Origin of the sequence: Pseudonocardia autotrophica (assembly GCF_003945385.1) — a bacterium.
GTDB lineage: Bacteria > Actinomycetota > Actinomycetes > Mycobacteriales > Pseudonocardiaceae > Pseudonocardia > Pseudonocardia autotrophica.
This window is the reverse complement of record NZ_AP018920.1, coordinates 2903895-3015166: the sequence shown is the minus strand read 5'-3', so window position 1 is coordinate 3015166 and position 111272 is coordinate 2903895. Positions and strand designations below refer to the sequence as shown.

Here is a 111272-nt window from a genome sequence, read left to right as displayed (position 1 = left end):
CCCGGCCTGCCGGGCCCGCGGATGACGTACCAGCAGCCCAGTCCGAGCGCGATCGCCGAGGGGATGACGTAGCTCGCCCCGAGCACCTGCTCCCAGAGGCTCCACCGCATCTCGACGCCCCACACGTTCGGCATCCAGCGGAACGGCGCGATGTAGAAGATCGCAGCGATCACCGCACCCAGCGCGGCCCAGGCCATCGAGCGGTGCCGGATGGCGTGCGCGCCGATCGCGATCAGGCCGGGCACCACCCAGACCCAGTGGTGCGACCAGGCGGTCGGAGTCGCCATGAGCACGACCGCCGCCGTCGCGGCCAGCGCGAGCACCGGCTCCGAGCGACGGATCACCGGGACGGCCAGTGCCAGCAGCACCGCGACGATGGTCAGCCACAGCACCGTGAACCAGGGCTCGGGGACCTCCTGGCGGGCCAGCACGGCCTGCACCGTCTCGTTGGAGAAGAACGTCGATCCGCTGACCCCGGCGGCCGGGCCGCCGACGAACCAGTAGCGGTAGGACGACGCCGGATCCACCACGAAGCCGATCAGGGTCGCGACGGTCCCGGTGACGACGGCGACGGCGCACGCCTTCCAGTCCCGGCGGACCAGCAGGAACAGCACGAAGCCTGCCGGGGTCAGCTTGATCGCGGCCGCGAGGCCGAGCAGCATCCCGCGTGGCCACAGTGTGCGCGGTGCCAGGCAGTCGACCAGGACGAGCAGCATCAGCACGAGATTGATCTGGCCGAACGCGAACGTCTGGGCGACCGGTTCGGTCAGCAGCGCCGCGGCCAGCACCGGGACGCCGAGCACCACACCGCCGCGCCAGCCACCGGCCGGCCAGGCGACCCGGATCGCCAGCGCGATGCAGATCGCCAGCGAGACCACCGAGACGACGAACTGGGTGGTGAAGGCGACCGCGTAGGGGACGACGGCGAGCGGCACCATCGCGATCGCCGCGAACACCGGATAGATGAAGGGCAGCACCGGGCCGTGCAGCGGCGGCGGGAGCTCGCCGTACATGTCCCCGCCGGCCAGCCAGACCTGCACGCCGATCCGGTAGATGTCCAGGTCGAGCGCATAGTTCCGGAGCCGGATCCAGGACCAGTAGAGCGAGGCGAGCAGCAGCGGGACGGTCAGCAGCAGCGTCACCCACGAGGTCGCCGCGGACCGCAGCCACGACACCACGCCGAGGTGCCCGTCGGCGCCGCCCCCGGGCGGGACGTCCGGGTCGGGCGTGGTGCGGGTGACGGTCACGCGGGCTCCTCCGCTGCGCGGCGGGCCGGGTCCGGGCGACGCGTCGAGCGTGCCGGGCGGCCGGGTGTGCGGGAACGGTCGCCAACGGTAGCGGGGCGCCTCGTCGTGATCCGCGCGGACCCGGCTGCGCGGCCCGGGCCGGGGCCCGAGCCGCCGCGCGACCGCTACTTCACCCCCGCCGCATCCATCCCGCGGAGCTCCTTCTTCAGATCGGAGATCTCGTCGCGGAGCCGGGCCGCCAGCTCGAACTGCAGGTCCCGGGCGGCGGCGAGCATCTGGTCGTTCATCTGCTGGATCAGGTCGGCGAGCTCGGCCCGCGGCATCCCGGCGGTGTCCTTGCCCGTGGCCACCCCGGAGCTCTGCGCCGCACCGGACCGGCCGGCCTCGCCGGCGGCCCGCTTGCCCCGCGAGGCGTTCCGGCCGGAACCGCCGACCGGGACCGCCTCGGTGTCCTCGGCCTCCCGGTAGACCTGGTCGAGGATGTCGGCGATCTTCTTGCGCAGCGGCTGCGGGTCGATCCCGCGCTCGGTGTTGTAGGCGACCTGCTTGGCCCGGCGCCGGTCGGTCTCGTCGATCGCATACTGCATCGAGTCGGTGATCCGGTCGGCGTACATGTGCACCTGGCCGGAGACGTTACGGGCGGCCCGGCCGATCGTCTGGATCAGTGAGGTCCCCGAGCGCAGGAAACCCTCCTTGTCCGCGTCGAGGATCGCGACCAGCGACACCTCGGGCAGGTCGAGGCCCTCGCGCAGCAGGTTGATGCCGACCAGCACGTCGTACTCGCCGGAGCGCAGCTGGCGCAGCAGCTCAACCCGGCGCAGCGTGTCGACCTCGGAGTGCAGGTATCGGACCTTGATCCCCAGTTCGAGCAGGTAGTCGGTGAGGTCCTCGGCCATCTTCTTGGTCAGCGTGGTCACCAGGACCCGCTCGTCCTTCTCGGTCCGGTCGCGGATCTCGGCGACCAGGTCGTCGATCTGGCCCTTGGTCGGCTTGACGACGACCTCGGGATCGACCAGGCCGGTCGGCCGGATCACCTGCTCGACGAACTCGCCGCCGGTCCGGTTGAGCTCGTAGGGGCCCGGCGTCGCGGACAGGTACACCGTCTGCCCGATCCGGTCCGCGAATTCCTCCCAGGTCAGCGGCCGGTTGTCGACCGCTGACGGCAGCCGGAACCCGAACTCGACCAGGTTGCGCTTGCGGGACATGTCGCCCTCGTACATGCCACCGATCTGCGGCACCGTGACGTGCGACTCGTCGATGACCAGCAGGAAGTCGTCCGGGAAGTAGTCGATCAGGGTCGCCGGGGCGGTGCCGCCGGCGCGGCCGTCGATGTGCCGCGAGTAGTTTTCGATGCCCGAGCAGAAGCCGACCTGGCGGATCATCTCGATGTCGTACTGGGTGCGCATCCGCAGCCGCTGGGCCTCCAGCAGCTTGCCCTGGTTCTCCAGGGTCGCGAGCCGCTGCTCCAGCTCCGCCTCGATGTCGCGGACGGCGCGCTCCATCCGCTCCGGGCCCGCCACGTAGTGCGTCGCCGGGAAGATCCGGATCGAGTCGACCTGCTCGATCGTGTCGCCGGTGAGCGGGTTGAGGTGGTAGAGCGCCTCGATCTCGTCGCCGAAGAACTCGATCCGCAGCGCCAGCTCCTCGTACGCCGGGATGATCTCCACGGTGTCCCCGCGGACACGGAAGGTGCCGCGGGTGAAGGACACGTCGTTGCGGGTGTACTGCACGTCGACGAGCAGCCGCAGCAGTCGGTCGCGCTCGAGGGTCTCGCCGACCTCCAGCGACACCGAGCGGTCCAGGTACGACTGCGGCGTGCCCAGGCCGTAGATGCACGACACCGAGGCGACCACGACGACGTCGCGCCGGGACAGCAGGTTCATCGTCGCCGAGTGGCGGAGCCGCTCGACGTCGTCGTTGATCGAGCTGTCCTTCTCGATGTAGGTGTCGGTCTGCGCGATGTACGCCTCGGGCTGGTAGTAGTCGTAGTACGAGACGAAGTACTCGACCGCGTTGTGCGGGAGCATCTCGCGCAGCTCGTTCGCCAGCTGTGCCGCGAGGGTCTTGTTCGGCGCCATCACCAGCGTCGGCCGCTGCTGCTGCTCGATCAGCCAGGCCGTGGTCGCCGACTTGCCGGTGCCGGTGGCACCCAGCAGCACGATGTCCTCCTCGCCGGCCCGCAGCCGCCGGTCGAGATCGGCGATCGCGGTCGGCTGGTCACCGGCGGGCTGGAGGTCGCTGACGACACGGAACCGGCCGCTCTTGCGCTCGATGTCGCCGACCGGCCGGTGCTCGGAGTGCGCGAGCGGCAGCGCGGTCGCCCCCTCGGGGTGTCCGTGCGGGTCCGCCGCGCTGCCCGGGACCTCGGTCGCGAATGCCATGCCTCCAGAGTACGAGCGACCCCCGACAGTTTCCCGTCGCACGCCCCTGACAGCGCGGCCCGGCACCGGCAGGATGCGTCCCGTGCATCCGCCCAAGACCCAGATCTTCGATCCCGACGACCGCGTCCAGTACGACACCAAGGGCACCCGCCGTGAGATCCGGACGCTCCGCGAGGAGGACTGGGGGCTCTATCTGTCCCGGCCGGTCGTCGCCCGGCCGAACGCCTGGTGGGTGGAGTCCTGGGTGGTCCCCGATCTCGGGATCTGCCTGACCGACTGGCGCTGGCGTCCCGGGCACGAACGCGACCAGGACATCTACATCGACATCGCCCGGATCACCCGGGACGGCGGGCTGCTCCGGATGACCGACCTGTACCTGGATCTGGTGGTGCGCCGGGGCCGCGAGACCGAGCTGCTCGACGTCGACGAGTTCGTCGCCGCGGTCGCTCAGGGCCTGCTGGACCCGGCGACCGCCGAGTACGCGCTGGAGCGTTCGCACACCGTGCTCGCCGAGCTGGCACGCAGCGGCCACGACCACGAGACGTGGCTGGCCGGGTACGGGATCGCGCTCGGGCCGCGGGCCGATCCCGTGCCACCCGCCGACCTGGCGGGCTGAACGCCGCTCAGAGCGCCGCGTGCGGGGCGGAGCCCTGCCCCACGGCGGTGGTCGACGACTCGGACGTGCTGGTCGGCGAGGGGCTGTCCGAGGTGCTCGTGGGCGCGGCCGAGTTCGACGTCGTCGGGTCCGGCGTGCCCTCACCGTTCGAGCTGGACGGCGGCGGCGTCGTCGGGTCCGGCGAACCCTCCGGCGGCTCGGTGGTCTCCGGCGGCTCGCTCGACGGCGGCGGCGTGGTCGGGTCCGGCGTGCCCTCCGGCGGCTTGGTCTCCGGCGGCGGCTGCGACGGTGGGGGCGTCGGCCGGGTCGACGACGGCGGGGCGGGCAGCGGCGGTCCGGGGGGCGGCGGGGCCACCCCGCCGCCGGGCGGCGGCGGGACGACCGGTGCGGTGCCGTCGGCCGGGGGCTGCGTGCCCGGAGCCGGTGCGCCCCCGTCCACGGCGGTCGTCGGGTCGAACGCGGGCGGCACGGCGTCGTCGCCGGGTGCGCTCGCCGGCGGCTCACCGGTGGCGATCCGCTCCGGCGTCGGAGCAGTGCTCCCCGGCGAGGCGATCGCGAACGGCGAGGCGACGAAGCTGCCCTCCGGCGCCGCGGCCGTCGCGACCGCGGTGATCCCACCCAGCGATCCGACGGTCAGCACCGCCGCCGCGGCAGCGGAGGTGGCCCGGCGCGCCCCCGCGGCGCGGGCGATCACGTCGTCGACCGCGGGCAGCGGAACCGCTGCCGCCAGCACGTCGTCGAGCCGGTGGAACTCGTGATCGATGTCCTGGTACCCGTTCATCCCCGTCCCCCCTCGGCGGCGCGCAGGTCGTACCCGCCGTGACCGCCGTACGCGGGGCGCGCCACATAGGGTGCGGGCGCTCCCACGATCTGTTCCAGCACCTCTGCCATCCCCTCGGTGACGACCTCGCGCCCCCTGGCGAGCCGCCGGCCGATCTCCCGCTCGTCGGTCGCCTCCAGCTCGGCGACCGCGCCGACCGTCAGGCCGGCCATGTGGTGCAGCACCACCGCCCGCCGGTCCGGCGGGGTGAGCCTGCCCAGCGCCTCCAGCAGCGCCCCGGTCCGCGGGTCGGTCTCCTCCGCGGCCGGCCGCCTGCGCCTGCCGAAGCGCAGCAACCGCCCGCGCATCGAGGTCCGGATGGCGACCCGGCGGACCCAGCCGACGGCGGCGTCGGAGTGGTCGCCGTGACCCTCCGCCCCGCGGCGCCGCAGGGCCGACCACCGGCGCCAGGCCCGTGAGTAGGCGTCCTGCACGGCGTCGTGCGCATCCTGCGGGTTCAGCGTGATCGCGTACAGCTGGGCGACCAGCCGGGGGTAGTGGGTCTCCAGGTGCGCGCCGAAGTCCGCGCGCAGCTCGCCGTGCGGCAGCGTGCGGTGCTGCTGCACCATCGCGCCACTGATCGGCGGGGGCTCGTCGGCGCCACCGGTCCAGGCGTCGTGGTCGATGTGCTCGGTCCCGTTGTCGCCGGCCCACGGGTCCGGCTCGCCGTACTCCGCCTCGCCGTACTCCGCCGGACGGGTGAAGTCCGGGGCGCGACCGGGCTCGACGTCTCCGCCGTCCGCCCCGTATCGATGCACCACCGTGCTCAACCCCGTGTCCTCTCGTCGCCGCATCCCGGTTTCCCCTGTTCGCGCCGGAGACCGGCCCGAACGGCGGAAACCCCGCCCGTACTCCGGCGGGACACCGAGCGTCGACACCCTCTGCCCGCCTGAATCGACCAACGAGCGGGCGCCGTTACAGAAACGGGTGGTTCTTCACGCGTCCGTCACGAATCGTGTGATCATCGCTGCATCGATCACTCGTCCGGGTCATCCCGCCAGGCGGCCGTGTGCGCGGTGTAGCGACGGGAGTCCGGATCGGCCCCGTACAGCGCGGCGGCGGCACGACGACGCTCGGTGTAGCCGTCCCGCGAGCGCGGGTCGGCCCGCAGCCGGTCCCGCATCCCCAGCGCGTGCCGCCAGGCGGCGGATCCGTGCACCCGCACGACGACCACGGCGGGCCGGCCGGGATCCGCGGAGCGGTGCACCCGCACCGTTCCCGCACCGTCCGGGGCGGCACCGGGATCCTCCGGGAACCCGGCGACGGCCAGCCGGTCGCCCAGCGCCGCGGCGTCCGACCGGGATTCCACGGCGAGTTGCAGGTCCAGCACGTCGCGGGCGGGCAGCCCGGGCACCGCGGTGGCGCCCACGTGCTCCACCCCGCGGCCGCGCTCCCCCGCCGCACGACCGATCCGCTCGGCGAGCCGGCGGGCCTGCTCCGGCCAGTCCGGATCGGCCTCGACCAGCAGCGGCGGCCCGTCCGGCACCGGACGGCCGAGCCGCAGGTTCTCCTCGAAACCGAGCAGCCGGCCGTCCCACAGCGCGTCCACCCGGCGGCGCGTGTCGTCCTCGGCGCCGGAGTTGTCCAGCCAGACGTCCGCGGCGGCCCGCCTGCCCTCGTCGGTCGCCTGCGCGGCGATCCGGGCCCTGGCGTCCTGTTCGGACATACCGCGGGCCGAGACCAGGCGCCTGATCCGCTCCTCGGCGTCCACCCCGACCACCACGACCAGCGGGAACGCCGCCGCCATCCCGCCCTCCACCAGCAGCGGGACATCCTGCACGACGATCGCGTCCGGCGCCGCGGCGGCGACCAGCTCGTCGGATCGGGCACGGACCAGGGGGTGCACGATCCCGTCGAGCACGCCGCGGGCCTCGGCGTCACCGAAGACGATCGAGGCCAGCGCCGGCCGGTCCAGTTCCCCGTCCGGCCGCAGCACCCCGTCGCCGAACGCCGCCACGATCGCGGCGAGCCCCTCGGTGCCCGCGGCGACGACCTCGCGGGCCAGCAGATCGGAGTCGACCAGCACCGCCCCACGCTCGACGAGACGGCGGGCGACCGTCGACTTGCCCGCCCCGATACCCCCGGTCAGCCCTGTCCGCAGCACGGGCCCACCGTAATCAGGTGGTGCCGGGGGTGTCCTCGGCGGGCGCCCGGCCCGCCTGCGGCGCCGGCGCCACGGGCGGCGGTGCCGCCGGGGTCGCGGCGGGAGCAGGCGGTTCCACCGTGGGCGGCTGGGTCGGGGTCAGCGCCGGGATGATCCGCTGCGCCAGGTCGGGCAGCGTCTCGGCGGCGGACCGGTTCTGGCCCGGTGCCGCGACCGGCAGCACGAAGGTCAGCGTGTCGACGCCGTAGACGAGTGCCAGCGTCGACTCGTCGGGCCGCTCGATCAGCACACCGGGCACGTTCCCCACGGTGACGTCGCGGGAGGCGATCGCGTTCGACCGCTCGGCGTTGGTGTTGAGCTGCCACTGCCGGGTCGCCGACGCGGCGTCGCCGTAGCGGCCGATGTTGAGCTGGTACAGCACCGGGCCGCGGTTACCGGGCCCGTCGAAGGCCTGGCCACCGGCCCGGTAGGTGCACGCCGTGCGCTCGGTGCGGTTCACCGCGGGCTCGGCGACGCCGCGCACCGACTGGACCGACACCGAGCCGAGCGCCTGCCCGAACAGGGCACCGGCCTGCTCCGGGTCCATCAGCCGCGCGCAGTCGGTGGGCAGTGCGATCGGCGGCGGCCCACCGTCGGCCCCGACGACCGCGGTCTCCTCCGTGGCGAACGTCGGAACGGCGATCCCCGGATCACCGGAGGCGATGCCGCAGCCGCTGATCACCCCGGTGAGCAGGGCGGCACCGGCGAGCAGGGCGATCCGCCGGTGCCGGAGGCGGTTCGCAGGAGAGGGAAGGGACGTGCCGGATCGCGTCCGGCGGACGGAGCAGCCGGCCATGTGAACAATCTAGGCCGCATGCGGAGATCGACTCCCGGAACCCACCCGGAGCGTCATGGAACGGTGCCGAACCGTGATCTGCCCCCGGCGCGTATCCACCGACACGCCGCGCAACGCAACCGGACCGCTGCGGGCTGTTCACCCGCCCGTGCCTGCACCCGGGACATCCACCCGCACACGCACCGAGCCCCGGTGACCGCGCGGGTCACCGGGGCTCGGTGCGGATCGTGATCCGGTCCGGAGCGGGACCGGATCCGCGGATCAGGCTCCGCCGGAGAGCTTCTCCCGCAGGGCGGCGAGCTGCTCGTCACTGGCGAGCGAGCCACCGCTGCTGGAGCTGGTCTCGGCCTGGCCGGACGAGCGCTCCTCGGTGTCACCGCCCGACGAGTAGTTCGCCGGAGCGACGTCGTCGCCACCCTCCGCCTCGGCCTCGGCGGCCTTGCGGAGCTGCGCGATGTGCTGCTCGTAGCGGGTGTGCGCCTCGGCGTACTGCTTCTCCCACGCGGCGCGGGCCTCGTCGAAGCCCTCCTTCCAGTCGCCGGAGTCGACGTCGAAGCCCTCGGGGTAGATGTAGTTCCCCTGGTCGTCGTACTCGGCGGCCATGCCGTAGCGGGTCGGGTCGAACTCGGTGTCGACCGTCATGCCCTCGTTGGCCTGCTTCAGCGAGAGCGAGATGCGGCGCCGGTCGAGGTCGATGTCGATGACCTTGACCATCGCGTCGTCGCCGACCTGCACGACCTGCTCCGGGATCTCCACGTGGCGCTCGGCCAGCTCGGAGATGTGCACCAGGCCCTCGATGCCCTCCTCGACGCGGACGAACGCGCCGAACGGAACGAGCTTGGTGACCTTGCCCGGCACGATCTGGCCGATCGCGTGGGTCCGGGCGTAGAGCCGCCACGGGTCCTCCTGGGTCGCCTTCAGCGACAGGGAGACACGCTCGCGGTCCAGGTCGACGTCGAGAACCTCGACGGTGACCTCCTGGCCGACCTCGACGACCTCGGACGGGTGGTCGATGTGCTTCCAGGACAGCTCGGAGACGTGCACCAGGCCGTCGACACCGCCCAGGTCGACGAAGGCACCGAAGTTGACCACCGAGGAGACGACGCCCTTGCGGACCTGACCGCGCTGCAGCTGGTTGAGGAACTCGCTGCGGACCTCGGACTGGGTCTGCTCCAGCCAGGCGCGGCGGGACAGGACCACGTTGTTGCGGTTCTTGTCCAGCTCGATGATCTTGGCCTCGATCTTGCGACCGACGTAGGGCTGGAGGTCGCGCACCCGGCGCATCTCGACCAGCGACGCCGGCAGGAAGCCCCGGAGCCCGATGTCCAGGATCAGGCCGCCCTTGACGACCTCGATGACGGTGCCCTCGACCGGCTCGTCGGCCTCCTTGAGGGCCTCGATCGTGCCCCAGGCGCGCTCGTACTGCGCGCGCTTCTTGGACAGGATGAGACGGCCTTCCTTGTCCTCCTTCTGGAGAACGAGGGCCTCGACGAACTCGCCGACCTCGACCACCTCTGCGGGGTCGACGTCGTGCTTGATCGACAGCTCACGCGAGGGGATGACGCCCTCGGTCTTGTAGCCGATGTCGAGCAGGACCTCGTCGCGGTCGACCTTGACGATCGTGCCCTCGACGATGTCGCCATCGTTGAAGTACTTGATCGTCAGGTCGATGGCGGCGAGGAAGTCCTCCTCCGACCCGATGTCGTTGATAGCGACCTGCGGCGTGGTCGGGGCGGCGGTGGTGTCGGTGGACATGTAGTGGGGTGCTCCGATGGATTTTCTGGCGGTCTCGGTGCGGACGCTGCTGCAGCAGCGCCCGCTTCTGGTGTGTGTAGCTGTGACTGTGTAAGTCTCCCTACTGGAACAGTCACCCTCTGGCGTCGATTCCCGTGATCTGAATCCGTCTACGGCGCAACGGTCGTGCGGGGCTGGCCCGGCGTCGACGGTCGTCCGCCACGTTGACCACAGTGCGCGGAACATGCTACGCGGGCCGGAATCACTCGGGCAATGCGGGTCCGGTGAACGGTTGAGCGGGGACGGCCGGGCCCGGGCCCGGCGGCCCTCTGCGACGATCGGGCGGCCATGAGCAGCCGCGACGAGTACAGCAGCGCCGAGTCCGTTCTCGGTACCACCGGGCTCGCCCGCAGGCGGGTGAGCAGCGCCGAGTCCGAGAGCGCCGGCCGGCGCTGGTGGGACGCCGACGCCGACGACTACCTCCACGAGCACGGTTCCGACATCGGCGACGCCGAGTTCGTCTGGTGCCCGGAGAGCCTGCACGAGGAGGACGCCCGGCTGCTCGCCCCGGCCGAGGCGCTGCCGGGGGCCCGGGTGCTCGAGGTCGGCGCCGGCTCCGCGCCGTGCAGCCGGTGGCTGGCCGCCCAGGGCGCGCTCCCGGTGGCGCTGGACGTCTCCGGGGGGATGCTCCGGCACGCCGCCCGGCTGAACCGGGAGCTCGGCACCGACGTCCCGCTGGTGCAGGCCGGCGCCGAGCACCTGCCGTTCGCCGACCGTTCCTTCGACCTGGCGTGCTCGGCGTTCGGGGCGATCCCGTTCGTGGCCGACCCGGCACGGGTGATGCGCGAGGTGTACCGGGTGCTGCGGCCCGGCGGGCGCTGGGTGTTCGCGGTGAACCACCCGATGCGCTGGGCGTTCTCCGACGATCCCGGCCCGGCCGGGCTGACCGTCACACAGTCCTATTTCGACCGCACCCCCTACCTGGAGGTGGATGCGACCGGCCGGGCCACCTACGTCGAGCACCACCGCACGCTCGGCGACCGGATCCGGGACGTGGTCGCCGCCGGGCTGGTCCTGGAGGACCTGGTCGAGCCGGAGTGGCCGGAGGGGCACGACCGGATCTGGGGACAGTGGTCGCCGCTGCGCGGCGAGCTGTTCCCCGGCACGGCGATCTTCGTGACCCGCAGGCCGGCGGCGGCTCAGACCTCCAGCACGGCACCGGTCGGCAGGTCGTAGCGGGCCCCGACGATCTTCAGCCGGTTGTTGCAGACCGCTCCGGACAGCGACGGGGCCGCGGTCAGCTGGGCGACCACCCGGCGGACGTTGGCGTCCACCGCCGAGGCGATGCCCTCGTCACCGGCCGCCGCGCCCGCACAGACCGGGACGATGTCCTGCACCAGTGCGCCCAGCGTCGCCGGCGCGGGCAGCGGCGCTCCCCCGGCCACCTCCACCGCCGCCTTCACCGCGCCGCACTGCGAGTGGCCGAGCACGACCAGCAGCGGGATACCCAGTGCCCCGGCGCCGAAGGCGAGTGTCCCCAGCACCGCGTCGTCGACGACCTGGCCGGCCGTGCGGACGACGAACAGGTCCCCCAGCCCCAGATCGAAGACCAGTTCCGCCGGGACCCGCGAGTCCGAGCAGGACAGGATCATCGCGGCCGGCTTCTGCTCGGCGAGCACCGCGGCCCGCTCCTCCGCCGACCGGCGCGGCTCCTGACGCTCGTCGCGCTGCCAGCGGACGTTGCCCTCGAGCAGCATCGACCACGCCTCGGTCGCCGTGGGCCTGGTGTCATTGACCATGCGCTGTCTCGTCCTCATCTCCGGTGCTTGCGTGTGCACGGTGAACATCGCCGACCCGGGCCACGACGGCAAGTGCGCACGCTGTGATGTGTCCGGAACCGATGCGTCCGGAACCGCTCCGCGGGGCTCGGCCGGATGGGCTTAGGGTTCCCTGGTGCCGATCGATCCCGCCCAGCTCCCCCAGATCCCGCCGGAACACGCCGGAGGCCAGCTCAACGACCGGATGGGGATCGAGATCGTCTCGCTGAGCCTCGACGAGGTCGTCGGCCGGATGCCGGTCGCGGGCAACCTGCAGCCGTTCGGCCTGCTGCACGGCGGCGCGAGCGGCGTGCTGGCCGAGACGCTCGGTTCCACCCTCTCCGCGCTGCATTCCCTGCCGGAGCGCTTCCCGGTCGGCCTCGAGCTGGCCTGCACCCACCACCGGTCGGCCACCAAGGGCCACGTGACCGGGACGGCCCGGCCGATCCACGTCGGGCGTTCCACCTCGACGTCGGAGATCGTGCTCGTCGACGACGACGGCCGCCGCGTCTGTACCGCGAAACTCACCTGTCTGCACCGCGACACACGACCCCTCGTGTCCTGACAGTCGCAATCCGGTAGTAACGGGTTACGTCTCGGCTACGGCCTGGTTCGAGACGTTCGTACCAGTCCTCTCCTCGGCTACGTTCGCCCAGATCACCCACCCGGGTGTCCGCACGACGCCCCACGAGGACGGACGAACGTTGTCACCACCCCGCACTCCGCGCCGCGAGCGCGCCGACAGCGCGGGGACCGTCCGCGCGGGCGCCGGCCCGCGACGACCATCGGTCCCCGCCACCGCACGCTGGCTGATCGGCCTGCTCGTCGTACTCGTCGGCGGGCTAGCCCTGTCCGGTACCGCGCTCGCCGCCACCACGACTCCCCCGGCCACCCCGCAGGCCGTCTCCCAGGCCACAGCGGCCCCCGCCCAGCAGACCGACGGCATCGAGGTCAGCGGCACCCTGCGTGACCAGGACGGCGAGCCACTGGCCGGCGTCACGATCACCGCCGAACTCGACGGCGCCCCGGCCGGGGAGGCGACCTCGGAGGCGACCGGCCGCTGGGAGCTCACGGTCCCCTCCGCCGGCAGCTACACCTTCCGGCTCGACGAGTCCACGCTCCCTCCCGGCACCGAGGTCCTGCAGGGCGAGACCGTCCGCGAGGTCAGCGACGGCGCACTGAACACCGTCGTCTTCCGGTTCGGTGAGGAGGTCGCGGGCGGCGCCGGCGGCGGGTTCGCCATGTTCCTGCGCCTGCTCGTCGACGGCATCCGGTTCGGCCTGGTGATCGGCATCGCCGCGGTCGGCCTGTCGCTGATCTTCGGCACCACCGGCCTGACCAACTTCGCGCACGGCGAGATGGTGACCATCGGCGCGGTCGTCGCCTGGTTCATCAACGTCGGCGGCGGGGTGCAGCTGATCCCCGCGACGATCATCGCGATGCTCGTCGGTGCACTCCTCGGCGCAGCCAACGAACTCGGCATATGGCGGCGGCTCAGACGCCGGGGCGCCGGGTTGATCGCCCAGCTCGTCGTGTCGATCGGTCTCGGCATCGCGCTGCGCTACCTGGTCCTGATCATCTTCGGCGGCCGGTCGGAGTCGTTCGCCGACTACACCGCCCAGACGGTGCGCAACTACGGGCCGATCGCACTCACCGACAAGGACCTCTCGGCGATCATCGTGTCGATCGTGGTGCTGGTCGGGGTCGCGCTGCTGTTGCAGAAGACCCGGATCGGCAAGGCGATGCGGGCCGTGTCCGACAACCGGGACCTGGCCGCCTCGTCCGGCATCAACGTCGACCGGGTGATCCTGTTCGTCTGGATGCTCGGTGGCGCGCTGGCCACCCTCGGCGGTGTGCTGTTCGCGCTCTCCGAGCTCTCCAGCACCGTGCAGTACGAGATGGGCTTCCGGCTGCTGCTGCTGATGTTCGCCGGGGTCATCCTCGGTGGCCTCGGCACCGCGTACGGCGCGCTGATCGGCTGCCTGATCGTCGGTGTGCTGGTGCAGCTCTCCACGCTCGTGCTGCCGCTGGACCTCAAGTACCTCGGCGGTCTGGCGGTGCTGATCGTGATCCTGGTGTTCCGACCGCAGGGCCTGCTCGGGTCCAAGGCCCGGATCGGCTGAGGGGGACATCATGATCGACTTCGGACAACTCCTCACCGTCGGGTTCACGCAGCTGATCGGCCCGTCGGCCATCTTCTTCGCGCTGCTCGCACTCGGCCTCAACATCCACTTCGGATACACCGGCCTGCTCAACTTCGGCCAGATCGGCTTCGCGCTGGTCGGCGCCTACGGGATGGGCATCTCGGTGGCGAACTACGGCGCCCCGCTCTGGCTCGGCGTCCTGATCGGTATGGCCTGCGGTGTGGCGCTCGCGCTGATCCTGGGCATCCCGACCCTGCGGCTGCGCGCCGACTACCTGGCGATCGTCACGATCGCCGCGTCGGAGATCCTGCGCCTGATCACCCGGTCGACGTCGCAGACCGGATTCACCGGCGGTACCCAGGGGCTCACCGGGTTCGGTGACGCGTTCGCGGCCGCCAACCCGTTCACCCAGCCCACCTACAACATCCTCGGGCTGACCGTCCGCGGGCCGGACCTGTGGTCGATCGTCGTCGGCTGGACGGTCGTCGGGCTGTGCGTGCTGCTCACCTGGCTGCTCGTCCGCAGCCCGTGGGGCCGCGTCCTCAAGGCGATCCGGGAGGACGAGGACGCCGCCCGCGCACTCGGCAAGAACGTGTTCGCCTACAAGATGCAGGCGCTCGCGCTGGGCGGCGTCTTCGGCGCACTCGGCGGCATCGTCTTCGCGCTGGCGACCCAGTCGCTGACGCCGGACTTCTACTCGCCGCCGCAGACCTTCTTCGCCTACGCCGCGCTCATCCTCGGCGGCGCCGGGCGGGTCTTCGGCCCGGTCGTCGGCGCCATGCTGTTCTGGTTCCTGCTGTCGGTGTCCGACGCCTTCCTGCGTCAGGCCACCGCCGGCGAGAACCCGCTGCTGCCCTTCATCTCGTCCCAGGACGTCGGTGCGATCCGCTTCGTGCTCGTCGGCGTCTTCCTGGGCCTCATGATGGTGTTCCGACCACAGGGCATCTTCGGACGCCGGAGGGAGGTGCTCGGCGATGGCCGCTGACCGTTCGCACGAGCCCGAGAACACGCACGCCGCCGACGACACCGCGATCACCCGGGACACCGACGTCCCCGCCCCCGTCGTCGACGGCCCACCGGCCGGGGCGGACGTGCCCGATCCGGGCCACGCGCTCGCCCACGTCGCCCCGGAACCGGGCGTCGCCAAGCCGGACCCGGTGCTGACCGTGGACGGCGTGACCCGCACCTTCGGCGGGCTGACCGCCGTCGACGTCGCCCACCTGGAGTTCCAGCGCGGCGCCATCACCGGCCTGATCGGCCCGAACGGTGCCGGGAAGACGACCCTGTTCAACCTGCTCACCGGGTTCGACAAGGCCGACACCGGATCCTGGGTGTACGAGGGGACCCCGCTGGACAAGCTGCCGCCGCACCGGGTGGCCCGGCGCGGCGTGGTCCGCACCTTCCAGCTGACCAAGGCCCTGGCCGGCATGACGGTCATGGAGAACATGAAGCTGGGCGCCACCGACCAGCGCGGCGAGAGCTTCCTCGGCGCGCTGTTCACCGGCTGGGGCGCACGCGAGCGTCAGATCACCGAGCAGGCCCGGGAGCTGCTGGCCCGGTTCAAGCTCGACACCAAGTCCGACGATCTCGCCGGGTCGCTCTCCGGCGGGCAGCGCAAGCTGCTGGAGATGGCCCGGGCGCTGATGATGAATCCCAAGGTCGTCATGCTCGACGAGCCGATGGCCGGGGTGAACCCGGCGCTCACCCAGAGCCTGCTCGGGCACGTCAAGTCGCTGCGCGACGAGGGCATGAGCGTGGTCTTCGTCGAGCACGACATGGACGTCATCCGCGACATCAGCGACTGGGTGGTCGTGATGGCGCAGGGGCAGGTGATCGCGGAGGGGCCGCCGTCGGCGCTGTCGTCGAACCAGGCCGTCGTCGACGCCTACCTCGGCTCGCACCACGACCAGGTCCTGGAGTTCGACGCCGACGGCAACCCGGTCGGTGACACCGCCGAGATCGTGGCCGAGATGGAGGCCGTCGAGGCCGAGGGCGGGCTGGAAGGTCCCCCGCCCGAGGTGAGCGGCGCGGAGGGGAAGCGCACATGAGCGACAACAGCGACGCCACACCCGTCATGACCCCGGAGGAGGCCGCGACCCCCGAGGTGCACAACCGGCTCGCCGAGGGGGCGCTGCTGCGGATCGACTCGCTCGTCGCCGGGTACGTCCCGGGCGTCGACATCCTGACCGGGAGCAACTTCTTCCTGCGCGACGGCGAGATCGTCGGGATCATCGGCCCGAACGGCGCCGGCAAGTCGACGCTGCTGAAGGCGATGTTCGGCCTCATCCCGGTCCGGACCGGCACGGTCCGGCTGCGCGAATCCGAGATCACCGGTGCGAAGGCGCACGTCCTGGTCACCAAGGGCGTCGGTTACGTCCCGCAGCGGGACAACGTGTTCCCCTCGCTCTCGATCGAGGAGAACATGCAGATGGGGGTGTTCCTGCGACCGCGCTCGTTCGCGAAGCGGTTCGACGAGGTCGCCGACCTGTTCCCGATGCTGGGGCAGCGCCGCAAGACCAAGGCCGGATCGCTGTCCGGCGGCGAGCGCCAGATGGTGGCGATGGGCCGGGCCCTGATGATGGAGCCGTCGGTGCTGCTGCTCGACGAGCCGTCGGCCGGGCTCTCGCCGATGCTGCAGGACGAGGTCTTCGTGCGCTGCAAGCGGATCAACGCCGCCGGTGTCTCGGTCATCATGGTCGAGCAGAACGCCCGCCGGTGCCTGCAGATCTGCGACCGGGGGTACGTCCTCGACCAGGGGCGGGCCGCCTACACCGCGGGTGGCGCGGAGCTGCTGAACGACCCGAAGGTGATCGAGCTGTACCTGGGCACGCTGGCCGGGAGCAGTGAGAAGAAGGACTGAGCCGGACCGGCGACGGCCCCGCACCCCTCCCCCGGGGTGCGGGGCCGTTCCCGTTCCCGGGGGATGGCGCCGGCGGACCCGGCCCGGCGGGGCGGCGGCTCAGCCGGGCGGCGGGACAGTAGCTCGGCGGGGCGGCGGCTCAGCGGGGCGGTGGCGGACCCCCTGAGGCGCCCCGCACCGGCGCAGAACGAAGGGGGCGGACCCCCGTGCAGGCCCGCCCCCTCGTCGTCGTGCGTGTGGCTGACTCAGCCCTGAGCGCCCACCCGGATGAAGGTGATGTCGTCGCTCAGCGTGTTCTCCGGCGTGAAGGTGAGCACGCCGTAGGAACCGGAACCGGGCTCGCCGGCGTCGGTGAAGTCCAGGGTGCCGGTCACGCCGTCGTAGTCGACGTCACCACCCTGGTCGAGGATCGCCTTGCAGTCGGCGAAGGTCGAGCACTTCTCGCCGTCCTTGGTGATCCCGTTGATCTCCGACGCGATGTCCGCACCGTTGGTCGACTTCGCCGCCTCGGCAGCCAGCGCCGAGATGATCACGGCGTCGTACGACTCACCGGCGTAGTTGACGTCGGTTAGGCTCGCGTCCTGGGCCCGCAGCCGCTCCTCGAAGTCTCCGGAGAGATCGGTCAGCGGCGTGGTGCCCTTCATGCCCTCCAGCAGGCCGGCCGGCAGTCCCTCGCCGAGGGCGTTGCCCATGTTGCCGTCGGTGCCGTAGACGCCCTTCTGGGCCGGCCCGATCTGCACCTCGCTCATCCGGGTGATGATGCGCTTCGACTCGTCGAAGCCGATCACCGCGATCGAGTCCGGGTCGAACTGCGCGACCTGGTCGATCTCCGGGTTGAACGACGCCGCGTTCGGGTCGTAGATGATCTTCTGGATCTGGTCCTGCGGGATGCCCGCGGAGACCAGGTTCTGCTCGGCGTTGTCGGCCAGACCGGCGCCGTACGGGTCGTTACGGGCCAGGATGCTCACGCGCTGGCCACCGTCGGAGGTGATCAGCTGAGCGAGGGCCTGCGCCTGCAGGATGTCCGGCGGAGCGGTCCGGAAGTACAGCCCGGCGTCCTCCCAGCAGGTGAACTCGTCCGAGGTGTTCGCCGGCGAGAACTGCACCACGCCCGCACCGGTGATCTTGTCGATCACCAGCTTGGACACGCCGGACGCCGCGGCGCCGACGATCACCTGGGTCCCGGAGGCCAGGTGCCGGTCGACCGTCTGGTTGGCGATGTCGGTGGTGTCGTCACCGGAGTCGCCGCGCAGGTGCTCGATCGGACTGCCGAGGACCCCGCCGGCCGCGTTGACCTCCTGGAGGGCCACCTCGACACCGGCGAACTCCGGCGGACCGAGGAAGGCCAGGCTGCCGGTCTCGGGCAGCAGCGTGCCGATCTTCAGCGGGTCGGTGCTCGGGTTACCGGTGGGCTGCGCCTGCGGCGGCGTGCACTCCTGACCGGCAGCGGCCGGAGCATCGCTCCCCGCCGCTTCCCCACCGCCGTCGGTGTCCCCACCGCCGCCACAGCCGGCCAGTACCAGCGACGTCACCCCGGCCAGGGCGGCGAATCGCCACGTTGATCGCGTCATACAGGTTCCCCTTCGACCGCCCCCCGCCGTCGAAGTCGCGCGGGAGGATGGGCGGAAAACTAGTACGCCCGCACCAGGAAATGGGAGCCGATCACCGCTCGTGACACGAATGTGATGATTCGACTCACGACTGTCACGTAATGATCTTTCTGGGTATCGGCGTTGCCACCCGCAGTGACCAGTCCGTTTCCCGGCGAACCGGGACGGCCGGAATCGGAATCGTTCCGAAACTGTCGATGCTGTAACGCCGGGCGAGGTCCGCACGATGCGGACCCCGCCCCGGAACAACGAACAGCCCCCGCAGCCGGGACGGCTGCGGGGGCTGTCGGGACTGTGCGACCGGGAGCGGTCAGGAGGACGACTTGGCGGGCGCCAGCCCGTCGACGACGGCCTCGGCCACCGCCTTCATCGTGGTCCGGCGGTCCATCGCGGTGCGCTGGATCCAGCGGAACGCCTCGGGCTCGGACATCTTCTGGTGCGTCATCAGCAGACCCTTGGCCCGGTCGACCACCTTGCGGGTCTCGAAGCGCTCGTTGAGCGAGGCCACCTCGTCCTCGAGCGCCTTCTTCTCGGCGAACCGGGAGACGGCGAGCTCGATCGCGGGCACCAGCTCGTGCCGGGCGAACGGCTTGACCAGATAGGCCATGGCGCCGGCGTCGCGGGCCCGCTCGATCAGGTCGCGCTGGCTGAACGCGGTCAGCATGACGACCGGGGCGATCTTCTCCTCGACGATCGTCGCGGCGGCCTCGATGCCGTCCTTCTTGGGCATCTTGACGTCCATGATCACGAGATCCGGCGACAGCTCGCGGGCCTGACTGATGGCTGCTTCGCCGTCGCCCGCCTCACCGGCGATCTGGTAGCCCTCCTCGGAGAGCATCTCGGCCAGGTCCATCCGGATCAGGGCCTCGTCCTCGACGACCAGCACCCGCCACCCGGGCTGCGGGCCGCCCTCTGCCGCCGTCTCTGCGGGAACGTTCTCGGTCACCGGGGAACTCCTTCGGGATACGTACTGGGCATGAGGTAAGGGGGCACTGGGACCGGGCCCCGAGGCTACTCGCGCACCCCCTTCCGGGTCGTCTCCCTTCGGCCTTTCGTGTGCGGAAACACGCCACCGTGGACGCGTTACCCCTCCGATCGGGCAGGGATCCGCCGCGACGCAGGTCCCGGATGCGCCCGCTGTAGCGGCCGCCGACGGCGTGCAGTTCGGGACCACCACTGATCGTGAGCCCGAACCGTCCGGCGAGGCTCTCGCTCATGGGGCGCCACGCCAGCGAGGCCGGTACGGGCAGGACGCGGTGTTCCGCACACCACCCGACGATCGCCCGGATCCCGTCGATCACCGGGAGCTCGGCGAGCCACCGGGCCACCTGCTCCTCGCAGACCCCGGCGTATCCGGCCGCGTCGATGTCGCAGACGGCGTGATCGGAGACGTGACCCGCCGCGTAGGCCGCTTCGGCCGCGACCACCGCGTCCCGGTCACCCAGGCGTTCGGCGAGGAACCGCCCCGACGAGGTCGACGGCACCGGGGTCCCGTCGATGTCGAGGAACAGCGCTCGGCGCGGCACGGAGCCACCGTAGATCGTCACTGCCGCCCGGGGTGGCTGCGCGGCTCGGTGACCGCGAGCCCCACTGACTGCGCGGCCTCGGTGACTGCGCGGCCTCAGCCGGCGCGCGCGACGAGCACCGGACAGTGCGCGTGGTGCAGCAGCACCCGGCCGACCGAACCGAGGAGCAGGCCGGCGATGCCACCGCGCCCGCGCGACCCGACCACCACCAGCCGGGCTCCGGCGGAGGCCGCCACCAACGCCCGGGACGCGCCGTCGCGCACCATCTCCGACCGGACCTCGACATCACCGAAGGCGCCGGTCCACCGGGCGAGGGCCTCGTCGAGCGTGCACCGTTCCGCCGCGAGGGCCGCCTCGGAGTCCACCAGCAACCCGACGTAGGGGTCCGACACGTCGTCGGACCAGGCGTGCAGGGCCACCAGCGGCGCACGGCGCAGCCGCGCCTCGGCGAACGCCACACCGAGCGCCGTCTCGGACGGCCCGGACCCGTCCACACCGACGACCACCGGACCGCCCGGGGTGTGCATCCCGCGCAGCACGACGACCGGGCAGCGCGCCGTCGCCGCCGTCCCGACCGCGACCGAACCGGCGAGCAGCTCGGCGAATCCGCCGCGGCCGCGGTCGCCCAGCACCAGCAGGTGGGCTCGCGCGGACTCCTGGTGCAGTGCGGTGACCGCACTCGTCTCCGCGACCGCCGTCGTGATCCGGTCCGCGGGCAGGATCTCCCGCGCGACGACGACCGCGTCCTGCAGGTTGCGCGCGGCCAGCTCCCCGGCCCGGCGGGTGCGGTCGGCCGCGCCGATCGGGGCCGGCCCACCGGTGCCCTCGAGCGGTCCGGTCGCGGCGAGCAGCCGCAGCGGGAGGTCCCGGTCTCGCGCGTCCTGCGCTGCCCAGCGCACCGCGGCCAGCGCCTGTCCGGAGCCGTCCACTCCGCACACCACCGGCCGGGCCACCGTCGGGTCGTCCATCTTGCGATCCCTCTCCGTCGTCGGTCACGCCGACGATGGCCTGCCGGGGTACGACGCGCCGCGGGCAGCGGTCCCGGTACGAGCGGGACGAAGGACTCGGGCGGAGCGGTGCGGAACCGTGCCGGAACGGCCGGGCGGATCCGCTGGACTGTGCCCCCGGTGGGATTCGAACCCACACTGTACGGTGTTTGAGACCGCTTTCTCTGCCAATTGGAATACGAGGGCGTGAAACGTTCGGCGTATTCGCGTCCGTTCCAGCGTAGCGGGCCGCCGGGCGGCCGCGACATCCGGGCGCGGCTCCCGGCCGGAGCCCCGTGGGAGATCTCAGCCGAGCCGTTCGAGCAGCACGGCGGCCTCCATGTGGTGGGTCATCGGGAAGGCATCGAACCCGCGCAGCGCCCTCACCCGATACCCGACCCCGGCGAACAGGGCTAGATCCCGGCCCAGTGCGGCCGGGTCGCAGGCCACGTGCACCACGCGGCGCGGCGCACGGTCGGCGAGTGCGCGCACGGTGGCGGCGCCGAGCCCGGCGCGCGGCGGGTCGCTGACGACGACGTCCGGGGACGGCGAGAGGCGGGCGATCTCCCGTTCCGCGCGGCCCGGCACGAACGAGACCTGGGGCAGGTCGGCGAGCGCGGCCCGGCCGTCCCGCACGGCGGACCGCGATGACTCCACCACGAGCACCCTGCCGTCCGGCCCGACCTGACCGGCCAGCACCGACCCGAGCAGTCCGACGCCGCCGTAGAGGTCCCAGCCGACGCCGCCGGCCGGGGCGTCCGCCCAGTCGCCGACGACGCCGGCGAGGGTGTCGGCGAGGGCCGGGTGCACCTGCCAGAACGTGCCCGGCGACAGCTCCCAGGTCCGGCCGGCGGCCCGCACGGTCGCACCGGCACCGACCCGGGCGGCGCCGTCGGCACCGACGGTCACCTCCAACTCGGTCCGCGGGGCGAACCGCTGCTCCAGCACCGGTTCCAGCGCTCCGGCGGGGACGAGCGAGCAGTCCGCGATCTCGCACACGTCGTGGCTGCGGTGCGCACGCAGGCCGGGCACGCCCGCGTCGTCGACGGCGAGCCGGGCCCGGGTCCGCCAGCCGAGCGGGCCACCGGGCAGCTCCTCGACGACGACCTCGTGCAGCGGCACCGTCGACAGCTCGGCGGCCGGCCCGGCGAGCCGTTCCAGCTGCTCGCGCAGCACCGCGGTCTTCAGGTCACGCTGGGCCGGGGCGCTCGCGTGCTGGAAGTCGCAGCCGCCGCAACCGCCGGGGCCCGCCCACGGGCACGGCGGTTCGACCCGGTCCGGGGAGGGATCCAGCACGGCGACGGTGTCGGCCCGGCAGAACGCACCGCCCGGGTCCTCGGTCACCACGGCGCGGACCCGCTCCCCCGGCAGCGCGTGCCGGACGAACACGACCCGGCCGTCGCCGTCCACCCCGGGGGTGCCGTCCTCCGCCGCCCTGGCCACGAAGTGCCCGCCGTGCGCGACCGGTCCGACCAGCAGCTCCAGCATCCGGTCGGTCCAGTCGGTCACCGGCGTGTCTCCTTCTTCCGGGCGGTACCCGGGCTCGTCCCTGCTGTTCGTGCTGTCCCTGCTCGTGCTGCCGGCGTGTCCTCGCCCGGCCCGGCGCTGCCGTCCGGGTAGCCCCGCCGGGACGCGCCCGGCGCCTGCAGCGGCGACAGCGCGCGGGTCCGCGACGACGACGGCAGCTGCCACGGCACGCTCGTCACCATCACTCCCGGCTGGAACAGCAGCCGCGTCTTGAGCCGCAGCGCGCTCTGATTGTGCAGTACCTGCTCCCACCAGTGCCCGACGACGTACTCCGGGATGTAGACGGTGACGACGTTGCGCGGGGAGTCGGTGCGGATCCGCTTCACGTAGTCCAGCACGGGACGTGTGATCTCCCGGTACGGGGACTCCACCACCTTGAGCGGTACCGGGATGTCGCGCCGGTGCCACTGGTCGACCAGCTTCCTGGTGTCCGAGTCGTCGACGTTGACGGTGACCGCCTCGAGGATGTCCGGCCGGGTCGCGCGGGCATAGGCGAGCGCCCGCAGGGTCGGCTTGTGCAGGGTGGACACCAGGACCACGGCGTGGTTGCGCGAGGGCAGCACGTCGTCGGTCTCGTCGGCCACCAGCGCGGCGGCGACCCGGTCGTAGTGCAGCTGGATTCCGCGCATCAGCACGAAGAAGCCCGCCATCGCGACGATCGCGATCCAGGCGCCGAGGGTGAACTTGGTGATCAGGACGGTGATCAGGACGAGGCCGGTCATGCAGGCCCCGAACCCGTTGATCGCCTGACTGCGGCGGATCCGGCGACGTTGCGCCTGATCCGGGCCGAGCTCCAGCTCCCGGTTCCAGTGCCGGACCATCCCGGTCTGGGACAGCGTGAAGGACACGAACACGCCCACCGTGTAGAGCGGGATCAGCCGGGTGACCTCGGCCTGGAAGCCGACGACCAGCAGCACGGCGAACAGCGCCAGCGCCACGATGCCGTTGGAGAAGGCCAGCCGGTCGCCACGGGTGTGCAGCTGGCGGGGCAGGTAGCGGTCCTGGGACAGGATCGAGCCGAGCACCGGGAACCCGTTGAACGCGGTGTTCGCGGCCAGCACCAGGATCAGCGCCGTCATCACGATCACGAAGAAGTAGCCGGGCCGGAAGTTGTCGAACACCGCGTCGGCGAGCTGTGCGACCAGCGTCTGCTGGCGGTAGCCCTCCGGTGCGTCCGGGAACTGCCGCGCCGGGTTCTCGGCGATCTGCACGTGGGTCAGCTGGGCGAGCGCGATCAGCCCCATGAACAGCGTCACCGACATCCCGCCGAGCAGCAGGAGCGTGGTCGCTGCGTTGCGCGACTTGGGCTTGCGGAACGCCGGTACCCCGTTGGAGATCGCCTCGACCCCGGTCAGGGCGGCCGCGCCCTGGGTGAAGGACCGCAGCACCAGCAGCACCAGCGCCAGCCCGGTGAAGGCGTCGCCCTCGGCGACCAGATCGAGATCGGCGCTCTCGGCTCGGACGTCGTCGCCGAGGATCAGGATCCGGGTCAGCCCCCAGACGATCATCGTGCCGACGCCGAGCACGAAGGCGTACACCGGCACCGCGAACGCGGCCCCGGACTCGCGGATCCCGCGCAGGTTGATCGCGGTGAGCACGACGATCGCCGACACCGCGAACAGCACCTTGTGCTCGGCGACGTAGGGCACCAGCGCGCCGATGTTGGCCGCCGCCGCCGAGATCGACACGGCGACCGTGAGCGTGTAGTCGACGAGCAGCGCGCTGGCCACGGTGAGCCCGGCGTTGCGGCCCAGGTTGACCGTGACGACCTCGTAGTCGCCGCCGCCGGACGGGTAGGCGTGCACGTTCTGCCGGTAGCTCGCCACCACCGTCAGCAGCACGACGACGACCGCCAGCCCGATCCACGGCGACATCACATAGGACGCCACGCCCGCCACCGAGAGCGTCAGGAAGATCTCCTCGGGCGCGTAGGCGACCGACGACATCGCGTCCGAGGCGAACACCGGGAGCGCGATGCGCTTGGGGAGGAGAGTGCTGGTCAGGCGGTCGCTTCGCTGCGGTCGGCCGACCACGAGCCGCTTCAGGGCGACGACGAGCGTGGACACGAGCGCAGCCTATGCCTCGTGCAACGCAACGACGCGATAGCGTTCGTGCACGTGCGCACCATCGCAGGGACGCGACCGCGCAGACGGAACGAATCGCACATCCCGGGCGGTTGCCCGCCGGAAGGACCCAGCTCGCCATGCACGTCGTGATCATGGGATGCGGACGCGTGGGCTCGTCCCTCGCCTCGGGACTGGAGCGGCTCGGCCACGAGGTCGCGGTGATCGACCGGGACCCGCAGGCGTTCCGCAGGCTCGGGCCGGATTTTCGCGGACGGCAGGTGGTCGGGTTCGGTTTCCACCGCAGTGTGCTCGACGAGGCCGGGCTCGACTCGGCGGACGCCTTCGCCGCCGTCTCCTCCGGGGACAACTCGAACATCATCGCGGCCCGGGTGGCCCGGGAGAGCTACGGCGTGGAGAAGGTCGTCGCCCGGATCTACGACGCCAAGCGGGCGGCGGTGTACGAGCGGCTCGGCATCCCGACCGTCGCCACCGTGCCGTGGACGACCGACCGGCTGCTGCGGATGCTGCTGCCCGACGGCGTGGCGACCGCGTGGCGGGAACCCACCGGCACGGTCGCGGTGCTGCCGCTGCCGCTGCACGAGGACTGGGTCGGGCGGTCGGTCCGGGACCTCGAGGAGGCCACGGCGTCGCGGGTGGCGTTCGTCGTCCGGTTCGGCAGCGGGGTGCTGCCCACCGCGACCACCATCGTGCAGGCCGAGGACACGGTGTACGTGGCTGCGGTGTCGGGCACGGTCAGCGACGTGACGGCGGCCGCGGCGGCGCCGCCGGAGGAGGACTGATGCGGGTCGCGATCGCCGGAGCGGGCGCCGTCGGGCGTTCCATCGCACTGGAGCTCGTCGAGTCCGGGCACCGGGTGATGCTGATCGAGCGCGAGCTCACCCAGATCGACCCGACCGCGGTCCCGGACGCCGAGTGGGTGCACGCCGACGCCTGCGAGCTGGCGTTGCTGGAGGACGCCGGGGTCGAGGGGTGCGACGTCGTCATCGCGGCGACCGGCGACGACAAGGTCAATCTCGTGGTGTCGCTGCTGGCGAAGACCGAGTTCGGGGTGCGCCGGGTGGTGGCGCGGGTGAACGACCCGCGCAACGAATGGCTGTTCGGTGAGAACTGGGGGGTCGACGTCGCCGTGTCCACCCCGCGCCTGCTGGCCGCACTGGTCGAGGAGGCCGTGGCCGTCGGCGACCTGGTCCGGCTGATGACGCTGCGCCAGGGCCAGGCGAACCTGGTCGAGGTGACGCTGCCGGCGGACACGCCGCTCGCCGGGCGTCCGGTGCGGGCGGTGACGCTGCCGCCGGATTCGGCGCTGGTGACGATCCTGCGCGGCGGCCGGGTGATCGTGCCGCAGCCCGACGACGCCCTCGAGCCGGGTGACGAGCTGCTGTTCGTCGCGACGACCGCGGTCGAGGACGACATCCGGGACGCGCTGGCCCACCCGTGAGCCGGGCCGGTCGTCAGGCGGGGGTGGCGCTCTCGGCCCGCCGCACGATCAGCACGGTGGCCAGCAGCGCCAGCGCCAGCAGCGGGTAGCCCATCGCGAGCCGGGCGATACCCAGCCAGGTCTCGGCGTTGGCGTCGTACAGCAATCCCTGGACCACCACCCGGGACACGAAGACGATCGCGAGCAGCCCGGTGGCGATCGTGTAGGCCCGCAGCAGTGCCGGGTTCTCCCGCCACTCCATGCCGCGCGAGTTGATGCCGTTCCAGATCACCCCGGCGATCGGCCACCGGACGATCATCGACACGATCGCGGTGAGCGCGAAGAACGAGCTGATGAGCAGGCCGGGCAGATAGAAGCCGCGGGCCTCGCCGGTCTGCCGCGCGACCAGGGCGCAGATACCGACACCGAGCAGGCCGGACACGGCCGGCTGGATCGGGTCGCGGCGGACCAGCCGCCACACCATCACGCCGACGCCGACGGCGAGCGCCGAGTAGAGCGCCGCCTGCAGCCCGCCGATCAGGTTGACCAGCACGAACACCGCGACGGGTATCGAGGAGGCGACGATCCCGGAGATGCCGCCCATCTGTTCCATCAGGGTCGGTCCCGACTGCGGTTCCCGCCCGCCGCCCGGTACCGGGGCCCCGACGGGGCCGGTCTGCTCGTCGGCGGCCGGCGGCGGGTCGACCCGCGGGATCCGGGTGGTCGGGGCCTCGTGGTGGTCGCTCACGGAATCCGATCGGTCGTCGCGGGCCGGCACGCACCGGGCCGCATCGGGTGGCTGGTCAGTGCTGGGGCTGGCAGATCTCGTAGTACGGGTTGTAGAGCACCTTCTGCCCGTCGCGGACGGAGATCCGCCCGCGCGCGCGGATGGTGCGACCGGCCTCGATGCCGGGGATCCGGCGACGGCCCATCCAGACCAGGGTGACGCCGTCGGTGCCGTCGAACAACTCGGCCCTGAGGGTGGCGTCCGCGCTCTGCGGGCAGAGCTCGACGCTGCGGATCCTGCCGAGCATCGTGACCTCCTCGCCGCAGGCGCAGTCGCGGGCCGGGCTCGCACCGGACTCCTCGGCGTCCTCGGCGAGATCGCGGGCGTCGAGCTCGTCGACGTCGCTGGTGAGCTTGCGGAGCATCCGGCGGAATGCACCGCCGTCCGTGCTACTCATGTCTCTCCTCGCCCCGCGTGGCCCGTGTTCCGCACATCGTGTGGCGACCCGCCGGGCCGTGGTGTCGCACAGCCAGGGTAACGCGCGCCGGACCCGCTGTGTGCCCGCGCAACGGCAGGTCACAGCGGGTGCCCGGCAGCGGCCACCGGTCGCCCGCCGGCGCCCGGTGGTTGCTGCCGGGCAGTCCGGCGGGCCGAGCCCTGCGATATGGCGCCGTTCAGTCCCGGCGGTGCTTCCCGAGATCGCGGGGATCGGTGCCGTTGCTGCGCCGACCGGACGACCACTGCCCGGTCGCACCGGAGACGCCCGCGGCGCGGCCCGCCTCCCCGACCGGTTCGTCCGGGTCCTCCCCCGGCTCGCCGGTCGCGCCCCGCGCCGATGCCATGGCGCGGCTCGCGCGGTAGTCGGCGAGGCCGGTGACACCGTTCCCGTGCCGGGCGGGTCCGTCGCCCTGGGTGCCGGCCCGGCCGGCGTCCGGCTGCCCGGCCGATGCGCTGCGCAGCAGGTCCTGCAGGGCACTGCGGGCCTCGTCGGCCGAGGTCGGGCCACCGTCGCGGTAGCGGTCCGCGGACGTCGACGGTGCCCGGAACAGGTCGTCTCCGGCGGGTCCGGGGTCCACGTGGCCGCCGGTGTCGCGGTCCGGGACGTGCGTCCCGTTCACCCGGGCACCGGTCCCCTGGCCGCCTGCCGCGTAACCGGCCGGTTCGTAGCCGCCCCGCTCGTAGCCGCCCGGCCGGTAGCCGTTCGGTTCGTAGCCGCCCGGTGCGCGGCCGCTCGGCTCGTAACCGCTCGGCTCGTAGCCGCCGGCTCCGTGGCCGCCTGTCCCGTGGTGACCGGTTTCACGGGCGTCGGGCTGCCGGCCGCTCGCGGAGTGGGCCGACGTGCCCCGGTCCGGGGCCGCACCGGTGGGCTCCGCCGCGCCGGCGGCGGTCCCGTGCCGGTGGGTGTGCCCCGGCTCGGCGGGCTCGTCCGTCCGGCCCCGGCGGCCGGAGGGAGCGCCGGTGTACGCGTCCGCGGTGCCCGAGCGGCGGCGGCCGGTGCCGGCGTCCAGGGCTGCCGAGGCGAGGAGGTCGGCAACCGACATCCCGCCGCCGGTGCCCTCACCGTGCCTGCCGGAGCGCCGGGCCGCGGCGATCTCCGCCGACATCCAGCCCTCGTCGGCGGCGCCGTTGCGGTTCTCGTCCCGCCGACGGCCGGAGACCCGCTCCGGCCGATCGGTCACTCGTCCCGACCGTTCGGTGGCTCGCTCCGAGCGGTCGGTCGCCCGTTCCGGCTGGTCCGTGGTGACCGGGCGCTCACGGCGTTCCCGGCGCGGCAGGGCCGGCGGCGGCTCGGGGGCCCGGTCGAGCGTGGCCTCCATCAGCGGGACGTCCGAGAGCGGGATGTCCTCGATCGCCAGCGCCGGGCGCGGCCGGCTCTCCGGCCGGTCGTCGCCGAGCCCGTCGTCGTGACCGGCGGGGGCATCGCTGCGGGCGAGCAGCTCTGCGGCGTCCACCCGGCCCGCCTCGTCCCGGTCCTGCGGGCGGCGGCGCCGGGAGCGCCGGGCCGGGTCCCGGTCGGCGGCCGGTGCGGTGCCGGACGCACCGGCACCGAACGTCGGCGCGTCCTCCCCCACCCGGGCGGGCGGGTCGGTGCGGCCGGGCAGGTCGGAGGAGCGGGTCGTGCCGCGGACGGGCTCGTTCCGCGCGCTCTCCGCGTCGGCGAGCAGGTCCGCCACCGACAGTGAGGTCACCGCCGGGTCACGGCGCACCGGCAGCTCGGGAGCAGGCTCGGGGGACCGTTCCGGGGCTCGCTCAGGTGCACGGAACGACCGCTCCGGCGCTCGGGCCGGTTCCGGGGCGTGCGCCGGTAGCGGTGCGTGGACCGGCTGCGGACGGGCCTCGGCCGCGGGGACCCGGCCGGCTCCGGTCGCCGGACCGGTCCGGCGCCGCGGGGCGAGCTGCTCCCGGTCGTCCGGCACCGGGCCGCCGCGCGCCGGCTCCGCGGCCCTACTGCGCCGATCGGGCCGGCCGTAGCGGCGGTTCGCACCGGGTGCCGGTGCGTCCGGCTCGTCGAGATCGAGCGGGCCCGCGGCGATCGCGGTGCGCTCGGCCGGCGCCTCCGGCGGCGGGACCGGCCGGGCGAGGGCCGTCCGCTCGGCGGGGTCCTCCGGGGGGACCGCCGACGCCGCTGCAGGACGGCGGGTCACCGCCGGCAGTGCCCGGGTCTCCGGTTCCGGAGCGACGCCGCCGGGACGCCGCAGCGGTGCGGACACCGGCCCGGCGGCCGCGGCGCGCCGCGGCGCGGCCGGTCGCACGTCCTCACGCGCGGGCACGGCGTCCGGACGCGGCGTCGCGCCGGTTCCGGGCCGCGGGGTGGCACCGGTGTCCGGGCGTGGCGTCGCGGTGGTTCCCGGCCTCGGGGTGGCACCGGTGTCCGGACGCGGCGTCGCGCCGGTCGTGGGTGCCTTCGTCGCCCCCGACTCCCCGGCGGGCTGGGGCACCGACACCGTGATGCTCGGCTTCTGCGGCGCCACCTCGGGCTGCTTGCTCCGCATGTGCTCGGGCAGTTCGAGCGGCAGCACCGTCCGCGGCGGGTACGGCGACTTCCCGCGCACGACGATGATCCCGCGCAGCACGCGACGCAGCTCGACGTCCAGCGCCTCGACGGTCTCCAGTGCCGCCGTCGCGACGCCGTAGACCATCCAGCGCGGACCGTCGCAGCCGACGAAGACCGACGCCGCGTTCTCGGTACGCGCGTGCAGCTCGCGGCCCCAGTCGCCGCGTGCGGTGCGGATCCGCGCGCCGCCGTTGCGTAGCGACTGCTCGATCTCGGCGGACAGGTCGGCCCACAGGCCGGAGGACCGGGGTGCCGCGAGTGCGCTGACCGCGATCCGGCCCTCGGGCAGCAGCAGGTGGACGGCCTGCGGGCGCTCGGCACCCGCGGGTTCCAGCTTCAGCTCGGCGCCGAAGGGCACCGGGACCTGGATCGCCCCGAGATCGACCCGGGACAGCGCGTCCGTCATCGACGGGTCGAGTTCCTCGACGTCGGCCGGCCCGAGCGGGCGGCCGCCGCTGCCGGGCGGCGGCACCGACAGCGGAGCGTCGCCGACGCCGTACTCGTCGTCGTCGTACTGCTCGTCGTCGTACTGCTCGTCGTCGTACTCGTCGTCGGCATACGGGTCGTCGGCGTAACCGTCGTGCGCGGCGTCCGGTGCACCGGAGCGACCCCACTCGGGGTCGTCGGGGTCGCCGCCGTCGAAGCCCTGCGGAGTGCGGTCGCGGGCGTAGGCCGGCTCGTCGCGCTCGCTGCGGTGGCTGAGCAGCGGTGGCTCGGACCGGTCCCAGCGGCCGTCCGCGGCGACCCGCTCGTCGCGCTCCTCGGGGGTGGCGCTGCGGAACCGGCCGGACGCGTCACGGCGGACCGGCGGCACCACGGCGGTGGCCGACGCGGCGTCCGGCGCCGGAGGCCGGGGGCCGGCTCCGTTACGTCCGGCGCTGTGCGGTCCGCCCCCTGCGGCGCCGTTGCGAGCAGCGCCGTTGGGCCCGGCGCCGTTGGCCGAAGCTCCGTTGCGTGCGGTGCCGTTGCGTGCGGTGCCGTTGCGTGCGGTGCCGTTACGTGCGGCCCCGTTGCGGTTCTGGCCGCGGCCACCGGCGCCGTCGGGGGCGGCGCCGCGCGGGCCGCCGGGGCCACGACCGCGGGTGTCACCCGGCGCACCGTTACGACCGGTCGGCCCACCGGCACCGTTGGGCGGCTGACCCGGCCGGGCTCCCCGGGCTGCGTCCTCACCCGCGTAGTGCTCGGCGTAGTCGTCGTAGGGATCGACGTCGGAGTCGTCGCCGTACCCCGGGTAGCCGGGGTAGGTCCCGGTGCCGGTGTCCTCGACCCCGTGCTCGGGCTGGATGTCGAACATCCGCCCCCGTGTGCGTCCGGGCATCAGCGGGTACCTCCCCCGGGTTCCAGAGCAGCGTTTCCGCCGGTCGAGCCGTGGCCGCCGACGCCGCGTACGGACTCCGGCAGCGCCGGGACCTCGACGAACCGGGCGGTCTCGACCTGCTGCACGACGAGCTGTGCGATCCGGTCCCCCCTGCGCAGCGTGACCGGCTCGGCCGGATCCAGATTGATCAGACAGACCTTGATCTCGCCGCGGTAGCCGGCGTCCACCGTGCCGGGCGCGTTGACGATCGACAGACCGCAGCGGGCGGCGAGCCCGGAGCGGGGATGCACGAACCCGGCGTAGCCCTCGGGCAGCGCGATCGCGACGCCGGTGCCGACGAGCGCGCGGGCCCCCGGCGCGAGCACCAGGTCCTCGGTGGTCACCAGGTCGGCCCCGGCGTCTCCTGGCCGCGCATAGGCGGGAGGCGGGATGTCGGGATCGAGCCGGGTCAGCAGCACGTCGACAGACGGTGCGACCAGCGGTTTGTCCGGGGGAGCGGGCGCGGAACCGGGCACGGCGGGCGACGCTACCCTGGGACACGTGAGCGATCGGCTTCCGGAGAGCGACTCTGCGACGTCCGGCCCCACTGCGTTCGACGAGCGGTTGTCCGTCCCGGTGTGGTGGTACCTGCTGGCGTTCGGCCTCGGCAGCCTGATGGGTGCCCAGATCCACATGGGTTATCCAGGCCTGCGGGCCTGGATCGGCTACGCCACCATGATCCCGCTGTGCATCGGCGTGCTGTGGTGGATGGGCCGCAGCCGCACCACGGTGCGGGACGGCAAGCTCGTGTCGAACGGGCGGGAGCTGCTTCTGTCCCAGGTCGGCCTCACCGACACGGTGCAACCGAAGGACAAGCAGCAGGCGATGGGCCCGGATCTCGATCCGTCGGCCTACGTCCTGCACCGGGCCTGGGTGGGCCCGCTGGTCCGGGTGGAGATCACGGACCCGGGCGGCGGCGAGCCGTACTGGGTCCTGAGCAGCCGCCGACCGGCCGAGCTGCGGTCGGCGATCGCAGCGGCCCAGGCACCGCAGCCACAGATCCCCTGACCGGCCCGTCGGCGGCCCGGCGCAACCCCGCCGGCGGCCCCGTGGAACACGGACGGGCCCCGGCGGAGTCCGCCGGGGCCCGTTCGATGTCCGTCGTTCGTCAGGCCGCGCAGTCGCGGCAGAGGAACTGTCCGCCCGAGGAGCTGGCCAACCGGCTGCGGTGGTGCACCAGGAAACAGCTGGCGCAGGTGAACTCGTCCGCCTGCTTGGGCAGCACGTTCACCGTCAGCTCCTCGCCGGACAGATCCGCGCCCGGGAGTTCGTAGCTCTCCGCGGTGTCGGTCTCCTCGACATCGACGACCGCGGACTGCGCCTCGTTGCGGCGCTGCTTGAGCTCGTCGAGCGAGTCCTCGGCCATCTCATCGGCCTCGTTGCGACGCGGAGCGTCGTAATCGGTCGCCATGGGTCTCACCCTTGCCATTCACGTCGTGCTGCTCACTCCGGCCCGGTGAGCAGCAGGTCCTTCGCCTTGGTTCACTCGTCGCGTGCCGCAGGGGAACGTCGCGGCGAGCGGGTTTGTGCCCGGCAGCGGTAGTGACGCCGGTCTCACTCCGCCGACGGTTCGGCATCGATCGTCCCGCGTCCCGTCCGGAGAAACCGGTCCGCCACCGGCGGGCGGCAGGGTAGCCCAGCGGCCGGAGGGCGCTGCGAGGGGTATCCCACCGGGCTCCCCGCCGGGTGACGCCGCCGACGACGCCGGGTGTCGTGGCGGTCGCGCCGCCGTCGTCGCGACTAGGGTCGGTCGGCGTGACGACGAGCGCCCGCACGCCCACACCCGGTGCCGATCCCGCCGCGGTCGGCGAGTGGCTCGCCACCGTCCTCGGCGACGAGCGGTGGAGCGCGGCCGAACTGGCCCCGATCGGCGCTGGCCGGTCGAACCTCACCTACCGGGTCGACTCCCCCGCCGGCTCCGTGGTGCTGCGCCGCCCACCGGTCGGGGAGGTCGCCGCAACGGCCCACGACATGGGCCGTGAGCAGCGGGTCATCGCCGCGCTCGCCGGCACCGGGGTGCCGGTGCCCGCGGTGCTCGCCACCCATGACGGCACCAGCCCCGGCCCGACCGACGCGCCCTGCTTCGTGATGGAACTCGTCGACGGCGTCGTGCCCCTGACCGACCTCCCGGGCGGCTGGGCGGAGACCGAGGACGACCGGCGGCGGGCCGGGGAGGCACTCGTCGACGTGCTCGCCACGCTGCACGCCGTCGACCCCGCCGAGGTCGGACTGGCCGACTTCGGCCGCCCCGACGGCTTCATGGAGCGCCAGATCCGGCGCTGGGGCAAGCAGTGGGCCGCCGCCCGCGACGGCGACGATCCGGTGCCGGTCGAGGAGTCCGTGGAGACCGATCTCACCCGACTCGCCGAGCGACTCGCCGCGGACGTGCCCGCCACCCAGCGGCACACGATCGTGCACGGCGACTACCGGCTGGACAACTGCGTCTTCGACGCGGCCGACCCGGGCCGGGTCCTCGCCGTCCTGGACTGGGAGATGTCGACGCTCGGGGATCCGCTCGCCGACGTGGGCCTGCTGCTCGTCTACTGGAAGCAGGCCGGCGACACCGGGATCTGGGCGGACGCCCAGCCGCTGCCCGGGCCGACGACGCTGCCCGGCTTCCCGACCCGCCAGGAACTGGTGGCCGCCTACGCCGCGCGCACCGGACTCGATCCCGCCCCGCTGCCCTGGTACGTCGCGTTCGGCGCGTTCAAGCTGGCCGTGGTGCTCGCCGGGATCCTCGCCAGGGTCCGCGCCGGATCGGTGCCCGCCCAGATGGCGGAGGGACTGGAGGGCTCGGTCGGACCGCTCGTCGCGCTCGGCCATCACGTGCTGGACGGGGGCCGGTTCTGATGTTCCCGGGGATCTCCCGCCACGAGCGGCCCTACGAGCGCCGACGCACCCGGCCGATCATCTTCACCTCGGCGGCGCTGGCCGTGGTCGCCGTCGTCACCTGGACCGTCGTGCTCGGCAACGCGTCGGACGGACCGTCGTCGACGAACTGCCCGGCGCCCGCCGCCGGCGCGCTCCCCGGCACCGAGCTGGACCGCACCGAGCTCGAGGGGATCGGCCCGGCCGCGCCGCGCGACGTCCGGTTCCAGGTGCTCAACGCCGGCGGCCAGCGCGGCCAGGCGAACCTGGTGTCCGCACAGCTCAAGGATCTGGAGTTCGGCGAGGCGGACGCCCCGGGCAACGACCCGGCGTTCCCGGACGGCGACCTGGCCTGCATGGGCCAGATGCGCTTCGGGGCCGACGGCGAACCGGCAGCAGCCACCCTCGCCCTGGCACTTCCGTGCGTCGAGCTGATCCGGGACGAGCGCCCGGGCGCCGTGGTCGATGTGGTGGTCGGCACCGCCTTCACCGACGTCGCACCCGGCCGTGCGGCCCGCGACGTGCTGGACCAGCTGTCGTCACCGGGGGTCGAGGGCGGCCCGCGGGCCGACGCGGGCCTGCTGACCCAGGCCCGCGAAGGGGTCTGCTGAGCGGCGAGGTCTCAGACCTGCGCGGCGCCGCTGCGACGGGCCAGCTCGACCAGGTCACCGGCAACGCCGGGGGCGACGGCCAGGGTGACGTCGTCGCCCAGCCCGTCGACCGTCCCGCCGGCACCGGCCAGGTCGGACATCCCCGGTGCGACGGCGATGTGCAGTACCGCACCCGCCTCCCGGGCGATCAGCGCCCCGGCCGCCCAGTCCCACCAGTTGCAGCCGTGCTCCAGGTAGCCGTCCAGCCATCCGGCGGCGACCGCGCACAGGTCGAGCGCCGCTGCACCGGCCCGGCGCACGTCGCGGACCTCGGGCAGCATCGCCGCGACCATCCGCGCCTGCCGGGCCCGGCGCTCGGCCCGGTAGGCGAATCCGGTGCCGATCAGCGACTGGCCGATCTCGGTGGTCGCCGCAACCGCCAGCGGCCGCCCGTCGCAGGTCGCGCCGAGCCCCCGGCCGGCCGACCAGAGCCGTCCCGAGGCGGGCTCGGCGACCGCCCCGGCGACGGTCGCGCCGGCCTCCACCGCGGCGATCGAGATCGCGTACCAGGGCAGGCCGTACAGGTAGTTGACGGTGCCGTCGATCGGGTCGACCACCCAGCGGGCGGTGGCCGCGTCGCCGGCACCCTCCTCGCCGTACACCGGCTCCCCGGGGCGCAGCTGCGCCAGCCGGTCCCGGACGAAGCGCTCCACCGACGCGTCCGACGCGGTCACCACGTCGGTCGGCGACGACTTCGTCGACACCGCGCCGGCAGCTCCGGCCCCCGCCGCGCCACGCGGGGCGGGCAGACTGCGCAAGTGCTCGGCCGCCTCGGCCGCGACCTGCTCGGCGACGGCTCGGAGGGCGGCGGAATCGCTGGTCTCGTGCGGGCTCACCGCCCCATCCGACCACGCGTGGGAGCACTCGGACGCGCGGGGCGGCGTGAGGTGCGTCCCCTCCCGCGGTGCGCAGTTACAATGGAACACGCACCCCGTCTCCGGGACGCGCGGCGACCACCATCGACGCCGGCGACCGAGGCGGTGCCAGGACAGAACATTCCGACCGATCCGTGATCTCACCGCCCGGCGAGCGTCCCGGCGATCCGGTCGCGTAACGACTCCAGCGCACGTAGCGAGAGGGCCCAGGTGGCAGCCGCAGACTCCGCAGCACGCAGCGACTCGACCGTCGATCCGACGTCGGGTCCCGCATCCCGCAGCCGCCGTACGTCCGGTGCGACCGCGTCCACCACCACGGCGAGCAGCACCGTCAAGAAGGCGGCCCCACGTACCCGCAAGGCCGCAGCACCGAAGACCGGTCCGAAGAAGGCGGCCCCCAAGAAGGGAACCGACCCGGCGACGGACGGCGAGGGCGTCGAGCTCGACGAGGCCGCGGTCGACCTCGAGGACGGTGAGGTCGAGGCCGCCGACATCGAGGCCGACATCGCCGAGGCGGCGGCCGACGAGACCGTCGAGGAGCCGGACGAGGACGACGACTCCGACGACGAGACCAACACCGGCAAGAACCGGGTGGCACCGACCACCCGTTCGTCGCAGCAGAAGTCGGCCGACTTCGTCTGGGACGAGGAGGAGTCCGAGGCGCTGCGTCAGGCGCGCAAGGACGCCGAGCTCACCGCCTCCGCCGACTCCGTCCGCGCCTATCTCAAGCAGATCGGCAAGGTGGCGCTGCTCAACGCCGAGGAGGAGGTCGAGCTCGCCAAGCGGATCGAGGCCGGTCTCTACGGCGCGGAGCGGATCCGCAAGCTCTTCGAGTCGAACGAGAAGCTCTCCCCGCAGATGCGGCGCGACCTGCGCTGGATCGTCCGGGACGGCGAGCGCGCCAAGAACCACCTGCTCGAGGCCAACCTGCGACTGGTGGTGTCGCTGGCCAAGCGCTACACCGGCCGCGGCATGGCGTTCCTGGACCTGATCCAGGAGGGCAACCTGGGCCTGATCCGTGCGGTCGAGAAGTTCGACTACACCAAGGGCTACAAGTTCTCGACGTACGCGACGTGGTGGATCCGGCAGGCCATCACCCGCGCGATGGCCGACCAGGCCCGCACCATCCGTATCCCGGTGCACATGGTCGAGGTCATCAACAAGCTCGGCCGTATACAGCGTGAGCTGCTCCAGGATCTCGGGCGCGAGCCCACTCCCGAGGAGCTTGCCAAGGAGATGGACATCACCCCGGAGAAGGTGCTGGAGATCCAGCAGTACGCCCGGGAGCCCATTTCTCTGGACCAGACCATCGGCGACGAGGGCGACTCGCAGCTCGGTGACTTCATCGAGGACTCCGAGGCGGTCGTCGCCGTCGACGCGGTGAGCTTCACGCTGCTGCAGGACCAGCTGCAGTCGGTGCTGGCGACGCTGTCCGAGCGTGAGGCGGGTGTGGTCCGGCTGCGGTTCGGCCTGACCGACGGCCAGCCGCGCACCCTCGACGAGATCGGCCAGGTCTACGGCGTGACCCGCGAGCGGATCCGCCAGATCGAGTCGAAGACGATGTCGAAGCTGCGCCACCCGTCGCGGTCCCAGGTCCTGCGGGACTACCTGGACTGATCGGCGGGCAGCCTCCCGTTCGACGAGTGCCCCGGTCGCGATGCGGCCGGGGCACTCGTGTGTCCCGGGCCGGGCACCGGCCGCCCGGCCGGCGCATCGGACGGATGTCTCGTCCCCTCTCGGTCAAGTTCCCCCACTCCGCACGCTTCGCTTGACGGCGGCCGAACCGGTACCCGACGATCCATGCGTTGGACCAGTGGCCAGTCCAGCTGGGGCCGAGCACGCCCGCCCGCGCGCGTCCGACCCCACTGCACAGCCGGTCGCATCGCCCCACCGATGCCGACCACTTCCCGAGGTGAGGCGTTATGGATCAGTTCGAGACCGCCCTACGCACCGTCGTAGGAGACATCGGAAAGATCGTCGCGAACGACGGCGGATCGCTGGAGTTCACCGACTACCAGCCGGATTCCCGGCAGCTGACCGTCGCGTTCACCCCAGCGGGCAACGACGAGTGCAGTGCCTGCACGATCGATGCGGCGATGGTCAGGGCATTCCTCACCGAGGCCGCGAAGGCACACGACGTCCCGGTCGAGACGTTGCACATCGACACCCCGAGCGCGACATGAGCGGCGACGCCGCATTCGAGATGCGGGTACTGAACCCGACCGCCGACCGCTACGGCACCGACCTCGCCGATCTGGCACCCCGTCCGCGCAGCCTTTCCTCGCTGACCGTCGGATTGCTCTGGAACGGCAAGCCGAACGGCGATGTGGCGTTGCGCGCCATCGGTTCGGCCATCGAGGAGCGGTTGCACGGGACCCGGACACTGTTCTACAGCGGCTCGATCCCGTGCGACCGCGAACTGCTCGACCAGGTGATCGCCGAATGCGACGTGGTGGTGGCCTGCACCGCCGACTGCGGATCGTGCAGCTCGTGGATCACCCACGACGCCAGCGTTCTCGAGCGCGCCGGGATCCCGGCCGTCGTGGTCGCCTCGAAGGGCTTCGAGGAGGACATCGCGGCGAGCGCCCGCGCGTTCGGCGTGCCGAACGTGCAGACCGTCGTCGTCCCCGAGGTGTACAACAACATCACCGCCGAGGCGTCGACCCGGCAGTCGCTGGACGCGCTGGACCGGATCATCGCCACCCTGGAGGGTGCGGCCGACGCGGCCGAGCCGCCCGCCGGGCTGGACGACCCGGCCGAGCTGCGGTTCACCGGAGCGGACCCGGTCGGGCTGCTCGGCGCCTACAACGACCACTTCCTGGACCGCGACTGGGGCGACGGCTACCCGCTGCTGCCGCCGACCCCGGAGGCGGTCGACGCGCTGGTCCGGCGGATCGGCGCCGACCCGGACGAGGTGCTGTTCACGGTGCCGCCCGGCAACGGCCAGGCCACCCCGCGCAAGATCGCCATCGCCTGCGCGATGGCCGGCACCACGGCCGCCGAGATGGTCGTCGTCGAGGCCGCGCTGCGGGCGATGCAGGACCCGGCCCAGCGGGTCCGGTTCCGCACCATGCTGATGTCGACCAGCGCGCACGCCCCGCTGGTCCTGGTGAACGGGCGGCACGCCCGCGCGCTCGGGATCAACGGCGGCCGGGGCTGCATCGGGCCCGGCGCCCGGAACCGGGTCAACCTGCGGATCGGGCGGGCGATCGTGCTCGCGCTGAAGAACCTGGGCGCCTGGTACCCGGGCGTGCTGGACATGGACACGATCGGCTCGGTCCGCAAGAACATCGTCGTCGTCCGGGAGAACGACGAGGAGAGCCCCTGGGCCCCGTTCCACACCGGCGCCGGGTTCGGCCCCGACGACGACACCGTCTCGGTCTTCATCACCCTCGGCGAGTCCGACGTCGGATTCCAGGGCCACCTCGACGGCGACCAGCTGGCCCGCTCGATCAGCGCCTTCGACACCGTGCACGGCGGCTACTTCTCCAACCTGTTCGGCGGCTCGGGGGCCAAGCACTCCCCCAACGGCCGGCTGCTGCTGGTCGCCCCGCCGCACGCCGAGGCGCTCCAGCGGGACGGCATCGACCGGGAACGGCTGCAGGAGCTGCTGTTCGAGTACGGCCACCAGCCGGTCGCCCGGGTGATCGAGATCTGGCGGAAGCTGCACGCCGACGGCAAGACCCTGCCCGAATGGGACTGGCTGTTCGAGCTGGATGCGGCCGCGCAGCGCGAACGCACGATCCCGGTGGTCCGGGACGCGGCGCAGTACTCGATCGCGGTCTGCGGCTCGACCCGCGGCAAGGACCTGCTGATGCCGACGTCCAGCCCGCCCATCACCACCGGACTGCGCACCGACTGGATCGTCGAGCCGGACTGAGGCGTCCGGACGACCGCGATACCCGAATCGGCACGACGCTACGACGATGCAATGGAGCATTCTTGATGGTGCGACGCGGTAGACACCTCATCGGCGGCGCGGTGATCGCCGCCGCCGTCCTCCTGCTCGGCGCCTGTGGGGTCACGAACACCCAGCAGGCCCGATCCGGCACCGATGACGGCGGCCCGTTCTACACGGCCGACGACGAGATCACGCTGTACGTCCCGTTCGCCGCCGGCGACACCTCCGACCGGTTCAGCCGGTTGTTCGCCGAGCACTTCACGGCGGAGCTGGAGGGGAACCCCTCGATCGTCATCCAGAACGTTCCCGGTGGTGCTCAGAAGGAGGGCATGAACGCCTACGAGCGTTCCGAGCACAACGGGCTGAACATGGCGATGAGCAGCGGCGGGCTGATCAGCTCGTCGCACTTCGACCCGGAGGGCATCCAGTTCGACCTCGCCGGCTACCAGCCGGTGGTGGCCTTCGGCGGCGGCATGATCCTCTACGGGCCGGGTGACACCGGACCGCTCGACCAGCTGGCGACGTCCGACCGGCCGGTCTTCTACGGCGGGATGGAGCTCAACGCCTCCGAGGCGGTGCGGGTGTTCGCACTGGAGCAGCTGGGTCTGCCCCGGTTCGAGCCGCTGATGGGCTACGACGGCGGCGGCGCCATCACCACCGCGGTGATGCGCGGGGAGCTCACCCTCGGCAACTCGACGTCCTCGCACTACGCGCAGAACGTCGTCCCGCTCGCCGAACAGGGCGAGATCACCCCGCACATGGTGCAGGGATACGTGCGGGACGGCGAGGTCGTGCGCGATCCGGCGTTCCCCGACCTGCCCACGATGCCCGAGGCCTACGCCATGCTGACCGGCCAGGAGCCGAGCGGCACCGGCTGGGAGGCCTACACCGCGATCACCGCGACCCAGACCAACCTGTTGCGGACCTACTGGATGCACGGCGACGCACCGGAGGCCGCACGGACCGCGGCCGCCGACGCCGCCGCCGCGGTGGCCGCCGATCCGGCCTTCCTGGAGGAGGCCGCGACATTGCTCGCTGCCGACCCGGAGCCACTCGTCGGTGCCGAGCTGGAGGCCTCGGTCGGCCAGATCCAGGACCTCTCCCCCGAGACCGTGCAGTGGGTCGAGGATTACCTGGACTCCAGGCGGTAGGACGATGCTCGTCTCCGCGCTGGAAGCGCTGCAGGTCCTGCTCAGTCCGCAGCACCTGCTCTGGACCGCCACCGGGGTCGCGCTCGGGGTGATGCTGGGCATCATCCCGGGCCTCAGCGGCCTGACCGGTATGGCCGTACTGCTGCCCCTGGTCGTCGGGCTCGAGCCGGCCAGCGCGATCGCGCTGCTGATCGGCCTGATGGCGGCGACCACGATCGGCGACACCTTCCCGTCGATCCTGATGGGTGTACCGGGGACGGCGGCCTCCCAGGCGACCGTCGTCGACGGCTATCCGATGGCCCGTCAGGGGCTGGGCAGGTTCGCACTCGGTGCGTCGTTCATGGCGAACCTGCTGGGCGGGGTGCTCGGGGCGATGACCCTGTTCCTGCTCATCCCGCTCGCCCGGCCGCTGATCCTGGGCTTCGGCTCGCCCCAGCTGCTCGCGCTGACCCTGCTCGGGCTCAGCCTGATCGCGGTGCTCACCCGTGGCGCGGTCGGACCGTCCCTGGTCGCCGCGCTGGGCGGGATGTTCCTGGCCTCGATCGGCAGCGCCACGATGACCGGCGAGTACCGCTTCGTCGGCAACGTGTTCTACTTCTACGACGGCCTGGACCTGCTGATCCTCGCGATCGGGCTGTTCGCCGTGCCGTCGGTGCTCTCGTTGCTCACCCAGGGCCAGGCGGTCACCCCGGAGCTGCAGAGCAGCCGGGGTGGCGTGCTGCGCGGCGCGCTCACCGCGCTGCGTCACCGAGGCGTCCTGATCGGCAACTCGCTGCTCGGCACGTTTCTCGGGATCGTCCCGGGCATCGGCGGCAGCGTGATCGACTGGATCGCCTACGGCGGGACGAAGCGGCTCGCCCGGAAGAACCGGGAGAACTTCGGCAAGGGCGACGTGCGTGGTGTCATCGCCCCGGAGGCCGCGAACAACGCCAAGGACGGCGGGGTGCTCGTCCCGACCCTGATGTTCGGCATCCCGGGCAGCGCCACCGCGGCGATCCTGCTCGGCGGGCTCGCCACGATCGGCGTCACCACCGGCCCCAGCATGCTGCGCCCGGAGAACCTGTACCTGATCCTGGTCATCGCCTGGACGCTGGCGCTGGCCAACGTGCTCGGCGCGCTGGCCTGCATGGGCATGGTCGGGCCGCTGAGCAGGCTCAGCCTGCTGCAGCCGCGGACCTACGCCCCGTTCCTGCTGGTCATCATGCTGGTCGCCGGGTACCAGTCGGGACGCCGGTGGGGCGATCTCGTCGCCGTCGTCGTGATCGGGCTGCTGGCCTGGCTGATGCAGGCCATGAAGTGGCCGCGTCCGCCGCTGCTGATCGGCTTCGTGCTGGGCCCCGCCGCGGAGAACTACCTGTGGCTCTCGGTCAGCCGCTACGGATGGGACTGGCTGCTCTGGCCGTCCGTGCTGGTGATCCTCGGGATAGCGGCGATCACGATCGCCAGCAGCTTCACCGGCGCCGGTCCCGGCGCCGTGCTCGACCGGGCGACCGCACAGGCCGACGGCGGCAGCGACGATCGGAGGACGAATGCTTGACCGGACCCGGATCGCCGTCGGGGTCGCCGTGCTGGCCGGTTTCCTCGCCGCCGCGACGCTGTCGCTGAGCTCACTGCACACGCCCACCTACTGGTTCCCGGCCTTCGTCACCGTCGCCGGCTCGCTGGTCGCCGGCTATTCGCTCGCCGTCGACCTGATCAAGCTGCGGCGCGGAGCACCGGTCGTCGACGGCGACATCACCGACATCGGTGCCTCGCTCGACGACGGCCGGGGCTCCGGGGAGCCCGGCACCGGGCCGGCCGGTCCGAGCGTCGGGATGCGGGCGCTGGCCTGGACCGGGTGGCTGATCGCGCTGCCGGTGCTGGCGCTGTTCATACCGTTCTTCTTCGCCGCGCTGCTGTGGCTGGTCGCGGTGACCCGCCTCCAGTCCGGGTTGAGCTGGAAGTTCGTGGTGCCGGCCACGGCGGTCTTCGCGGTGCTGCTCAACGTCGTCGTGGTCGCCCTCGACATCGCGCTGCCACCGGCGATCATCACCGGCCTCGGGTGACGACCGGGCCGGTGCCGCTGGCCCGTACAGTCTACAGAGGACACGAAGGACACAGAGGACACGGAAAACCAGCGGCATCGCGCCCGCCGCCCGGCTAGCGTCGGGCCACGGACCGGCACCGGAGATCCCGTGCCTGCACGGTCCGGTCCCGGGGGTGTCTGGTGCGAGCGCTGACGTGGCGGCGGCTCGGCGGACCGGCCTCCGCCGTCGCGATCGGGGCGGCCGTGCTCGCCGCGGCGGCCGAGGCGATCGCGGCGACCGTCGTCGGGCAGGTCGCCGCCGGCCCGACCGCGACCCTGGTCATGGCGCTCGCCGGGCTGCTGCTCGGCGCGGCCCTGCTGGACACCGTCGGGCGGGTGCTGTTCGCCGGGGTCGTCGGCCGGGCCGAGGGCCGGCTGCGGGCCGACCTGGTGGACTCCGCCTTCGCCCAGCCGCTCCCCCGGCTCGAGGACCAGGCGGTCGGCGAGCTCCTGGACCGGGTCGACGACGACTCCCGCCAGCTCGCGCAGCTCATCCGGCGGATCGGCTGGGAGACCGGGCGTGCGGTGCTCCGCTCGGCGCTGGCGTGGATCGCCGCCGGACTGGTGTTCTGGCCGGCCTGGATCGCGTTCCCGCTGGTGGCGGCTCTGGTCGTGCTGGTGGTCCGGCCGCTGACACCGCTGCTCGCCCGCTGCAAGATCGCCGAGGAGATCGCCTGGTCCGATCACTCCGCGCAGCTGGAGGAGGCGATCGCGGGGCAGGACGACGTCCGCACCTCGCTCGGGCAGCCGCACGTCGTGCGCGGCTACGCGATCCGGGCCGCCGCGGTCATCGCCCGGGTGCACGCCACCTGCATCGTCGCCACCCAGGTCGGGCTGCGCGCCGGGTTCGTCGCGCACGCCCTGCTGGGCGCGGTCGCGATCGGCGGTGTGTGGCTGGTCGCGGGCGATCCCGGCGGGATCGCCGCGCTGGTCACGCTGTGGATCCTGGTCACCGCGTTCGTCTCCCAGGTGGACGCGATCGTCGACCGGATGCCCGACATCCAGGCCGGCATCGGCGCCCTCACCCGGGTCCGCTCGCTGCTGCTCGCCGAGCGTGAACCGGACGGCGGGCTGCCGCTCCCGGACGCCCCGGCCGACGTGCGGCTGCGCGGCCTCACCGCCGGCTACGACGGCGGGTTCCGGCTCGCCGGGATCGACCTCACCGTCCCCGCCGGGACGACCTGTGCACTCGTCGGTCGCACCGGATCCGGGAAGTCGACGATCGCGAAGGTCCTGTCCCGGGCGATCGAGCCGCCGCACGGGCAGGTGCTGATCGGCGGGCGGGACGTCCGCACGATCGCCCTCGACGACCTGCGCCGCGGGGTCGGGGTCGTCACCCAGCGCACCGAGATCCTGGCCACGACGCTCGCCGGGAACATCACGCTGCTCGATCCCGCGGTGCCCCGCGACGCGGTTCGGGCCGCGGTGTCCGCGCTCGGTCTGGACGGTTGGGTCGGCGCGTTGCCCGACGGCTTGGACACCCGCCTGGGCGTCGGCGGGATCACGCTGTCCGCCGGTGAGCAGCAGCTCGTGGCGTTCGCCCGGCTGCTGGTGCGCGACGTCGCCGTCGTCGTGCTGGACGAGGCGACCGCCCGGATGGATCCGCGCACCGAGGAACGGGTGACCCGGGCGGCGCAGGCACTGCTGGCCGGCCGGACCGGGATCGTGGTCGCGCACCGGCTCTCGACGATCCGGCGGGCCGACACGGTTGCCGTCCTGGAGGACGGCCGGCTCGTCGAGCACGGCGACCGGGCGCAGCTGGCCGCCGGGTCCGGGCACTACGCCGAGCTGCTCGCCTCCACCGGTGAGCCGGACAGGCCGGCGCCGGAGTCCCACGACCCGTCCGACGACCCGGCCGAGGACGGCCTGCTGCACCGGTCGGCCCGGCGTCCGGCCCCCGTGCCCGCACCGGTCCCCGTCCCGAAGCTGTGGTGGACCACGCTGCGGCTGGCGTTCGTGCACCCGCGGTGGGGGCTCGTCGGCGGAGCCATGTTCAGCATCGCGACGCTGGCCGGCGCGACCGGCGTCGTCACCGGCTGGTTGTGGGGACAGGTCGCCGCCGCGCTGCAGGGCGGTGCGACGCCGTGGGGCCCGGCGCTGGTGCTCACCGGGGTGCTGCTGCTGTTCCCGGTGTGGATCGCGGTCGCGTTCCGCACCTATCCGCGCTGGTGGACGGCGACCACCCTGCGGTTGCGGCTGGCGGTGCTGCGCGGCCAGACGATGCAGCACCGTGGCGTCCGCGCACCGGCCGGCGAGGTGGTGGCGCGCGCGCTCGACTCGGACCGGATGGTGCTCTACGTCGACCGCTGGGTGGACGTGGTGAACTCGGTGATCGTCGTGACCGTCGCCGGCCTGATCGCGGGCGACGTCCGGGTGGCCGCGGTGATCGGCGTGTTCCTGCTGCTGTGCGCCGGGGTGGCCGCGGTCGGTGCGCCGTTCGCCGGACGGGCCGGGCGGGCCGCGGCCGATGCCCGTGCCCGGTTCGGCACCTCGCTCGGATCGGCGCTCGACGCGGCCCGCACGGTGAAGCTGGCCGCCGCCACCGGTGTGCTGCAACAGCATCTCGGGCAGGTCGACGCGCGCCGGGTGCGCGCCACCGTGCGCGAGTACCGGATCCGGGTGCTGCTCGAGGGTGTCCCGGGTGTGCTGATGCAGGCGGCCGTCGTGCTGACCTGGGCCATGTACCTGACCGGACGCTGGGATCTGGCGGTCGCGATCCTGGTGTCGACGACGCTGAACGGCGCCGGATTCCTCGGGCAGGTCTGCGCGGCCGCCGTCACCGAGGCGCCGATCGCCCGGCGCTGGCTGCGCGCGATCACGCCGTTCGCCGGGCCGGCGGAACCGACCCGGCTCCCGGCGGGTGTCGACGTCGTCGCCGGGAGGGCGCCGGACCCGCCGCCGGTGCCGCGCGAGCGGCTGCGCCGGCTGACCCTGGAGAAGGTCACCGCGGTGCACGACGACGGCACCGTCGGGGTGGAGGGCGTCGATCTCGACGTCGACGCCGGCGAGCTGGTGCTGATCACCGGTCAGGTCGGGTCCGGGAAGTCCAGCCTGCTCGCGGGCCTGGCCGGGCTGGTCGGGTACGAGGGCGTGATCCGGTGGAACGGGCGCGGCGTCGACGATCCGGAGGGGTTCCTGCGGCCCGGCCAGGTCGGCTACGTCGGTCAGGTGCCGCGGGTGCTCTCGGGCAGCTTCGACGACAACATCGCGCTGTCCCACCGGCGGCCGGTCGCCACCGCCGTGGACGACGCCCGGCTGGCCCGCGACGTGTCATCGGCGGGCGGCCCGGACGCCGTCGTCGGGCATCGCGGTATCCGGCTCTCCGGCGGCCAGGTGCAGCGGCTGGCGATGGCCAGGGCGCTGGCGACCGGGGCGGAGCTGATCGTCGCCGACGACGTGTCGTCGGCGCTGGACGTCCGCACCGAGATCGAGCTGTGGGCCGCGCTACGGCGGCGGGGCAGCACCGTGATCGGGGCGAGCACCAAGCGGGCCGCGCTGGCCCGGGCCGACCGGGTGCTCGTGCTGGACCGGGGCCGGGTCGCCGACGAGGGACCGTGGGACGAGCTCGCGGCGCGCTGGTCGCATCTGGCGGGCTGAGGCCCGCGCCTCACCCGGCCGGGAGCGGGTGCTCGGCGAGGAACCGCCGGACCTGCGCGGACGCCTGCTCCCGCCGGTCCAGGAAGTACGCGTGCCGCGCCCCCGGCCACGACGACCAGCTCCGCGCCCGGGATCCGCTCGGCCAGCAGTCGTCCGTTCGCCACGGGCGTGTACTCGTCGGCGTCGCCGTGCAGGACCAAGGTCGGCGCGGTGATGGCGGGGAGCGCTTCCCAGGCGTCGTGCCGGGCACTCGCCCGGCGGTGCCCCGCCCGGGCCCTGGTGGTCATCGACGCGTCGCCCAGGACCGGCAGCGGACCGGCCCACCCGCCGCCGACCATCAGACGGACCAGCTCGCGGCGCGCGGGCCCCGGGGGGCCGGCCAGGGTGCGCAGGATCCCCCGGTCGGCGGGTGCGGTGCCGAGGCCGCCCGCGCTGGTGCAGCCCAGGACGAGAGCCCCGACCCGATCCGGATGATCGACGGCGATCCACTGCGCGATCCGGCCGCCCATCGAGGTGCCGTAGACGTGCGCCCGCTCGATGCCGAGCTCGTCGAGCACGGCCACCGCGTCGTGCGCGAAGCGCCGGGTGCTCCAGTGCCCGTCGGCCACGTCGTCGCTGGTCCCGGTCCCGGCGTGGTCGACCGCGATCGTCCGGTGGCCGGCGAGGTCCGGGCGGACCGGCCCCCACCAGTCCCGCGAGTTCGCCTGCCCCGCGAGCAGCAGCAGCGGCTCACCGGCACCGGCGACGTCGAAGCCGATCCGGGTGCCGTCCGGGGCCACCGCCCACCGGTCGTTCGGCCCCGGGGACGGTGCGGTACTCACGGCGCACACCGTATCCGCCGCACCGGGATCCCCCGGCCGGGCCTCAGCCGCAGTGGTCCTCGTGCGCGACGTGCGCGCCGTGCTCCACCTGCAAGGTCGAGTGCTGCAGCCCGAACTGCTCCCGCAACGCGTGCGACGCCCGGTCCAGCACCGACTCGCTGCCGCAGTGCAGCTCGCTCTCCTCGTCCACCACCAGGTGCGCCGACATCGCCGGGGTCCGGTCGTTGATCGCCCACAGGTGCAGGTCGTGCACCTCGCGCACCCCGGACACGGCGAGCAGCGCCGCGCGCACCGCACCGACGTCGATCCCCTTCGGCGCGCCCTCCAGCAGCACGTGCGACGCCTCTCGCAGCAGCCCGACCGCCCGCGGCAGGATCAGCGCGACGATGAACAGCGACGCGATCGTGTCCGCGTACGGCCAGCCGGTGGTCATCAGCACCAGCGCTGCGGCGAGCACACCCACCGAGCCCAGCGCGTCGCCGAGCACGTGCAGCATCGCACCGCGCATGTTCATGTTGCCGCGGTCGCCGCCGGACAGGACGATCAGCGCCGCGATGTTGCCGAGCAGCCCGAGCACACCGATGACCAGCAGCGGCAGGCCCGGGATCTCGACCGGCTGGAAGAACCGCTGGATGCCCTCGACCGCCACCCACACGACGACCGCGACCAGGGTCAGCGCGTTCAGCGCCGCGACCAGCACCTCGGCCCGGCCCATGCCGTAGGTCCGGCGGTCGGTCGCCGGCCGGGCGGCGAGTATCGACGCGATCAGCGCCGCGAACAGCGCACCGGCGTCGGTCAGCAGGTGCCCGAGATCGGCGAGCAGCGCCAGCGAGCCGGTGAGTATCGCACCTGCGGCGCCGAGCACCGCGGTGCACAGCGTGATGGCGAGCGCGATCGCGAGCCGGCGCCGGTCCCCGCCGGCGTGCCCGTGGCCTCCGTGTCCATGACCCATGCCGGCAGCTTACTCATGCATGTATTCGCATGTCTAAACGGATTGGGCTCCGGTCCGGCGCCAGGGCGCACGCCTCCGCGAGACGGTGGCGCACTCGGCGGCCGGCACGGCGCCGGCCGGTGAGTCGGTGTGCCGGCGTGCGGGACCGCGGGCGCAGGTCAGTGGCCGCCGGTGAGCACGGCGGGACCCCGCGGGTGGAGCTCAGCCACCGTCGGCGAGCACGTCCGGGGTCATCCGTACGCCGTCCGCGGCGAGCACGTCGGAGGCGACGTCGCGGCAGGCCGTCCAGCCGAACTCGACGTCGCGCTTCGCCGGATAGCTCGTGAGCACGGCGAGTGCGCGGCCCTCCCAGGCCAGTACGCAGTTGACGTTCCAGAAGCCGGCGCCGTGCCGGGTCCAGCCGTTCTTCTCCGCGACGGCCCCGGGCAGCAGCCCGTGGATCCCGGAACGCCCGTCGGGGGTGATCGAGGCCAGGTCGGTGAGCAGCTCGGAGCCGCCGGGCCAGTCCGGCGCGCGGTCCCGGACGCAGGCCAGGATCGCCGCCGCGTCCACGGCGCTGATCTGGGTGAACGACCACCAGCCCGGCCGCGACGTCGCCACCGACACCCCGCACTCGGCCGCCAGCCGGTCGGTCGCATCCTCCCGGCCGGCCCGCCGGTAGAGCCGCTCCGCGGCGGAGTCGTCGCTCGCCCGCACCGCAGCGGCGATGTCGGCCCGCTCGTCGTCGGTGACCGGGCGCTGCGCCTCGGCCGCGGCACGCAGGGTGTCCGCGGCGAGCCATGCCTTGATCGTCGACTCGGCCTCCGTGCGGGTGCTGTCGGCGTCGGCCGAGCCGGTCCACCGGCCGGTGGCGGTGTCGAGCAGAGCCCAGGAGAGCTGGAGGTCGTCCTCGTCCTCGCGGGCGACCGGAAGGGTGCCCGGCGGCAGATCGACTGCCTCGCGCGGGGCGAACCCGGTGCCGGCGTCCGGCGCGGTCATCGCGAAGAACAGATCCCGTGTGGTCCCGAGGAGCGCCGACGCGGCCGACTCCCCCGCCGGGCCCGGGAGCGCGGGCGGGCGCACCGGATCCGCGGCACCGGTGTCGGCGGACGCGGCCCCACCGTCGTCGGCCGCCGGTTCCGGATCCTGCACCGGCGGCTCGACCTGCGGCTCCGGGATGTAGGGCGCCGGCGGAGCCGGGGTGTCGGACGGGCCGGGGCCGCCCGGTGCGGTGGCGGCCGTCGGGGGTTCGGATGTGGACCACGGCACGGCCGGGGTGGGCGGGACCGGCGTGCCGGCATCCGCCACGGCCGACGGGACCGGCGTGCCGGCGTCCGCCACGGCCGACGGTACGGGCTCGGGAGCTGCCGATCCCGGAGATGCAGCCCCCGGCGACTCTGCCCCCGCCGATGCGGCCGCAGCCGCGCTCGGACCGGCCGGTGCCATCCCGGCACCGAACGCGGTGGGTGCGGAGACGGCGACGACCGCGACAAGCGCACCCGCCCAGCGGTTCAGGCGTCGTCCGGGCACCGCTCCCCCGTCCAGGAACCGGCGGACGACCGACGTCGCGACGGGAACCGGCCCGGCCCGATCCTCACCGATCGTGGCCGGTTCCGGACAGGTGCCGTTGAACGTTCACACAGGATTATCAGGATTCTCCACAGAACCCGGCGTTCCGTGACGACTCGGACACGGACCGTCCCCCGTCGAGCGTGCCCGGACAGCTGGGCATACCGTCGCGCAACGATTCGACGAACGGGGGGCCACGGTGGGCCGGTCGCGCACGATGCCGCTGGAACGGATTCTCGCCAGGAGCCGGGATGCCGCCGGCGGCCCGGACGGCTCCGGCGGTGCCGAGAGCCCCGGCGGCTCCGGCAGCTCCGGCAGCACAGGGGCCGGCAGTCCGCTGCGGCGCTCGCTGCGCGCCCGGGACATGGTCGGCTTCGGCGTCGGCATCATCATCGGCACCGGCATCTTCACCCTCGCCGGGGTCGAGGCCCAGCAGCACGCCGGGCCGGCCGTCACGCTGTCGTTCCTGATCGGCGCGGTCGTCGCCGGACTGGCCGCGATCTGTTACGCCGAGCTGGCCTCGTCGGTGCCGACCGCGGGCTCGGCCTACACCTACGCCTTCGCCACCCTCGGCGAGACCGTCGCCTGGATCATCGGCTGGGACCTGCTGCTGGAGTTCGGGCTCGGCCTCGCGGTCGTCTCGCGCAGCTGGTCGGGCTATCTCGCGGAGCTGTTCGGGCTGCCGTCGGCCTGGTTCGGCGAGGACGCGACGATCAACGTCGGCGCGGTCGCGATCATCGCGGTGCTGACCGTGGTGGCCGTCGCCGGCATCCGGGAGTCGGCGCGGCTGACGAACGTCCTGGTGCTGGTGAAGCTCGCGGTGTGCCTCCTGATCCTGGCCGTCGGCGCGTTCTACGTGAACCCGGCCAATCTCACCCCGTTCATCCCGCCGGCCCGGCCCGCGGAGGACGGCGGCACGGTCTTCACCCAGCCGATCGTGTCCGGGGTGTTCGGGCTGGAGCCCACCGTGTACGGCGTCGGCGGCATGCTCACCGCCGCGGCGGTGGTGTTCTTCGCCTACACCGGCTTCGAGGCGCTCGCCAACCTCGGCGAGGAGGTGCGGCGCCCGAACCGGGACCTCAAGATCGGGCTGCTCGGGGCGCTCGCGATCTGCGCGGTGCTCTACGTCGGGGTGTCGATCGTCCTCACCGGGATGGTCCCCTACACCGAGATCGACACCGGGGCGCCGCTCGCCGCCGCGTTCTCCTCGGTCGGCCTGCCGTGGGTCGGTGCGCTGATCGCGATCGGCGCCGTCACCGGTCTGACGTCGGTGATGATGGTCGAGCTGGTCACCATCGGCCGGATCGGCTTCGCGATGGGCCGCGACGGGCTGCTCCCCGAGAAGATCGGCACCGCGCACCCGCGGTGGGGCACCCCGCACCGGATGACGATCATCGGCGGAGTGGTGTGCGCGGCCATCGCGGCCGTCACGCCGATCACGGCGCTGGCCGACATGGTCTCGATCGGGGCGCTCGCGGCGATGATCGTCGTCGCGGTCGCGGTGCCGATCCTGCGCCGCACCCGGCCGGACCTGGAGCGCCCGTTCCGGGTGCCGTTCTCACCGGTCGTCCCGGCGCTGACCGCGCTGGCCTGCCTCTACCTGATGCTGAACCTGAACCTGGACACCTGGATCAGGTTCGTCGGCTGGCTACTGCTCGGCCTGCTGGTCTACGTGTTCTACGGCCGCAAGCACTCGTTCCTGGCGGAGGAGCGGGTCACGGACACCCGGTGAGCGTGGCGACCGCGCTCACCTCGCCCCGGCGCAGCGCCCGGCGCAACCGCCGGGCGAAGGTCAGCCGCCTGCGGACCTGCCGGACCGGCTCCAGCTGGGTGGCCTCGTGCAGCCGCCGGTGCAGCGGGCCCTGGTCGCCGCGCCGGTCCAGCAGCGACCAGGAGAACTCGACCGGGTCGACCCCCTCCAGGCGCTGCGGCACGGTCTCGAACCACTGCATGCTGCGCCGCGCCATCTCCTGCACCGGCGCCATCGCCGCCCGGCGGCGCGCGTCGTAGGCGGCCAGCGCGGCCTCGATGTCCACGGCCGGCTCGAACCCGCCGTCCGGGCCGTGCGCCGGGTAGAGCTCCTCGGCGAGAGCGATCGCGTCGGCCACCGCGAGCACGGTGCCGGACCCGATCGCGAAGTGCGTGGTGTGCGCGGCGTCGCCGGCGAGTACCACGTTCCCGGAGCGCCACGAGGTGTTGCGGACCTCCCGGAACTCCAGCCACGGCGAGGAGTCCGCGCCGGGTGGGGCGATCAGCGACTCGCCGTCGAGCGACCGGTGGAAGATCCCCTCCAGCAGCCGCATCGCGTCGTCGGCCGCCATGGTGTCGAGTCCCAGCCCCCGCCAGGTCTGTGGGGTGCACTCGACGATGCAGGTGCTGACGCAGTCCGCCGCCGGGTAGGCGTGGAACCAGATCCATCCGGCGTCGGTACGAGCGAAGGCGAAGGTGAAGGCGCGGAACGGCTTCGAGGTGCCGAACCAGACGTAGCGGTTGGCGCCGTGCGCGATCCGGGTGCCGAAGTCGCCGGGCCGCGCAGAGCGGATCGCGCTGCCGATCCCGTCCGCGGCGACCACGACGTCAGCGTCCGCGGTGAGCGGATCGGCCGCGAGATCGCCGTCGGCCGCGACCGCCGTCTCGAACCGCAGGTCGACGCCGACCTGGCGGGCCCGGGCGGTCAGCACCTCGAGCAGCCGGGACCGTCCGATCGAGTAGCCGTAGCGTCCGCCGAGATGGACCGTCTCGTCGCCCACTTCGACGACCTGGTCGCCCCAGACGTGCGCGGCGGCCCGGACGCCCTCGGCGCCGACCGGGTCGGTCCGGTACAGCTCGTCCAGGATGTCCTCACCGAGGGTCACGGCGAAACCGGACGCGGTACCCGGCGCGGTGCGTTCGGCGACGACGACCTCGTCCCGGCCACCGGAGCGAAGCCGCGCCAGGATGCCGGTGTAGAGGCCGGCCGGGCCGCCGCCCACGCACACGATCTTCACGCCACATCCCTTCCGCGGACCGTCGACCGACAGGCCCGTCGCAAGGGTAGGCGAAGAACCGGACACCGGTGCTACGAGGGGTAGCCGGTTCCGTGCCGGAACGTGACGATCAGGGGACGCGGGGCTGCCTCAGCCGATCGCCCCCCGCTCACCGCGCTGGGCGGCCCGCCGGACCCGGCGGGCGCTCGTCAGGGTGCGGCGGACCTGGCGGACCGGGCCGATCTGGGTCGCCCGGTGCAGCCGGTAGTGCAACTTGCTCATGTCACCGCGCCGGTCCAGCAGCGCCCAGGAGAACTCGACCGGGTCCTCGCCCCGTTCCAGCCGCTCCCCGGCCCGCTCGAACCACTGCATGTTGCGGCGGGCCATGTCCTGGACCGGGCAGAGCTGGGCGCGGCGCCGCGCGTCGTAGGCGGACAGAGCGGCGATCCGGTCCTCGACGGCCGTCCGGCCACCGGACGTCCCGTACAGCCGGTCGGCCAGCGCCACCCCGTCCTGGACGGCGAGCACGGTGCCGGAGCCGATCCCGAAGTGCGTGGTGTGCGCGGCGTCGCCGGCCAGCACCAGGTCGCCGTCGCGCCAGGTGCGGTTGCGGACCTCACGGAACCGCAGCCATGGCAGCACGTCGGCCGCACCGGGCCCGGTCGCGGGGGCGAGCAGCCGGTGCCCGCCGAGCGCGTCGGAGAAGATCGACTCGAGCAGGCTCAGCCCCTCGGCGGTCGTCGCGGTGTCCAGCCCGAGACCGGCCCAGGTGTCCGGCGCACACTCGACGATGCAGGTGCTGGCGCCGTCGGCCGAGGGGTAGGCGTAGAACCAGATCCAGCCGGCGTCGGTGCGCTCGAACGCGAAGGTGAACACGTCGACGCTGCGGTCGGTGCCGAGCCAGACGTAGCGGTTCTCGCCCGGCTCGAGCGTCGTGCCGAAGTGCTCGGCGCGGGCGGTGCGCAGCCGGCTGCCGACCCCGTCGGACGCGACGACGATGTCGGCGTCGATCTCGTCCCGGCTCCCGATGTTGCTGCCGAACCGCAGATCGACGCCGAGCTGCTCGGCCCGATCGGTCAGCACCTGCAGCATCGTGACGCGGGCCATCGAGTAGCCGTACTTGCCGCCGAGGTGCACCGGCTTGAGATCACCGATGCGCACCATCTGATCGCTCCACAGCCGTGACGCCCGGCGCAGCGCGGGCGCCCCGGCCGGATCGGTGCGGAAGAAGTCGTCGAGGAGATCCTCGCCGAAGGTCACGCCGAAGCCGTGCGTCCAGCCGCGCTCGTTGCGCTCGTGGACGACCACCTCGTCGCGGCCGCCGGAACGCAGCCGGGCGAGAATCGCCAGGTAGAGGCCGGTGGGTCCACCCCCGACGCACGCTATACGCAACCGAAGCCCCCTCGGTTCAGGTATTCACCCCAATGGACTGGCACCGTAGCGCAACGTTCGCGAGTCCCGATCAGGGTGTGCGGCCCTCGGTGCCCCACCCGGACCGTCGACGGCGGCGGGTCGTCGTTAGCGTGTGCATCGTGTTCGCTGCGAGCGCCGCCGGCGGCGGCACCGGACGGTCCCTCACCCGCTGTGCAGGCGTCCGGTGAGCGTCGGCGGCATGCTCGCCGGCCGGGTCCGGTCGGTGCGGCGGGAGATGAGCAACCCGCTCTACCGCAACGCCTACGCACTGATGCTGAACACGGTCGTCAACTCCGGGTTCGGCCTGCTGTACTGGATCTTCGCGGCGCGCACCTACACCCCCGACGACGTCGGGCGCGGCTCGGCGCTGGTCAACCTGATGATGCTCATCTCGGTGCTGACCACGCTCAACTTCGGGCAGGCGCTGATCCGGTTCCTGCCGACCGCGGGGAACGACTCGGCGCGACTGGTGCGGCTGGCCTATGCGGTGTCGGCCGGGCTCGGCACCGTCGCCTCGGCCGGGGTGATGATCTATCTGAACCTGGTCCACTCACCCGGCGACCCGCTGTGGGTCTCACCCGGCTTCGCGCTCTGGTTCGTGATCTCGACGGCCGCGTGGTCGATCTTCAACCTGCAGGACCAGGTGTTCACCGGCCTGCGCTCGGCGATGTGGGTCGCGCTGGAGAACGGCGTGTACGGCGTCGTCAAGCTGATGCTGCTGGTCGCGGTGTCCTTCACCTCGGTGTCGGACGGGGTGTTCACGTCCTGGTCGGCGCCGGTGCTCGCGCTGCTGGTGCCGTTCACACTGCTGATCGCACGCCGGCTGGTCCCTCGGCACGCGGCGGAGTCGGCCGCCGAGCCCGGTGCCGGGGCGCCCGCGACATCGACCCTGCGCCGCTACATGGCGGGCGACTACGTCGGCCAGGTGTTCAACCAGGCGACGTCGTCGTTCCTGCCGGTGCTGATCCTCCAGCTGCTCGGCCCGGAGCAGAGCGCCTACCTGCTGCCCGCCCAGACCGTGTTCATCGCGATGAACATGCTGTCGGTGGCGATCACGTCGTCGCTGGTCGTCGAGGGGGCTCGGGATCCGGCGCGGGCGCACCTGCTGGCCCGTGCGATCCTGCGCCGGATCGCGGTCATCGTGCTGCCGGCGGCGGTCCTGGTGGCGTTGGCCGCACCATTGCTGCTGCTGCTCTACGGCCGGGCGTACTCCGAGAACGGCTCGCTGCTGCTGCAGCTGCTGATGATCTCGATGATCCCGCGGGTCGTGGTCACGCTCTGGATGACCCGCTCCCGGCTGGCGAACCGGACCGGGCCGCTGGCCGTGCAGCAGCTCGTGCACGCGGTCGTCGTGCTGGGCGGGACGGTGCTGTTCTCGCCGTCGCTGGGGCTGGCCGCGGTCGGCTGGTCGTGGCTGGCCGCGGAGCTGCTGCTGGCGGTGTTCCTCGCGCCGATCGTCGTCCGCTGGCTGCGCGGCACCCATCCGGTACCGGACCGCCCGTCGGTTCCGGCCGATCCGGGCGCCGGCGAGGTCACCGAGGTGATCGGGCGCGTCGAGGACAGCACCGGCCCGGCAGGACCGGCTGATGACGGCACCGACCCGACCCGGCGGATCCCGCGCATCCGCGACTGACCGGTCAGTCGCGGTCGATGAACCGCTCGGGGATCGGGGTGCCGTTGCGCCACAGGGTGCCCAGCGCCCGGTCGAACTCCCTGGGCCGCAGCCGGACCAGGCCACCGCCCGGGTTGTGCGTGATCTCGCCGAAGTAGACGTGCCCGTCGACGTCGTACAGGTCGACCCTGGCGAAGGTGAAGTCCTTCCCCAGCGACCGGGCGATCTCGAGCATCCGCTCGTAGCCCGCCGGCTTCTCCGGCAGCGCCTGCGCCTGGGAGAACCGCCCGGAGATCCGGAACGGCACCCAGTCCGGGTGCATCATCGTGGAGGTGTGCGCGACGAACCGGTCCTGGTCGACCACGACCATGGCGGGCTCGCCGTGGAAGACGAAGAACTTGTAGTCGTTCGGCGCCGCGGTCCCGTCGCCGATCATCTCCTCGACCACCACGCGCGGGGTCAGGCCCTCGTAGGGCCGCTCCCGCCAGCCGTGCCGGAAGAAGTCGGTGCGCAGCCAGCGCGCGACCGTCGACCGGATCCTGGCGTGGTCGGCGGCGGCCGGGTGCGGGACCAGGATCGTCATGTCGCAGCCGTGCGTCCCCTTGACCACGTAGGGCCGCTGCGGGCTCTCCAGGTCGAGGTCCTCGGCCCGCTCCACCACCTGGATCAGCGGGATCAGGTGCTCGGCCCCGACCCGGTCCGCGACGTGCGTGCGCACCCGGTACTTGTCCGCGGTGACGTGCACCAGTTCGGTCTGTTCGCCGAGATTCTTCTTCGCCAGCAACTGTGCGTAGGTCTTCGGCTTCCGGAACGTCGTGATCTCACCCTGGAACAAAGCGTGGTGCATGATCGCGAATGCGCGGTGCGGCAGGAATCGGAGCCGCCGGGACAGCATCACCCGAGCGTCGAACGACATTCTCCGGAGGGTAGAGGAGCCCCCCTCGCCACCCGTCCCCGGGCACGTCGTGCAGGCAGGTGTGACACCGGGACGCCGCCGGACGAGGACTCCTTCGAATCCGGAGCCGTTGCGGTTCGCGGACAATGATCACACTGTCGGAGCAGTGCCCTTGTGGTGCAGGGTCAGGGATAACCCCTCCGGACGAATGACGGTGGGTGCGTGATCCGCCGCGCACACCCGGAAGGAGCCTTGATAACGTGCCGATCGTGCGGAACAACAACGTTCTGGTGACCGTGATCACCCCGGCCTACAACGTCGGTCCGTGGATCGCCGAGGCCATCGACTCCGTCCTCGCACAGACCGAGTCACGCTTCGAGTACCTCATCGTGGACGACGGGTCGACCGACGACACGGCGGACGTCGTGCGTGCGCGGGCCGCCCTCGATCCCCGGATCCGGCTGATCCAGGTCGAGAACGGCGGCTCCGGCGCCGCCCGCAACCGGGCGCTCGCCGACAGCGCCGCCCCGTTCGTCGCGTTCCTCGACGGCGACGACCGCTGGCACCCGCAGTTCCTGCGGCACATGCTGGAGACCATGCACACCGCCCCGCCCGGGGTGGGCATGGCCTACTGCCACAGCCGCGTGATGCTCGAGAGCGGGCAGGTGGTCGCGCTGCGCTGGCAGCCGGCCGGCCGGATCGACGTCGACAAGCAGCTCGTCGAGAACAACCCGCCGCACAACGGCAGCTCGCTGATGGTCCGGCGGGCCTGTTTCGACCAGGTCGGCGGGTTCGACTCGTCGCTGCCCTCCGCCGTCGACTTCGAGATGTGGCTGCGGATCGCGACCGGCTCGAACTACCCGCTGATGTGGGGCACCCGCCGGTACCTGCTCGACATGCGGCTGATGCGCACCGGCTCGATCAGCTCGAACCGGCAGCGGCGCTTCGAGTGCCTGGACAAGGTGATCTCCGACTACGCCCCCGGCATGCGTCGGATGCACCCCGGGATGGCCTACGTGCGGCCCGCCGTGTTCGCCTATCGGGACGGGCTGGACGATTTCGGCGACCGCTGGTCGCTGCTCGCCCGCGAGGCAGGCACCGCAGCGCTGGCCCGCGACCCGTGGGGCCGGTCGCTGCTGGCCTGGAACGGCGCCGGGCGGGATCGTCGCGCCCAGCTGCGCAACCTGCGCGACGGCGCCCGCAAGAGCGCCTACCGCGGGATGTCCGGGGCGCTGCGGACCGCGGGGAAGCTCAGCTCGCTGCGGGGCTGATCACCCGGCCGGTGCCGTCAGGCATGCTCGCCGGGTGGTGGAACGAACGACGGCGCAACGGCCCGGCCGGATCGAACGACGTGCCCGCGCCGGGGTCGGGCTGGTGTTCCTCACCAACGGCCTGGTCTACGCGAACCTGCTCCCCCGGTTCCCGCAGATCAAGGACGATCTCGGGCTGAGCAACGCCCAGCTGGGCCTGGCCGTGGCGGCGATGCCGTTCGGCGCCCTGCTCGCCGGGCTGACCGCGGGCGCGCTGATCGCGCGGTACCGGTCGTCGCGGGTGGCGTCGTTCGGGATGGCCGCGATCGCCGCCGGTGTGGTGCTGGTCGGGTTCGCCCCGGGCTGGGGCCTGTTCGCGGCGGCGATGTTCCTGGTCGGGGCGGCGGACGCGGTCGTCGACGTCGCCCAGAACGCGCACGGCCTGCGGGTACAGCGCCGCTACGGCCGGTCGATCCTGAACTCGTTCCACGCGCTGTGGTCGGTCGGCGCGGTCGCCGGCGGACTGATGGGGTCGGCGGCGGCCGGGATCGCGCTGTTGCTCCCGCTGCACCTGGGATTGTCGTCGGTGTTGTCGGTGCTGATCGCGGTCGCGGTGTACCCGCTGCTCCTGCGCGGGCCGGAGGACGCCGAGCGCGCCGCCGCTCCGGCCCCGGCCACGGACTCCGCGGACACCGCCACGGACTCCGCCGGCTCGGCTACGAACACGGCCACAGCCACCGCCACGGGTGCCGCCTCGAACGCGGCCGCGAAGACCGGCACAGCCGCGGACCGGCTGTCGCCGACCGGCAGCCGCCCCTGGGCCGGGCTCGGGTTCCGGACGGTCCTGCTCCTGCTGGCGTTCGGGCTGGTCGCGAACTCCGGGACGATCGTCGAGGACGCCGGCGCCACCTGGGCCGCCGTGTACCTGCAGGGCCTGGGTGCCGGTGCGGCCGTCGCCGGGCTCGGGTTCGTGGCCCTGCAGGGCTGCCAGTTCGTCGGCAGGCTGATCGGCGACCGGATGGTCGACCGGTTCGGCCAGCGGGCGGTGACCAGGGCCGGGGGTGGCCTGGTGCTCGCCGGGATGGGGACCGCGCTCGCGTTCCCGACGGTGCCGGGCACCGTCGCCGGGTTCGGGATCGCCGGCTTCGGGGTGGCGACCCTGGTCCCGGCAGCGATGACCGCCGCCGACCGGATCCCGGGCCTCGCACCGGGGACCGGGCTGACCGTGGTGACCTGGCTGATGCGGGTCGGTTTCCTCCTGTCCCCGCCGGTGATCGGGGTGATCGCGGACGCCGCCGGGCTGCGGACCGGCCTGCTGATCGTCCCGCTGGCCGGGCTGGTCGTGCTGTTCCTCGCCGCGATCCTCCCGGGCCGCCGGGTCCCGGCCGGCTGATCCGGCCCGGCTGTTCCGCGGGCCAACGCTGCGTCTCGACATGCACCGATCGGTCGTTTAGCGTCGGCCGCCATGTCGTCATCCGTCCCGTCGGCGTCGCCGGGAGGAACCGTGGCACCCACGCTCCGGTCGTCCCGCAAGGTCGCCACCGCCAGCCTCATCGGCACCACCATCGAGTGGTACGACTTCTTCATCTTCGGCACCGCCGCGGCACTGGTGTTCGGCCAGGTGTTCTTCCCATCGGTGGATCCGCTGGCCGGCACGCTGGCCTCGTTCGGCGCGTTCGCCGTCGGGTTCATCGCCCGCCCGATCGGCGGAGCGGTCTTCGCCCACTTCGGCGACAAGATCGGCCGCAAACCGATGCTCGTCTACTCGCTGCTGCTGATGGGAGCCGCGACCGTCGGCATGGGGCTGCTACCCGGCTACGACACGATCGGCATCTGGGCCCCGGTCCTGCTGGTCACGCTGCGGTTCCTGCAGGGCTTCGGGGTCGGTGGCGAATGGGGCGGGGCGGCGCTGATGGCCGTCGAGCACGCACCGGCGCACCGACGCGGGTTCTACGGCAGCTGGCCGCAGGTCGGCGTCCCGCTCGGTCTGGTCATGGGCACCGCAACCTTCGCGGTGCTGTCCGCGCTGCTCACCGATGAGCAGTTCCTGTCCTGGGGCTGGCGGGTGCCGTTCCTGGCCAGCATCGCGCTGATCGGCGTCGGCATGTGGATCCGGCTCGGGGTGCACGAGTCACCTGTGTTCCAGCGGTCGATGGACGAGAAGACCGCGAACCGGATGCCCGTGTTCGAGGCGCTCCGCACCTACCCGAAGGAGATCGCGCTGGCCGCGGGCTCCTTCCTGGCAACCAACTCGACGTTCTACGTGGGCTCGGTGTGGCTGGTCACCTACGCGACCCAGGAGCTCGCCTACGACCGCACGACGATCCTGACCGCGAACGCCTTCCTGTCGCTGTCCGACATCCCGATGATCCTCGCCTTCGGCCTGCTCTCCGACCGGCTCGGCCGCCGGCCGCTGTTCCTGGCCGGGATGGGTCTGCTCGCGGTGTTCGCGGTGCCCTACTTCTGGCTGGTCTCGACCAGCAACGTCTGGCTGTTCATCCTGGGCGGTCTCGTCGTGCAGGCCTGCCGGTCCGCGGTCTACGGGCCGCAGTCGGCGTTCTTCGCCGAGCAGTTCTCCACCCGGATGCGGTACTCCGGGGCGTCGCTGGCCTATCAGATCGCGTCGATCCTCGGCGGCATCGCGCCGCTGCTGTGCACCGCGCTGGTCGCCTGGACCGGGTCGCTCTACGCGGTCGCCGGATACGTCGCGTTCATCGCGCTCGTCTCGATGGGCTGCTCCTACCTGATGACCGAGACGCTGCGCTCCGGGCTCCGGGAGCACGACGACGTGGCACCGGCCGCCAGGACCTGACCGCGCTCAACCACCGCCGGTGGGGCCGCCCAGATGGGTGGGCTCCCCGGCGGTGGTGCCCGCGCGCCCCCGGCGCCGGGACAGCACCAGATCGGTGACGCCGAGCGCCAGCGCGACCGCGACCAGGCCGACGGTGACCACCAGGCCGTGCGAGATCGCGGACGCCCAGTCCCCGGTGGCGGTCAGCCTGCCGAAGAACACCGCGGCCACCACCGACAGCCCGACGGCCGTCCCGATCCGCTGACCGGTCTGCAGCACCCCGGCGGCGGTGCCGCCGGAGGCCGGCGGGATCTCCGACAGCGCGATCGTCTGGTTCGGGGCGACGACCAGCCCGCCGCCGGCCCCGGCGACCAGCAGCGTGCCCGCGACCACCCACCCGGTCAGCGGCCCGCCCGCGGTGAGCGCGAGTGCGATGTCGGTGGCGAGCAGCCCGGCCAGTACGACGGCGAGCCCGGTGACGACCACCGCCTGCCCGTACCGGGCGACCAGCCGTCCACCCACCGTGGAGGTCACCGCCGAGCTCAGCGCGAACGGCGTCAGCACCAGCCCGGTCTGCAGCGGGGTGTAGCCCAGTCCGTCCTGCAGGTAGAGGGTGAGCACGAAGAAGATCGAGGTGAATCCGGCGAAGTAGGCCATGCCGAGCGTCGCGCCGACCGCGTAACTGCGGATCCGCAGCAGCCCGAAGTCGACCAGCGGATGACCGTGCCGGCGCGCCGCCACCCGCTCCCAGCCGACGAACCCGGCCAGCGCGACCGCCGAGACTCCCAGCAGCCACCACGGCGCTGCCGCCGGATCCCGCTCGGCGAGCACCAGCGGCAGCATCAGGCAGACCACCGCCGTGCCCAGCAACAGCACCCCCGGCAGGTCCAACGGCCGGCGCCGGGAGGGGCCCGGCCGATCCCGGGGCAGCACCCTGGCCGCGAACAGCAGCGCCGCCAGCCCGATCGGGATGTTGACGAAGAACACCCAGCGCCAGCCGTCCGCGTCGCCCGCCCAGGCCAGCAGCAGGCCGCCGAGCAGCGGGCCGACCGCCGTGGAGATCGCGACGACGGTGCCGAACAGGCCGAACGCGGTGCCCCGCTCCGGCCCGCGGAACAGGTCCTGGATGAACCCGACGACCTGCGGGGAGATCAGGCCGGCCGCGGCGCCCTGCAGCAGCCGGACCACGACCAGCACCTCGGCGGTCGGAGCCAGCCCGGCGGCCGCGCTGGTCAGGGTGAACAGGGCCAGCCCGATCAGGAACATCCGGCGCCGCCCGCGGTCGTCGCCGAGCCGGCCCGCCGCGACCAGGACCAACCCGAAGGTCAGCGCGTAGCCCGACACCACCCAGGACACCTGGGCGGCCGAGGCGTCCAGCCCGGCCTGCACCGACGGCAGGGCGACGTTGACGATGCTGACGTCGAGCAGGCTCATGAAGCCCGCCACCAGGCAGACGGACAGCGCCCACCAGCGCCGCGGATCGGGATCGTTCACCCCACCATTCGTGGGTGCCGGAGTGCTCGGCGCAACCCGGACCCCGGGTTCCGCGGACAGGGTCACACCGTGTCCACTGGGACGATGACGACGTCGCTGCGCATCGCGCTGATCCCGGGCGACGGGATCGGCAAGGAGGTTCTTCCGCCCGCCACCGCCGTGCTGGACGCCGTCGGGCGCAGGCACGGCCTGACGTTCGGCTACGACGAGTTCGACTGGTCGTGCGAGCGCTACGCGCACACCGGCGCGATGATGCCCGACGACGGCCTGGACCGGATCCGGCAGCACGACGCGATCCTGCTCGGCGCCGTCGGCTGGCCGGGGGTGCCCGATCACGTGTCGCTGTGGGGGTTGCTCATCCCGATCCGCCGCGAGTTCTCCCAGTACGTGAACCTGCGCCCGATCACGGTGTTCGACGGCGTGCGCTCGCCGCTGTCCGCGGCACGTCCCGGGGACACCGAGGGCGGCGTCGACCTGGTGATCGTCCGGGAGAACTCGGAGGGCGAGTACTCCGAGATGGGTGGCCGGTTCGGCCGCGGCACCGACGGCGAGTTCGCGGTGCAGGAGGCGGTGTTCACCCGGCGCGGGGTCGGCCGGATCGCGGACTTCGCGTTCGACCTGGCGTCGCGGCGGCGGAACCGGCTGGTGTCGGCGACGAAGTCGAACGGGATCGTGCACACCATGCCGTTCTGGGACGAGGTGGTCACCGAACGGGCCGCCGCGTTCGCGGGCGTGCAGTGGCGCTCCGAGCACATCGACGCCCTCGCCGCGAAGCTGGTACTGGACCCGTCGTCGTTCGACGTGGTGCTGGCGTCCAACCTGTTCGGTGACGTGCTGTCCGACCTGGCCGCGGCCGTCGCCGGGTCGATCGGGATCGCGCCGTCGGGGAACCTCGACCCGACGGGTACGCACCCGTCGATGTTCGAGCCGGTGCACGGCTCCGCCCCGGACATCGCGGGCCGCGGGATCGCCAACCCGCTCGGCGCGATCTGGTCGGCGGGCCTGCTGCTGGAGCACCTCGGCTACCCGGAGGCGGGCGCCGAGGTGCTGGCCGCGATCCGCTCCGCGCTGCTGGAGGTGCGCACCGGTGACCTGGGGGGCACCGCAGGCACCGACGAGATGACCGCCGCCGTGCTGAAGCGGATCGACGCGTGAGGGGCGCCGAGGCGCTCGTCGGGTCGCTGGTCGAGGCCGGTGTCGAGGTCTGCTTCATGAACCCGGGCACCTCGGAGATGCACTTCGTGCAGGCGCTGGACGCGGTGCCGCGGATGCGCGGCGTGCTGGCCCTGTTCGAGGGCGTCGCCACCGGGGCGGCCGACGGGTACGCCCGGGTCGCCGGGAAACCCGCCGGGGTGCTGCTGCATCTCGGGCCGGGGCTGGGCAACGGCCTGGCGAACCTGCACAACGCGCGCCGGGCCGGCACCCCGCTGCTGTGCGTGGTGGGCGCGCACGCCACCGATCACGTGCGGCACGACGCGCCGCTGGAGTCCGACATCACCGCCGTCGCCCGGACCGTGTCGGGCTGGGTGCACACCTCCGGTGACCCGCGGGACGTGGCCGCCGACGCAATGCGGGCGCTCGCCGCCGCCTCCGAGCGGGGCGGGCAGATCGCGACGCTGGTCCTGCCGGCGGACGTGTCCTGGTCCGAGGGTGCGGCGATCGCTCCCCCGCTGCCCGCGGCGGTCCCGTACCCGCCCGATCCCGGGCGGGTGGCCGCGGCGGCGGCCGCGGTCGCCGAGCCGGGGGCGGTGCTGCTGCTCGGCGGGCCCGCCCTCAGCGAGCGTGCGATGGACGCGGCCGGCCGGATCGCCGCCGCGACCGGCACCCGGTTGCTGGTCGAGACGTTCCCGCGCTGCTGGGACACCGGCGCCGGACGGCCCCGGGTGGACAAGCTCGGCTACTTCGCCGAGCAGGCGCTGGCCCAGCTCGACGGTGCGTCGTCGCTGGTGCTCGCCGGTGCCCGCGCGCCGGTGTCGTTCTTCGGGTATCCGGGTGTGCCCGGTGATCTGGTGCCGGACGGCTGCCCGGTGGTCGGGCTCGCCGACACCGCGTCGGACGCCTGCGCCGCGCTGGAGGAGCTGGCCGCGGCGGTGGCGCCGGGCGCGGTCGCCGAGGTGGCGCCGCGGGAGGCGCCGGAACCGCCGCCGGGCCCGCTGGACGTCCGCTCGATGAGCGCGGCGATCGCCGCGGCACTACCGGACGGCGCGATCGTCGTCGACGAGTCGCTGACCGCGGGAGCGGCGCTCGCCCCGGCCCTGCAGACGGCGGCCCCGCACACCCAGCTGGCGCTGACCGGTGGGGCGATCGGCCAGGGGCTTCCGTCCGCGCTGGGGGCCGCGGTGGCGGCACCGGACCGGCCGGTGCTGGCGGTGCAGGCCGACGGCAGTGCGCTGTACACCTTCCAGGCGCTGTGGACGATGGCCCGGGAACAGCTGGACGTCACCGTCGTGCTGATCAACAACTCGGCGTACGCGATCCTGCGGGTCGAACTCGCGCGGACCGGAGCCGGCGAGGCCGCCCGGTCCGGGCGGGCGGGCCGGATGCTCGACCTGTCCGACCCGACCCCGGACTTCGTGTCGCTGGCGACCGGCCTCGGTGTCCCCGCCCGGCGGGTGGAGAGCACCGAGGCGCTGCTCGACGCCCTGCGGTGGGCCCGGGACGAGCCGGGCCCGCACCTGATCGAGGCGATCGTCCCCGCGGTCGGCTGAGGCGCTACAGCGACAGCAGCCGGTCGAAGAACTCCCGGTAGCGGCCGAGGGCCTGACGCAGGTCCTCGGTCGACGCGTCGTGGCGGGAGAACTGCTGCTCCAGGTCGTCGCGCTGGTTGCGGAAGAGGTTCTCCAGCTCGTCGAGCACCTCGCCGACCAGCTCGTTCGCCCCGTGCACGGCCCGGCGGGGCTCGTCGACGAACTCGCCCTTGAGGACGTTCCAGCGTTCCTGGTAGCGACCGGCCCGGTCCGGCGGGATCAGCGACGAGCCGGCGGGGGCACCCGGTGCTCCTCCGTCGTCCGGCCGGCCCGGCCGGCCGGGCGGCGGCGGCATCCCGGCGTCGTGCGGTCCGCCGCGGCCCGGATCGGGCGGCGGGGTGCGTCCCGGCCCGCCCGGATCCACCGGTGGCGGCGCACCGGCGGGTGCGCCCTGCCGTGGTGGTGCGCCGGGGTCATGGACCGGGACGCCGCCCGGTGCCGCGTCGGCCGCGGGAACGGCGCCGGGCCGCGCCGCGGGCGGTGCCGGTGGTGGCGGCGGCGGTGGAGCGGCGTCGTCCGGGCCCGCGGTGCGCGGTGCCGGCGGGCCTCCGGTGCGCGGTCCGCCGGTCGGTGGTGTGGCTCCGCGCGGCGGCGGCAGCGGCGGGTCCTCGGCGTGCCTGCCGTGTGGTGCCGCGCCCGCCCACGGATCGGCACCGGGTGCCCGCGGGTCCATCCCGGGCGGCTGGTCCGCACCGGGTCCCCGTGGGTCCGCGCCGGGCGGCCGGCCCGCTCCGGGTCCGCGCGGATCGAAGCCGGGTGCGCGTGGGTCCATGCCGGGCATCTGATCCGCACCGGGGCCGCGCGGATCCATGCCGGGCGGCTGGTCCGCACCGGGTCCGCGTGGGTCCATGCCGGGCATCTGATCCGCACCGGGTCCTCCTGGGACCGCACCGGGTAGCTGGTCCGGGCCGGGTGCCGGCGGGTCCACGCCGACCGGCGGCGGCTGCGCCGGACCGCCGGCCGGGGGTCGGCCGGGTTCTCCGGGCAGCGGGTCGCCCGGACCGGGAGGGCCCGCATCGCGCTGTGCGGTGACGGCAGCGTCGGTGCCGTCCCAGTCGGCGTCGCGCTCGTCGTCGTTGCGGCCGACGATCCGCTCCTTGATCTCGCCGGCCAGCCGGGCCGCGCGGCTCTCCGGCCGATGTCCGGAACGGTCGCTCATGCGCTCGTCTCCCGTCGTGTGTCGTGTCCGGTCTGCGGCGGCTGCTGCGGCGGCGGTCCGGCGGGGTCGTGCGGCCGGGTGCGCGGATCGACGGGGACGCCCCGCGGGTCGGTCCGGCCGGTGCGCGGGTCGACCTGCGCCGCACGCGGGTCGGCCTGCGCGGCACGCGGGTCACCCTGCGCCGCACGCGGATCGACCTGCGCGGCACGCGGGTGCACCTGACCGTTGCGAGGATCTGGCTGTGCCGCATACGGATCGCCCTGCATGCCCCGCGGGTCGCCGGGCGCCGATCGCGGATCTCCCTGCGCAGCGCGCGGGTCGCCGCCGTGCGCCGCCTGCGGCCCGGCCTGCACGGCCCGCGGATCGCCCTGCGCCGGGTCCGCCCGGCCGTGGTCGCCGCCGGTGTCGTCCAGCAGTGCGTCGACGAGCGCCCGGTAGTTCGTCACGGCGTGCCGCAGGTCCTCGGTGCCGGCACGGCCCGCGGCGTGCTCGCGAGAGATACCGCGCGCCTCGCGGTAGCGCTGGGTCAGCACCGGATACGGGACGGACAGGTCCTCCGCCTGCTGATCGAAGTCCTCGACCGGATACCCGCGGGCCGACATCACCTCCGCGACCAAGCGGTCCGCGTCCCGGACCGCGGTGGCCGGGTCGTCGACGAAGCCCTGCTGCACCTGGGTCCAGCGGCCGCGGTAGCCCGCACGCTCCTGCGGGTCGAGATCGCGCAGCCGCAGCGAGCGATGCCGCCTGCGGCGCTGCGCGAGATCCTTCTCGGCGTCGCGCGGATCGTCGGCCCCACGCACGGTGCGGTCGTACTCGGGTCCGAACTGCTCGCGGAGGGCTGCCGATCGGCGCCGGCGCGCCACCACCAGCGCGGTGGCGGCGATCGCCACGAGGACGACCACCACCACCGCCACGATGATGATCGTTGTGATGTCGGTCATGGCGCTCTGTACCCGTTCGTGCGGCCGGAAAACACGACCGGTCGGGTCCCGATCACGCCGGGTGATCACCAGAACCCGCTTGACCTGCACCGGGGTCGAGGTCGCAGGCTGGCCAGGTGGTGGAGACGGTCCGGGGACAGGGAGCAAGCAGCGAGCCGGGGGTCTGGTCCCGCGGGCGGGCGCCGACCACCGTCGGCATCCTGCTGTTGATCAGCCTCACCGCGTTCGAGGCGATGGGCGTCGGAACCGCGATGCCGGCCGTCGTCGCCGATCTCGGCGGGCTGTACTCGTGGCCGTTCGTCGCGTTCCTGGCCGCGGCGGTGTTCGGGACCGCCTTCGGTGGCCGCTGGTGCGACGCCCGGGGTCCGCGCGTCCCGCTCGTCGTCGCGCCGACGGTGTTCGGGGTGGGGCTGCTCGTCGCCGGCTCGGCGACGACGGCCGCCGAGCTGCTCACCGGCCGGGTGCTGCAGGGCCTCGGTGCGGGCGTGCAGGGCGTCGCGGTGTATGTGCTGGTCGCGGCCGTCTACCCGAGCAGGCAACGTCCGGCGGTCTTCGGGCTGATCTCCTCGGCGTGGGTGCTGCCATCGCTCGCCGGCCCGCCGATCGCGGCCGTCGTCACCGAGCGGTTCTCCTGGCACTGGGTGTTCCTCGGCCTGCTCCCGATCGTCGGGCTCGCCCTCGTGCTGATCATGCCCGCGGTGCGCCGGCTCGGACCGCCCGCGAACCGCACCAACGGCGGCAGCACCGGCCTGGTCGTCGCCGCACTCGGCGCCGCGCTCGGAGTGGCCGGGTTGAGCTGGGCACTCGAACACCTCGACGTCCGCGGCGCGGTGGTGGGCGTGGTCGCGGTGCTGGCGCTCGTCCCGGCACTGCGCAGGCTGCTCCCCCGCGGCACGTTCGCCGCGCGTCGCGGCATCGCCTCGGTGGTCGCCGCCCGTGGCCTGGTGGCGGGGGCGTTCTTCACCGTGGTGTCGTTCCTGCCACTGATCCTGACCGCGACCCACGACTGGACGCTGACGGCCGCCGGCGTCCCCCTGATCGTCGCGTCGCTGGGCTGGTCGGGCGCCGCGGCCTGGCAGGCCCGCTATCCGGACCTGGACCGTTCGACGATGCTGCGCGTCGGTTTCGCGATGATCGCACTCGGTCAGCTCGGGCTGCTCCCGGTCGCCGCGGGCTGGCTGCCCGGCTGGCTCGCGATCGGGTTCTGGGGGCTGGCCGGGCTCGGGATGGGCGTCGCGTTCTCCGCGATCGCATTCCTGACACTGGCCCACTCCGACGCCGCCGACGTGGGGACGCACTCGTCGGCGGCCCAGCTGCTCGACCAGCTTGCGACGGCGGCGTTCATCGGGTTCGGCGGGGCGCTGCTGGCGCTGCTGACCTCCCCGGCCGTCGCGATGCCGGTGCTGATCGCCGTGGTCGCGGTGCTCGCGCTGACCGGCGCGGCGACGGCGCCCCGCACCCGGCTCCCCTCCTGAGCACCGCCGGGTCGCCGGGTCGCCGCCTGAACGACGTCCCGGCCGGATCGCCCCCACCGAAAGGTCGCGGGCCGGGGCTCAGCGCAACAGCGCTCGCAGGACGCGCGCGTTGCGCTCCGGATCGGGATCCCCGCCGGTGATCGCGGGCGTGTGCACGAACGACTCCGCGATCCGGACGGTGGCGTAGGCCAGCTCCGCGGGTTCGAGATCGATCGTCACCCGGCCGCTCTCGACGTCGTCGGCCAGCATCGTGGTGACCAGCCCGATCAGCCTGCTCTGGAACTCGCTCGCATCACGGGTGAGCAACCGGGCGAGCAGCTCGCCCTCGGAGGCCTGCATCTGCCGGAAGCCCGGATGGACCAGCACGTCGGCGGCCCACCGGCTGAGCGTCTCGGCGGTCAGGCTGTGCGCGGGGCTCTCGCTGCGCACGGTCGCCCAGGTCGCGGCCAGCGCCCGGTCGGCGTTGAGCCAGAGCACCTCGACCAGGAGCTGCTCGCGGGTGCCGACCCACCGGTGCAGCGTCACCCGGCTGACCCCGAGCTCCTTCGCGAGGGCCTGGATGTCGATCCGGCGGCCCTCGTGGAACCAGCGGTGCGCGACCTTGAGCGCGTCCAGCGGGGTCACCCTGGTTCGCGGCGGCACGGTGCTGAGCTGCCGCTGCAGGGGCGTCACCGCCGTGGATTCCGCGCGGGCAGCACCCCGGTCACCCGTCACCGTTCCCCCGTCGTTCGCCCGTGACTCCCGATGCAGCCGGTATCGGGTGCATCGCTGCGGCCAGACTGTAATGGACGGACACCCACCCGGCACCAGGGCCGCCCCGAGGATCCACAGCTCAGGGCTCGTCGATCCACTTCTCACGCCGGGCGTGCGGCTGCCCCGAGGAGCAGCTTGTGTAACACACAACCCCATCTGTAACCTTCCGAGCCGCACGTCCAGAGGTGCGCAGCCGAGCTCGACGAGGAGCAGGACATGACCGACACGACGACACACCGGCCGGTCGGCCGGCTGGGGAACCCCGCTCTCAGCCTCGCGGACGACCCGCGCGCCGATCCGCGGATGGTCGCGGTCCTCGGCGCCCTGGGGGCGACCGGGCACGCCGACGACGCGCCGATGGACCGGACCGCGGGCCGGGATGCCCTGCTCGCGTTCGTGTCCGCGGTGGAGGAGGGCTTCGAGGGCTTCTTCGCCGCGCTCGCCGGATCGTGGGCTCCCGTGCCCGGGGTCGTGCGGGACACCCGCGAGCCGGCACCGGGCGTCACCCTGCACGTGCACCGCCCCGAGGGCGTCGAGGGTCCGCTGCCGGTCGTGTACCAGATCCACGGTGGCGGGATGGTCATGCTCGGCACGACCGGGCCGGCCTACATGCACTGGCGCGACGAGCTCGCGGCCGCCGGATCGGTCGTCGTCGGTGTCGAGTACCGCAACGGTGCGGGCCGGCTGGGCGCACACCCGTTCCCGGCCGGTCTCGACGACTGCGCCACCGGGCTGCACTGGGTGCTCGACCACCTCGACGAACTCGGCGGGACACACGTCGTGGTCACCGGGGACTCCGGTGGGGCGAACCTCGCGCTCGCGGTCGCGATCAGGGCCCGGCGGGAGGGCTGGAGCGACCGGATCTCCGGCATCCACGCGCTGTGCCCGTACGTGCTCGGCAGCTGGGACCGCGCCCCCGAGCAGCTCCACTCACTCCGGGAGAACGACCGGTACTGGCTCAACCGGGAGCTCTTCCCGCTGCTCGCCGAGGTCTACGACCCGGGCGCCGGCAACGAGGACGAGCCGACCTGCTGGCCCGCCCGGGCGACGGTGGACGACCTGCGCGGCCTCCCGCCGCACCTGATCTCCTGCTCCGAGCTCGATCCGCTGCGCGACGAGGGCATCGCCTACCACCGCAAGCTCCTGCAGGCCGGGGTGCCCTCGGCCGGGAAGGTCGACCTGGGGCTCTGCCACGTCGGGCAGATCCTGTTCCGCGACGCGATGCCCGACGTGTACGCGGCGGCCGTCCGCGAGGTGGTCGGGTTCGCCGCGTCGGTGCGGCCCTGAGCTCGCTCCCGTTCCTGCACGAGCGGTTCGCCCGTGCAGGAACGGGAGGGGCTCAGATGCCGGAGGGGCCCGCCAGCAGCTCGGCGGCGGCGGCGTCGATGAAGGTCGTGTCGGCGTTGTCCGGGGCCCGCCCCGGTGCCCCGCCGCCCGCGAAGTGCCCCCACACCCCGGGGATCACCCGCAGCTCGGCGCCACCTCCCATGTGCGACACCGCCCAGGCCTCGTCCTCCGGCGGGAAGTAGAGATCCTTCTCGGCCGGCATCACGATCGCCCTGGCCCGGATCGACGCCAGCGCCTGTTCGGTGGAGTCGAAGCCCGGGGTCGCGCCGACATCCCCGTGCCACCAGGTGTCGAGCATGGTCAGCAGGTTGTTCGGGTCGCGTCCGTCGAGGAAGAAGCCCTCCCAGAACCCGACGACGAAGTCCTCCAGCGACGTGTAGCCGAGCTCCCGCCAGCACTCGTCCCAGTAGAACGCCTGGGAGAACCCCCATCCGGCGTAGATCCGGGCGAACGCCCGCAGCCCGCGGTCCGGCGGCACGCCGTACCGGCCGCCGTCGAACCCGGCCGACGCGGTGAGCGCTGCCCGCAGCGAGTCGAGGAAGACCCGGTTGTGCGGCGCTGTGCGCGGCGAACCGCAGAACGGCAGCATCCGCTCGACCATCTCCGGATGGCTGACCGCCCACTGGTAGGTCTGCCCGGCGCCCATCGACCAGCCGAGCACCAGCGCCAGCCGTTCGAGCCCGAACACCTCGGTGACCAGCCGGTGCTGGGCCTCGACGTTGTCGGTCACCCGGATCGGCGGGAACGACGGCCCGCTGTCGGGGGCCGGGGTGTTCGACGGCGACGACGACAACCCGTTGCCCAGCATGTTCGGCACGATCACGAACCAGCGCGCCGGATCGAGTGCGCGGCCCTCGCCGATCAGCCACTCGTTGTCCCAATGGCGAAACCGGTCATCCCTGCAGGTCAGACACCCTGCCCGGGACGGCGGTCCGCACCGGGTCCGCAAGAACCTCCAGCACCGACGCCACCGCCTCACGAGTCCGATCATCCGAGTCAGGCCACAGATGCGTGTACGTGCGTAGCGTGATCTCCACCGACGCATGCCCCAGCCGGCGCTGCACAACCTTCGCGGACTCCCCGAACCGGATCAACGCCGACGCGTAGAAGTGCCGCAGGCTGTGCAGCCCGGACCCTTTCGGGAACCCCGCCTCCCGCGCGGCTTTGCCCCAGATCCCCGACCAGGTGCCGCGGGTGATGGGGTGCCCGTTCGTTGTGGTGAACACCAGCCGCACCGGGCGTCGGGTGGGGGCACGCGGGTTCGTCTCGTCGTCGAGGTCCACGGGCGTCGCGGGGTGGGCGGCCAGGTGCGCGGACAGCGCGTCGAGAGTGCCCTGCGCGAGCGGCACCGCACGCAGTGACTCGGACGTTTTCGGTTCGGTCAGCCGTGTCGGGGTCAACGACATCAGCTGTTGGGCGACGGTGACGTCGCGGCCGCGGAGGAAGTCGAGGTGCCGCACTTCGAGGCCGGTCACTTCGGCTTGGCGGAGTCCGGCGCCGACGACGAGGTCCACGACGGTTTTGTAGCGGTCGGGGAGCGCGGTGTGGAGGTCGCGGATGTGTTGGGGGGTGGGGATCCAGATGTCGGTGCGGCCGCCGGTGGGGGCGCGGACTCCGTCGGTGGGGTCGTGGGTGAGGAGTCGGTCGCGGCGGGCGGCTTTGAAGATTTGCCGGAGCGTGTCGAGGATGTTCCCGGTGGAGCTGGGTGCGAGTGGGAGCCCGGAGATGAGCGCTTGGATGGTGGTGGGGCGGAGTCGGGCGATGGGGGTGTCGCCGATGGCGGGGTAGATGTGGAGGCGGAGTTCTCGTTCGATGCGGGCGCGGGTGAGGGGGCTGTGGGGTTGTGCTGTGCGCCAGTCTTCGGTGTAGGTGCGCAGGGTGGTTTTCCCGGCTCGGGGGTCGACGTAGTTGCCGGTGATGATGCTGGTGGTGACTTCGTCGAGCCAGCGTTGGGCGTCGATTTTCCGGTCGAAGTGGCGTGCGTGTTCGTGGCCGGTTTCGTCGCGGTAGCGGGCCCGCCAGGTCCCGTTGGGGCGTCGTTTGATGGATGCCACGGGCCTCTCCCGGGTCGGCTGGTGGTGGGTGTGTTGTACCTGACGGGTGTGGGTGGGTGTTGGACAGCACCACCCAGTGAGTGCTCTACTTTGCGCATCACTCGAATACTGGAGGGGTCATGGCACGCAAGGTGGTGCGCATCCACGAGGTCGCCGACATGATCGGGGTGCCGTTGCCGACGCTGCGGTGGTGGCGTCACCGCGGGGAGGGGCCGCCGATGTTCCTGATCGGCCGCCGGGTCGTCGCCTACCAGGACGAGGTGGAGGCGTGGCTGGACGCGCAGCGAGCGAAGGGCGCGTGACAGCGAAGGCCCTGGTGTCACTGGCAACTCAACGACATCAGGGCTACAGGACGCGCTGTGGTGCGGGGCTTCTACCGTTCGGCCATGACCGGCGAGTTGCAGCGCTGTGTGGGCACGAGTAGCGGGCGGGGTTCGTCGAGGAGCGTGTGGATCGCGGTGCGGGCGGCGGCGACCAGGTCGTCGGGTGGCAGCCGGGTGGAGACCCAGATGCGGCTGCAGCAGTGGTCGATGATCCACTGCTTGTGGTGCGTATGGGGGGTGACGTGCACGGTCAACCGGGGCAGTTGTCGTTGCGCTGTGAGAACGAGTGCGGCGAGGCGGGTGTGGGTGTCGGCGTCGACGTCGGGGGTCACTCCGTCAGGATCGTTGATGCCGGTGTGACCGTTTCGGTTGACCCCCCGCATACACACTTTTGCTTACTGTGACTACGGCGTGTCACCGCCGTGACTGCTTGTTTCCGTCCTGTTCACCTGTTCGGCGGTGTCGAGGTCGGGTCCCGCGCTCGTCCGGTGCTCTGGTAGATCCAATGGCGGGGTGACACCGCTGGTGTCGAGCAGCGGCGGAAGCCCCCGCCGTCGCCGGTCCTGGTTGTGGAGTTCGACGAGCCGCAGCAGCACCTGCCCGGTATCAGCCTCGTGGAGTAGCGGGCCTTCACCCAGTGCGTCGAGGAGTTCGTCGCGGCTGGCCTCATCAAGGTAGGGGCCGGCGTAGTCGACAGCATCCGAGGGGAGCCGCAGGACCCGCTGCAGTGCGGCGAGGTGCCTTCCGGATGGTGGCCGGCCTTCGGCTTCCCATCCGGTGACGGTGCGGAGGCTGACGCCGAGTGCTTCGGCGAGCTGTCGCTGGGTGAGGTCGTGGCGTTGCCGGCGGCGGATGATTTCCGCGGGTGACCATTCGACGGCGGTGCGGAATGGTCCGGCGGGCTGTGGCTTGACAACGGGTTCGAGTGCTTCGCCGGTGCCGTCGTCGGGGAGGAGTTCGGCGAGTTTCGCCGAGTTGGTGTCGCTGATGCGGGGCCGGTCGACGCCTTCCCACTTTGAGATGGATCCGAGTGAGACACCGAGGGTGTCGGCGACCTGCTGCTGGGTGAGGCCGTGGTTTTTCCGGCGGCGCCGAATCTCCGGGCCTGTCCAATCCGTCACGGGTGGAGAGTACTCAACGGTGTGCTCAAGTGTGCGCACACGTGCGGGGGAAGTCTGCTGTTCCGTCACGAATCTGAATGGTGGCATCTACCTGCGCCATCCGCCACACCACACCGGTCAGGGTGCGACATGTTGCGTGGCCGTCGTGGCGCGACGACAGCCTGTGTGGTCTACTTTGCGCATGCAGACGTGGGGTCCCCTCCGCCCCCTGGAAGACCGGCAGCTCCGCCGTCTCCGGCAAGCGGTACCGATGACGATGTCCGAGCTCGCCGAACGGGCGGGATGCAGCTTCAAGCAAGTTCACCGGATTGAAACGACGATGGCCCGCCCGTCGGGCGAGTTGGCGACACGCATCGCGCACGTCCTGACCGAGGCACTCGGCAGGCCGGTGTCCCGGTACGAGTTCTTCACCCCACGCCCACCACGCCCACGCCGGACACGGCCCACCACCGAAACGTGAGATTGAGGCCCTGTGATGCCCACTCCCCCACCACCCCCCGACCCGACGGCAGCGTTGGCCGGCTGGATCCACCGCCTCACCTGCCTCCGCGACGACATCGGGTTCGGCCTGGATGCGCGTGGTGTCGCCGCGACCCTGTCAGATGTGGTGGATGACATGCAGCAGGCCCGGAAGGGGAACCCGTGACGGTCTGCCGTGTCGAGCGCCGCCCCACCGTGTCGGGGCAGGCGCGCATGTACCCGCTGGCGACCCGCTCCGGTATCGAAACGCTGGGGCTGATTCTCGCCGCCGGCGAGCACTGGTCGCCGCTCACCGCCCGCCAGAAAATTGTCCTGTCCGAGGCCTACCACCACACCCTCGACGGCCTGGCCGACGGTGATGTGGTTCCGCTCCCGGCGCTCCCGGCAGGTGTGCATCCGGCGACGGTGCGTTCGCTGGAACGCCGCGGCCTGGTCGCCGATGGAGCGTTGACGGCGTTGGCAGTGGAGGTTGTCGGCTGGGCCGAACCCCTGGACGTACAGAAGCGCCAGACCCGACCTGGGCGGGTGAACCCGTGACGTACGCGTTGGTGGTGCTGGCCGCAGGTCTTGCCGGTTGGGCTGCCGCGGGTGTCCTGGCCGCAGTGGTGTGGTGGTGGCGGTCCCGCAGGTGACCACCCTCGTCGACGTTCACCGCGAGTGCGCAGATTAGTGCAGTTGGCGGCTTCCGATCACACCCGACGGAGTGCTCTAATTTGCGCATGGTCTTCAACGACGGCTATATCCAGACTCTCCCCCCGCACCAGCTGACCCTGTGCGAGCTGCACCGCGAGGTCACCCGCCTCGCGCACGCACGCCACACGTTGCCGTTGGGTGCGGCCCGGGACACGGCGATCGGCCGCATGTGGCAGATGCATCAGGTGCGGGCGCACCGCATGACCGTCCTCGCCCTGGCCGCCGGCTACCAGCTCACCTGACGTGAAGGACTCCCCCATGTTGTGCAACCTGCCCGTGTTCACCGGACCCACACAGGTGTCCCGCTGCCGCCTCGACGACGGTCACGACGGCGGGTGCCGCCCGTGACCACTGTTGACACGATTTTGCGGCGTGAGCGTCGGCCGTCGCCGTTCCCGCGCCGGCGCCCCACCTCACACCGCGCCCGGGTCGAGGCCGCAGTCATCCTCGGCTCGTACACGTATCTGCTGCTGGCGTTCGTGCTCGCGGTGACGATCGTGGCGGTGCTCATCGGATGAACACCATCGACTGGCTACTGATGTGCGTCTGGTTCGGCCTCGTCTACTACGTCGCATCAGGGCGCGCCGACACCGACAAGTCCCGGTTCCTACCCGAGGTGGATCGGGAGTGGGCCCGTAAGCAGCTGAGAGGACGGGCCCGGCGATGAGCTGCACACACGAAGACCTCGCCATCGGCTCCGACGGACAACTCGAATGCGACACATGTGGGATGAAGCTGTGACCGCCCAACACGCGTGGTCACCACCCCGACCACCCGCCACACCACTGGTCGACATGCCCGCCACATACCGCCGTGACCTCCCGGAACGCCCCGTTCACTGGTCGTGGCTGCCGGCACCGAAGGAGAACCGATGACCGAGTACAAGATCGAGGTACGTGACATGGAATTCAATTTCCCTCACCCGATGCGTCTGGCAGTGGGTTCGCACGCGGCTGGTAGCGGTCGTGGCTGCGCGATGAATGTGATCAGCTACGAGAATGGTGACACTGAGATCACCGACTACCCGGCGTGCTCTGCGAAGCCGCTGGCGCGTCTGGTGCAGTCGGTCAACGACAACCTGTGCACGCACCGAGACGGCGACTTTCTGTGTCCCGCGTGCTCTGTGACTGTGCTGGAGCTGGGGCACGCGACGGTCGGGACGGGTGATTTCTCGCAGGTGACGCTGCGGCTGTGGTTGCGTGCGCTGCTGGAGCGGATCGCACCTGATGCGGGTGGGGCGCGTGCGGCGGTGCTGGGGGTGGCTGAGCTGCTGGGTGAGCGGGAGCCGGATAGGGACGCTCTGCGGAGTGCTCGGAAGGTCGCACGTGCCTACGCCGCCGCCGACGCCGCCTACGCCGCCGACGCCGACGCCGCCGACGCCGCCTACGCCGCCGCCGACGCCGACGCCGCCGACGCCGACGCCTACGCCGCCTACGCCGCCGACGCCGCCTGCGCCGCCTACGCCGCCCGTGTTGGAGGTGACCGTGTCGAGTTCACACGGTGTGCGATCGCGGAGTGGCACCGGATCGCGGGCACTCAGGCGCCTGCGGCTGAGCCGGCGCGGACGCTGGCGGCTGTGGAGCAGATGGTGCAGGTCCGGTCGTGACCGAGTTCAAGATCGGCAACCCGGTACTGGTGCCCGGCAAGGTGATCGGATACGACTCCGACGGCTACCTGCTCGTCGCCTTCGTCGGGGCGGAGCTGGAGTTCCGACCGACCGACCTCCGTCCCGACCAGGAGGGTGCCGACACCGGGCGCCCGATCACCGCGGATGACGTGCGGGAGGCGGTCAACAAAGCGCCGTGGACCGCTCCGCACCCGTGGGACGCCGTCGCCGAGTACCTGAACCGCATCGCACGGGGTGGAGTTGTACGCCAAGGCGACATCGAATCGCACCGTACAACTTCGGTGAGCGACTCGGAGGGTGCTGACGCGCCTGTGTCAGGTACCGGCGAGCAGGTGTCCCCGAAGACGTTCCCGCAGATCGGGGACCGTGCTCGGATCACGACCGGTGCGTGGGTCGGCGACGTCGGAACGGTGAACCACTTCAAGGCACCTGTGTCGTGGCTCCTCGTCGACGAGGACGGCGACCCGATCGGTTGGTACTCCGCGGACGAGCTGGAGCTGCCCGACCGGTCCCCGCGTTCGTGGTCGTTGCCTGCCCCGCCGCCGGACGACGTGACCGTCGTGCACATCCCGGAGATGTACGAGCTTCAGGGCGGTCCAGAGCTGTACCGCGCCGACGATGAGGACGGGTTGTGGTGGGGTCCGGACGGGGCTCTGTGGGAATGGTCGCAGATGCTCGGTAACGGCACGGTCGTGGAGGGTGAGCCGCCCGCCCCTGAGCCGGTGTTCGCGGTCGGCGACCGGGTGCGGGTGAAGTCGTCCGGTCGAACCGGGGTCCTGCGTGAGGTCGACGCACGCGGACGTCACCTGATCTTCGGTGACAACGAGTCCTGGATCGTGGGGGTCCGAGCGGACAACCTGGAGCCCGCCCCGGAGCCGCAGGCTGCCGAGCCGCCCCGGTTCGAGCGCGGGTTCTACCGGCTCGCCCGGGACCTGGACGTGCGCGGGGATGCCGTCCCCGCCGACGCGGAGGTCATCGTCCACGGACCTATCGGACGGGGTCTGCTGTGGGTGTCACAGCTCTACTCGTCCGGGGACGACGTGTGTGGCGCGATCTCGGCTGCCGCTCTCGCCGCTGCCGGCGCCGAGCGGGTGGAGGAGCGATGAGCGGGAGCAGGGGGCCGTGTCCGTGCATGCGGGCGGGGTTCTGGCCGCTGACGATCTTGGAATGCCCGATCCACGGTGACACCCGTGGCCACGAGTTGGACCGTCTGCGCGCTCGGGTGGCGGAGCTGGAAGCCGGGCGGGAGATCGAGCAGACGATGCTCCGCAACGCTGCCGCCCGGATCTCGGAGCTGGAAGCCGCCGCGTCCCCGGACGACGCACCCACCACCACGCACCACGTCGAGTGGCTGACGGTCGGGACCGACGAGGACGGCGACGAGGGCGTCGAGACCTTTGAGACCGAGGTCGAGGCGGTGACGGCTGCCGGACGTTGGCGCATCCGGGGCATGACCAACGTCTACGTCGAGCGCCACGACGTCGCGACCACTCGCACGGTGTCGACGACCACCCGCACCACCGCATGGAAGGCGGACGAGCGATGAGCCGGTTCAAGTTCATTCCCGGTGGCGGCTACCAGTACGGCGGCGAGGCCGGCGACTACGCCGCTGCCTGCCCGCTCTGCACTCAGCACTTCGAGGGCCCGACCGCGGACATCGTTGAAGGTGCCGCGGCCGCCTGCGCCGAGAACGACCGGCGGGGAACCGACCTCTACGACACGCCCCGGGATGTCCGGTGACCCGCCTCGTCCGGTATCGCCGAGGCGAGTACCGCGACGGCGAGTTCGACGTCGACCGCTGGGGCGAATGGGACTGCCCACCGGTCCCGGAGGGCGTGCGGGAACTGCTCGTTACGCACTGCCACCCGCACGACGCCCCGTCCTGCGACGAGCCCGTCACCTGGCATCACCGTGGTCACGGTCCGTGGGGTGCGGTCGACGCGCTACACCGCCGCGACCGGCACAACGACGCTGGTGCGCTCGCCCGGCTCATCCGGTGGACCGAGACCACCTACAGCCATGAGGAAGCCGACGGGTGGGAGCTGTATGCCGGCTCGCCCGCTTCGCCTGCAACCGAGGAGTCCGAGCGATGAGCGCCGACGACCAGCGGGCCGCCCCGTGGACGGTGCGCCACGTCGACGGCTGGTGGTGCGTCTACTTCTCCGATGGATCGCTCGGCGCGCAGTTCGCGATCGAGGGCGACGCCCGGACGTTCGCTGACGTCGCGGGCCCGGGGGAGGGCACCGTGATCCTGCGTTCCGACCTCGACCGTCTGCGCGCCGAGCTGGACCGGCTGCACTCGTGGGACGGGCTCATGTCGCTGCTCGACGAGCACTGGCCCGTCGACATCTTCCGCGCTGACCCGATGGAGGCCGCCGCCGACCCGGGGCCTCGCATCATCGCCCTGCTGCGGTGGGTTGCCGCGCTGCGGGACGCCGGGAACCCGCTCGCCGATTCCGTGTCCCGCTTCCTGATGAGTCCCGAGGATCACGACGACCGGGCGAACATGCAGGACGCAGCGCGAGCCTGGCGGTCCGCTGCCGGGGGTGAGGCCCGTGGGTGAGCCGACGATCGGGTGGGTAACACAGGCGAGCGACGCTGACCTGATGCTGCACGCGCAGGTGGTGTGGCGGGAGCTGCGCAAGCGTGAGCTGACGGAACCGCAGACGGCCGAGGCCCGGGAGTGGACCGACACGCACCTACAGGTGGTGCGCACGCTGGAGGAGCGTACGGACGCCGGGAACGCCCTCGCCGACTACGTGGACGACCTCGGGGACTGGGACCCGGAGGGGCTCGGTGGTCGCATCGACGCCTGGCGGTCCGCTGCCGGGGGTGAGACCCGATGAGCTACGACGATCGCGTCCGACGGATCATCGCCGCGCTCGACCACCCGCAGTGGTGGTACGAGGACGACCACGTCCTGACAGTCCAGGGCCCGGTCAGCGACTACATCATCGAGCCTGCCCGGTGGGATCTCGGACTCAGCCGCGTCGCGATGGTCGACTACCACCTGGCAGGGCTGGTGCATGACGGCCGCTCTCCTGAGCCGGACTGCTACGGCAACAGCGACTACGACGCGCTGCTGGAAGCCCGCCGAGTCTTTGGCGAGTTCGCTGCCGGGACACCCACCACCGAGACGGAGAATGATCATGTCTGACCCCACCGCTGGGCAGACCCCGGCACCCACCGACGCCACCGAGCACCGGGTAACCATCACCATCACGCCGATCACCGATGCCGAGCTGGCCGCGTTCGTGGAGGCGTTCCGAGAGCGGTTCGGCCGGAAGCGCCTCGTCCACGTGCCCTCGCCCTGGGGGAGGCACGCGGCGACGATCGTGCGTGCCGCGCTGGCCCGCGACGTCCTCGCCGAGGCGCTGGCCGCGATCGAGCGGAAGGCCGACGACATCGCCGAGGCTGCGATGCGGGAGTCCCGCGCCGAGGAGCTGGCGCTGGAGCTGAGCGACGAGGTCCGTGCGCTCCGGGCGGCCCGCGACGTCCCCGCACCCACCGACGAGCCGGACACTGGTGTCGCGGAGCCTTCCAGCACTGAGGCGTTACGCGCCGAGCTGGCCGAGACCCGGGCCGAGCTGGACCGGATGCGCGACGTCGCCCGCACCGAGGACGCGGCGAAGCGCGACGCGATGGTGACGGCCGACGTGTGGAAGATGCGCGCGGACCGCCTCGCGACCGCCGGTGACGCCCTGGCCGACGCCGCGGAAGACGTGATCGACGGCCCGACCGAGGCACATCTCGACGACCTGGGCGCGGCCGCCGAGGCGTGGCGGGCGCTCCGTGCCGGTGTTCCCGCTCCGGGTCGGGCCGGGGACGACGAGCCGCGCCCGGACCACTTCCTGGCGAAGCTGGACGGCCTGGTGAACACCGACGACCTCGGAGCGCTGGACCCGGAGGACGTCCGGGCCGCGCTCGACGAGGCGCAGGCGACGATCCGGCGGCTGCGGGCCGGGGGCGGACACACCGCCGGGCAGGACGAGCGGCTGGCCCGCAGCGAGCAGATCGGCCGCGCTCTCACGACCCTGCGCAGCGCCCTCGGCCTGCACCATGACGAGGTCGCGGCACGGGCGGGAATCCACCCGCAGCGGCTGGGTGCGTTGGAGTCCGGCGCGGAGCCCGACGTCCCGGCGGGGTGGATCCGCCCGATCCTCGCCGCACTCGCGGCCCCGGCCGACGACACCGCCGGGCAGGACGAGCCGGCCGCCGACGAGGTGCTGCTAGTGCGTCTCGACGGCCGAAAGGGCGGCCAGGTCACCGTCGGGCACTCCCGGCTCCCGGTGACGACGGTGCTGCGGGCGCTGGGCCGGGACGGCACGGTCGCGACGGCGCGGGCCGCGTACCCGGACCTGACCGAGGAGGCGGGGCGGGTGCTGGCCGCGCTCCGCGAGGATCTGCCCTCGCCTGGCACAACGCTGCCCAGGGTGATCGCGGAGCTGAGCCACCAGCGCGACCAGGGGTATCTCGACCTGGGCAACTTCCGCGAGGCGTTCGACGCAGCGATCGATTTCATCGAGCGGGCCGTGTCCGCGGCCCCGGCCGACGACACCGCCGCACCGGACGGCTCCGCTACTCGGCCCGTCCCGCCGTGGCAGGTCGCCGATGCGCTCCGCGACTACCGGGGGCACCCGGGCACACAGTCGGAGCTCGAAGACGACTGGCCGCGTGCCGCCGAGATCGTGCAGTGGGCGCTGTCGATCACCGAGCCGCCCGCCGGTTCGGTGTCCCCGGACCAGGACGGGGACACCGCCCGTGCCTGACGAACGGCAGCTGACCGAAGACCTCTACGGCGAAGGCGCGATCAGCCGACGGGAACGCAACACCGCACTCCGGGCCGTCGACCGTCGTGAGTGCGTGTTCTGCGACATCACCGCCGGGCGGGCCCCGGTGGACCTGGTCGAGGACTGCGGCAACGTGTGGATCTTCCGACCGCTGAGCCCGGTCACCCCCGGGCACGTGCTGGTCGTCCCGATGGCGCACGTGGTACGCGGCCCCGGCCGACGACACCGCCCCGTTGGTTCCGCCAAAGCGGTCTCAAACTCCGGCCGACGACCCGCCGCACCGGGCGACCACCCGGGATGCTCGTCAGCGGGGTGTGCGCGATGAGGGACCGCCATGAACGGTGACGAGAAAATGGCCGCCGGAATCGGCACCATCATCAGCATCTTCCTGGCCGGGATGCTGGCCAAGGGGCATGTGGTGTGGTCGGGGTCGTGGACCACGGTCGCCTGGATCGTTGGGCTACTCGTCGCGGCCGGGCTCGCACTCCTCACCGCCGGAAGTATCGGCCGCACCGCCAGGCATCGCACCGTCGTCCGGATCGACGCCGGCACCTGGACAGACGCCGCCCGCCACGAAGCCGGACATTTAGCGGCGATGAAAGCGTTCGGTGGGCAAGATTTGCGGGCCCGTATCTACCCCGACGGCTCCGGGTGGGCATCGTGTGCGATGCCCCCGAACACTGCCCCCGAACACGATGTGGCGGTCGACTACGCGGGCGGCTATGCGGAGGGGTCATGGCATGCGTGCAAGGGGGACTTGGCGCAGGCGGAGGAGGTGCTGTCCCGGGTCGGCTGGTTCCACCGGGACGGTGTCGAACGTCGAGCACGTGCCGCAGCCCAGCGGGCAGTGGCCGGGGGCCGCACCAACCGGTACCGCACTCGACTGGAACGGACAGGGAGATACCGTTGATCACCGCACGCACACCATGGGTTGAGTACACCCCGGACGGTCGGATCGCGGTCGGATCGGCCACAGACCGGCGTCGGACCGCGATCGTCCTGGATGTCGCCGAATGGGAAGCGCTGATCCGGGCGGCCCGCAGCGGCGAGTTGGATGTGCCGGTGATCCGCGCCCGAACCGAGAGGAAGACCGATGCTTCCTGATCATCTGATCGTGGCCCGCATGCAGCAGGGCGACCTGATCGTTGACCCGCCGCCTGCGGTGGAACGGCTGCAACCGGCTTCGATCGACGTCACCCTCGGCGACAGCTACCGCGGGTTCACCGGGAACCACACCACGGTCACCCTCGACCAGATCCCCGACGACCTCACCGTCGGGCTACCAGTCGAAGACGGGATCCTGCTGCAGCCCGGCGACTTCGTGTTGGCCACCACCGCCGAACACTTCACCATCCCCGCCGACCTGTGCGCGTTCCTCCACGGCCGATCCACACTCGGCCGGCTCGGCATCACCTGCCACGTCACTGCCGGCCTGATCGACCCCGGCTACCGCGGCCACATCACCCTCGAAGTGTCCAACGTCGGCCCGGTCACCATCCTGCTGCGCGTCGGGGATCCGATCGGGCAGGTCACCTTTGAACAGCTCACCGAGGCTGCGGCGCGCCCGTATGGGCATCCGGATGTTCGGTCCCGCTACCAGGACCAGGACGGCGCGGCCGGGCCGCGGGCGGTACCGGGGTTGGTGGAGTTGGCCGATGTGATCCAGATACGAGGGGGCGCGTGATGGTGCAGGTCAGGTCGTCGTTCTGCTACGGCGGAGAGTGCGTGCAGGTTGAGTTCCTCCAGCGGGCCGGGGTGCTGGTCAGTCACCCGGAGCAGCCGGAGCCGTTGTATTTCACGCGTGGCGAGTGGCAGGCGTTCATCGCAGGTGTGAAGAACGGCGATTTCGATCTGCCCGACTAGCCCCGCTCCCCACGCTCCCCACGTCTAGGGCCGTCCCACCTTCGCGCGATCGGTGGGGCGGCTCTAGTCTGTCCGGGGCATCTTCTGCGACAGTCTGCGTCACCCCATTGTGCAACCCCCACCGGACATGCTCTTATTTGCGCATGCCTTCCCCGACCCGCTGCTACGGCTGCACCCAGCCCGCCACCCGCATCGTCGAATGGCGCACACCCGACCCCCACAGCCGTACAGGCGAGTTCTACGGCCCCTACTACCTTGCCACCTGCGACGACTGTGTCGGCGACGCCCACGCGCATGCCAACGACGAGGGCGCCACCCACATCGACGAGTACCGGGCCTCGAACGCGGACCTGTCACGTCTGACCGATGACCGGAGGGCCGCCTGATGGCTGCTTGCGAGATCTGCTGGGAGCGCGCTTCGCGAGACGCACACTTCCTGGGCGGCTCGGTGTCTGAGCGCTATCAGCAGCGCATCGCGGAAGAGGACCAGTCTCCCACCCACTGGCCCATGACGCTCGACGACCTGCAGCAGCAGAGTGGTGACCAGTGACTACCGCCCGCGACAGCCTCGAACTCGCCACCCACCTCAACGCCATAGCCGAAGACCTCTTCGCGCTCCGCCCCGACGACCCCATCGCCCTCATGGCGGCCCGCCGCATCCACGAGCTCGCCAAGAAGGACCTGGTCATCCTCCCCCACATCAACCCGGAACACGACCAGGTCGACCACTGGACCCGACTGTCCGACCACCGGCTGAACTCCGAGATCAACGCCGACGCCTGGAATTTGGCCGCCGGCCTGTACGTCGCCCGCGACCGCGCCACCCGACAGTCGCTGCGAGACACGTCATGACCTGGCAAACCCACGCGAAATGCCTCCACCCCACGGTGCAGCCCGGCGACTTCTCACCCCTACAGCCGAACGGGCGCCCCGACCTCGAAGCCGCCCACACCATCGCCACCCGCTTCTGCAGTGGTTGCCCCGTCCGCCTCGACTGCCTCCGCTGGGCCGCCGACAGCGGAGCCCAAGAAATCGTCGCCGGAGGCATGTGGTGGCCACCCAACCCCTACCGCAAACCCATCCCCCCGCTGGACCTCCTCAACCACAACCCCGAAGGCGCAGCAGCATGAACATCGACACCACCAAACTCACCGAACTACACCTCGACACCGGCAGCCACGAAAACCCCCAGGCAGGAATGTGCCTCATGGAGGCCGTCGCCTGGGTTCGCGGCATCAACCACACCGACCACCCCGCCTGCGTGTCCCCGCTGCTCGGCGAGATGGGCCGCAGCCTCAATGACCGGCTCCCCGACGACCCCCGACAGCAGCTCATTCCTCTCATCCCCGACCTGGTCGGCACGGCCGGCGACGGGCACGACGAGGCCCGCTCGTACATGGCGCTGGACTGGCTGATCCGGGAGTACCTGCCCGCATTCCTCGACCTGTCCCCCGCATGCCGGGAAGCCGCAGCGAAGGTGCGGGACCTGGGTCGGATCGTGGACATGGCCGCCACGAAGCGCGCCGGGGCCGTCGTCCGTGACGCCCAGCAGACCGCGGCTGCCGCGTGGGATGCCGCGGGGGATGCCGCGCGGGATGCCGCGCGGGCTGCCGCGCGGGATGCCGCGCGGGCTGCCGCGCGGGATGCCGCGCGGGATGCCGCGTGGGCTGCCGCGCGGGCTGCCGCGTGGGATGCCGCGCGGGCTGCCGCGTGGGATGCCGCGCGGGATGCCGCGCGGGCTGCCGCGTGGGATGCCGCGCGGGATGCCGCGCGGGATGCCGCGCGGGCTGCCGCGCGGGCTGCCCTGAACCCGACTGTTGAGGCACTTCAGCAGTCCGCGCTCAACCTTTACGGCCAGATGGCACGTGTCGGGCAGGCAGCAGCATGAACCAGCCCTGGCGACACCCCTTGTTCTGGACCGGGCAGGCCCTCGTATGGGCCGGGATCATCAGCTCCTTCATCGTCGACGGCCCCACCAGCCTCGTCTACGCCGGGCTCGCCGTCGCCCTCTCCGTCCCACTCACCGCCTGGACGTTCATCACCTGGCGGCGCACCCGGACCCAGCCATGACCGGCACCCCCCGCCCCGCCCAGCCTGGTGACCCGCTCACCGCCCGCGAACTCGACATCCTCTACTGGACCGCCGCCGGGCTCCGCAACCACGGCGTCGCCACCCAACTCCACCTCGAACACAACACCATCAAAACGCACCTCCGCCGACTGTTCCGGAAACTCGGCGCAGTCGACCGAGCGCACCTCATCGCCGCCGCATTCAGCCACGGCTACCTCACCGTCCGCGACGGACACATCGTCGCTGCCGGACATGACCACCACGAGCGGGCCGCGTGATGGACGACTGCGAACTCCACGACTACAAGGCGGTCCTCCGTGAGGAGGGCTACACGGTGTTGCGCACGAAGTCGTACCTCGCAGCCCAGGAGCGCCAACGCGTCGCCGAAGCACTCCGCGTGGCCGAAGCCGAAGCAGCGGAGCACGCCCGCGCGTGGGCTCGAGACTGCCTCGCCGAGCTGCACCGTCTGCGCGACCGCCTGACCTTCGTCTACGGCGTCGCCCGTGCCCACGGCGCAACGGTCGACGAGCTACGAGGCGGTATGTGATGGCCGAACCCGTTGGGAAGCATGACCCGCGCTGTGACCTGTGGGTCTCCGACGACCCCGCCGACGACTGCTCCTGCCGTGGACCGTCCGGGAAAACCCGCCGCGACCCACCCGACCCGGTCACCGTGCGGCAGCGCTTGGAAGACGAATGGCGCGCCCTGTCGCCACAAGACCGGATCGCCCGCCTCAACCAGTACGAAGGAACCCGATGACCGGCCACGTCGAAGCCCGCTTCCCCCGCACCCCCACCCTCCACGCAAACGGCAACAGCCTCATCCACACCCTCCTCACCTGGCACCCCGACGACGCCCACGCCGTACGCCTCACCTGCCGCAACACCGACGGACAGGCCGTCACCTGGTGGTTCGACCGGCAGATGCTCACCGACGGGCTCACCGCACATGTCGGGGAAGGCGACATCGGCATCGGCCCCGTCCTCGCCGAGGACCCCGACACCGGTGACGTCATCGAAGACCCACACCACATCGAAATCCTGCTCCGCGACCCCGCCGGGATCGGCGGCAACCTCAGCCTCATCTACCAGAAGCGGGCACTCCACACCTTCCTCAACCGCACCTGGCAGCAGGTTGCGGCCGGCGCCGAGCAGTACCCGTTCAACCCCGCCACCCTGTTCGAGAAGGGCACCGCATGAGCAGCGTCGCCACCACCCAGCCGATCACCATCCCCCACCGCAACCACCATGTTGGCGACCGGGTCACCTACTGGTGCACCGACACCCCCGACGGTGTCCCCCTCCGGTTGGTCGGCGACGTCACCTCCACCGCGTCGTGGACGTTCACCGTCACCTGGGACGGCGGGCACGGCACAGCCCGGTTCGCGCACAACCACGAACCCGACACATTGCGCCCCGCCACCCCAGCCGACGAACGCGACGCCCTCACCCTCACCGTGCGGGCCACCGTCGCCGCCGACTACCGCCGCACCCTCGCCGCACACCCACACTGGCCCGACAACATCCGCAACGTGCTCGACCAGCGCGCCACCGACTTGCTCGGACCCCGACGATGACCCGCCGCCTCGCCTGGGTCGCCGCCGCACCCCTCCTCGCCCTGGCGGTACTCGCATCCGCCACCTACACGCTCGCCGTCACCGCCGCCAACACGGTCATCGACTACGGCGCATTCGACGACGAGGACGAGCTGTGACCGGCCGGGACCGCGACGCCGAGCACGCCATCGACCAGGCCGAATGGGTGCGTGACCACGAGCTCGACGACCGGGCAGAGCACCGCTACGAACGCCACCTCTTTGGAGACAACCAGTGAACAGCACCCGCCACATCGTCGTCGTCGACACCGAAACCAACGGCCTCGACCCACGACGCCACCAGGCCGTCGAAGTCGCCTGGTGGAACCTCACCACCAACGAGCGAGGCATGTTCATCCCAACCCACAACGTGTCCGAAGTGCTCGCCAACGCCGACGTGAAGGCGTTGCAGATCAACCGCTATGTAGATCGCATCGCCGACCAGGTCCCCTCGGTAGACAGCCACGAGCGCGGCAAGTTCGCGCAGCAGCTTGACGGCTGCACCCTGGCCGGATCGAACCCGGCGTTCGACGCCGCGATGGTCGAGAAGCTTCTCCGACCCCGACACACCCTGCAGATCAACGGCAAGCCGGTCACAACGTGGCGGCAGCCGTGGCATCACCGCATGCTCGACCTGTCCAACTACGCCGCCGGCATGCTCGCCCTCAACGACCTCCCCGGCCTCGCCAAGGTGTGCGAACTCCTCGACGTCGACCCCGGCGACCACACCGCCGAAGCCGACGTCACCGCCACCGGTGAGTGCTTCAACAAGCTGTTCGCCCGGGCCGCATCGGAGCGGGAGCTGACCGTCGCGGAGCTGTCGTGAGTGCTGTGTTCGCCGACGACAACACCCGCGCCGGCCTAGCCCTCGGCAAACTCAACGAGCTCGGCTCACCCGACCACATCGCCAACCACCTCCACGAACACGGCGTTGTCGGGGACCACCACGCCGAAACCTGCCCCATCGCCAACCACATCCGCCGAGAAACCCGACTCAACGTGTCCGTCACCCACCTCGCCTGGCGGATCGCCGACAACAGCTCCACGTTCGGATGGCACCTCCCCGAACACGTCGCCGCGTTCATACTGGCATTCGACGAAGGCCGCTACCCCGACCTCGTCACCAAGGACGACTGATGCCGATCACCGTCCCCACCGGGATCCCAGCCGCACGCCTCGAACCCGGAACGGCGGAGTGGATGCGGTACATGTCCGCGTCGAAGATCGCCGCCGTCGTCGGCCTGTCCCCATGGGAATCGAAGTTCTCCCTCTACCACCGCATGACCGGCCTCGTCCCCGCCGAAGAGGAGAACGACCAGACGCGGCGCGGCCACTACCTCGAGCCGGCGGTCGCGGCCTGGTTCGCCGACCAGCACCCCGACTGGCGCATCGAGCAGTGCGGCAGCTTCCTGCACCGGGACCGGCGCTGGCAGGCCGCCACCCCGGACCGGCTCGCCATCAACGATGGCGGGATCATCGTCGCCGTCGAATGCAAGTCGACCGCCGACATGACCGGCTGGGGCGAGCAGAGCACCGACGAGATCCCCGTCTACTACCGCTGCCAGGTCATGTGGCAGATGGACACCCTCGGCCTGCAGCGCTGCCACATCGCGATGATCGGGCCGTCCCTGGTGTTCGCCGAGTACGTCGTCGACTACGACCCCGACGAGGCCACGATTCTGCGGGACGCGGCCACCGCATTCCTCGCCGACGTCGCAGCGGAACGCCGGCCCGCCCTCGACGACTCCACCGCCACCTACCAGGTCCTGCGGGCCCTGCACCCAGACATCGACGGCAGCAGCGTCGACGTCCCCGACGAGCTCGCCCGCACCTACCTGCAGGCCGTCGCCGACGCCAAGGCTGCGCAGGCCGCGAAACAGGCCGCGACCAGCCGCCTCCTCGACCGCATGGGCGACGCCCGCGACGCCTACTGGAACGGCAACAAGATCGCCTACCGCATGGCGAAGAACGGCGACACCCCCTACCTGGTTGCCGCACGCGGCGCCACCAACCACCTCACCGAAAGGACCGCGGCATGACCGAGAAGATCGGCGCCGCCATCGCCAAGACGGGCACCGGCCCGGCCGCGATGGTCAAGCAGTACTCCCAGGACTTCTCCTCCGTCCTGCCCTCCCACATCAAGCCCGAGCAGTGGGTGCGGCTCGCGCAGGGCGCACTCAAGAAGGGCAAGCGGATCGGGGACCGCACCGAACTGGAGATCGCCGCCAGCAACAACCCCGGCGTGTTCCTGTCCTCACTTCTCGATGCCGCCCGCCTAGGCCTCGAGCCCGGAACTGAGCAGTACTATCTGACCCCCCGGAAGGTGAAGGGGCAGCTGGAAATCCTCGGGATCGTCGGCTACCAGGGCCTCATCGAACTCATGTACCGGGCCGGTGCGATCTCCTCCGTCGTCGCCGAATGCGTGTACGTGAACGACCACTTCCAGTACCGGCCCGGTCGCGACGAGAAGCCCGTCCACGAAATCGACTGGGACGCTGAGGACCGCGGCAAGCTGCGCCTCGTCTACGCGTACGCGGTCATGAAGGACGGCGCCACCTCGAAGGTCGTCGTCCTCAACGCCGCAGCGATCCGCACCATCAAGGGGTCCGCGCAGGGCGCCGACTCCCAGTACTCGCCGTGGCAGACCAACGAACCCGCCATGTGGCTGAAGTCCGCGGTGCGGCAGCTCGCGAAGTGGGTGCCGACCTCGGCCGAGTACATGCGCGAGCAGCTGCGCGCGGTCCGGGACGTCGCAGCAGAAGGCATCACCACCCCCCGAATCCCGGACGACGCCCCCGTGGATGTGACGGGCTGGATCGAGGTCGACGACGACGGCCACGTCGTGGACGCCGAAGTTGTGGACCGCTCCGACGAGCAGGCCGAACTCGAGCACGACATCAACGGAGGTAACTGACCATGACGCTGCCCAACATGTCCGGTGTCGGCCGACTGGTCCAGGACCCCGAAGTTCGGTTCAGCAACAGCGGGGTCGCGGTCGCCACCGTGAACCTGGCGTTCAACTCCCGCAAGAAGGACGAACGCGGCGAGTGGGTAGACGACCGCGTGTTCTTCGTTCGCGGGACGGCTTTCAAGCAGCTCGCCGAGCACGTCGCCGACTCGTTGACAAAGGGCATGGAAGTTGTCGTGTCCGGGCGGCTCGTCACCGACCAGTGGGAGGACAAGCAGACCGGCGACAAGCGGTCCGCGACCGCCCTGATGATCGATTCGATTGGGCCGAGTCTGTCGTGGGCGACCGCAGCGGTGACGAAGGCCAGCAAGGACTCCGGAGGGTCTGCGGGGGCTGCGTACGCGACCGGCGGCGGGTTCGCCAACGGGGCCGGTGACGGCACTCCGCCCTTCTGACCTGTCTCTCCCATGCCAGACGAACACCAACTGATGACGCAGGGGCGGTACTCCCCCGCCGCCCCTGCGGAGAGGTCACGGACAGATGCCCCGGATTAGAACGATCGAACGCTGGTTCGTTCGACACATCCAAGAAGATGCAGATGGCTGCTGGATCTGGACCGGCAGCAAGATGGGGAACGGCTACGGACAGGTGCGTGTCCAGGGCTGCTCGAGCGCTGCGCACCGCGCGATCTACGAGTACCTGATCGCCCCCGTGCCGGCTGGGCTGGACCTGGATCATCTTTGCCGCAAGAGGGCGTGCGTAAACCCGTACCACCTTGAGCCAGTGACTCGGTCTGTCAACCTCCGCCGCGGGAATACGCGTCGTCTGCACAACAGCTCAAAGACGGCGTGCCCTAATACTGCAACGGCGTTTCGACGTGTCGTGAGAGGCTGATCCGGGTTCGGCGGTGATGATCGCCGGGTGGTGGATCTTGCTGGATGGGTAGCGGCGTTGGACCAGGTCATCGCGTCGATCGGGCCGCGGTTCTTCCGTCGTGAGCCCCGCGCGCGGGCCGGGGCGTATGTGCGCGGCCTGCTGGCCGGGTTGGAGCGCAAGAACGGGTGGACTCTGGCCGAGCATGCGGGGGCGGTCTCGCCGGACGGGACGCAGCGGATGCTGCGCATCGCTGACTGGGACGTCGACGGGGTCCGCGACGACGTGCGCGACTACGTCCTCGACGCCCTCGGCGACCCCGCAAGTGAGGTGTTCGTGGTCGACGAGACCGGGTTCATCAAGAAGGGCCTGCGTTCGGCGGGAGTGCAACGCCAGTACACCGGTACCAGCGGCAAGGTCGACAACTGTCAGCTCGGGGTGTTCCTGGCCTATGCCAGCTCGAAGGGGCGGGCGTTGATCGACCGCGAGCTCTACCTGCCGACCTCGTGGACCGAGGACCGGGACCGCTGCGCCAGAGCTGACGTGCCCGATGAGGTCGGGTTCGCCACGAAGCCCCAGCTCGGGCTGGCGATGCTCGCCCGCGCCCACGCCTGCGGGGCCCTCACACCCCGCTCGTGGGTGACCGCCGACGAGATCTACGGACAGAATCCGACCTTCCGCACCTGGCTGGCCGACCGGGAGATTCCGTTCGTGCTGGCCACTCGCAACGACGACGTCCTGACCAGCCCGGACGGGCATCGCCGCCAGGCCAAGGTCCTCGCCACGATCGCCGGCGCCCGCGACCCCGACACCGGCCGCAGCGGGTGGGAACGGCGCCAGGTCGGCGCGGGTGCGCACGGAGAGCGGATCTATGACTGGACCACCGTCGCCCTCGACCCGGCCGGCCTGCCCCACGGGTGGGGGCACTGGCTGCTCGTGCGCCGCCAGACCGAACCCGGGCAGGGCAAGACCACCCGGGAGCTGGCGTTCTACCGCTGCGCCGCCCCCGCGGCCACGCCGCTGCGCGAGCTGGTCCGCGTCGCCGGCGCACGCTGGGCGATCGAGGAATGCTTCCAGACCTCCAAGAACGAAGCAGGCCTCGACCACTACCAAGTCCGCTCCTACCGAGCCTGGTACGCCCACATCACACTGGCCATGCTCGCCGCCGCCTACCTGTCCGTCACCCGCGCACAGGAGGCCGAAAAGGGGGATCTCCAGCCGAGCGGACCGGGCTGATCCCGCTGAGCGGCAACGAGATACGGCGTCTGCTCGCCACCCTCATCCTCACCCCAGCCGCCTGCCTGGCCAGCACACTCGCCTGGTCCACCTGGCGCCGACGACGCCAGCACCAGGCCCGGACCTGCCACTACCGCCGCCGCGGCCAACGCCCACCAGCCTGACAAAACGCCGTTGCAGTACTAAGGGGCACCCGTACGACACCGCGAACACTGCGTTTCGCAGTGGGAAGCGCACCTGTCGGGCTTGCGCTCGGGCGTGGGCCGCAGCCGCTCGTGCACGCCGCAAGGCGAACGAGGTGATGAGCTGATGCCTCGTATCCGCACGATTAAGCCGGAATTTTGGTCGAGCCCGAGTGTGGCCGGCGCGGACCCGTGGGTGCGGTTGCTGTACATCGCGATGTGGAACTGGGCCGACGATCACGGCCGCGGTACGGCGAACGTGAAGGAGCTCGCCGCGTTCGCGTTCCCCCACGACGACGACCCCTGCGCACCGACGAGCGCGGAACTTCCGTGCTTGTTGACGGAAGTTGCAGACAGGTTCTCGGTGGTGTTCTACGAGTGCGACGGAAGGCGCTACTACGCCATCCCGAGCTGGGAGCGGCACCAGCGCAACGAGCGGCGTGCACAGTCGAAGTATCCGGCCCCTGACGAGGGGAAGCCGTTCAACCCTGACCCGTCTGACCAGCGGAAACGCAACGGGCACCGTGTTCTGCACGGAACTTCCGTCGCTAATCACGGAAGTTCCGTGCATGTCGACGGAAGTTCAGGCACTGGAACAGGGGAACAGGGGAACAGGGGAAGTAAAGACTTGGCCGCCGCTGACGCGACGCCCGAGCCTCCCGCCGCCCCCGCGGCCCCCCCCGTCGACGACGACTTCACCGAGTTCTGGGCCGCGTACCCGCGCAAGGAGAAGAAACCCGCCGCACTCAAGGCGTACCGGGCGCTCCGGAAGAAACACACCACCCACACCACCGTCATGGACGGGCTGAAGAAACACACCACCGTCTGGACACAAGCCGGCACCGAACGCCAGTACATCCCGCACCCCGCCACCTGGCTGAACAACGAAGCGTTCAACGACGACATCGGGCCGACCAGCCTGACAGTCGTTCCCGCCCTCAAAACCAGCTTCGACGAGATCCGAGCCGACGCCGACGCCGAATACGCCGGACGGCTCATCAACCGCTGGTACGTCGAACCCGCCCAGCCGCCCTCCGACACCACCCCCGTCCACGACTGGACCAGAGCGCGGGCCCTCGAATTCATCGACCGCCACGCTGACGCCATCCGCCACGCCCTCACCCCCGAGAGGAGAACCGGGTGATCGACCTCGACGAAACCACCCTCGCCTCAGGCGTCTCCGAGAAGATCCTCATCGGCGCAGTCGGACACAACCCCGACGCCGCCGACCACCTCCTAGCCGCCGTACCCCCCGGAGACTTCTACGACCCCCACCGGTCCGCCGTCTGGTCCGCGTTCCGTGACCTCTCCGGCGACAGGAAACCGATCACCCCCGTCACCGTGTCCAGGCGGCTCGCCGACACAGACCAGCTCACCGGCGCCACCCGCAGGGTCATCGCCCAGGAGATGGCCGACTTCCACCCCATCACCGCCGCCGAACAACACGCACCCGTCATCACCGACCTCGCCCGCCGCCGCGAACTCACCCACACCATCAAGGCCGCCGCCGGGATCGTCGCGAACCACCCCGGCGACCACACCCAGGTCCTCGCCGACATCCGGGAAAAGTTCAACCAGCTCGACTCCGGCGCCGACGAATCCGCCGGGACCCTCACCTGGGCGCAGCTCCTCGACGAGTTCGAAACCGCGCAAGCCCCCACTGCCACCCCCGAAGGCATCACATCGCCGTGGCCCGACCTCGACGCGTTCACCGGTGGCCTGTTCGGCGGCCGCATGTACACGATCGGAGGGGCACCCGGAGACGGGAAATCCACCGTCGCCTTGAACCTCGCCATCCACGCCGCACGAGCCGGCAAGTCCGTCCTGGTGTTCTCCAAGGAGATGCCCACCGTCGACGTCACCGGCCGCCTCGTCGCAGGCGGAGCCGAAATCGACCTGCGCGTCATCAACGCCCGCAACCTCGACGACGACGACCGTGCCCGCTTCCGCCAGTTCCGGGCCCGCACCCGACACCTGAAGTTGCGTGTCAACGCCGACCAGGTGTCCATGACCCAGATCAAGCAGATCGCCCGCGGCGTCCACCACCGCACCGGCCTGGATTTGCTCGTCGTCGACTACCTGCAACTCATGACCGGCAACGAACGCGGCCGCAGCGCCGAGGAGGAGATCGCGAACATCTCCACCGGCCTCAAGCAGCTCGCCATGGAGCTGGACGTCGCCGTCGTCGTGCCCGCCCAGCTGAACCGGAACCACACGTCCCGCCCCGACCAGCGACCCACGAAAGCCGACCTGCGCGGCTCCGGTCGCATCGAGCAGGACTCCGACGTTGTGATCCTGCTGTGGCGGCCTCTCGTCGACGGCCAGCCGGACCGCTACCAGGTCGTGTTCATCATCGACAAGAACCGGCACGGCCCGAAGGGGGAGATCAAACTCCGCTGGAACGGCGGCTACGGGGTGATCTCATGAGACGCCCATCGATCAGTGGGGCAGCCGCCGCACTGCGAACCACCGACACGCGCTGGTCGTGGATCGAACCCACCAGCGAGGAGGACGACACCGCGGCGGTCATCGAGTTCATCGACGCCACCCATTACGGCACCTCGGACACCCCGGACAGGGCCGGGAAGTGGGGGGGGTGCGGCGGATGCGACGACGTGTGGCCATGCCCGACGTGGCTGGACACCCAGAACCTTGCGATCCAGTTCCTCGGCCGGGCAGCGGACCGCTACCTGGCCCGTATCCGGGAGGCGAAGTGAACATCCACGTCTTGTGCCACGAGTCCGGGGTCCTCGTCCCCCTCGTCGACGTCCTGCCGTGCCAGCGGTGCTGGTGGATGCCGCCCGACTGCACCTGCCGGCATCTCGAAGCCCGCTCGGTGGTGCGGGCGTGGCGCCCGGACGGGCAACGCGCGTCGACGGGGTGGGCCGCATGACTGCGCACCAAACCCCACAGACGGCCGCAGGAGCGCAAAATGTCGCACCCCCAGCCCGTCACACCAGAAACGGCTGCGAGGCCGTCAGTGGCCGCACCACAACCCAGGAAGGGGCATCTGTGACCGACCAGCCGACCCACATACCACCGCACGGCACCCTCGACCGCTACGACCACGGCTGCCGCTGCTCCCCCTGCAGCAAAGCCAACACCGCCGGCCGCACCACCAACCACATCGACACCCCCGGCGCCGTCCACGACCGCTGGCTGTACCGAGAAGGGTGCCGCTGCAACACCTGCAAAGCCGACCGGCGGGCCGAAAACCAGGAACGTGCCGTCGTGAAACACCAACGCCGCGCCGCCGAGCACGCCGCCGCCGGTGTCAAGATCCCGCGCTGCCTGTGCAGCTTCTGCTCTGCCGGCCGCAAGAGGCGAGCCCCGAAGGTCGCCGTGTTCGTACAGCCGACCGGGGTCGAAGCGACCGTGGTCGGGAAGTCGGTCATCTGCTGTGAGACCGAGGCGTTCGAGATCGAGGGTGCCGGGCATGACTGGGACTGCCCGACCCGGCTGCAGGAGGCATCATGACCACAGCAGCGCAGCGCGGGACGGCGAACCGCCGCAAAGGCCACACCGCTGAACGGGACGTCGCCAAGTACCTGCGGGCGGTCGGCTACCCGAACGCTGAACGGGCGGTCGTCACCGGGTTCGCCGCCGCGACCGGCGGCAGGTTGAAAGCCGACCCCGGCGACATTGCGGGGGTCCCGTTCATCGTGTCGGTGAAGGACTGCGCCACCGAACAGCTCGGGAAGTGGCTCGACGAGCTCGACGCCATGCAGCACCTCAACGGGCTCCCGGGCCTTGACCCCGGATAGTGGACACGGGGTGGATTACGCGGCGTCCGGAACGGTAGCTGCGAAGTCTGCCTCGTAGGTGTTCGGGGTCTGGTAGCGGCAGTAGGAGTGGCGGCGTCGGGTGTTGTAGCGGGTCAACCATCGGAACAGTTGCCGACGGCAGGTGGCCTGATCGGGCCAGAACGCGTTGTCCTGCAACACTTCCCGCTTCAGGGTGGCGTTGAACGACTCGGCGAGGGCGTTGTCGGCGCTGGACCCGACCGCACCCATCGACTGCTGGACGTCGAGTCGGTCGCAGAGGTTGGCGTAGGCGCGGCTGGTGTAGACCGAGCCGTGGTCGGAGTGGAAGATCGACCCGGCGAGGGAGCCGCGGTCCGCGGCCGCCGCTCGGAGGGCGTCTGCGACGAGGTCGGTGCGCATGTGGTCGGCGAGCGCCCACCCGGTCAGGCGCCGGGAGTGGCAGTCGATCACGGTGGCCAGGTAGAGGTTCCCGCCATCGGCCAGGGGTAGGTAGGTGATGTCGCCGACATAGACGATGTTCGGGGCGGGCGCGGTGAAGTCGCGCCCGAGCAGGTCGGGCACCGGGCTCTGGGCGGGCTCGGGGATGGTGGTGCGCACCCGGCGACGGCGGCGGTAACCCGCGATGCCGTGCTCGCGCATGACCCGGCCGATCCGCTTGTGGTTCACCCGCTGCGCCGGCTCGACGCCGTCGTTGATTTCGGCGGTGATCCGCGGCCGCCCGCAGGTGCGGTCTCCGTCGTGCACGGCGCGGATCCGCTCGGCCAAGGCGGTGTCCGCGGCAGTGCGCTTCGCGCGGGCGGGCGCGGCGGCGAGCCAGGCGTAGAACGAGGAACGTCGCACGTCGAGTAGTGCGCACAGCCGCTTCACCGTCCAGCCCCGGCGGGGGCTGGAGGTCGTGTCGGAGTGGTCGGCGACGAACTGGAAGCGGGTCACCAGTTCGTCGCCCCGGCGAAATACTTGGCCGCCTGGCGAAGGATCTCCCGCTCGGTCTCGAGTTTGGTCTTCTCCGCCCGCAGTGCCTTGTTCTCGGCTTCGAGGCGGGCCAGACGCTGCTCGGGCGTCTCATCCGCGACGGGCACGACACCGGCGTTCTGGCGTGGCGCACGCACCGAACGTGCGCTGCGGGTGCGGGTGCCGTCGGGGGCGGTGCGGGTCCCGGTCCCGAGGTTGTCCAGCCACAACGCCAGCGTGGCCCGCTCGACGCCCAGGTCGGCGGCGATGCCCTTCACCGTCGCCCCGGGCGTGGACTCGTACAGCTCGACGGCCTGCCGACGGAACTCGTCGGAGTAGTTCTTGCGGGCCATGGTCAGACATCATCTCGCTTCCCCCGACCGTGCGGGGATCAGCGTGTCCACGGAACGGGGTCAGGGCCCCCCTGACCCGCCCCGCCTGCTGGTCCACAAGCGACGCGGGAAGGCTGATCCGTCACGGTGGTGGTGCTGGATGAGTGTCGCCCAGTTCGCCCGGCTCACGGGCGGTGCGTCGAGCATGCAGGCGCCGGTGCGGATGGAGTTCGTCGCCGCCCTGATCCTGCTCGCCGACACCACCGTCGAGGTGGCGTCGTGACGTGCGCCTGGTGCGGAACCGAACTCACCGACCGCTCCCCCAGCACGGACTTCTGCGGCGAATCCCACGCCCTGTGGTGGCGGCAGCAGCACGCATCGAAGGAGACCCGCTGATGGACCCGGTGAATGGCCACCAGGCTGTCGATGCCCGCCTCGGGAACACATCTGCCGAGCTCCCCACAGACACGGTGCAGCGTGCGACCCGATTCGCGCGGCGCCGCTGTGACGTGCTCGGGTTCGGCGAGGCGGAGATTGGTGAGGTGTTGGGGATGTTGGGTCTTGACCGGTAACGCCTACCGGTCTACCTGCGACACTTTGCGTGTGAACACTTCCCGGTGTGTGATCGTATGGCGGTGCCCCACCTGCGGGTGGCGTGTCGAGGTGGAGGATCCCGTACACATGCCGATCGTCGCCGCGATGCATGAGCTGGCCCGCTGCTGGTGGGATGCGAAGGTGGCCCAGTGACTGACTTGGTGGAGTTCCTGACCGCACGCATCGACGAGGACGAACAGCTTGCTCGCACGGTGGAGCAGGCCGTCGGCGCCGAGCGCAAGGGCGAGCCGTACAGCGACGGCTCCGGCATCGCGGCCGGGGACGCGTTCCCGACCTACCCGTGGGGGATGGTCCCCGAGGAGCTTCCGTTCATGGCCGGCGCCGGTCACCCATCCCGCGTCCTGGCCGACGTCGCGGCGAAGCGGGCCATCCTCGCCGCGCACCCACCGGTCCGGTTCACCGACGCCACACTCGGGCTGCACGACGTTGAGGTGTGCTGGCGTTGCCACGTCCGACTCGACTACCCGGACGACTGGGACGAGCAGGGCGCCGAGGGCTGGACCTATCCGCTGGTGCAGGAGCGGTTCCCGTGCGGCACTGTCCGGGCGCTGGCCCTGCCGTACCGCTCGCACCCGGACTTCAACCCGGCATGGGAGGTCGCGTGACCGACCGAGGTGTTGCGATCGAGAAGCTCCTCCGGGCTGCCTCATGGGACGACGGCGGAGCGCCCGCTCTCGACTACCCCGACGCTGTCGACGCTCTCGCGGCACTCGGCGTCACCCGCGCTGAGGTCGACCAGATCATCGACGATGACGTGGTGATCGGAGGACTTGATGGTTGGCGGGACCTCGGTCTGCGCATGTATCCGCAGTGGAAGGTTGTCGATGCCTGAACCCCGCCCGGCCGGCCCGATCCTCGACGCGCTCGGTGTCACGTTCGACCTCGACGACCACGATCATGTCACCGACGCGTTGGTCATCGCGAAAACCGTGGACGCGTCCACTGGTGAGCATGGTGTGGTGATCGGGCAGACCGCGGTAACGGACTGGGTGACGCAGCTCGGGTTGTTGGCGGTGGCGCAGCGCCTCGTCGACGGCGCGGAGATCGGGGAGGGCGACTAGACGAAGCGGGGCCCGCCAGATGTCGCAGATCTGGCGGGCCCCATCCGCGAAGCCGGTCTTGTGACGGATCAGCAGCCCGCGATGGCCCCGCACCGTACGCGCCCCGGGAGTCAATCGTGAACACCACCCACCCCGACACGCCGGAAGACCGCCCCACCTGGGCGTGTGCCCTGCACCGGCCGCCCGCCGACGGCCAGGACTGGGTTCCCGCCGACCGCGGATACGCCACCTGCAGCAACTGTTTGGACCGGTTGCGGGCAGTGATGCGCGACATCGGCGACCGCTACCGCATGCTTGACCCCACCCCGCAAAAGGGCGCCACCGGCCGAGGAGCACCCGGGTTCGGGTCCCGTAGCCCCGCTTCCGATCACGTCATCGCCTTCACCGACCCGAGATCCAGTCAGACCGCGAAGGTGTGGGTCGACCGTGCCGGGCGGGCGTGCCGTGAGGACGAACGCCCCCCAGTGTCGATCCGCGGCGAGCTCGACATCTTGGCCTGGGATGCCGCCGACCGACTCGGTCTGGCCGGACCGCATCACCGCGCTGATGTGCACGACCTACTCCGACACTTGGACCAGCGTCTCGACCTGATCACCCGCGACCCTGATCTGGTTGTCGAGGTGGCGTTCAAGCTGCGAGCCCTGCAGGCCGCGCTCCGGCCGGTTACCGGCGACCCCCGACCGAAGTTCATCGGGTTATGCCCCGAACTCCTCCCCGAACCCGACGAGGCCGGGGTGCCGCTCGTCTGCTCCGCCCGCCTCTACGCCCCCATCAAAGACAGCTCCGTCAACTGCCGATCCTGCGGAGCGCACTGGCCACGCGAACGGTGGCTCGAACTCGGCCGCTCCCTCCAAGTCGCCCCCGCCGCATGAGACGCCCCCTCGTCACCGCCGAACTCGCCGCACTCCACCTGGCCACCACCTACGGGCTACAAGTGACACCGGCGACGATCCGGAAGTGGGCGGCCCGCGGCCACTTCCCATCCCACGGCGCCCGAGGTTCCCGACACTGCTACGACCTCGAAGAAGTGCAGCACTTCGCGGAACACCACCGGGTCGACACGCAGTTTGTTGCGCATTGATCACCTCATCTGTCACACTTTCCTGCAGGCGCCACACCTGTCTCTACGAGCTGGTCGTGGCGCCCGGTCGTGAAGTATCCCGGCCCACCCCGGGACGCTGACAGAAACCGCGTCGGCTGTCTCGGGGGAGTCCAGCCACGCCACCCTGCCAGCGAACACTCTTCATGGCCGGCGGCGGGACGGGTGCGCGAGCGTGCAGCCCCCAAGCGTGGGCGCCCCGGCACCCGTCCCCCGCCACCACACATCCGGGGGTGCTGACAGGTGGAGCATCGGCCCCGCGTCTACGCCGAACACCTCAACCACTCCCTGTTCCGCCGCCCAGGCTGGTACTGGCGGCTCCACTGCGACTGCGGCTTCACCTCCCCGTACGGGCTCCTCCTCACCTGGCCCGTCGCACTCAAGTTCGCCAACACCCACGCCTGGGCCGCACGCCGGTATGAGGCGCGGATAGACGCGCAGGTTGAGGCGTTCCGGCAGCAGCTCGACGCCCGGGGGTGAACAGTGGCCGTCCGGTTCGACAACGCCAACGACTGCCTCACCGCCACGTCGGGCCTCCCCAGCGGAACGGCCCTGACGGTGACCTGGTGGGCGTACGTCTCGGTCAATCGCGACACCTGGGGCACGATGGTGGCCGCCGACCGCAACGGGAACCCGGTGTCGTTCGACGCCTGCAACAACGGCCTGGCCACTCACCTGTACGCCAACACCGACACCCAGCTGTTCGCCGCGGGCACCCTCACCGTCACCGCTACCTCCGGGCTGCCCGTCGACCGCGTCAACATCACCGCCACCGGGAACCCCACGATCACCCCCGCCGGTGGCGTGGACGGCCAGATCCTGCGGATCAACGTCGCCGCCTCCGGCGCCGCCCGCACCGTGACCCTCGCGTCCGCGGTGCGCACCACCACCGGCATCACCACCCGCACCCTCGACGTCCCATCCGGCCAGGTCGCGATGGTCGCGCTCGAGTACTCGACCCTGATCAACGCCTGGTCACTGACAGCGACAGCCGTCACTGCCACCTAGCACAGGTGCTGCTGCGCAGCCTCCACCACTACCTGCGCCGAGAACACCCCCACGTGGTCCGGGTAGCGGGCCACCAGCCCCCACTGCCCCACCCCGTCACAGACCAGCCCGCCTGCCTCCACCAGCTCATCCTCGGTCCACCCGGCGTCGAGCGGGCCACCCACCAGCGGGGCGGGCAGGTCCCGCATCCGTTCCCCCCCAGCCAGCCAGCCAGCCTGCACCTGCTCCACGTACGCCTCACGCTGCCCGGCAGACGGCCCGGTCGCGGCCGTGCCCGCAACCCACAACCCGACGGTGGCCAGTGCCACCACCAGCACCAGGCCGCCCACCACAGCGGCCACCCGCCGTCGCGGTGCTGCACCACCGCCGGCGGGGTGGGTGCTGGGGTCCTGCCCTCGCGTGACGGTCATACCCACTCCTTCGCTCCACAGCCCCGGGGTGCTACACACCCGCCGGCCATCAGGTGGACCGGATGATCCCGCAGGAGGTGGCTGTGGCGCCACGTGCTACCGCCGCCGCCCGCGGGTACGGCCACCACCACCGCACCGCCACCGCCCGGCTCCTGGCCCACCTGGCCCGGTACCCGGGGCAGCTGTGCCCGTTCTGCGATCGGCCGATGTTCGCCGAGCCGCATCTGAATCCGGACGGCCGGAAGCCTCACGGTGACCATGGTGTGCCGCAGGCGTTGGGTGGGACGCAGACCTCGCGGCTCGCGCACGCGTCGTGCAACACGAGTGCGGGCGCGAAGCTGGGGAACAGGTTGCGTCGGCGTCGTCGTGAGCTGGATGCGTTGGGTCGTGGTCGAGCGTCGCGTGTGTGGTGACCAACAAGAACGATCTTGACATCGACGCGAACGATCACGATGTCAAGATCATACGCAAGAACGATCTTGACATCGATGATCTTCAACGCGATGCAGAGATCAACACGGTGATCCACAACTGATCAACAAGCGGCGACGCTCTGACCTGCACTAACGCAGCGTGAGGGTAGGGGGTCAGCATCATGACCTGCGGAAACGCCCCAAGACGCCGCAGTCCATCTTTTTTCTCCCCGAGAGCTGCGGGGGGAGTGCGTTTTGGCTGGTCAGAGGCGTGAGAAGCCCCCCTTTCAGCCTCTCGTGTCCGTTGTGGACGCGGTCGAGGGTGTGTTGAGCGAAGCTCCCGTCGTCCACCCCGGCCATCACGCTCTGTATGCGATCGCGATCGCGTTGGCGCAGAAGCTCGACGAAGGCGCCGGCATGGCCACCGCCGCGGTGGCAGCTGAACTGCGCGCAACGCTCGCTGACCTGCTGGTGACGGAGGAGAGCGACGACGATGCCGACGCCTGGCTCCGAGACCTGTCAACCCCGGTGGGCGACCCGACGACGCCCTGAGCGGGCCACGCTCGGACCGAAGGTCGCCGCGGTCGCCGAACAACTCGGGACTCCGTTGATGCCGTGGCAGAGGTTCGTCGCCGACACCGCCCTCGAAATCAACCCGGACACCGGCCGGCTCGCCTACCGCGAGATCGGTTTGACGGTGCCCCGCCAGTCCGGGAAGGCGCTGGATCTCGCCACGGAACTCCTCACCGAGAACCGGGGCTGGACCACGATGGCCGACGTCCGTGTCGGTGACCGGGTGTTCCACCCGGACGGCCACTCGGTCGCCGTCGAGTTCGTCAGCGACGTGATGCACGGCCACGACTGCTTCCGTGTGACCACCGTCGACAACCGGTCGGTGGTGGCCGATGCGGACCACCTGTGGACCGTCACCGACAAGCGGGCCGAACGTTGCCGCGGGTCTCGCGGGCCGGGCAGGACTCGTTGGTTCGAGACGCGCACGGCCACCACCCGGGAGCTTCTCGACTCCGGGCTGTCCCGGTACCCGGGGGGAACCCGCGAGACGTCGACGAACGGGAAGCGCTACGCGACTCGGGAGAACCGGTATGTGTTGCCGCGGCAGGCACCGGTGAAACTGCCGGACGCCGACCTTCCGGTCGACCCGTACCTGCTCGGGGTGTGGCTCGGTGACGGGGCGTCCACTTCGGCGCAGATCTCGTCCGGGGACGCCGACGTCGAGGAGATGTGCACGCTGCTGGAGTCCACCGGCGCGCGGATCGTCTCCCGGCGGCGGGACCGGACGTGCTGGACGGTTCGAGTCGGCGTCGGGACGCTCAAGCAGAGTGAGCTTGGTGCCCGGTTGCGGCAGCTCGGGGTGTGGGGAGACAAGCACGTCCCGGACCAGTACCTGACCGCCGCCGAGGCACAGCGGGAAGCCCTGATTCAGGGCCTCATGGACACTGACGGTTCCATCGGAACCAACGGGCACGCGGAGTTCTGCTCCACCAACCAGCGTCTCGCCGCCGCCGTTCTCTTCCTCGCTCGTTCCTTGGGTTGGCGGGCGGTGTCCAAGGAGTCCGCGGCCAGGATCGAGGGGCGTGAAGTCGGCCGTCGGTGGCGGGTGACGTTCACCCCCGTCGCCGACGACCCGTTCAACCCCTTCCGCCTGGTCCGGAAGTCGACGCGGCGGAAGCCGAGCGACGGGCGACGAGGCCGTGCCACGTTGTCGATCGAGTCCATCGTGCCGGTCGAGTCGCGACCGGTGCGCTGCATCAAGGTCGGTTCGCCGGACGGACTGTTCCTGGCCGGGCGCGACCTGGTCCCGACGCACAACACGACGCTCATCCTCGCGCTCGCGGTGCACCGAGCGCTCGGGTTCGACGGGCAGCGGCAGGTGATCGCCTACGGCGCGCAGACCCGCAACGACGCCCGCATCAAGTGGGAGGACGAGCACGTCCTCGCCCTCGAGCGGTCGAAGGTGTTCCGGAAGCTGTTCTCGGTGCGGAAGACCAACGGTAACGAGGCGATCCTGTGGCGGAACGGGTCGAAGCACGGGATCGTCGCGAACACCGAGAAGTCCGGTCACGGCGCGACGCTGGATCTGGGGTTCCTGGATGAGGCGTTCAGCCAGGTGGACAACCGGATGGAGCAGGCGTTCAAGCCTGCGATGATCACGCGTCCGCAGCCGCAGCTGTGGGTCGTCTCGACCGCCGGGAACGACTCGTCGGTCTACCTGAAGCAGAAGATGGCGGCCGGCCGCGCCGCGGTCGAGGGCGGCTCCGGGAAGGGGCTGGCCTACTTCGAGTGGTCGGCCCCGGAGGATGCGGACCCGTCGGATCCTGCGACGTGGCGGGCGTGCATGCCAGCTCTGGGGCACACGATCTCCGAGGAAGCGATCGCCGCGGACTTCTCGTCCATGGAGCTCATCGAGTTCCAGCGCGCCTATCTGAACCAGTGGCCGGACCGGAACGCCACGGACCCGGTGATCCAGCCGGGTGTGTGGGCGCATCTGGCGGACACCCGGTCGCAGGTGGTGGATCCGGTGGTGTTCGCGGTGGACGCGGCACCGGACCGTTCGTCGGCTGCTATCGCGATCGCCGGCCGCCGTACGGATGGTGTCGGGCATGTCGAGGTGGTGGACCGCCGGGATGGCACTGGCTGGCTGTTGGAGCGGGTGAAGGAGTTGCACGCCCGCTGGCGGCCCGCCGCGTGGGTTCTGGACCCGGCATCCGCCGCCGGGTCACTGCTGCCGGCGTTGCAGGACCTGCGGATCGAACCGGTGTTGGTGACCGGTCGTGAGATGGCGCAGGCGTGCGGCCAATTCTACGAGGACGTGGTGGAGCGTCACGCGTTCCGGCATCGGGACCAGCCGGAGTTGAACAAGGCCCTATATGGGGCGCAGAAGCGGCGTCTGTCGGATGCGTGGGCGTGGGATAAGCGCACGTCGGGCGCCGACATTTCCCCGCTGGTTGCGGCGACCCTCGCATGGCATGGGGTTGCGGTGAAGGGCACCCCGGTCCGGTCGGCTTATGACTCGCCGGACGCCGAACTGATGGTTGTGTGAGAGGAGGCGGGTGGTGGAGCTCGTCGTGTTGACCGCCGCTGTCCTGATCCTCCTTGTCGGGGTTGGTGTGCACGTGTTCGACCGTGTCTCCGCGGCCCGTCTCGGGGCGCGCCGCCGGGTGTTGGTGCAGATGAAGTCGGGTCGGGCGTTCACCGGGATTCAGTGGCGGCGCCGCAGTGGCCTTCTTGAGCTGCGCGGGGTGGAGATGTTGGAGCCCGGCAATCAGCCGCAGACGGTGGACGGCTCCGTGATCCTTGACCGCGTCGAGATCGAGTATGTGCAGGTGGCCGGCTGATGGCGTTCACGATCTCTGAGGGTCAGGTTGCGTCGTCGGCGTCGGGTCATGCGATCCCCCGCTCGGGGCATCTGCAGATCACCGACAACGATTTCCCGACGTATGCGCAGATGTGGAAGCGGCAGCCGCAGATCCGCACCGTGGTCGGGTTCCTGTCGCGGAACATCGCGCAGATGGGCATCCACGTGTTCAAGCGGGTGTCGGACCTGGACCGGGAGCGTGTCGCGGATCATCCGCTGTCGAAGCTGCTGGCGCGCCCGAACCCGTACACGACGACGTTCCGGCTGATCGAGGCTCTGGTCGCGGATATCGCGATCTATGACTGCGCGTTCTGGTTGAAGGTGCGTTCGGCGGACGGTTCGGATCCGGCGCTGCTGCGTCTGGATCCGGCGCAGGTCACCTTGGAGGGGAAGAACCCGTTCATGGTGGAGTCGTTCCGGTACGGGCGGCGCCGGTTCCAGCCTGAGGATGTCGTGCACTTCCACGGCTATTCGGCGATCGACAACCGGACGGGTACGAGCCCGTTGGAGTCGTTGCGGCAGATCCTCGCTGAGGATTTCCAGGCGTCGCTGTTCCGGTCGCAGCTGTGGCGCAACGGCGCCCGCCTGTCCGGGTATATCGAGCGTCCGGTGGGGGCGCCGGAGTGGTCTCGTGCGGGTAAGGAGGCGTTCCGGGCGGGCTGGCAGTCCCAGTACACCGGTGATGGTGCTCGTCCGGGTGGGACGCCGATCCTCGAGGACGGCATGAAGTATGTGCCGGCGGGGACGAGTCCGCGGGATGCGCAGTACATCGAGGCGCGGAAGCTGACCCGTGAAGAGGTCACGTCGGCGTATCACATCCCGTTGACGCTGGTCGGGCTCCTCGATAGCGCCACGTACACGAACATCTCCGAGCAACACAAGATCATGTACTCGGACACGTTGGGGCCGTGGCTGAACATGATCCAGCAGGAGCTGGCATTGCAGCTGATCCCCGACTTCGACACCTCGGGACACATCTACGCCGAGTTCAACCTCGCCGAGAAGCTCCGCGGATCGTTCCAGGAGCAGGCCGCGCAGCTGCAGACCGCTGTCGGTGCCCCGTACATGACCCGCAATGAGGCCCGGGCCCGCTTGAACCTGCCGCAGGTCGACGACGGCGCCGAACTCATCACCCCGCTGAACGTGCTCGTCGGCGGGCAGGCGTCACCGCGGGACTCCGCACCCGATCCGGCCGACCGAAACGACAACCCGGCGCCGGAGCCGACCCAGCTCCGCGCCGTCGAACGCTAGCCAACGCCAGGAAGGAAGTGGGTCCATGCAGGTCAAGACCTGCCCGATCACGGTCAAGACCGCAGGTACCCACGAGGGTGCCGAGGAAGGCATCGTCGAGGCGATCGTCGCCGCCTACAACGTCGACAGCGTTGGGGATCAGATCGTGCCTGGCGCGTTCGGGAAGTCCCTCGCCCGGCACAAGGCCGCCGGGAACAACCTTCCGTTTGTGTGGTCGCACCAGTCCGACGACCCCGACTCCTACATCGGTGAGGTCCTCGAAGCGGAGGAGCGCCCGGAGGGGCTGTGGGTGAAGGCGCGTCTCGACATGGACGAGCCGAAGGCCGCGAAGGTGTACCGGCTCCTCAAGGGCCGCCGGGTGTCGCAGTTCTCGTTCGCCTACACCGAGATCGACGCCCGACCTGCGGGGAAGAACTCCCCGGGTGCGTTGAAGGAGCTCCACGAGCTCGACATCCACGAGTGCGGGCCGACGATGGTCGGGGCGAACCCGGCGACCGCGCTGCTCGGGGTGAAGGCCACGAAGACCGAGCCGTGCCCCACCTGCGGGCATGCGACCGGGGAGAAGCACACCGCCACCCCCGAAGCCCCCACCGAACCTGCCGACAGTCCCGCCGAGGTCCCGTTCGAGGATCGGGTGCAGGAGCTGGTGAAGCAGGCCGTCCAAGACTTCCTCCGCGAATCCGCGGAGGCCGACACCACACCGGTGTCACCGACAGAGAGCGAAGCCGAAGAGGCCACGCCCGCTGAGCCCGCCAATCCCGTCGAGCCGCCTGCTGCAGAGCCGGTCGCCGCCGAGGATGTGCCCGCCAGTGAGGGAACCGCCGACGTTCGCCTGCTCACCGAGCTCGACCTGCTCGAGGTTGAGCTCGACATGCTGAACGACTGAGGAGTTTCCCTATGAGCACCACGACTGTGGATGCCGCCGAGGAGATGAAGGTTCATCTCAAGGCGGCCCGTGACATCTCCGAGGTGGCTGAGAAGGCCGGCCGGGATTTCACTGATGAGGAGCGCGGGCAGGTCAACGAGCTCGTCGCGAAGGCGAAGGCCGCGCAGGAGCGGGCGAAGCAGGCCAAGGGTGACGCCGCCGTTCGTGCCGCGATCGCCGACCTCGACGGTGTCGAGGTTCAGGAGAAGTCCGGTTCGTTCCGGACCCCGTCCGGTCTGATCGTCCCGCAGCGGGGCGGGAAGTCCCTGGGGCAGCTGTACGTGGAGGGCAACGAGTTCCAGGAGCTCATGCACTCCGCCCCGGGCGGTCACTTCCAGAAGAACCACCGCATCAACACCCGCCCGACCGGGTTCTCCAGCCTCACCCCGAACCGCGGTTCGAAGGCGCTGGTGACCGGTGTGTCGCAGACGTCGGCGGGTTCGCTGATCGAGCCGGACCAGCTGGGTCTGCGGGTTGGGCTGGAGCCGTTCCAGCGGCCCCTGACCCTGCGGGACCTGGTCACCTCCGGCACCACGTCGACGGACTCCATCGAGTACGTGCGGGTCACGTCGATCACGAACAACGCCGCCCCGGTCCCGGAGGCAACCGCCTCCACCCAGCAGCTCACCAACGCTGCGGGCGGTTACAAGCCGGAGTCGGCGCTGGCGACCGCGAAGGTCACCACCCCGGTCCGGACGATCGCGCACTGGATCCCGATCACCAAGCGGGCCCTGTCGGATGCCGCGCAGATGGTCACCCTCATCGATTCGTTCCTCGAGTACGGGCTTGAGGAGGAGCTCGAGGATCAGATGGTTGCCGGCGACGGCACCGGCGAGAACCTCGAGGGTCTCGCGAACGTGTCCGGTGTCCAGTCGCAGGCGTGGGACACCAACCGGCTCGTCACGACCCGGAAGGCGAAGACGAAGGTTCGGATCACCGGCCGTTCGCAGCCCAACGGGTACGTCATCAACCCGGCTGACCTCGAGGAGATCGAGCTTCTCCGCGAGGACACCGGTGCTGGCGCCGGTACGGGTGCGTTCTTCTTCGGTGGCCCGGCCGCCGCGGGTCAGGCGCCGACCCTGTGGGGTCTGCCGGTCGTGGAGTCCGAGGCTGTTCCGGCTGGTACCGCATATGTCGGTGACTGGCGGAAGGCCATTCTCTGGGATCGCGAGCAGTCGTCCATCACGACTACGGACAGTCACGACAACTTCTTCGTGAGGAACCTCGTCGTGATCCTCGCGGAGATGCGGGCCGCGTTCGGCGTCATCCAGCCGTCCGCGTTCGTGGAGATCGACCTCTCCGGTGAGCCGGAGGCGGGCGGTGGCGGCGGGGGCTGACCCGCCGCCTCACTGATCGTCGGTGAGGGCCCGTCAGCGGCGTGCCCGGACCTGCCTGCCGTGCCCTCACCGACACCCCTCTCCGCAATTCCCACCCCATGGAAGGAGCCTGTGATGGCTCTGCACCTGTACGAGGTCGGTGTTCGCCGACACACGACCGTGATGAAGCTGTCCGACGAGGACGCGAAGGCTTTCGCCGAGCGTGACGGTCTCGAGGTGAAGAAGCTCGGCGCCGCGAAGCCTGCGGCCCGTGTGGATGTCCCGGCGCCGTCGTATGCGGTTGACGAGGACGGGGGCGAGCTCCCGAAGGACGATGGGGGTGTTCGTCGCCGTGGCCGTCAGCCGCGGAACAAGCAGGCCTAGCTGATGCCGCTGATCACCCTGGATCAGGTGTATGCGCACCTGAACATGGATCAGCCCGACCCGAACGATGTTCCGGAGCTGCAGAGGTTCATCGACGCTGCTGTTGACGCCATCGAGGGGTTCACCCGGCTCACGGTGGACCCGCAGAACATGGTCGAAGTGGTGACGGTGCCCCCTTCGGGGGTGGTGGTGCTGCGGAACCGGCCGGTCATGTCGATCGCTGACTTGCAGGCGGTTGACGGGTCGAACACGCAGTGGAACCCGTCCGATGCGGTCATCGACCCTGACACCGGGATCGTGCGGCTCGCCCCTGTCGGGGTGTCGGGGGATGTGCGGATCACCTATGTCGCGGGCATCGGTGATCCGCCGGCGTCGTTCCGTGTCGCCGGCCTGATCATTGTCGCTCACCTGTGGCAGACGCAGCGGATTCCGCTGTCAGGTCGCAGAGCGTTCGGTGGTGGCGCCGATAACGGCACCCTCGAGTCCGGGGCCGGGTGGGCGATCCCCCGTGCCGCATCCGATCTGCTGCCCGCGGCAGCACCGCTGATGCCATGAGCATGCACGCGCCGGACATCATCGAAGCGCTCCACAGCCTGGTGCAGGCCGAGTTCAGCCCCGACGGTGTGCAGGTCGTGGATGGCCCGCCGTCGGATGACATTGACGCCGCCAACGCGATCGGGCTGGCGGTGAATGCGGAGGGCGGCGAGATCGCGCCTGCGCAGTCGTCGTCACAGTTCGGTCTCGGCTCCTATCGGGGCGAGCTGGATTTGGCGTGCCTGTTGCAGTCGTCGTCCGGGTCGGACGACTTCCCCAGGTTGCGTCGGCAGGCGTATGCGCTGCTGCGCCGGTTCCCGCCGGTGCTCGCCGAGCTCACGCAGCGCCCCGACGTGGTGGACGCCCGGATCCCGAACCACACCTACACCCCGATCCGGGACAACCAGGCGTTCACGGCGCTCATCCAGTTCGTCGTGCGCATCGACACCTACGAGAAGGAGTAGCCGCCGTGACCGATCACGTGATGGCGAAGAACCCGGCGAACGGTCACGTGGTCCGTATGTCGCCGGCGAAGTTCCGAATCATGCAGCGGTCCGGGTGGACCGAAGCACAGTCCACCCCGCCGTCCCGGTCGGGGTCGAAGGCCGCCACCGGTGGTCTGGTCGAGGTTGAGAAGGAGAACGGCTGATGCCAGCCCCGGAGATCTCCGCGATCACGCTGTACACGTCGCGGGGTAAGTCGAAGTACTACTGGGTGGAGACCATCGCGGACTACCACGCCCCGACCCGCACGGAGATCGATGCAGGGGTGGATCTGTCCCCGATCGTCGCCGACCACGATGGGTGGACGGTGCAGTCCGGGCAGATCGAGGCCCCGAACCTGAAGACCCGATGGACGAACACGATCCCGGGTGAGAAGTCCGCGGATGACTCGTCGCTGACCTGCTACATGTCGGAGGACGGCGACGACGCCCGCGATCTGATGGAGCAGGACACGGCCGGGTTCGTTCTCCGGTTCCCGGGTGGGGATGTGGCGGGCAACCGGTACGACGTGTTCCCGGTGATCGTGTCGGCGCAGTCGAAGAACCTCAGCGTGGACGGGTCGGACCCGGACACGATGGAGTTCCAGTTCGCGATCACTGAGGAGCCGGCGGAGAACCTGACCGTTCCGGCGCACGCCGGCCCGTGAGTGTCAGGGACCGGTTCCGGGCCCGGTCCCTGCCTTCGCAGACGGTCACATTCCCGGAGGATCCGGCCGCCTACAGCGTCGCTGTGGATGCGGTCGCGGAGTGTGAAGTGGAGCTGGTGGAGGCACGCCGCAGGGGCGCGGACACACGCGAGGTGGAGCAGCGGCTCGCTGCCGCCCGCACCACCCTCGACTCGCTGGAGTCGTTCAAGTTTGAGGTGCGGGCTTTACCGCCCGCCGACTGGGAAGCGCTCGTCGCGCAACACCCCGCCGCGAAGGACGCCGATCACGGCTGGGACTTCGACCCGCCCACCTTCTGGCCGGCGCTACTCGAGGCATCCGTCATCGACCTGGATGCAGGCCCTGACGATCCGCCGATGACCGCGCAGGACTGGGCCGACATGTTCGCCCAGGGAGAAGTCAACTTGGCGGAGAAGAACGCCCTGCTGAACACCGCGCTCGGGTTGAACACCCGCTCGTTGGGTGTGCAGGTGGGAAAAGGCTCCGCACAGACGCCCTCCTAGCCCTCGAGATGGACGTCTGCGAGATCTACCAAGTCCCGCACAGCCAGTTCCTGTCGTGGGATCCCGATGACCGCGACAAGGCGGTCATGCATCAGGTGCGGAAACAGGAGCGGTGCCCGTCGTGCGGCACCCACCCTGATGACTGGGATCCCGAAGTCGGCGGCTCAGTGGATGCCTACACGGCGAAGCGGGTGCATTGCCGGGGCTGCCAGGAAACCGAGAAGGCCAA

The 111272-nt window shown here is 71.5% G+C and carries 124 protein-coding genes, 1 tRNA gene and 1 pseudogene (2 of these 126 cut by a window edge); 90 read left to right on the top strand and 36 right to left on the bottom strand.

Features of this window, described 5'->3' with window-relative positions; genetic code table 11:
• Both Pdca_RS14300 and uvrB read right to left on the bottom strand, forming a co-directional pair.
• Positions 1 to 1247, bottom strand: partial view of a glycosyltransferase family 87 protein gene (locus Pdca_RS14300; protein ID WP_085914404.1) — the 5' portion only. Its footprint begins 52 nt before the window's first position; 1247 of the gene's 1299 nt are visible here — the first part of the coding sequence; its start codon is at positions 1245 to 1247; its stop codon lies beyond the left edge, outside the window.
• A gap of 164 nt (positions 1248 to 1411) precedes the next feature.
• The gene (gene uvrB / locus Pdca_RS14295; RefSeq protein WP_269462859.1) at positions 1412 to 3628 is read right to left on the bottom strand and encodes an excinuclease ABC subunit UvrB; all 2217 of its coding nucleotides are present in this window, start codon (positions 3626 to 3628) and stop codon (positions 1412 to 1414) included.
• A gap of 82 nt (positions 3629 to 3710) precedes the next feature.
• On the opposite strand from uvrB, the gene Pdca_RS14290 reads away from it, so the two are divergent.
• Complete coding sequence (locus Pdca_RS14290; protein ID WP_085914405.1) at positions 3711 to 4244, top strand: ribonuclease FAU-1 family protein; 534 nt, start codon at positions 3711 to 3713, stop codon at positions 4242 to 4244.
• Between the two features lie 7 nt (positions 4245 to 4251).
• Here the strand turns inward: Pdca_RS14290 and Pdca_RS14285 are convergent, their stop codons facing one another.
• From Pdca_RS14285 to rpsA, 5 genes are all read right to left on the bottom strand, one after another.
• On the bottom strand, positions 4252 to 5025 hold the full coding sequence (locus tag Pdca_RS14285) for a hypothetical protein (RefSeq protein ID WP_125911413.1): 774 nt from the start codon (positions 5023 to 5025) through the stop codon (positions 4252 to 4254).
• Positions 5022 to 5825, bottom strand: coding sequence for an RNA polymerase sigma factor (locus tag Pdca_RS14280; RefSeq protein ID WP_232021680.1), 804 nt, complete (start codon positions 5823 to 5825; stop codon positions 5022 to 5024). The genes Pdca_RS14285 and Pdca_RS14280 overlap by 4 nt, the downstream gene beginning before the upstream one ends.
• 215 nt (positions 5826 to 6040) lie before the next feature.
• On the bottom strand, positions 6041 to 7168 hold the full coding sequence (coaE, locus tag Pdca_RS14275) for a dephospho-CoA kinase (protein WP_085914408.1): 1128 nt from the start codon (positions 7166 to 7168) through the stop codon (positions 6041 to 6043).
• Positions 7169 to 7181: 13 nt separating this feature from the next.
• Positions 7182 to 8003, bottom strand: a complete 822-nt coding sequence (locus Pdca_RS14270) for a hypothetical protein (protein WP_085914409.1) — start codon at positions 8001 to 8003, stop codon at positions 7182 to 7184.
• A gap of 261 nt (positions 8004 to 8264) precedes the next feature.
• Positions 8265 to 9758, bottom strand: a complete 1494-nt coding sequence (gene rpsA / locus Pdca_RS14265) for a 30S ribosomal protein S1 (RefSeq protein WP_085914410.1) — start codon at positions 9756 to 9758, stop codon at positions 8265 to 8267.
• A 327-nt stretch (positions 9759 to 10085) separates the two neighbouring features.
• Here rpsA and Pdca_RS14260 point away from each other — a divergent pair, with 327 nt between their 5' ends.
• Positions 10086 to 10973 carry a class I SAM-dependent methyltransferase gene (locus tag Pdca_RS14260; RefSeq protein ID WP_085914411.1) on the top strand — a complete coding sequence of 296 codons (888 nt, stop codon included), beginning with the start codon at positions 10086 to 10088 and terminating at the stop codon, positions 10971 to 10973.
• On the opposite strand, the gene Pdca_RS14255 is transcribed toward Pdca_RS14260, so the two are convergent.
• Positions 10937 to 11536, bottom strand: coding sequence for a carbonic anhydrase (locus Pdca_RS14255; RefSeq protein ID WP_158092235.1), 600 nt, complete (start codon positions 11534 to 11536; stop codon positions 10937 to 10939). The genes Pdca_RS14260 and Pdca_RS14255 overlap by 37 nt on opposite strands.
• 154 nt (positions 11537 to 11690) lie before the next feature.
• On the opposite strand from Pdca_RS14255, the gene Pdca_RS14250 reads away from it, so the two are divergent.
• The 5 genes from Pdca_RS14250 (at position 11691) to Pdca_RS14230 (ending at position 16558) form a co-directional block, all read left to right on the top strand.
• Positions 11691 to 12119, top strand: coding sequence for a PaaI family thioesterase (locus tag Pdca_RS14250; RefSeq protein WP_232021568.1), 429 nt, complete (start codon positions 11691 to 11693; stop codon positions 12117 to 12119).
• A gap of 139 nt (positions 12120 to 12258) precedes the next feature.
• On the top strand, positions 12259 to 13677 hold the full coding sequence (locus tag Pdca_RS14245; protein ID WP_232021567.1) for a branched-chain amino acid ABC transporter permease: 1419 nt from the start codon (positions 12259 to 12261) through the stop codon (positions 13675 to 13677).
• A gap of 10 nt (positions 13678 to 13687) precedes the next feature.
• Entirely contained in the window at positions 13688 to 14683 is a 996-nt protein-coding gene (locus tag Pdca_RS14240) for a branched-chain amino acid ABC transporter permease (RefSeq protein WP_085914414.1), read from the top strand.
• Entirely contained in the window at positions 14673 to 15746 is a 1074-nt protein-coding gene (locus Pdca_RS14235; RefSeq protein ID WP_085914415.1) for an ABC transporter ATP-binding protein, read from the top strand. Before Pdca_RS14240 ends, Pdca_RS14235 begins: the two co-directional genes overlap by 11 nt.
• The gene (locus Pdca_RS14230; RefSeq protein ID WP_085914416.1) at positions 15743 to 16558 is read left to right on the top strand and encodes an ABC transporter ATP-binding protein; all 816 of its coding nucleotides are present in this window, start codon (positions 15743 to 15745) and stop codon (positions 16556 to 16558) included. Before Pdca_RS14235 ends, Pdca_RS14230 begins: the two co-directional genes overlap by 4 nt.
• 245 nt (positions 16559 to 16803) lie before the next feature.
• On the opposite strand, the gene Pdca_RS14225 is transcribed toward Pdca_RS14230, so the two are convergent.
• The 6 genes from Pdca_RS14225 to Pdca_RS14200 form a co-directional block, all read right to left on the bottom strand.
• Positions 16804 to 18129, bottom strand: coding sequence for an ABC transporter substrate-binding protein (locus Pdca_RS14225; RefSeq protein WP_085914417.1), 1326 nt, complete (start codon positions 18127 to 18129; stop codon positions 16804 to 16806).
• Between the two features lie 349 nt (positions 18130 to 18478).
• Complete coding sequence (locus Pdca_RS14220) at positions 18479 to 19114, bottom strand: ANTAR domain-containing response regulator (protein WP_085914418.1); 636 nt, start codon at positions 19112 to 19114, stop codon at positions 18479 to 18481.
• A 675-nt stretch (positions 19115 to 19789) separates the two neighbouring features.
• Entirely contained in the window at positions 19790 to 20662 is an 873-nt protein-coding gene (locus tag Pdca_RS14215) for a universal stress protein (RefSeq protein ID WP_085914419.1), read from the bottom strand.
• Positions 20663 to 20813: 151 nt separating this feature from the next.
• Positions 20814 to 20887: transfer RNA gene (locus Pdca_RS14210), tRNA-Leu, on the bottom strand.
• 99 nt (positions 20888 to 20986) lie between these two features.
• Positions 20987 to 22168 (bottom strand): class I SAM-dependent RNA methyltransferase, encoded by a 1182-nt coding sequence (locus tag Pdca_RS14205; RefSeq protein ID WP_085914435.1) that lies wholly within the window; start codon positions 22166 to 22168, stop codon positions 20987 to 20989.
• 17 nt (positions 22169 to 22185) lie between these two features.
• Complete coding sequence (locus Pdca_RS14200; protein WP_085914420.1) at positions 22186 to 24273, bottom strand: APC family permease; 2088 nt, start codon at positions 24271 to 24273, stop codon at positions 22186 to 22188.
• Between the two features lie 137 nt (positions 24274 to 24410).
• Here Pdca_RS14200 and Pdca_RS14195 point away from each other — a divergent pair, with 137 nt between their 5' ends.
• On the top strand, positions 24411 to 25073 hold the full coding sequence (locus tag Pdca_RS14195; RefSeq protein WP_085914421.1) for a potassium channel family protein: 663 nt from the start codon (positions 24411 to 24413) through the stop codon (positions 25071 to 25073).
• A complete protein-coding gene (locus Pdca_RS14190) occupies positions 25073 to 25732 on the top strand; it encodes a potassium channel family protein (RefSeq protein ID WP_085914422.1) in 660 nt (219 codons plus the stop codon). Before Pdca_RS14195 ends, Pdca_RS14190 begins: the two co-directional genes overlap by 1 nt.
• 13 nt (positions 25733 to 25745) lie before the next feature.
• Here Pdca_RS14190 and Pdca_RS14185 read toward each other — a convergent pair whose 3' ends face one another.
• From Pdca_RS14185 to dut, 4 genes are all read right to left on the bottom strand, one after another.
• Positions 25746 to 26459 carry a DUF3159 domain-containing protein gene (locus Pdca_RS14185; protein WP_085914436.1) on the bottom strand — a complete coding sequence of 238 codons (714 nt, stop codon included), beginning with the start codon at positions 26457 to 26459 and terminating at the stop codon, positions 25746 to 25748.
• A 55-nt stretch (positions 26460 to 26514) separates the two neighbouring features.
• Positions 26515 to 26895, bottom strand: coding sequence for an OB-fold nucleic acid binding domain-containing protein (locus Pdca_RS14180; protein WP_085914423.1), 381 nt, complete (start codon positions 26893 to 26895; stop codon positions 26515 to 26517).
• A 217-nt stretch (positions 26896 to 27112) separates the two neighbouring features.
• Positions 27113 to 30811: a DUF3710 domain-containing protein gene (locus Pdca_RS37555; RefSeq protein WP_085914424.1), complete on the bottom strand. Its 3699-nt coding sequence runs from the start codon at positions 30809 to 30811 to the stop codon at positions 27113 to 27115.
• A complete protein-coding gene (gene dut / locus Pdca_RS14170; protein WP_085914425.1) occupies positions 30811 to 31326 on the bottom strand; it encodes a dUTP diphosphatase in 516 nt (171 codons plus the stop codon). Before dut ends, Pdca_RS37555 begins: the two co-directional genes overlap by 1 nt.
• A gap of 25 nt (positions 31327 to 31351) precedes the next feature.
• Here dut and Pdca_RS14165 point away from each other — a divergent pair, with 25 nt between their 5' ends.
• Entirely contained in the window at positions 31352 to 31858 is a 507-nt protein-coding gene (locus Pdca_RS14165; protein ID WP_208115267.1) for a DUF3093 domain-containing protein, read from the top strand.
• 100 nt (positions 31859 to 31958) lie between these two features.
• On the opposite strand, the gene Pdca_RS14160 is transcribed toward Pdca_RS14165, so the two are convergent.
• Complete coding sequence (locus Pdca_RS14160; protein WP_020626973.1) at positions 31959 to 32261, bottom strand: DUF4193 domain-containing protein; 303 nt, start codon at positions 32259 to 32261, stop codon at positions 31959 to 31961.
• A 344-nt stretch (positions 32262 to 32605) separates the two neighbouring features.
• Between Pdca_RS14160 and Pdca_RS14155 the strand changes: the two genes are divergently transcribed.
• Both Pdca_RS14155 and cei read left to right on the top strand, forming a co-directional pair.
• Positions 32606 to 33700, top strand: coding sequence for a phosphotransferase family protein (locus Pdca_RS14155; RefSeq protein ID WP_085915763.1), 1095 nt, complete (start codon positions 32606 to 32608; stop codon positions 33698 to 33700).
• On the top strand, positions 33700 to 34329 hold the full coding sequence (gene cei, locus Pdca_RS14150; RefSeq protein ID WP_085915762.1) for an envelope integrity protein Cei: 630 nt from the start codon (positions 33700 to 33702) through the stop codon (positions 34327 to 34329). The genes Pdca_RS14155 and cei overlap by 1 nt, the downstream gene beginning before the upstream one ends.
• Before the next feature lie 11 nt (positions 34330 to 34340).
• Here the strand turns inward: cei and Pdca_RS14145 are convergent, their stop codons facing one another.
• Positions 34341 to 35204 carry an inositol monophosphatase family protein gene (locus Pdca_RS14145; protein WP_085915761.1) on the bottom strand — a complete coding sequence of 288 codons (864 nt, stop codon included), beginning with the start codon at positions 35202 to 35204 and terminating at the stop codon, positions 34341 to 34343.
• Positions 35205 to 35408: 204 nt separating this feature from the next.
• Between Pdca_RS14145 and Pdca_RS14140 the strand changes: the two genes are divergently transcribed.
• The 7 genes from Pdca_RS14140 (at position 35409) to Pdca_RS14110 (ending at position 45957) form a co-directional block, all read left to right on the top strand.
• Entirely contained in the window at positions 35409 to 36860 is a 1452-nt protein-coding gene (locus tag Pdca_RS14140) for an RNA polymerase sigma factor (RefSeq protein ID WP_085915760.1), read from the top strand.
• A gap of 305 nt (positions 36861 to 37165) precedes the next feature.
• Positions 37166 to 37426, top strand: coding sequence for a hypothetical protein (locus Pdca_RS14135; protein WP_085915759.1), 261 nt, complete (start codon positions 37166 to 37168; stop codon positions 37424 to 37426).
• Entirely contained in the window at positions 37423 to 39123 is a 1701-nt protein-coding gene (locus Pdca_RS14130) for a UGSC family (seleno)protein (RefSeq protein ID WP_085915758.1), read from the top strand. The genes Pdca_RS14135 and Pdca_RS14130 overlap by 4 nt, the downstream gene beginning before the upstream one ends.
• 65 nt (positions 39124 to 39188) lie before the next feature.
• Positions 39189 to 40295 carry a type 2 periplasmic-binding domain-containing protein gene (locus Pdca_RS14125; RefSeq protein WP_085915757.1) on the top strand — a complete coding sequence of 369 codons (1107 nt, stop codon included), beginning with the start codon at positions 39189 to 39191 and terminating at the stop codon, positions 40293 to 40295.
• A gap of 4 nt (positions 40296 to 40299) precedes the next feature.
• Positions 40300 to 41832 carry a tripartite tricarboxylate transporter permease gene (locus Pdca_RS14120; protein WP_085915756.1) on the top strand — a complete coding sequence of 511 codons (1533 nt, stop codon included), beginning with the start codon at positions 40300 to 40302 and terminating at the stop codon, positions 41830 to 41832.
• On the top strand, positions 41825 to 42340 hold the full coding sequence (locus tag Pdca_RS14115; RefSeq protein WP_085915755.1) for a hypothetical protein: 516 nt from the start codon (positions 41825 to 41827) through the stop codon (positions 42338 to 42340). Before Pdca_RS14120 ends, Pdca_RS14115 begins: the two co-directional genes overlap by 8 nt.
• A 161-nt stretch (positions 42341 to 42501) precedes the next feature.
• On the top strand, positions 42502 to 45957 hold the full coding sequence (locus Pdca_RS14110) for an ABC transporter ATP-binding protein (protein ID WP_197719986.1): 3456 nt from the start codon (positions 42502 to 42504) through the stop codon (positions 45955 to 45957).
• A gap of 494 nt (positions 45958 to 46451) precedes the next feature.
• Here the strand turns inward: Pdca_RS14110 and Pdca_RS36885 are convergent.
• The 3 genes and pseudogenes from Pdca_RS36885 to Pdca_RS14095 all read right to left on the bottom strand — a co-directional run.
• Positions 46452 to 46736: pseudogene (locus tag Pdca_RS36885) on the bottom strand (alpha/beta fold hydrolase); the annotation flags it as partial.
• A gap of 85 nt (positions 46737 to 46821) precedes the next feature.
• Complete coding sequence (locus tag Pdca_RS14100) at positions 46822 to 47730, bottom strand: cation diffusion facilitator family transporter (RefSeq protein ID WP_085915753.1); 909 nt, start codon at positions 47728 to 47730, stop codon at positions 46822 to 46824.
• 201 nt (positions 47731 to 47931) lie between these two features.
• A complete protein-coding gene (locus Pdca_RS14095; protein ID WP_085915752.1) occupies positions 47932 to 49050 on the bottom strand; it encodes a hypothetical protein in 1119 nt (372 codons plus the stop codon).
• 445 nt (positions 49051 to 49495) lie between these two features.
• On the opposite strand from Pdca_RS14095, the gene Pdca_RS14090 reads away from it, so the two are divergent.
• Positions 49496 to 51010 carry an APC family permease gene (locus tag Pdca_RS14090; RefSeq protein ID WP_085915768.1) on the top strand — a complete coding sequence of 505 codons (1515 nt, stop codon included), beginning with the start codon at positions 49496 to 49498 and terminating at the stop codon, positions 51008 to 51010.
• On the opposite strand, the gene Pdca_RS14085 is transcribed toward Pdca_RS14090, so the two are convergent.
• Both Pdca_RS14085 and Pdca_RS14080 read right to left on the bottom strand, forming a co-directional pair.
• Positions 50994 to 52265, bottom strand: a complete 1272-nt coding sequence (locus Pdca_RS14085; protein ID WP_085915751.1) for an FAD-dependent monooxygenase — start codon at positions 52263 to 52265, stop codon at positions 50994 to 50996. The genes Pdca_RS14090 and Pdca_RS14085 overlap by 17 nt on opposite strands.
• Before the next feature lie 129 nt (positions 52266 to 52394).
• Positions 52395 to 53636, bottom strand: a complete 1242-nt coding sequence (locus tag Pdca_RS14080; RefSeq protein ID WP_232021565.1) for an FAD-dependent monooxygenase — start codon at positions 53634 to 53636, stop codon at positions 52395 to 52397.
• A gap of 205 nt (positions 53637 to 53841) precedes the next feature.
• Here Pdca_RS14080 and Pdca_RS14075 point away from each other — a divergent pair, with 205 nt between their 5' ends.
• Positions 53842 to 55290, top strand: coding sequence for a lipopolysaccharide biosynthesis protein (locus Pdca_RS14075; protein ID WP_085915750.1), 1449 nt, complete (start codon positions 53842 to 53844; stop codon positions 55288 to 55290).
• 4 nt (positions 55291 to 55294) lie between these two features.
• On the opposite strand, the gene Pdca_RS14070 is transcribed toward Pdca_RS14075, so the two are convergent.
• Positions 55295 to 56185, bottom strand: coding sequence for an ATP-grasp fold amidoligase family protein (locus Pdca_RS14070; RefSeq protein WP_085915749.1), 891 nt, complete (start codon positions 56183 to 56185; stop codon positions 55295 to 55297).
• Positions 56186 to 56424: 239 nt separating this feature from the next.
• Here Pdca_RS14070 and Pdca_RS14065 point away from each other — a divergent pair, with 239 nt between their 5' ends.
• The 3 genes from Pdca_RS14065 (at position 56425) to Pdca_RS14055 (ending at position 60226) form a co-directional block, all read left to right on the top strand.
• The gene (locus Pdca_RS14065; protein ID WP_158092306.1) at positions 56425 to 57435 is read left to right on the top strand and encodes a glycosyltransferase family 2 protein; all 1011 of its coding nucleotides are present in this window, start codon (positions 56425 to 56427) and stop codon (positions 57433 to 57435) included.
• 37 nt (positions 57436 to 57472) lie between these two features.
• Positions 57473 to 58807: an MFS transporter gene (locus Pdca_RS14060; RefSeq protein ID WP_373865502.1), complete on the top strand. Its 1335-nt coding sequence runs from the start codon at positions 57473 to 57475 to the stop codon at positions 58805 to 58807.
• 111 nt (positions 58808 to 58918) lie between these two features.
• A complete protein-coding gene (locus Pdca_RS14055) occupies positions 58919 to 60226 on the top strand; it encodes an MFS transporter (protein ID WP_232021564.1) in 1308 nt (435 codons plus the stop codon).
• A 6-nt stretch (positions 60227 to 60232) separates the two neighbouring features.
• Here Pdca_RS14055 and Pdca_RS14050 read toward each other — a convergent pair whose 3' ends face one another.
• Positions 60233 to 61699 carry an MFS transporter gene (locus Pdca_RS14050; RefSeq protein WP_232021563.1) on the bottom strand — a complete coding sequence of 489 codons (1467 nt, stop codon included), beginning with the start codon at positions 61697 to 61699 and terminating at the stop codon, positions 60233 to 60235.
• Positions 61700 to 61783: 84 nt separating this feature from the next.
• On the opposite strand from Pdca_RS14050, the gene Pdca_RS14045 reads away from it, so the two are divergent.
• The gene (locus Pdca_RS14045; protein ID WP_085915745.1) at positions 61784 to 62854 is read left to right on the top strand and encodes a tartrate dehydrogenase; all 1071 of its coding nucleotides are present in this window, start codon (positions 61784 to 61786) and stop codon (positions 62852 to 62854) included.
• Complete coding sequence (locus Pdca_RS14040; protein ID WP_085915744.1) at positions 62851 to 64407, top strand: acetolactate synthase large subunit; 1557 nt, start codon at positions 62851 to 62853, stop codon at positions 64405 to 64407. The genes Pdca_RS14045 and Pdca_RS14040 overlap by 4 nt, the downstream gene beginning before the upstream one ends.
• A gap of 4 nt (positions 64408 to 64411) precedes the next feature.
• On the opposite strand, the gene Pdca_RS14035 is transcribed toward Pdca_RS14040, so the two are convergent.
• Entirely contained in the window at positions 64412 to 65605 is a 1194-nt protein-coding gene (locus tag Pdca_RS14035) for a hypothetical protein (RefSeq protein ID WP_085915743.1), read from the bottom strand.
• Complete coding sequence (locus tag Pdca_RS36075) at positions 65602 to 66636, bottom strand: hypothetical protein (protein ID WP_174824314.1); 1035 nt, start codon at positions 66634 to 66636, stop codon at positions 65602 to 65604. The genes Pdca_RS14035 and Pdca_RS36075 overlap by 4 nt, the downstream gene beginning before the upstream one ends.
• Before the next feature lie 26 nt (positions 66637 to 66662).
• Here Pdca_RS36075 and Pdca_RS14025 point away from each other — a divergent pair, with 26 nt between their 5' ends.
• On the top strand, positions 66663 to 68021 hold the full coding sequence (locus Pdca_RS14025) for an MFS transporter (protein WP_232021562.1): 1359 nt from the start codon (positions 66663 to 66665) through the stop codon (positions 68019 to 68021).
• Between the two features lie 78 nt (positions 68022 to 68099).
• Here Pdca_RS14025 and Pdca_RS14020 read toward each other — a convergent pair whose 3' ends face one another.
• Positions 68100 to 68693 (bottom strand): TetR/AcrR family transcriptional regulator, encoded by a 594-nt coding sequence (locus Pdca_RS14020; RefSeq protein ID WP_085915742.1) that lies wholly within the window; start codon positions 68691 to 68693, stop codon positions 68100 to 68102.
• A 297-nt stretch (positions 68694 to 68990) separates the two neighbouring features.
• Here Pdca_RS14020 and Pdca_RS14015 point away from each other — a divergent pair, with 297 nt between their 5' ends.
• Entirely contained in the window at positions 68991 to 70061 is a 1071-nt protein-coding gene (locus tag Pdca_RS14015) for an alpha/beta hydrolase fold domain-containing protein (RefSeq protein WP_085915741.1), read from the top strand.
• Between the two features lie 52 nt (positions 70062 to 70113).
• Here Pdca_RS14015 and Pdca_RS14010 read toward each other — a convergent pair whose 3' ends face one another.
• Entirely contained in the window at positions 70114 to 71112 is a 999-nt protein-coding gene (locus tag Pdca_RS14010) for an alpha/beta fold hydrolase (protein WP_232021561.1), read from the bottom strand.
• Complete coding sequence (locus Pdca_RS14005; protein WP_085915740.1) at positions 71015 to 72175, bottom strand: tyrosine-type recombinase/integrase; 1161 nt, start codon at positions 72173 to 72175, stop codon at positions 71015 to 71017. Before Pdca_RS14005 ends, Pdca_RS14010 begins: the two co-directional genes overlap by 98 nt.
• A 119-nt stretch (positions 72176 to 72294) precedes the next feature.
• Between Pdca_RS14005 and Pdca_RS14000 the strand changes: the two genes are divergently transcribed.
• Entirely contained in the window at positions 72295 to 72477 is a 183-nt protein-coding gene (locus tag Pdca_RS14000; RefSeq protein ID WP_085915739.1) for a helix-turn-helix transcriptional regulator, read from the top strand.
• 71 nt (positions 72478 to 72548) lie between these two features.
• Here Pdca_RS14000 and Pdca_RS13995 read toward each other — a convergent pair whose 3' ends face one another.
• Both Pdca_RS13995 and Pdca_RS36380 read right to left on the bottom strand, forming a co-directional pair.
• Complete coding sequence (locus Pdca_RS13995; protein WP_085915738.1) at positions 72549 to 72830, bottom strand: hypothetical protein; 282 nt, start codon at positions 72828 to 72830, stop codon at positions 72549 to 72551.
• A 72-nt stretch (positions 72831 to 72902) separates the two neighbouring features.
• The gene (locus Pdca_RS36380) at positions 72903 to 73688 is read right to left on the bottom strand and encodes a helix-turn-helix transcriptional regulator (protein WP_197719985.1); all 786 of its coding nucleotides are present in this window, start codon (positions 73686 to 73688) and stop codon (positions 72903 to 72905) included.
• Between the two features lie 112 nt (positions 73689 to 73800).
• Here Pdca_RS36380 and Pdca_RS38015 point away from each other — a divergent pair, with 112 nt between their 5' ends.
• The 41 genes from Pdca_RS38015 (at position 73801) to Pdca_RS13810 (ending at position 95698) form a co-directional block, all read left to right on the top strand.
• A complete protein-coding gene (locus tag Pdca_RS38015) occupies positions 73801 to 74079 on the top strand; it encodes a helix-turn-helix domain-containing protein (RefSeq protein WP_373865500.1) in 279 nt (92 codons plus the stop codon).
• A gap of 233 nt (positions 74080 to 74312) precedes the next feature.
• A complete protein-coding gene (locus Pdca_RS13980) occupies positions 74313 to 74636 on the top strand; it encodes a hypothetical protein (protein ID WP_125911410.1) in 324 nt (107 codons plus the stop codon).
• Positions 74637 to 74818: 182 nt separating this feature from the next.
• A complete protein-coding gene (locus tag Pdca_RS13975) occupies positions 74819 to 75034 on the top strand; it encodes a hypothetical protein (RefSeq protein ID WP_085915735.1) in 216 nt (71 codons plus the stop codon).
• A 102-nt stretch (positions 75035 to 75136) separates the two neighbouring features.
• On the top strand, positions 75137 to 75310 hold the full coding sequence (locus tag Pdca_RS35580; protein WP_158092304.1) for a hypothetical protein: 174 nt from the start codon (positions 75137 to 75139) through the stop codon (positions 75308 to 75310).
• Positions 75307 to 75459 carry a hypothetical protein gene (locus tag Pdca_RS35575; RefSeq protein ID WP_158092303.1) on the top strand — a complete coding sequence of 51 codons (153 nt, stop codon included), beginning with the start codon at positions 75307 to 75309 and terminating at the stop codon, positions 75457 to 75459. Before Pdca_RS35580 ends, Pdca_RS35575 begins: the two co-directional genes overlap by 4 nt.
• A gap of 204 nt (positions 75460 to 75663) precedes the next feature.
• Entirely contained in the window at positions 75664 to 76398 is a 735-nt protein-coding gene (locus Pdca_RS36070) for a hypothetical protein (RefSeq protein WP_125911409.1), read from the top strand.
• The gene (locus tag Pdca_RS13965; RefSeq protein WP_085915734.1) at positions 76395 to 77525 is read left to right on the top strand and encodes a hypothetical protein; all 1131 of its coding nucleotides are present in this window, start codon (positions 76395 to 76397) and stop codon (positions 77523 to 77525) included. The genes Pdca_RS36070 and Pdca_RS13965 overlap by 4 nt, the downstream gene beginning before the upstream one ends.
• A 116-nt stretch (positions 77526 to 77641) precedes the next feature.
• Entirely contained in the window at positions 77642 to 77965 is a 324-nt protein-coding gene (locus Pdca_RS13960) for a hypothetical protein (protein ID WP_125911408.1), read from the top strand.
• Positions 77962 to 78159 carry a hypothetical protein gene (locus tag Pdca_RS13955; protein WP_085915732.1) on the top strand — a complete coding sequence of 66 codons (198 nt, stop codon included), beginning with the start codon at positions 77962 to 77964 and terminating at the stop codon, positions 78157 to 78159. The genes Pdca_RS13960 and Pdca_RS13955 overlap by 4 nt, the downstream gene beginning before the upstream one ends.
• Positions 78156 to 78512, top strand: coding sequence for a hypothetical protein (locus Pdca_RS13950; protein WP_085915731.1), 357 nt, complete (start codon positions 78156 to 78158; stop codon positions 78510 to 78512). Before Pdca_RS13955 ends, Pdca_RS13950 begins: the two co-directional genes overlap by 4 nt.
• On the top strand, positions 78509 to 78982 hold the full coding sequence (locus tag Pdca_RS13945) for a hypothetical protein (RefSeq protein ID WP_085915730.1): 474 nt from the start codon (positions 78509 to 78511) through the stop codon (positions 78980 to 78982). Before Pdca_RS13950 ends, Pdca_RS13945 begins: the two co-directional genes overlap by 4 nt.
• A gap of 43 nt (positions 78983 to 79025) precedes the next feature.
• On the top strand, positions 79026 to 79265 hold the full coding sequence (locus Pdca_RS13940; protein ID WP_085915729.1) for a hypothetical protein: 240 nt from the start codon (positions 79026 to 79028) through the stop codon (positions 79263 to 79265).
• Positions 79262 to 79576, top strand: coding sequence for a hypothetical protein (locus Pdca_RS13935; RefSeq protein WP_125911407.1), 315 nt, complete (start codon positions 79262 to 79264; stop codon positions 79574 to 79576). Before Pdca_RS13940 ends, Pdca_RS13935 begins: the two co-directional genes overlap by 4 nt.
• On the top strand, positions 79569 to 81188 hold the full coding sequence (locus Pdca_RS37550) for a helix-turn-helix domain-containing protein (protein ID WP_125911406.1): 1620 nt from the start codon (positions 79569 to 79571) through the stop codon (positions 81186 to 81188). Before Pdca_RS13935 ends, Pdca_RS37550 begins: the two co-directional genes overlap by 8 nt.
• Positions 81189 to 81543: 355 nt before the next feature.
• Positions 81544 to 82119: a hypothetical protein gene (locus Pdca_RS13925; protein ID WP_085915726.1), complete on the top strand. Its 576-nt coding sequence runs from the start codon at positions 81544 to 81546 to the stop codon at positions 82117 to 82119.
• A complete protein-coding gene (locus Pdca_RS13920) occupies positions 82116 to 82313 on the top strand; it encodes a hypothetical protein (RefSeq protein ID WP_125911405.1) in 198 nt (65 codons plus the stop codon). Before Pdca_RS13925 ends, Pdca_RS13920 begins: the two co-directional genes overlap by 4 nt.
• 19 nt (positions 82314 to 82332) lie before the next feature.
• Entirely contained in the window at positions 82333 to 82893 is a 561-nt protein-coding gene (dcd, locus tag Pdca_RS13915) for a dCTP deaminase (protein WP_170205950.1), read from the top strand.
• The gene (locus tag Pdca_RS13910) at positions 82893 to 83072 is read left to right on the top strand and encodes a DUF397 domain-containing protein (protein WP_232021679.1); all 180 of its coding nucleotides are present in this window, start codon (positions 82893 to 82895) and stop codon (positions 83070 to 83072) included. Before dcd ends, Pdca_RS13910 begins: the two co-directional genes overlap by 1 nt.
• A 143-nt stretch (positions 83073 to 83215) precedes the next feature.
• A complete protein-coding gene (locus Pdca_RS13905) occupies positions 83216 to 83458 on the top strand; it encodes a hypothetical protein (protein WP_085915723.1) in 243 nt (80 codons plus the stop codon).
• Between the two features lie 160 nt (positions 83459 to 83618).
• The gene (locus tag Pdca_RS13900; protein ID WP_085915722.1) at positions 83619 to 83924 is read left to right on the top strand and encodes a hypothetical protein; all 306 of its coding nucleotides are present in this window, start codon (positions 83619 to 83621) and stop codon (positions 83922 to 83924) included.
• Positions 83921 to 84202, top strand: coding sequence for a WhiB family transcriptional regulator (locus Pdca_RS38010; RefSeq protein WP_085915721.1), 282 nt, complete (start codon positions 83921 to 83923; stop codon positions 84200 to 84202). The genes Pdca_RS13900 and Pdca_RS38010 overlap by 4 nt, the downstream gene beginning before the upstream one ends.
• The gene (locus Pdca_RS36065) at positions 84199 to 84960 is read left to right on the top strand and encodes a hypothetical protein (RefSeq protein WP_176604115.1); all 762 of its coding nucleotides are present in this window, start codon (positions 84199 to 84201) and stop codon (positions 84958 to 84960) included. The genes Pdca_RS38010 and Pdca_RS36065 overlap by 4 nt, the downstream gene beginning before the upstream one ends.
• Positions 84957 to 85142 (top strand): hypothetical protein, encoded by a 186-nt coding sequence (locus Pdca_RS35570; RefSeq protein ID WP_166665949.1) that lies wholly within the window; start codon positions 84957 to 84959, stop codon positions 85140 to 85142. The genes Pdca_RS36065 and Pdca_RS35570 overlap by 4 nt, the downstream gene beginning before the upstream one ends.
• Positions 85139 to 85420 carry a response regulator transcription factor gene (locus Pdca_RS13885; protein ID WP_166665948.1) on the top strand — a complete coding sequence of 94 codons (282 nt, stop codon included), beginning with the start codon at positions 85139 to 85141 and terminating at the stop codon, positions 85418 to 85420. Before Pdca_RS35570 ends, Pdca_RS13885 begins: the two co-directional genes overlap by 4 nt.
• The gene (locus Pdca_RS13880) at positions 85417 to 85689 is read left to right on the top strand and encodes a hypothetical protein (protein ID WP_085915719.1); all 273 of its coding nucleotides are present in this window, start codon (positions 85417 to 85419) and stop codon (positions 85687 to 85689) included. Before Pdca_RS13885 ends, Pdca_RS13880 begins: the two co-directional genes overlap by 4 nt.
• 208 nt (positions 85690 to 85897) lie before the next feature.
• Positions 85898 to 86341, top strand: coding sequence for an SsgA family sporulation/cell division regulator (locus Pdca_RS13875; protein WP_158092301.1), 444 nt, complete (start codon positions 85898 to 85900; stop codon positions 86339 to 86341).
• On the top strand, positions 86338 to 86718 hold the full coding sequence (locus Pdca_RS13870) for a hypothetical protein (protein ID WP_085915717.1): 381 nt from the start codon (positions 86338 to 86340) through the stop codon (positions 86716 to 86718). The genes Pdca_RS13875 and Pdca_RS13870 overlap by 4 nt, the downstream gene beginning before the upstream one ends.
• The gene (locus Pdca_RS35565) at positions 86715 to 86855 is read left to right on the top strand and encodes a hypothetical protein (RefSeq protein WP_158092300.1); all 141 of its coding nucleotides are present in this window, start codon (positions 86715 to 86717) and stop codon (positions 86853 to 86855) included. The genes Pdca_RS13870 and Pdca_RS35565 overlap by 4 nt, the downstream gene beginning before the upstream one ends.
• Complete coding sequence (locus tag Pdca_RS37545; RefSeq protein WP_269462858.1) at positions 86852 to 86974, top strand: hypothetical protein; 123 nt, start codon at positions 86852 to 86854, stop codon at positions 86972 to 86974. Before Pdca_RS35565 ends, Pdca_RS37545 begins: the two co-directional genes overlap by 4 nt.
• On the top strand, positions 86971 to 87561 hold the full coding sequence (locus tag Pdca_RS13865; protein WP_085915716.1) for a 3'-5' exonuclease: 591 nt from the start codon (positions 86971 to 86973) through the stop codon (positions 87559 to 87561). Before Pdca_RS37545 ends, Pdca_RS13865 begins: the two co-directional genes overlap by 4 nt.
• Positions 87558 to 87872 carry a hypothetical protein gene (locus Pdca_RS13860; protein ID WP_125911404.1) on the top strand — a complete coding sequence of 105 codons (315 nt, stop codon included), beginning with the start codon at positions 87558 to 87560 and terminating at the stop codon, positions 87870 to 87872. Before Pdca_RS13865 ends, Pdca_RS13860 begins: the two co-directional genes overlap by 4 nt.
• Complete coding sequence (locus tag Pdca_RS13855; protein ID WP_158092299.1) at positions 87872 to 88774, top strand: lambda-exonuclease family protein; 903 nt, start codon at positions 87872 to 87874, stop codon at positions 88772 to 88774. The genes Pdca_RS13860 and Pdca_RS13855 overlap by 1 nt, the downstream gene beginning before the upstream one ends.
• Positions 88771 to 89649: a recombinase RecT gene (locus tag Pdca_RS13850; protein WP_085915714.1), complete on the top strand. Its 879-nt coding sequence runs from the start codon at positions 88771 to 88773 to the stop codon at positions 89647 to 89649. Before Pdca_RS13855 ends, Pdca_RS13850 begins: the two co-directional genes overlap by 4 nt.
• Positions 89650 to 89651: 2 nt before the next feature.
• A complete protein-coding gene (locus Pdca_RS13845) occupies positions 89652 to 90098 on the top strand; it encodes a single-stranded DNA-binding protein (RefSeq protein ID WP_085915713.1) in 447 nt (148 codons plus the stop codon).
• A gap of 85 nt (positions 90099 to 90183) precedes the next feature.
• Positions 90184 to 90537, top strand: a complete 354-nt coding sequence (locus Pdca_RS38005; RefSeq protein ID WP_125911403.1) for an HNH endonuclease signature motif containing protein — start codon at positions 90184 to 90186, stop codon at positions 90535 to 90537.
• 27 nt (positions 90538 to 90564) lie between these two features.
• Entirely contained in the window at positions 90565 to 91752 is a 1188-nt protein-coding gene (locus tag Pdca_RS13835) for an IS701 family transposase (RefSeq protein ID WP_408635018.1), read from the top strand.
• 378 nt (positions 91753 to 92130) lie between these two features.
• Positions 92131 to 93078: a hypothetical protein gene (locus Pdca_RS13830; RefSeq protein WP_125911402.1), complete on the top strand. Its 948-nt coding sequence runs from the start codon at positions 92131 to 92133 to the stop codon at positions 93076 to 93078.
• Complete coding sequence (locus tag Pdca_RS13825; RefSeq protein ID WP_125911401.1) at positions 93075 to 94361, top strand: replicative DNA helicase; 1287 nt, start codon at positions 93075 to 93077, stop codon at positions 94359 to 94361. The genes Pdca_RS13830 and Pdca_RS13825 overlap by 4 nt, the downstream gene beginning before the upstream one ends.
• Entirely contained in the window at positions 94358 to 94651 is a 294-nt protein-coding gene (locus tag Pdca_RS13820; RefSeq protein WP_085911506.1) for a hypothetical protein, read from the top strand. Before Pdca_RS13825 ends, Pdca_RS13820 begins: the two co-directional genes overlap by 4 nt.
• Positions 94652 to 94946: 295 nt before the next feature.
• The gene (locus Pdca_RS13815) at positions 94947 to 95411 is read left to right on the top strand and encodes a hypothetical protein (protein WP_085911504.1); all 465 of its coding nucleotides are present in this window, start codon (positions 94947 to 94949) and stop codon (positions 95409 to 95411) included.
• A complete protein-coding gene (locus Pdca_RS13810) occupies positions 95408 to 95698 on the top strand; it encodes a hypothetical protein (protein WP_125911400.1) in 291 nt (96 codons plus the stop codon). Before Pdca_RS13815 ends, Pdca_RS13810 begins: the two co-directional genes overlap by 4 nt.
• 15 nt (positions 95699 to 95713) lie before the next feature.
• On the opposite strand, the gene Pdca_RS13805 is transcribed toward Pdca_RS13810, so the two are convergent.
• Positions 95714 to 97002 (bottom strand): IS3 family transposase gene (locus tag Pdca_RS13805; protein ID WP_125911393.1). Its coding sequence is split into 2 segments (ribosomal slippage): positions 95714 to 96648 and positions 96648 to 97002, totalling 1290 coding nucleotides; the frame shifts between segments, so codons are not numbered across the junction.
• Between the two features lie 139 nt (positions 97003 to 97141).
• Between Pdca_RS13805 and Pdca_RS37540 the strand changes: the two genes are divergently transcribed.
• The 6 genes from Pdca_RS37540 to Pdca_RS13780 all read left to right on the top strand — a co-directional run bounded on the left by Pdca_RS37540 (position 97142) and on the right by Pdca_RS13780 (position 100764).
• Positions 97142 to 97264 carry a hypothetical protein gene (locus Pdca_RS37540; RefSeq protein ID WP_269462857.1) on the top strand — a complete coding sequence of 41 codons (123 nt, stop codon included), beginning with the start codon at positions 97142 to 97144 and terminating at the stop codon, positions 97262 to 97264.
• 460 nt (positions 97265 to 97724) lie between these two features.
• Positions 97725 to 98201 (top strand): DUF6221 family protein, encoded by a 477-nt coding sequence (locus Pdca_RS13800; RefSeq protein WP_125911399.1) that lies wholly within the window; start codon positions 97725 to 97727, stop codon positions 98199 to 98201.
• Positions 98198 to 98428: a hypothetical protein gene (locus Pdca_RS13795; RefSeq protein ID WP_085911501.1), complete on the top strand. Its 231-nt coding sequence runs from the start codon at positions 98198 to 98200 to the stop codon at positions 98426 to 98428. The genes Pdca_RS13800 and Pdca_RS13795 overlap by 4 nt, the downstream gene beginning before the upstream one ends.
• Positions 98421 to 98657, top strand: coding sequence for a hypothetical protein (locus tag Pdca_RS13790; protein WP_085911500.1), 237 nt, complete (start codon positions 98421 to 98423; stop codon positions 98655 to 98657). The genes Pdca_RS13795 and Pdca_RS13790 overlap by 8 nt, the downstream gene beginning before the upstream one ends.
• Before the next feature lie 116 nt (positions 98658 to 98773).
• Positions 98774 to 99529: a cupredoxin domain-containing protein gene (locus Pdca_RS13785; RefSeq protein ID WP_085911499.1), complete on the top strand. Its 756-nt coding sequence runs from the start codon at positions 98774 to 98776 to the stop codon at positions 99527 to 99529.
• 710 nt (positions 99530 to 100239) lie between these two features.
• Positions 100240 to 100764, top strand: coding sequence for a hypothetical protein (locus Pdca_RS13780; RefSeq protein ID WP_085911497.1), 525 nt, complete (start codon positions 100240 to 100242; stop codon positions 100762 to 100764).
• On the opposite strand, the gene Pdca_RS13775 is transcribed toward Pdca_RS13780, so the two are convergent.
• Complete coding sequence (locus tag Pdca_RS13775; RefSeq protein ID WP_125911398.1) at positions 100761 to 101174, bottom strand: hypothetical protein; 414 nt, start codon at positions 101172 to 101174, stop codon at positions 100761 to 100763. The genes Pdca_RS13780 and Pdca_RS13775 overlap by 4 nt on opposite strands.
• Before the next feature lie 406 nt (positions 101175 to 101580).
• On the opposite strand from Pdca_RS13775, the gene Pdca_RS37535 reads away from it, so the two are divergent.
• The 14 genes from Pdca_RS37535 to Pdca_RS13710 form a co-directional block, all read left to right on the top strand.
• A complete protein-coding gene (locus tag Pdca_RS37535) occupies positions 101581 to 101709 on the top strand; it encodes a hypothetical protein (RefSeq protein ID WP_269462856.1) in 129 nt (42 codons plus the stop codon).
• Between the two features lie 184 nt (positions 101710 to 101893).
• Positions 101894 to 102139 carry a hypothetical protein gene (locus Pdca_RS13770; protein ID WP_085911495.1) on the top strand — a complete coding sequence of 82 codons (246 nt, stop codon included), beginning with the start codon at positions 101894 to 101896 and terminating at the stop codon, positions 102137 to 102139.
• Positions 102140 to 102827: 688 nt separating this feature from the next.
• The gene (locus Pdca_RS13765) at positions 102828 to 104648 is read left to right on the top strand and encodes a terminase large subunit (protein WP_158092085.1); all 1821 of its coding nucleotides are present in this window, start codon (positions 102828 to 102830) and stop codon (positions 104646 to 104648) included.
• A gap of 13 nt (positions 104649 to 104661) precedes the next feature.
• Positions 104662 to 104943: a hypothetical protein gene (locus Pdca_RS13760; RefSeq protein ID WP_125911396.1), complete on the top strand. Its 282-nt coding sequence runs from the start codon at positions 104662 to 104664 to the stop codon at positions 104941 to 104943.
• Positions 104943 to 106214, top strand: a complete 1272-nt coding sequence (locus Pdca_RS13755) for a phage portal protein (RefSeq protein ID WP_085911492.1) — start codon at positions 104943 to 104945, stop codon at positions 106212 to 106214. The genes Pdca_RS13760 and Pdca_RS13755 overlap by 1 nt, the downstream gene beginning before the upstream one ends.
• 25 nt (positions 106215 to 106239) lie before the next feature.
• The gene (locus tag Pdca_RS13750; protein WP_085911491.1) at positions 106240 to 107100 is read left to right on the top strand and encodes an HK97 family phage prohead protease; all 861 of its coding nucleotides are present in this window, start codon (positions 106240 to 106242) and stop codon (positions 107098 to 107100) included.
• A gap of 11 nt (positions 107101 to 107111) precedes the next feature.
• Positions 107112 to 108476 (top strand): phage major capsid protein, encoded by a 1365-nt coding sequence (locus Pdca_RS13745; RefSeq protein ID WP_085911490.1) that lies wholly within the window; start codon positions 107112 to 107114, stop codon positions 108474 to 108476.
• A gap of 114 nt (positions 108477 to 108590) precedes the next feature.
• Complete coding sequence (locus tag Pdca_RS13740) at positions 108591 to 108839, top strand: hypothetical protein (RefSeq protein ID WP_085911489.1); 249 nt, start codon at positions 108591 to 108593, stop codon at positions 108837 to 108839.
• A gap of 3 nt (positions 108840 to 108842) precedes the next feature.
• A complete protein-coding gene (locus Pdca_RS13735) occupies positions 108843 to 109394 on the top strand; it encodes a hypothetical protein (protein ID WP_085911488.1) in 552 nt (183 codons plus the stop codon).
• A 2-nt stretch (positions 109395 to 109396) separates the two neighbouring features.
• Positions 109397 to 109837: a hypothetical protein gene (locus Pdca_RS13730; RefSeq protein WP_085911487.1), complete on the top strand. Its 441-nt coding sequence runs from the start codon at positions 109397 to 109399 to the stop codon at positions 109835 to 109837.
• 5 nt (positions 109838 to 109842) lie between these two features.
• Entirely contained in the window at positions 109843 to 110022 is a 180-nt protein-coding gene (locus Pdca_RS13725; protein WP_085911486.1) for a hypothetical protein, read from the top strand.
• The gene (locus Pdca_RS13720) at positions 110022 to 110522 is read left to right on the top strand and encodes a phage tail tube protein (RefSeq protein ID WP_085911485.1); all 501 of its coding nucleotides are present in this window, start codon (positions 110022 to 110024) and stop codon (positions 110520 to 110522) included. Before Pdca_RS13725 ends, Pdca_RS13720 begins: the two co-directional genes overlap by 1 nt.
• A 107-nt stretch (positions 110523 to 110629) precedes the next feature.
• Positions 110630 to 111043: a hypothetical protein gene (locus Pdca_RS13715; RefSeq protein WP_125911395.1), complete on the top strand. Its 414-nt coding sequence runs from the start codon at positions 110630 to 110632 to the stop codon at positions 111041 to 111043.
• An 8-nt stretch (positions 111044 to 111051) separates the two neighbouring features.
• Positions 111052 to 111272, top strand: the 5' portion of a protein-coding gene (locus Pdca_RS13710) for a hypothetical protein (protein WP_085911483.1). The gene runs 88 nt beyond the window's last position; only the first 221 of its 309 coding nucleotides appear in the window; the start codon lies at positions 111052 to 111054; the stop codon falls past the right edge of the window.

Bases quoted from the DNA above. Each gene is read 5' to 3' on its own strand.
- uvrB (WP_269462859.1), bottom strand. From the start codon at position 3,628: ATGGCATTCGCGACCGAGGTCCCGGGCAGCGCGGCGGACCCGCACGGA.
- Pdca_RS14285 (WP_125911413.1), bottom strand. From the start codon at position 5,025: ATGAACGGGTACCAGGACATCGATCACGAGTTCCACCGGCTCGACGAC.
- Pdca_RS14270 (WP_085914409.1), bottom strand. From the start codon at position 8,003: ATGGCCGGCTGCTCCGTCCGCCGGACGCGATCCGGCACGTCCCTTCCC.
- rpsA (WP_085914410.1), bottom strand. From the start codon at position 9,758: ATGTCCACCGACACCACCGCCGCCCCGACCACGCCGCAGGTCGCTATC.
- Pdca_RS14260 (WP_085914411.1), top strand. From the start codon at position 10,086: ATGAGCAGCCGCGACGAGTACAGCAGCGCCGAGTCCGTTCTCGGTACC.
- Pdca_RS14255 (WP_158092235.1), bottom strand. From the start codon at position 11,536: ATGGTCAATGACACCAGGCCCACGGCGACCGAGGCGTGGTCGATGCTG.
- Pdca_RS14240 (WP_085914414.1), top strand. From the start codon at position 13,688: ATGATCGACTTCGGACAACTCCTCACCGTCGGGTTCACGCAGCTGATC.
- Pdca_RS14235 (WP_085914415.1), top strand. From the start codon at position 14,673: ATGGCCGCTGACCGTTCGCACGAGCCCGAGAACACGCACGCCGCCGAC.
- Pdca_RS14230 (WP_085914416.1), top strand. From the start codon at position 15,743: ATGAGCGACAACAGCGACGCCACACCCGTCATGACCCCGGAGGAGGCC.
- Pdca_RS14225 (WP_085914417.1), bottom strand. From the start codon at position 18,129: ATGACGCGATCAACGTGGCGATTCGCCGCCCTGGCCGGGGTGACGTCG.
- Pdca_RS14215 (WP_085914419.1), bottom strand. From the start codon at position 20,662: ATGGACGACCCGACGGTGGCCCGGCCGGTGGTGTGCGGAGTGGACGGC.
- Pdca_RS14205 (WP_085914435.1), bottom strand. From the start codon at position 22,168: ATGCTGGAGCTGCTGGTCGGACCGGTCGCGCACGGCGGGCACTTCGTG.
- Pdca_RS14195 (WP_085914421.1), top strand. From the start codon at position 24,411: ATGCACGTCGTGATCATGGGATGCGGACGCGTGGGCTCGTCCCTCGCC.
- Pdca_RS14190 (WP_085914422.1), top strand. From the start codon at position 25,073: ATGCGGGTCGCGATCGCCGGAGCGGGCGCCGTCGGGCGTTCCATCGCA.
- Pdca_RS14180 (WP_085914423.1), bottom strand. From the start codon at position 26,895: ATGAGTAGCACGGACGGCGGTGCATTCCGCCGGATGCTCCGCAAGCTC.
- Pdca_RS37555 (WP_085914424.1), bottom strand. From the start codon at position 30,811: ATGCCCGGACGCACACGGGGGCGGATGTTCGACATCCAGCCCGAGCAC.
- Pdca_RS14160 (WP_020626973.1), bottom strand. From the start codon at position 32,261: ATGGCGACCGATTACGACGCTCCGCGTCGCAACGAGGCCGATGAGATG.
- cei (WP_085915762.1), top strand. From the start codon at position 33,700: ATGTTCCCGGGGATCTCCCGCCACGAGCGGCCCTACGAGCGCCGACGC.
- Pdca_RS14135 (WP_085915759.1), top strand. From the start codon at position 37,166: ATGGATCAGTTCGAGACCGCCCTACGCACCGTCGTAGGAGACATCGGA.
- Pdca_RS14130 (WP_085915758.1), top strand. From the start codon at position 37,423: ATGAGCGGCGACGCCGCATTCGAGATGCGGGTACTGAACCCGACCGCC.
- Pdca_RS14125 (WP_085915757.1), top strand. From the start codon at position 39,189: ATGGTGCGACGCGGTAGACACCTCATCGGCGGCGCGGTGATCGCCGCC.
- Pdca_RS14120 (WP_085915756.1), top strand. From the start codon at position 40,300: ATGCTCGTCTCCGCGCTGGAAGCGCTGCAGGTCCTGCTCAGTCCGCAG.
- Pdca_RS14115 (WP_085915755.1), top strand. From the start codon at position 41,825: ATGCTTGACCGGACCCGGATCGCCGTCGGGGTCGCCGTGCTGGCCGGT.
- Pdca_RS14100 (WP_085915753.1), bottom strand. From the start codon at position 47,730: ATGGGTCATGGACACGGAGGCCACGGGCACGCCGGCGGGGACCGGCGC.
- Pdca_RS14090 (WP_085915768.1), top strand. From the start codon at position 49,496: ATGCCGCTGGAACGGATTCTCGCCAGGAGCCGGGATGCCGCCGGCGGC.
- Pdca_RS14070 (WP_085915749.1), bottom strand. From the start codon at position 56,185: ATGTCGTTCGACGCTCGGGTGATGCTGTCCCGGCGGCTCCGATTCCTG.
- Pdca_RS14045 (WP_085915745.1), top strand. From the start codon at position 61,784: ATGACGACGTCGCTGCGCATCGCGCTGATCCCGGGCGACGGGATCGGC.
- Pdca_RS14035 (WP_085915743.1), bottom strand. From the start codon at position 65,605: ATGAGCGACCGTTCCGGACATCGGCCGGAGAGCCGCGCGGCCCGGCTG.
- Pdca_RS14015 (WP_085915741.1), top strand. From the start codon at position 68,991: ATGACCGACACGACGACACACCGGCCGGTCGGCCGGCTGGGGAACCCC.
- Pdca_RS14010 (WP_232021561.1), bottom strand. From the start codon at position 71,112: ATGATCGGACTCGTGAGGCGGTGGCGTCGGTGCTGGAGGTTCTTGCGG.
- Pdca_RS14000 (WP_085915739.1), top strand. From the start codon at position 72,295: ATGGCACGCAAGGTGGTGCGCATCCACGAGGTCGCCGACATGATCGGG.
- Pdca_RS38015 (WP_373865500.1), top strand. From the start codon at position 73,801: ATGCAGACGTGGGGTCCCCTCCGCCCCCTGGAAGACCGGCAGCTCCGC.
- Pdca_RS13980 (WP_125911410.1), top strand. From the start codon at position 74,313: ATGTACCCGCTGGCGACCCGCTCCGGTATCGAAACGCTGGGGCTGATT.
- Pdca_RS13975 (WP_085915735.1), top strand. From the start codon at position 74,819: ATGGTCTTCAACGACGGCTATATCCAGACTCTCCCCCCGCACCAGCTG.
- Pdca_RS35575 (WP_158092303.1), top strand. From the start codon at position 75,307: ATGAACACCATCGACTGGCTACTGATGTGCGTCTGGTTCGGCCTCGTC.
- Pdca_RS36070 (WP_125911409.1), top strand. From the start codon at position 75,664: ATGACCGAGTACAAGATCGAGGTACGTGACATGGAATTCAATTTCCCT.
- Pdca_RS13955 (WP_085915732.1), top strand. From the start codon at position 77,962: ATGAGCCGGTTCAAGTTCATTCCCGGTGGCGGCTACCAGTACGGCGGC.
- Pdca_RS13945 (WP_085915730.1), top strand. From the start codon at position 78,509: ATGAGCGCCGACGACCAGCGGGCCGCCCCGTGGACGGTGCGCCACGTC.
- Pdca_RS13940 (WP_085915729.1), top strand. From the start codon at position 79,026: ATGCTGCACGCGCAGGTGGTGTGGCGGGAGCTGCGCAAGCGTGAGCTG.
- Pdca_RS13935 (WP_125911407.1), top strand. From the start codon at position 79,262: ATGAGCTACGACGATCGCGTCCGACGGATCATCGCCGCGCTCGACCAC.
- Pdca_RS37550 (WP_125911406.1), top strand. From the start codon at position 79,569: ATGTCTGACCCCACCGCTGGGCAGACCCCGGCACCCACCGACGCCACC.
- Pdca_RS13925 (WP_085915726.1), top strand. From the start codon at position 81,544: ATGAACGGTGACGAGAAAATGGCCGCCGGAATCGGCACCATCATCAGC.
- dcd (WP_170205950.1), top strand. From the start codon at position 82,333: ATGCAGCAGGGCGACCTGATCGTTGACCCGCCGCCTGCGGTGGAACGG.
- Pdca_RS13910 (WP_232021679.1), top strand. From the start codon at position 82,893: ATGGTGCAGGTCAGGTCGTCGTTCTGCTACGGCGGAGAGTGCGTGCAG.
- Pdca_RS13905 (WP_085915723.1), top strand. From the start codon at position 83,216: ATGCCTTCCCCGACCCGCTGCTACGGCTGCACCCAGCCCGCCACCCGC.
- Pdca_RS38010 (WP_085915721.1), top strand. From the start codon at position 83,921: ATGACCTGGCAAACCCACGCGAAATGCCTCCACCCCACGGTGCAGCCC.
- Pdca_RS36065 (WP_176604115.1), top strand. From the start codon at position 84,199: ATGAACATCGACACCACCAAACTCACCGAACTACACCTCGACACCGGC.
- Pdca_RS35570 (WP_166665949.1), top strand. From the start codon at position 84,957: ATGAACCAGCCCTGGCGACACCCCTTGTTCTGGACCGGGCAGGCCCTC.
- Pdca_RS13885 (WP_166665948.1), top strand. From the start codon at position 85,139: ATGACCGGCACCCCCCGCCCCGCCCAGCCTGGTGACCCGCTCACCGCC.
- Pdca_RS13875 (WP_158092301.1), top strand. From the start codon at position 85,898: ATGACCGGCCACGTCGAAGCCCGCTTCCCCCGCACCCCCACCCTCCAC.
- Pdca_RS13870 (WP_085915717.1), top strand. From the start codon at position 86,338: ATGAGCAGCGTCGCCACCACCCAGCCGATCACCATCCCCCACCGCAAC.
- Pdca_RS35565 (WP_158092300.1), top strand. From the start codon at position 86,715: ATGACCCGCCGCCTCGCCTGGGTCGCCGCCGCACCCCTCCTCGCCCTG.
- Pdca_RS13855 (WP_158092299.1), top strand. From the start codon at position 87,872: ATGCCGATCACCGTCCCCACCGGGATCCCAGCCGCACGCCTCGAACCC.
- Pdca_RS13850 (WP_085915714.1), top strand. From the start codon at position 88,771: ATGACCGAGAAGATCGGCGCCGCCATCGCCAAGACGGGCACCGGCCCG.
- Pdca_RS13845 (WP_085915713.1), top strand. From the start codon at position 89,652: ATGACGCTGCCCAACATGTCCGGTGTCGGCCGACTGGTCCAGGACCCC.
- Pdca_RS38005 (WP_125911403.1), top strand. From the start codon at position 90,184: ATGCCCCGGATTAGAACGATCGAACGCTGGTTCGTTCGACACATCCAA.
- Pdca_RS13820 (WP_085911506.1), top strand. From the start codon at position 94,358: ATGAGACGCCCATCGATCAGTGGGGCAGCCGCCGCACTGCGAACCACC.
- Pdca_RS13810 (WP_125911400.1), top strand. From the start codon at position 95,408: ATGACCACAGCAGCGCAGCGCGGGACGGCGAACCGCCGCAAAGGCCAC.
- Pdca_RS37540 (WP_269462857.1), top strand. From the start codon at position 97,142: ATGAGTGTCGCCCAGTTCGCCCGGCTCACGGGCGGTGCGTCGAGCATG.
- Pdca_RS13790 (WP_085911500.1), top strand. From the start codon at position 98,421: ATGCCTGAACCCCGCCCGGCCGGCCCGATCCTCGACGCGCTCGGTGTC.
- Pdca_RS13775 (WP_125911398.1), bottom strand. From the start codon at position 101,174: ATGACCGTCACGCGAGGGCAGGACCCCAGCACCCACCCCGCCGGCGGT.
- Pdca_RS13765 (WP_158092085.1), top strand. From the start codon at position 102,828: ATGTGCACGCTGCTGGAGTCCACCGGCGCGCGGATCGTCTCCCGGCGG.
- Pdca_RS13755 (WP_085911492.1), top strand. From the start codon at position 104,943: ATGGCGTTCACGATCTCTGAGGGTCAGGTTGCGTCGTCGGCGTCGGGT.
- Pdca_RS13750 (WP_085911491.1), top strand. From the start codon at position 106,240: ATGCAGGTCAAGACCTGCCCGATCACGGTCAAGACCGCAGGTACCCAC.
- Pdca_RS13745 (WP_085911490.1), top strand. From the start codon at position 107,112: ATGAGCACCACGACTGTGGATGCCGCCGAGGAGATGAAGGTTCATCTC.
- Pdca_RS13740 (WP_085911489.1), top strand. From the start codon at position 108,591: ATGGCTCTGCACCTGTACGAGGTCGGTGTTCGCCGACACACGACCGTG.
- Pdca_RS13735 (WP_085911488.1), top strand. From the start codon at position 108,843: ATGCCGCTGATCACCCTGGATCAGGTGTATGCGCACCTGAACATGGAT.
- Pdca_RS13730 (WP_085911487.1), top strand. From the start codon at position 109,397: ATGCACGCGCCGGACATCATCGAAGCGCTCCACAGCCTGGTGCAGGCC.
- Pdca_RS13720 (WP_085911485.1), top strand. From the start codon at position 110,022: ATGCCAGCCCCGGAGATCTCCGCGATCACGCTGTACACGTCGCGGGGT.